The organism is Blastococcus sp. SYSU DS0533, assembly GCF_054050775.1.
Window position 1 is genome coordinate 1 of record NZ_JBJGZZ010000017.1, and the last position, 88,175, is coordinate 88,175.

Consider the following 88,175-nt stretch of genomic DNA (forward strand, 5'->3'; position numbering starts at 1 on the left):
CCCCGGGTGGGGCCTGAGGGGGCGCGCGGCCGGCCGGGCGGGCAACCTGGTGTTGTTGCTGCCCCGAACGGGCCGCGGCGAGCCGGGCTGAGCCGGCCGGCTCAGCGGCGGGCCCGCACGTACGGGGCCAACGGCGGTTCCTCGTCGACCTCGGGTGCGTTCCCCTCGCCGTCGACCGCGTACCCGACGAAGGCGGCGTGGTCGGCGGCGAAGGTCGCCGGGTCCACCCCCGGCTGGAGCACGTGGGCGCACGTGGTCAGCGGGATCCGGCCGCGCACGGCCGGCCCGTCGTGGGTGAGGGCGTCGACCACGATCGCGTAGCCGACCGGGTCGTAGCTGCCGATGGCGAAGTGGTCGGCCGCATTGGCCGGGCACACCTCCTGGGTGGCGATGTTGGCGATCCGGCCGGCGCCGGTACGCAGCGCCGAACTGGCCACCGGCGGGGTGTTCGGGACGACGATCTCGTCGGCGGCGGTGTAGGCGACCGTGTAGTCGACGCCGGCGAAGGTCTCCGCCCCGCTGTTGAGCGCCCGGAGGAACTCCGACTGCGACGCCTGCTGGTGGTTGGCCGGCGTGCACGGGCCGGTGCCGCAGGAGGCGTCGGCGAGCACGGTGCCGTGGTTGGACGGGGAGAGCCCCACCAGGTCGTCGACGAGCTCCCGGGTGTCGGGCCAGAAGCGCAGGGCCCAGCGCGGCACCATCCCGCCCTGGCTCCAGCCGACGACGTCGACGTCGCGGCCGGCCTGCTGGCTCATCGTGCGGATGGCGTGCACCAGGTGCTCGCCGGCCACCTGGACGTCGCCGGTGGCGTCGAAGGGCAGGGTCACCGCGCACCAGCGCCACCCGCGCTGGTCGAAGGCCCGCATGTAGTTCCAGTGGAAGCCGACGTACGGGTCCATCGTCGTGCCGGGCACGAGCAGGATCGGGTCCTGCCCCAGCCCGCGCAGCGGCCCGTTGCAGGTGAGGCTCTCCCGCAGGTCGGCCTTCGGCACCGAGAGTGCCGGCCCGCGCTGGTCGAGCGGGGCGAACTCCCCCGTCGTCGGCGCCGGGGCGGCCGTGGCGGTGCCGGCGGCCAGCACCACGGTGGCCAGCGCAGCGGTCAGTGCGGTCAGCAGCCGGAACCTCTGCACCGGGCATCTCCTCGGGCCGGGGCGCGCCCGCGCGCGCTCGCTCGACGGGCACAACGAGCGAACGCCCCGAGGGTTGTGCTCGCCGCCACGGAAAGCTGCCTCAGCCGGCGGAGAGGTCCAGCCGCCCACCGCGGGCGCGCACCCACCGGAGGAACTCGTCGGCCGGCATCGGCCGGGCGAGGTGGAAGCCCTGGGCGTACCAGCAACCCAGGTCGACGACGCGCCGCAGCTGGGCGGCCGACTCCACCCCCTCGGCCAGGCTGCGCATGCCGCACCCCCTCGCCAGCCCGACCACCGCGGCGATCGCGGCGGTGGCGTGGCGACCGGACCCGGTGACCAGGCTGCGGTCGATCTTGAGCACGCCGGCCGGGATGGCGACGAGCTGGCCCAGCGAGGAGTACCCGCTGCCGAAGTCGTCGATCGAGGACTCGACCCCCAGCTCGCGCAGGCGACGGAACTGCTGCGCCGCCCGCGCCGGGTCCTCCGCGGCGCTGGTCTCGGTCAGCTCCACCACGAGCTGGCCGGGGTCCAGGGCGGCGCCCTGCAGCGCGGTGAGGATGTCGTCGACGAGCGTGCCCGACGCCAGGTGCACGGCGCTGACGTTGACAGCGGTGACGACGGGGACGCCGTCGTCGCGCCACGCCGCCGTCTGCCGGCAGGCCTCGCCGAGCACCCAGCGGGTCAGCGGGACGACGAGGTCGTGCTGCTCGGCCACCGGCACGAACTCGCAGGGGCCGATCAGGCCCCGTTCGGGGTGCTGCCAGCGGACCAGCGCCTCGACGCCCGTGACGCGGCCCGTCGCCACCTCGACGACCGGCTGGTAGTGCAGCGAGAGCCCCCCGTCCGCGATCGCGTCCCGCAGCTCCGAGGCGAGCTCGACCTTGCGCTGCACGCTGTCGCGCAGCTCGGGGCTGAACACCCGCACCCGGTTGCGCCCGGCGGCCTTGGCCGCGTACATCGCCAGGTCGGCGTCCCGGACCAGGTCGGTCGAGCGCACCTCGGCCGGCGAGCCGGCCGGGACCGCGGTGATGCCGATGCTCGCGCTCAACCGGTGCGTGCGGCCGCCGAGCTCGAAGGGCTGCTCGAAGGTGGCCTGGCAGCGCTGTGCCAGGAGCTCGGCGCCGTCGGCCTCGCAGTCGCGCGAGAGGACGACGAACTCGTCGCCGCCGAGCCGGCCCACGGTGTCCTGCGCGCGGGTGACGGCGAGCAGCCGCCCCGCCAGCTGGCGCAGCAGCTCGTCGCCCACCTCGTGGCCGAGGGAGTCGTTGACGTCCTTGAAGCCGTCGACGTCGAGGAACAGCACGGCGACGGCGGGGCGTCCGGGGCGGCGCAGCTCGGTGTCGATGAGCTCGTGCAGGTGCGCGCGGTTGGGCAGCTCGGTGAGCGAGTCGTGGCGGGCCTGCCAGGCGGACGCCTTCTCGGCCAGCACGCGGGCGGTGATGTCGACGTGCGTGACGACGACGTGGCCCACCTGGTCGATGCGGGAGGCCTGCACGTGGAACCAGCTCGTACCCGTGCCCGGGGGGCCGGGCAGGGATCGGTCGACCGACACCTCCGAGCGTGCGCCGTCCGCCAGCTCCCGCAGCTCCCGCACCAGCCGGCGGGCGTCGTCGTCGTCCCGCAGCGTCAGGGCGAGCGCGTGGTAGTCCGCGCCCGGGAGGATCGGCGCCTGCCGCTCCACGCCCGCCGTGGTCCACGCGGAGTTGGCCAGCACGACGCGGCCGTCGGGGTCCAGCAGCACGGTCGGCGACGCCAGGGCGTCGAGCACCGCCTCCAGGAGGGCGGCGTCCCGGCCAGGGGTCCCCGTGCTGCGGCGCACGTCGACGGGAAGTTCGCGCTCGCCAGGTGTCGTCGTCACATCCCCTCCGCCGGGTTCCGTGGCACCGTTCGTCGTCCCACCCTGCATCGGCAGGACGGGCGCGCGGCAGGAGCCGGTCGCGCCCGGGTACCCGGGAAAGGGCAGCCGGGAACCGGCCGGTCAGGGGCGCCGCGTCTCCTCGTCTATCCACCGCAGGTAGTCGGGGTTGCCGCCGACGAGCGGGAGGGCGATGACGCACGGCACCTCGTACGGGTGCAGCTCCCGGGTGCGCGCCACGATCCGGGGCACCAGGTCCCGGCGGGTGTGCAGGGCCACCCGCGCCTCGGGCTCGTCGTGCACCTCCCCCCGCCAGCGGTACACCGACCGGATCGGCGCGACGTGCTGCCCGCAGGCGGCCAGGCGCTCCTCGACCAGCGTGCGGGTGCAGCCGGCGAGCCAGTCGGCGTCCGCGGCGGTGACGACGACCTCGCAGAACTCCTCGTCCATGCCCGGATCCTGCCTCCGGGACGAGGCCCTGCGTGGATCGGGGGGCCACGGGGGTAGGGGCACCGGCATGAGCGACGAGATGACGATCCAGCTGGACGGCGACGACTACGTGGTGAGCCCGGAGGGCGGCGGCCTGCGGGTCGGGCGCCGCGTCGGGAGCGACGTGAGCTGGCTCGAGACGGTGGACGGGAGCCTGCTGGACGACCAGGCCCGCGCCGCCCTCTCGAACGGCGACACGTCCGACGAGTCGCTGCTGCGTGCGGTGCGGGGCGTGGTGCAGGCCGAGGTCGAGCGCGGCGGCTGACCCGGGCGGGCGTCCCCGCCCCCGCTCGGTCCCCCGGCGCCCGCCCCGACCCAGGCCGTCACCGTTCTCCCGGTGCCCCCCGAAGCTCTCCCGGTGCCCCCCGAAGCGCTCCGCGAGGTCCCTGAGCCACTGCTCGACCTCCGCGCGCAGATCGCGCGCCGGCGGCGGGACCGCGACGACGGGACCTCCGGGAGGACGACGGGCGGCGGGGACGGGCGCAGGCGCCGGGACGGGTGCGGGCGCCGGAGCGGTGCGCAGGCGCCGGAACGGCCCCGGGGGCGCCGCGGCTTCCTGGGGAGCGGGCGGCTGCTCGGGCGGTAGGAGGGGCGCCTCGTGCCGCGGCGGCATGCGCACGCGCCCGCCACCACGCGGCGCCTCACGACGGATACCTGCACGCCGGTTGCAGCCGCGTCCCCAGCTGGTCCACCTCGACGACGGGGCCCGCCCGCGCGTCGTCGTCCCGGGGCGCGTCGACCACCGCCCGCAGCGCGGCGACCAGGTCGTCCACGGCCGCCCTCAGCTCCTGATCCTCGCCGGCGGACAGGCCGGCCGTCAGGGCCCGCAGCTCGCCACGCCCCTCGGTCAGCGCGCTCCGGGCCTGCGGCCCGCCGGTGCCCACGGCGGATGGTGACGACGCAGGACAGCACGCGTCGCCCGTCCGGGCGAACCGGTCCGTGGCCGTGCGCCTGACCTGCGACGCCTGCCCGCCCTCGGACCGACGGCCGACGCGCCGCGGGCGGGCACCTTCCAGCGGCGGCGGACCGACGCAACCGGCTCGTCCGTTCCTGCGAGCGGAACAATGGTCGTGACAGCCGCGTAAAATCATCGCGGCCCGCCCGATACTCCGGCGTAGCCATTGCCTTTCGGCGGCCGACCTCCTTGACTGCCCGCACCACACACGACAATTGTTCCGATCAGCGGAACAATTGTCGTCGGCATTCCGGGAGGCTCGCATGACGATGATTCCCCGCACCGGCGACCGAGGACGGCTGGGTGCCGTGCTGCTCACCCTCGTCGCACTGCTGGCGCTCGCCGTACCGGCGTCGGCCGCACCACCGGGGGCACCGGCTCCCGAGGCGTCCGGGGCCGAGCGGTGCGCCGCCCTGATCGGCAGCACCGTCCGCGTGGAGGGCGACCGCGCCGTCATCGACACGGCCGGCGTCGTCCCCGCCACCGCCGGCGAGCCGGAGCACTGCGACGTCACCGGCCGGATCGGCGACATCGGCTTCCAGATGCAGTTCCCCACCACCGGGTGGAACCAGAAGTACTTCCAGACCGGCTGCGGCGGCTTCTGCGGCTACATCCCCATCGACTCCTGCGGCCAGGCGCTGTCCCGCGGGTACGCCGTCGCTGCGGAGGACAGCGGCCACCAGGGCCAGGACGACGGGTCGTGGGCGTACGACGACCGCAGGGCCGAGATCGACTGGGGCTACCGCTCGCCGCACGTGGTCTCGGTGGCGGCCAAGCAGTACATCCAGCAGTTCTACGGCCAGGCGCCCACGTACTCGTACTTCCAGGGCTGCTCCACCGGCGGGCGGCAGGCGTTGTCGGAGGCGCAGCGCTACCCCGAGGACTTCGACGGCATCGTGGCCGGTGCCCCGGCGCTCTACCAGAACTACCTGGCGCCGCTGTCCCAGGGACACCTGGAGACGGTCAACCGCAACCCCGACGGCACGGTCATCCTGCCCGGCACCAAGGCCCCGGTGGTCGCCGCCGCGGCGCTGGACCGGTGCGACGCCCTGGACGGCGCCGTCGACGGTGTGATCGCCGATCCCGAGGGCTGCGACTTCGACCCGGGGTCGCTCCAGTGCCCGGGTGACGTCGACCAGCCGACCTGCCTGACGTCGGCGCAGGTCGACGTCGTCCGCGCCTTCTACGCCCCGCCGGTCGACGACCGGGGCCGCCAGCTCTACCCGGGCGGGCTCGTGGTCGGCTCCGAGGCGGGTTGGCCGGGCTGGTCGATCGGCACCGACACCGCCCTCTCCGGTGGCGGCAACTACGCCCAGCAGGTGCTGCAGTACCTGGCCTTCCCGCGCGACCCGGGCCCGGACTACTCGCTGTTCGACTTCGACCCCACGCGGGACGCCGCCAAGCTGCGGTCGATGGCGAAGATCTACAACGCCGACGAGGTGCGGATGCACCGCTTCGAGCGCGCCGGCGGCAAGCTGCTCGTGTGGCACGGCTGGGCGGACCCGCTGATCACCCCCGAGGGCACGATCGACTACGTGCGGAAGGCGGTCGCGGCCAACGGCGGGCGGGCGGCCACCGAGGACTGGATGCGGCTGTTCCTGCTGCCCGGCGTGTACCACTGCTCCGGCGGCCCGGGTGAGGACACCGTGGACTGGCTCACCGCCATCGAGCGGTGGGTCGAGCACGGCGAGGCTCCCGACCAGGTGACCGCGAGCAAGCTGGCCGGCGGCGAGGTGGTGAGCACCCGCGTGGTGCCGGAGTACGTCATCGGCTGACGGAGGACGACGACCGCCGCACGGCATGCTCCCGGGGCCGTGCGGCGGTTCTCCCCCGTCCCCTGGCCCGGACCTCCGGTCAGCGGGGCCGGCTCACCTCGTGTAGCCGTCGCCCCCCGCGAGCAGGGTCAGCACCACCATGGCGGTGAACACCAGCACCACCGCGGCGATCACGCCGAGGCCGAGCAGCCAGGCGTGGTCCTCCGCCGCCTGCCGTTCCGGGGGCCGTTCGTCGGCCGGCCGCTGCTGGGCGGCGGGCGGCGGGACGAGGCCGGGGTGGTGTGCGTGGACGCTCATGACCGCTCCCTGTGCAGGACGGACGGGCGCCGGCCGGCGCGCCGCCGGGCCCTCTCCGGACCCGGTCCCACGCTGCTCCCGGGAGGCGTCCGGCACGAGGGTCGAGAGTCCCCGTCCGCCGGGTCGGAGGGCCCGAGCGCCCCGGGCGGCCGCCCCTCGGGCCGTCAGCCCGCCGGAGGGCAGTCCCGCAGCCCCTCGGCCGCGAACTCGGGCACCGGCCGCTCCGGGGCCTCCTCGAGGGTCTCCACCTCGCCGTTCTCCCGGATGTCCTCGATCAGCCACTCCATCTCGGCGATCTCCTTTTTCTGGGCGACGATGATGTCGACGGCGAGCTGGCAGACGCGGACGTCGTGGATGTCCGCGCGCTCGGAGCGCGCGATGGCCAGCGAGTGGTGCGGGGTCATCGCGCCCATCCAAGTGCGGTCGTCCACGGTGACCTGGCTGCGACGCAGCGGCTGGGCCCCGCAGGCTCTCGCGCGGGCAGCCCGACGACGCTTGCCCGGACGAGCTGTGTCGGTCACAGTTCCGGCCATGGCCTCGCCCGCGTCGGGACGGCGTGGCGCCCACAGCGGACGCCGCGACGGCGGTGCGCGACGACGGCGTCGCAACGCGCTCGTGACCGTGGCAGGCGTCTGCGGCACCGCTGTGGCCGGCGCCGTCGCGACCGCGATCATCACTCCCGATTTCGTCCGGGACCTGCTGGGCACATCCACGGGCCAGACCGTCGACTACCACCGCGTGGAGGACGGCAGCGGTGCGCTGGCCTTCGAGGTGCCCACGTCCTGGTCCGCCCTGAACAGCACGCTGGACGGCGTGGACGGCGCACCGCTCGGCCCGGGGCTGACGGCGGGCCCGGACCCTTCCCTCCCCGCGAACACCTCGCGGCCGCGCGCCTTCCTCGGTGCCCACCGGGTCGTGCCCGACGACCAGGGCTCGGAGGTACCAGCGCGCGACGACCTCGAGGCCGACCTGGTGCAGCAGCTGCGGTCGAGGGACTGGGGCCTGGAGCAGTGCGTCTTCGACCGCGAGGAGGAGCTGCAGCGGGACGACGGTGTCGACGTCGTCTACCGGGTGTGGACCGACTGCGGGCAGGGAGGTCAGACCGTCTACGACGGCTTCGCGACACCGCCCCAGGCCACGTACGTCGCGTTCGTGCAGGTCCAGTTGTCCGAGGGCGTCGAGGACGAGGTGGCCGCGCACGTCCTCGAGACATTCCGGGTGCTGCCCGAGAGGCTCGACGCCCCCGGGTGACTCGAGCGGCGGCACCAGCCGCTCGTCGCCAGGACCGGGGACCCGGCAGAGGGCGGCAGGCCTCCTGGGAGGCACCGGGTTCCTCGCTCCGGTCACCCCGTACGGAGGCGTCGTGCGCAAGGGGTACCGCCGCGCGGCGGGGGTGGGCCACGTGGCAGCCGGTCGGTCCCGAGCGCCATGCGCGTGGGTCCCAGGCCCCGTACTTTCTGCGCCTCGGCCCGGACGGTCCCGGCACGCGGCCGCCGCCCCTCCTGCGGCGTCCCTTCCCGATACCTCACCCGGGCGGCCGGGAGGGGTGGCCATGTCGTCGTCGGGGAGCCGGTCGCGGGTCGAGCGGGACGCGGCCACCGATCGCCCGCCCGCCCGACGGGTCGGCCGGTACCGCTGGGCCTGGCAGCTGAGCTGGCTGCTGCCGCTGATCGGCATCGCACTGGTCGCGCTCTGGGCGTACGGGGCGGCGACCTCGTGGGCGGCGCGGTCCAGCGTCCTCGCCGGGCTGCTGCTCCTGGCCGCCGCGGCGATGGCGGTCGGCGGGATGCTCGGCTTCCTGTTCGGCGTGCCCAAGGTGCTGACCGAGAGCGGTGCCGCAGAGGCGCCAGGGGCCCCGGGGCGGGTCACGAACACCGTGCGCGGCGGGGTCTCGGCCAACACCAACCTGGAGCAGATCAGTGACTGGCTGACGAAGATCCTCGTGGGCATCGGACTGGTGCAGATCGCCGAGGCCCCGGGAGCCTTCGGCCGGCTCGTCGATGCCATCGCAGGCGCGTTCGGGCTGAGCGACGCCGAGCACGTGATCGGCAGCATCCTGCTGTTCTTCGCCGTCGTCGGCTTCCTCGACGCCTACCTCCTCACCCGTCTCTCCCTCACCGGCGCGTTCTCCGAGGCCCAGCACGGCCACGCACCCGTCGTCGACCAGCAGGAGGAACCGTCATGAGCACCGACACAGCCCCGCCCGGCAGCGACGCCGCTATCGGGCTACTGGTCTACGTTCCCGGGCTCGCCACGGCGAGCCGGTCGGCGGAACTCCTCCGGCAGGTGGGCGCGGACCTCGGACCCGGGTGGCAGGTGCGTGTCTGGCCGCACGGGCTGACGCCGCTGGGCTCCCAGCGGATGGAGGACGCCGCGCACCGGCTCGCCGTGCAGGTGCGCACCTGGGCCGGCGACAACGGTGCCGGTCGCCCGGTGGACCGGATCCTGCTGGTCGGCCACAGCCTCGGCGGTCTGCTGGTCCGGCACGCGTTCCTGCTGGACGCCGGGCTCGCCGGCGCTGGATCGGCCGCCCACCCCTGGACGTCGAAGGTGGCGCGCATGGTGCTCCTGGCCGCGCCGAACGCCGGCTTCCGGACCAGTCGGCTGCCGCTGGTGATGCGGGGGCCGTACGCGCTGGCCGCCGCGGTCGGCCGGCTGACCGCCGAGGACCTGCAGTGGGGATCGCCCTACCTCACGGAGCTGCGGCTGCGCTGGGTGAACGCCTTCCGCACCCCGGCACCGCCGGCGGTGCTCGTCGTGCAGGTGCTCGGCGACCGGGACGACCTCGTCACCCGGGAGGACAGCCTCGACATCGAGTACATGGCCGGTGCGATGCGGATCGACGTCCCGGGTGCCGACCACAGCAGCCTGGTGGACGTCACGGACGACCCCGAGCGGTACGGCATCCTGCGCCACGCGCTGCTCGGCGAGCTCGACACCGAGCTACTGCGCGCCGAGGACACGTCGGACGCTCCCGTGTACGTCGTGCTCCACGGGATCCGGACCAGCAGGTACGCGACCTGGGTCGGCGAGCTGACCAGCCGGCTCTCCCGGCCGGTGGCAGAGCCGGGCAGCCGCCCTCCGGTCGTGTGGGCACCCAGCTACGGCTACTTCAGCGCGATCGACTTCGCGCTGCCCTTCACCCGGTCGCGCAACCTGCGCCGCTTCCTCGAGTGGTACGGCCAGGTGCACGTCGTCCACCACGGCAGCCCCCGGCACTTCACCGGGCACAGCAACGGCACCTACCTGCTCGGTCGCGCCCTCGTAGCGGTCCCCGCGCTGTACTTCGACCGCATCTACCTCGCAGGTTCGGTGCTGCCGCGGGAGTACCCGTGGACGGAGGTCGTCGGGCGCGGCCAGGTGACAGACCTCGTCCTCAACGATCGCGCGACCCACGACATGCCGGTCGGCTGGCTGTGCGCCGCCCTGCGCGGATTGGGCATGCGCGACGTCGGGACGGCGGGGGTCGACGGGTTCGACGACCGCCCGGCGCGCGTGGTCGAGCAGCCGGGCGCCTACCGGGGCAACCACGGTGCCGCGCTCCAGCCCGACGTCCTCCCGCACGTGTCCGACTTCCTGGTCGACGGTCGCCGCGGACCGGACCCCGGTGGCGTGTCGCCGTACTGGTTCGGCCTGGTCGGCCGGCTGGCCGGGCTGCTGTCCGCTCCCATGGCGGTGGGCGGCGCCGTCCTGCTGGCCCGCTGGGCGCGTCCGTGGGGCGGGCGGTCGCGGGTCGCGGCCGCGTCCGTCGGCGTCGCGGTCGCCTGGGCGATCGGCCGTGCCGTCTGATCCCGACTCTCCCCGAGAGGCCGCTCTCCGCCCGCGCTCGGGAGGACCTGCGGATAGCGTCCGCTCTGTGACCGACCAGAACGCCGCAGCCGGCCCCGCGATCTCCGACGACCCGGCCGGCCGGATCGCGTCCGGCTTCACCACCACCGGGCCGGCGGTGGAGCTCGGCTCGGTCGTGCACGGAGGTGCACCGCACCCGGGAGCGGCCGTGCGGGTACCGCTGGCGATGCTCAACCGGCACGGCCTCATCGCGGGTGCGACCGGTACGGGGAAGACCAAGACGCTGCAGGTGATCGCCGAGCAGCTCTCCGCGGCCGGGGTGCCGGTGGTGCTCGCCGACGTCAAGGGCGACCTCAGCGGTCTGGCGCAGGCGGGCGCCGCCGGCGACCGGATCACCCAACGCGCGGCGCACACCGGCGACGACTGGCAGCCCACGGCGTACCCGGTGGAGTTCCTCGCCCTCGGCGGGCTCGGCACGGGCGTGCCGGTGCGCTGCACCCTCACCGACTTCGGTCCCCTGCTGCTGTCGAAGGTCCTCGACCTGAACCCGACCCAGGAGAGCTCGCTCGGGCTGATCTACCACTACGCCGACACCGCCGGGCTCCCGCTGCTCGACCTCCAGGACCTGCGCGCGGTCGTCCAGTGGCTGCTGTCGGACGAGGGCAAGTCGGAGCTGAAGGATCTCGGCGGGCTCTCCCCGGCCACGGCCGGGGTCATCCTGCGCAAGCTGATCGCCCTGGCCGAGCTCGGCGGTGACGTCTTCTTCGGCGAGCCCGAGTTCGAGCCCACCGATCTCATGCGCACCACCGACGACGGCCGCGGCGTCATCACCGCGGTCGAGCTGGCCGCCGTCCAGGACCGGCCGGCGCTGTTCTCCACCTTCCTCATGTGGCTGCTCGCCGAGCTCTTCGAGGAGCTGCCCGAGGTCGGCGACCTCGACAAGCCGAAGCTCGTCTTCTTCTTCGACGAGGCGCACCTGCTGTTCAGCAACGCGAGCAAGGCGTTCCTGGAGTCGGTGACCCAGACCGTGCGGCTGATCCGTTCCAAGGGCGTCGGCATCTTCTTCGTCACGCAGAACCCGACCGACGTGCCCAGCGCCGTCCTCGGGCAGCTCGGGAACCGGTTGCAGCACGCGCTGCGGACCTTCACCCCCGAGGACGCGACCGCGCTGCGGAAGACGGTCTCCACCTTCCCCAGGACCAAGGACTACGACCTCGAGGAACTGCTCACCGGCCTGGGCATCGGGGAGGCGGCGGTGACCGTGCTGTCCGACCGGGGCACGCCCACGCCGGTCGCCTGGACGATGCTCCGGGCGCCGCGCTCGCTCATGGCACCCATCGAGCCGGCCGCGATGGCCCGGTCGGTGGCGGCATCGCCGTTGCAGCGCAAGTACGGGCAGCCGGTGGACCGCGACTCCGCTTACGAACGGCTGGCAGCCCGGGTGTCTCCCCCTCAGCCCAGCGGGCTCCCGAAGAGCTCCGAGCCACCGACGCCTCGTCGGCGCCCCGATCCGCAGCCCCAGCCGGAGGAGGGCGGTCTGAGCCGGGTGCTCGAGTCCCCGGTCTTCCGCTCCTTCGCCCGGTCGGCGGCCTCCGCGCTCGGCCGGGAGCTCACCCGCGGGCTCTTCGGGACACGGCGGCGCCGCCGCTGACGTTCCCCGCGGCGACCGGTCGGTCAGCGGTCGACGTAGCGGTCGCGCTCGACGACGAACTGGCCGGTGGCGGTGTTGGCGTCCACGAACTCCGGCAGCAAGGGGACGCGCACGGTGACGGTCACGCAGACGGAGAACTCCTCCCCCGGCGCCAGCGCCGGCGAGTAGCCCCCCGCGGCGTCGCAGCCCGCCCCCGCCGGTGCGTAGGGAGGAGACACCCGGCGAGCTGCCTACTCGCCGACGAGGGCGTCTAGGTCTCCGGAACCTCGGCCCGACGCCACCCGCTCGCGGGCCTCGGCAGGGAGCTGCTCGTGGAGACGCCGCCCGGCGACCTCGCCGGCTTCGACAGGATGCCGGGCCAAGCGATGAGCATCGAGGCCGATGACGTCGACGGCGCTGCTGTCGTAGCCCATGGCCGGACGGTAGGAGCCGCCGGTCACCGCATGCACCGGGGGACGGTCGCGGTGGGGGCAGCCCTGCGGCATCAGTCCGCGGGGAGGCCCAGCTCGGGCAGCCCCCAGGTGATGAAGAAGGCGAGGAAGGGATCCACGACGCTCAGTCGCTCGGGGTCCGTCGAGAAGTCCAGGGCGACGTCCCCGTCACCCCGCTTCTCGAAGGCGATCTTGGCCATCTGACCGCAGGTCCGGCGGATGCGCTGCATCTGCGGCCGCGTCTCCATGAACTCGTTGAGGGCCTCGCTCAGCTCCGCCGTGGTCAGGCTGCGCTTGGGAGACCGTCGGCGAAGCGCGATCAGTACGGCCGAGTAGAGGTCCAGGCTGTCGCCCTTCGCGGTCGGCAGCTGCTGACGCTTGCGCCGCTCCACCGGCCCCAACTTGAGGTGCTCGATGACCGCCGGTTGCTGACGCTTGGCGATCTTGCCGAAGAAGGTGTCCCAGTGGGGTGGCTCCAAGTCGAGGCCGTTCCCCTCCCGGGTCTCGGTGACCCCGTTCTCCCGGCAGACCTCGGCGCACAGCTCCTGCATGATCGACGGGCTGCCGTAGCTCTCCGTCACCAGCTTCCCTGCGAGCGCTCCCTGGTTGCCTCGGTCGTGGACGTTGAGCGCCTCGAACCCCTTGGTGGCGATGCGGAGTAGCTCTATCGCTTCCCAGTCCTTGACGGCGAGGGGCATCACGCGCCCGGCCAGCTCACCCTCGGCTTGCAGCAGATCCATCACGCGGGCCGGGATGGCGACCAGGATGACCCTGGCCCCGCCGTACACGAGGTCCTTGATCTCACGAGCGAGGCTGCGTCGGACGTCGTCCGGCGCGTAGTGGAAGTCATCGATGACCAGGGTCACGCCGAGGTCGACCAATACGTCTCGGACCGACTCACTGAGAACGGTGATCGACACTGTCGTTGTCGCTCCCCGGTGCTGGAACCGCGAGTTGACCTGGGCCGCCAGCTCGGCGGGGATGAGGCCGCCGCCCGTCTTCGCGGACGCCTGAGCCCCGAACTCCACCGTGGACTCGCCGACCGTCTCGACGCTGGTGGGCACCGACAATCGGTGGGCGACGATCTCCCAGAAGGCCCTCATGCTCTCCAGCGATGCGCCGGTGATCCGGACGTACGGTGTCCCCGTCTCGCGCAGCACACGGTTGACCAGCGTGGACTTCCCCGACTTGCTCGGGCCGGAGACGGCCAGGACCTTGCGGCCCACCTTGAGGTACCGCTCGACCTCGCCCTCCAGTCCCCGCTCCGACCGGGCCACGTAGGTGACCTCCGGTTCGCCGCCGGTCACGAAGACGTCGTCTAGGTCGTAGCGCTGCACGGCTGGAGGGTACGGGGGCACGACGACGCATCCTGTCCACTACCGTCGTTGCTGCACCCCGGGAAGGCCGGAGTTGAGCGCGATCAGCAGGTCGTAGTTTGAGTAGTACGATTACGGAGTGGCTACGTCTTGTAATCCACTCCGCGCTGCGATCTACTGCCGCATCAGCGACGACCGCGAGGGCGAGCGACTTGGCGTTGAGCGCCAGCGCGAGGACTGCATGACCCGCGCTGACCGCGAGGGCTGGCACGTCATCGGCACCTTCACCGACAACGACATCAGCGCGAGCACCCGCAGCAAGAAGGTGCGACCGGACTACCGCCGGATGCTGAAGCTGGTCGGCGAGGGCCAGGTCGACATCGTCCTCAGCTACTCCAACTCACGGTTGACTCGGCGACCGCAGGAGCTTGAGGACCTCATCCAGCTGCACGAGCAGACCGGCGTGCAGTTCTGCACCATCACCTCCGGCGACGACGACCTCTCTACCCCGAGCGGCCGGATGACTGCTCGCATCAAAGCGTCCGTGGCGGCCAACGAATCGGAGGAAAACGGCGTCCGCGTCGCCCGTGCGGCCAAGCAACGCCGGGATCGAGGCCTCTTCCACGGTGGCCGCCCGCCGTACGGCTACGACCGGGACCTGGCCCACCTCGGCAAGCTGGTTGTCAACCCGGAGAGGGCCGAGGTCACCCGGGAGGCCGCTCGCCGCATCCTCAACGGCGAGTCCCTCTACGGCGTCTGGACCGACTTCAACCGCCGGGGCATCAAGACGGGACCGAGCCCCCGAGCACCGGAGGGCACCCGCTGGCAGGCGCAGACCCTCAAGCGCATCCTCACCACGCCGGCCACAATCGGCTGCTTCGAGATGAAGGACGGCACCTTGCGCCAGGTGGCCGACCCGATAATCGATCGACCGACCTGGGACCGCCTCCGCGAGATCCTCTACGACGACCACCGGTTCGCCGCGGCGCGCAAGCCGGACTGGTCCAGCAGACGCAAGTACGCGCTCTCCGGCCTGTTGATCTGCGGGTCATGCGGTCACTGGCTGTCCGGGTCGAACCGGGCACTTAAGCGAGGAGTCAAGGGAGAGACGGTCGCGTCGTTCATCTGCCAGGTGTCGCAGGGTGGCTGCGGCAAGATCCGCGTCGACTACCCGCCGGTCGAGGAGTGGGTGCTCGGCCAGGTGTTTGCGCGACTGGACGTTCCAGGCGTCCAGCTTGCCCTCTCGTCGCACGAAGAACGGGCCGACGACAACGACCTGCGCCAGCGGATCGCGGACGACGAGCGTCTTCTCGAGCGCCTGGATGACGACCACGCGGACGGCACCCTGGACCGGCGTCGCTACCTCCGCCAGGTCGACCGCATCCAACAGCGTCTCGACGGCTTGCGCCGGGAGCTTTCCGAGATCCAGCGCAGCAGCTTCCTCGTGGAGACCGGCGGCCGGTCCCTACAAGAGGTCTGGTCCGAGCACGACGCCACGTGGCAGCGCACCCTCCTCTCCCACGTCATCGAGAAGGTCGTGGTCGAGCCTCATCCGCCAAGGATGGCCACGACACTGACGCGCAAGCGTGGAGAATGCAACGAGGATTTGGAAAAGCGCCGCAAGCAGCACCAGGAGCTCGTTTTGCTTCGGAGGGTGCACGTTCGCTGGAGGTCCTGAGACGCCCACTCAAGGGTTAGCGAGTATACAATTGGAACCGCCCCGCGACGCGGCGTCCCACGGGAGTCCAGGACGTCCGACCGGTCAAGTAGGACCCGTGCTCAGCACGCGAGCCTCACGCGTCTCCGACGCGGAGTAGGACGCTCGGAGCGCCCGCGGCAGGGACTCGCAGATATCTCTCTGCGAGGTGCAGATTCTTGCCTTACAAGTTGCGTGAGAGCGCGCAGCCGGCCTACTACGCCATCAAGGCCCAGCAGCGGTCCATTGGCGGCGTCGCGCAGGCGATCGGCGTTCCTTACATCCACCTGAGAAACACCCTCTACGGCCGAGTGACCCCGTCACCGGTCGTCCGCGAGCGACTCCCCCGTCTTCTCGGTCTGCGCCTAGAGGACCTCTTCGACGCCGGGACCTTGGCGCGCAAGTACCAGCCGAAGTACGGGCCTAAGCGATGAGCGCGATCGACGACCTCTCCCCCGTGGCGAGGCACGCGCTCTGGGTCTCCTGCATGGCGAGCAACGTCCCGGTGTTGATCGAGGACCCGAGCGCCGTCGCCAAGGTCGCGGCACTGCTGCGGTCCGCGCCCACCGCCGGAGACAGCACCGGGCCGACCTCCGCGGCCGACCCGCTACTGCGTCCTACACCCCCACAGGTGTGTCGCCCCCTCCCCCAGGTGGTTGGCGGGGAGGGAACGACATGAACAACAATACGCCCGAATCGCCTCCCCCTCCTCCGCCGACGGCATTTCCCACTGGCTACACACCTCAATTGCGCCCCAGTGAAAAGTTCGGGGATAGAGACATCATTGACATCGAGAAGCACCGCATGCGACTCGATCGAATCGCACGGCGCGAACTAGATGAGGAGGAAGCCGCCGACGGGGTCGAGCCTCGCGTCCGGCGGACCGCCGCCGAGTACGCAGCCCTCCGCCAACCGTCGCCGGTCATGGAGGAAGTCTTGCCGACCGGCCCCGCGCTTCTCGGAGGCCCCGAGGCAGCCGGAAAGTCGCTCCTGGCGCGGGACTGGGGCCTGCACGTCGCCACGGGCACCCCGTGGCGGGGGCACGCGGTCTTGGAGACCCGGCCGGTGCTCTACGTCATGGACGAGGGCATGCACGACTTTGGGGATCGGTGGTCGGCCTCGCCGCTCTGGGAGTCGGCCAAGGACAACACCTATGTGATCACCGAGCCGGTCAACCTTGTGAGTACCGAGGACGTCCGGCGACTCATCGACGAGTACATCGACCTCCGTCCCGGCTTGGTCATCTTCGACACCATCTACGGGATGGGGATGCCCGACGACATGGGCGTCAAGGAGGTCGCCCCGGTCATCAACGCCATGAAGCGGATCTCCGCCGAGTGGAGTGCCTGCACCCTGGCGATCGGGCACTCCGGACACAACAGCAGTGAACGTCGATTCCGCGGCTCGTCCATGTGGCGGCAGCGCACCGACGTCGACTGGCACATGGCGGACTTGCTCCTCACGTGTGAACGGTCGAAGATCGCCGATCGACGGAGGCTCGGTGGTCGGTACGAGTTGGAGTACCCCCGGCTGCGCTTCCTCGACGCACTCGAGGCACTCACCGAGGAAGCCAAGCGCATCGTCGCCATCCAGGAGTACCGGCGCCTGCACCCGGAGCACTCCAAGCATGCGGTCGCCACGGCGTTGGCGCCGCAGCTCGGCGTCCACGCGAAGACCATCACCAGGCTCATCGACAAGCTCGCCGAGGATGTCCACCGGGACGGGGACCAGCGATGAGTCAAATCGGTCGAGTCGAGCAAGTTGGACATCTCGGACTACCCCTAGTAGTTGGACGTGTCCAACTAGACCTGTCCAATCGCTGTCCAACACGAAGCGCCACTTCGCCGCTGGTTGACGCGACCCGATGTCCACCCGTGTCCAGGACGTGTCGAACTGCCATGTCCAACTGGTGTCCACCCACCATCCCCGACTCGGTAGGTCCCATCAGCACGGTGGTGACCGCGACATGAGCACCGAGCCCCTGGCCGAGCTCTCCGCCCTTCTGGGAGTCGAGGTCGCCGACGTCCGGGACCAGCGGACAGCCGTGGCGGACGCCGCGCGTGGTCACCGCTGGACCACTCGACCCGGCTGGTGGCTGCTCGTCCGGCCAGATGGCCGGGTCCACGGCCTCTTACACAGCAGCTGGTTCCGCAACACCGGTGAGCTCAACCGGCGGGCTCTCGGCTACGGCCGAGACCCGGCACTTCCCCCACTGACGTCCGGCGACGGCCGGCGAGCCTTACGGCTAATGCACGATCACATCGAAAGTAAGACACAAATAAGAAAGGTCAACCAATGAATAACAACCGGCAGGCTCAGCGCATCGAGGATGACAAGAATGCGCGGATCGAGATGGTCGCCGCGATGCGCGGCGTCATCAATCTAGGTGCGATGGTCGCGGAGGTCATCGAGGACGCACTCAGGTCCGGACTTCAAGGCCACAAGTACTCGTGCCTCCACCTCGTCGACGTGGCCAACTCCGGTGGGCCTGGCTACCGGGGGATGCTCCCGATCGGGCACCGGCGGCTCTTCGACGATGACCGGATGGCCTTCTTGTGCACCCGGCATCCCGACCGACTGCTCTGCGACAAGCCCGCCGGCCGAGTTGCGGCTAGCTGCGCGCAGCACCACCTCATCACGGAACACCAGGACGAATACCCGGCCGTCTGCTTCACGTGCAAGAAGCCGATCCCGGAGGACGAGGTCACACCTGTGTTCGCGGCCATCAGCTTGAACGCGCCACTCCCCGTGTACCACTGGAACGACCGCAGGTTCGCGTACCGGGGGACGCTGCACACGCTGCCCATCACCTACCTGTGCCGACGGCACGACCGTCAGGTGGACCTCCCGATCCAGTACTCGTGGCCTCGGCGACTCGCGGGCTGACACGGACCTGCGGCACGAAGATGCGCCTGAAGCAACCTCTGGAGTCGTCGTACGCGTGTGCGAATGAAGCCTCGCCGAACCGGGTACCCATCGAAGCGAACCGCCTACAGCGGGTAGGCGGCCACTCCGAAGGGAGCAGCACCATGGCAAGGAGAGGTGGCCGAAGCGTCGGCCGGGACGCCAAGACGGGGAAGTTCATCCCGGTCAGGGAGGCTCGGCGCAGGCCGGGCACCACCGTGGTGGAGAGAATCTTCCGCCGCCGCAAGGGTAAGTAGCGCCCGCTGATCGGGACGGGGCATGGCTTAGATGCCCCGTCCCGATCTCAAGGACCCTAGCCAGTTCGCGCCCGACCGCCACTCCTTGTGAGTCGCCGCCGCCGGTTGCCCCACCCGAAGGCGTGGCGGTCATAGCACCGGATGCCACGCGCCTCCTATGGTTCGGCTTCGGCCGCAAGACCAACGGGGGCACCGCAAGCGTGAAGAACTATCCGAACCAGGCGTCGTCCTTCCCCCGTATCCGGGACACGCTCTATGTGATCGACCAACTGAACCAAGCATCCGAGGACGCGACGTCTGACGAGGTGCTCGGGTATGCCTGTGCGCAGGAGGGCGTCTACACCTTCCGCGGGCTCGACGGCACTCAAGCCACTCAACGAGAGCTCGACGAGCGCATCGCGCAGGAGCGCAAGAAGCCGGCTGCAAGTCAGGGAGTGCGGACCTTCGCCCGAGAGTTGCGGCGCACCCTGCGGGATATGGGCTGGGTCGACCACGACGCACACGTCACAGCTGAGGGCCAAGCGCTCCTGGCCAGCGCGGCTGGCAGCATCGAGGAGCAGGCTCTGCTGGTTGAGGGCCTACTGTCGATCGAGGTCACGGAGAAGGGCGGAGTCAGCCCGCATCACCCGATTCCTGTGCTGCTGAAGCTCCTGGCGCATCGACCCACTCAGCACAGGGACGGTCTGGAGCTCGCGCTCGAGCCGACCGACGACTCAGATGCGGAGTTCAACCGCGTTCGCCACCTGTATGACCTGCCGCGCGCGCAGCGCATGAGCCAGCTCGGAATCACCGATTACCAGCGCGCGAACGCCGTGAAGATTTTTCCGACGCTCGCGGTCGCCGCTGGCCTGGTGGTGGAGGACGAGGACGGCTTCTTCTCACTGTCGCAGGAGGGCTGGCAGATCATTGGCCAGCCGACCACGCCCGCTACGGCCCGCACGCGGATCGCCAAGCGTGCGAAGCGGACCACTGTCGGCAAACTCGTTACCTCAAAGACAATCGCCGCGCGACGCAGCAGCGAGCCGCCCCGGACGCTGACCAAGGAAGAGCAGCAACGGGCGGCTGAGCGCCTGCGCGAGCGGACATTCGGTCACCAGGCTCTGGTACGCGCCATGGCCCAGTTGATCGGCGACGGTGACGGTGAACTCTTCGAGGATGAGTTTGCCTACGACATGCTGTGGGTTCCATTCGATGCCACGAAGCCCGCGATCCTCTTCGAAATGAAGACGATTACGAGCGACGTCGATGCGCACGCGCGTATTCGCGCTGCAGTTGGCCAACTCAGCTACTACGAGTACTTCCATGCGAAGCCGCGGCTCGGGGATCGTGAGGTTGTGCGCTGCGCGGTGTTCGATCACATGGTGCCCATCGAACTCCGTGACTACCTGACTCACGAGAATGTCGGCGCCATCCACCTGCCCACGACCGGGCTGGCGCTAGCGCTCAACCCACGGGGTCAGGAAGTCCTGGATCTGCTTCCGTAGACGCAAGCCGTTCCTTCGCCAATGCGACGTACTCAGGCTTGATGTCGCAGCCCCAGTATCGGCGCCCGTTCTTTGCTGCGCTGACCAACTCCGTGCCGCTGCCGGCGAAGGGCACGACCACCAGATCGTCCGGATTGCTGAAATGCTGAACGATGCGATCCGTCAACGCCATGGGCTTCTGCGTCGGATGATCGACCCGTTCGTCTCGGAAGCGCCGACCGGCCAAGGTCGGGAACTTCCAGACGTCCCCGGCCATCCGCCCCTCGGGATTGGGCGTCCACACCTTGCCATTTTTGACGATCTTGTGCTTGAGGCGGTCCGTGCTCTTGTAGGGCTCACGCACCGGGTGATAGGTGTAGCGCTCGCTCTTCGAGAACCACAACAGAGGCTCGTAGTGCGTGGCTAGCGTCTTGCGGCTTCGACTCCACCCGTTTTCGTAGTGCCAGATGATCTGCCGCCGGTAGTGCATGCCCATCTCATAGAGCATCACCTGGATGTAGCACTGGTAATGGTGAATGCCGTATACGAAGATTTGGCCGTCATCTGCCAGCACACGCATGGCTTCCTTGAGCCACGCCTCGCACCAGGGCAGCCACTTGGTCGAGCGGTTCCATTCCTGTGAAATGCCAAATGACGGACCGATGTTGTAGGGAGGGTCGGCGATGACCAGCTGCGCAGCGCCGTCCGGCAGCTCGCGCATCAACTCCAAGCAGTCACCCTGGACGACAACGTTCACTTACTAAGCTTTCGCAGGATGACGATGTTCTGGTGGTGCACGTTGGGGACGTACGCGTAGGGGTAGCCGTACGGGAACACGCGCTTGTGACGCTGGTAAAGAACGTTCATAGCCTGCAGGACGAAGCCTCGCTCCTCCATGGCACGGGCGATGTCGGCGTGGAATGGGTAGTAGCGACTGCCATGGCGAAAGTCGCCCACAATGAGCGCCATGTACCCCTTGTGCACGAGCGCTTCGCCACACGCACCGAGTGTCGTCGCTAGGTCCTCGATGAACTCGTCGTAGTCGAGAACGTTGCCAAGATCCCGGCTGTCGTCGCCGTAGTTGGTGACGAGGCCCTCGGCAATGCGGACCTGTTGAACCTTATGGTCCGCCTTCTTATTGAGGATTCCCCAGTATGGCGGGCTAGTGACGATGAAGTTTAGCGAGCTTGGCTCCAACTTCGACGCCAGGATCCGTGCGTCACCCTCCCATACCGCTTGCGGCAGTCCGTCGGCGTCCTCAGGGACCTCCGTCTCAAGACGTCTGCGGGCCAACTCCGCGAAGTATGGGTATAGCTCAAAACCGATGCCTTCTCTGCCTTCAAGGGCGCACGCCTTGAGCGTTGAACCGATGCCAACGAAGGGGTCAAGGACGCGCATGCCGGGCTTGGTGAACATGCGCACCAGGCGACTGACGTCCGTGTAGGAGAACGGAGCAGGATGCAGCCTCTCAATAGCTGCTTCAGCGTGGCCGGCACCCAGCCCGCGCTGGTTCCAAACGCTAACGCTCTCGCTGAGCCATTCCTTTGAGGTGAGGGCGTTCAGCGTGTTCTTGGGCGAAACACTCGGAGCGACCACCGCTTGCTCACTTTTGATCTTGCTGTCCTCGTCCAAAGCTTCTCCGTCCGCAGGACCAACGCGCGTCGTCGACGAGTGTCACCCGAGCGGGTGACAGTTCGAGAGCTACGGCGCGCAGTGCGACGAGATCGTCACAGGCCGTCAGGTCGTGGCCGCGAGCTAAGGGTGCCACATGAAGCCCTCACACCCGGGGGCGCCAGGCCGTCCGCCAGTTCGCGCGGCTCAAGACCGATTCACCCACTGTAACCGAATCGAACGTCTTGTTTACACAGCGTCACCGGCCTGGTTCGATCGAATCGCAGGTAGTTGAGCGATCAAGTACCCGCGACCCCACCGAACAGGAACCAGGAAGGCGTCACCATGATCGACTACGCGAAGATCGCGGCCGGCACCACTGTGGCGAGCGACAACGACTTCCCCTCCGCGGCGACCCTGCGTCGCCAGCAGGCGGACCCCGCGCTGGTCCAGCTCATCACCGAAGCTGCCAAGGACGGCAAGCGCCGGGAACTCCCCGACCGGTTCAGCCTCAAGCCGTTCGACGGCCGCAAGCACGCGAACGAGAGCGGCGTCGTTGCAGGCCAGCTGCACAAGGCTGCCCGCGAGATCGGCGTCAAGCTGCAGATCCGCCGCTTCGACCGCGACGCCGACAGCTGCAAGATCACCTTCAAGGTCGTCGCGTGAAGGTCGTCGCCTACACCCGAGTGTCGACGCGCGAGCAGGCGGAGGACGGCCACGGGATCGACGCGCAGCGCGCCGAGATCCTGCGTACGGCCGACGCCAAGGGCTGGCAGGTGGTCGCTTGGTGCACCGACGCAGGTGCGTCAGGGGCGCATCTGAGCGGCCGGAACGGCTGGTCGGAGGCCGTCGCCCTGGCCGAGTCCAGCCAGGCCGACGGCATCGTGGCGACCAAGATCGACCGGGTCTCCCGGTCGGTGGCCGACTTCGCCGCGCTGGTCGCCAGGGCCAAGGACCAGGGCTGGAACCTCGTGGTCCTCGACATCGGCTTGGACCTGTCCAGCCCTACGGGCGAGTTCGTGGCGACGATCATGTGCGCCGCTGCCCAGCTGGAGCGCCGCATGATCGGGCAGCGCACGAAGGACGGCCTTGCTGCCGCCAGGGACAAGGGTGTTCGACTCGGCCGGCCTCGCTCCCTGTCGGCCGAAGTCGCTGAGCGCGTCGCCAGCCTCCGGGACCAGGGCGCCACCCTGGCGGCGATCGCCGAGAGGTTCAACGAGGAAGGTGTGCCCACCGCCAGGGGCGGAGCCCGTTGGTACCCGGCCACCGTCCGAGCCGTCCTCAACCGAGCCGCATGACCCGCACGCCAGGCGCCTGAGCGCCCCTCTCGGCGCACGACAACGCCCGCCGCGACAAATCGCGCAGCGGGCGAAGTCGCGGATCATGGAAGACCCGCCAGGCGGAGCCACCCAGCCCGTCCCAATGACGGAAAAGCGCGCAGCGGCCCGCCCTGCTGAGACATGGACTCGACTTCTCCGATCTACTCGTCCCCGGCATGGGAGTCCACGATCTGGCGCAGCTCTGTAAGCGACGGGAGATCCTCGGGCACGGCATACGGCTCGGCGGCCCGGAGAGACGCCGTTTCCGTCACATCGACGTTCAGAACCGTAATGCCGGTACTTTTCAACTCTCTAACGAGTCTCTTCTTTGCATCATCTGCGTTGGCTCCCTTGGCCACATAGTCACAGACGAAGCGAAGCTGATCGAACTCGGCTTCGTCCTCCCCCGCTTCTTGCCACATAACCTTTCCTGCGTCGGCTCGCGTCACATGGAACCGGCCACCAGCGTTGCCGTACCTGGTCCAGACGTGGTCCCTCGCGTTTGCCACGGTGGCGTTCGGGTTCACGTCGGCGTCCTCCAGGACGATGACCTGGACGAGCCACTGCTTGAGCATCGGCTCCTTGGGCTTCTTGCTCTTCGGGGACTCCGCGGCGGCCGCGGCGAGCTGATCACTGCTCTCTACTGGCCCGCGGTAACGGAACGCGTCAGAGGCCACGGCTTGCCGTCGCATGGCCTCCATCGGAGATTCGGCGTCCTCATCATCGTCGAGGTCGTCCACTGGGGGATCCCACTCGGTCATGCCGCTGCTTTACCCGTGCCGCTCGTTACGATCAACACTGAACGACGGCCTGGCGCCTTGTGCGAGGGCAGCAGCGGTGATCCGGCGGCGCGCATACCGCGCCGTGGCGGCCCTCCCGATGTGCGAGTCGATCACCACGTGATCACGCACAGAGGAGCGCCTGATGGACAGGCTCAAGCAGATGCTCGGGAAGATCACCGAGCTCTCCGACACCGAGATAGACGAGTTGCGCGGACTCATCCTCGCCACATCGGACGAGATGAACGCCGACCCGTCGCGGGTGCACGGCGCTGACAGCTTCGAAGAACTGGAGATCCTGGCTTCCGCAGCGACAGACGTGCGCAACGAGGTCAAGCGCCGCGAAGACAACGTGATCCGCGCGCACGAGGCCGAGCAGGTGCTCGCGTCGTTCCGGACGGAGCCACAGATCCGGCCGAGCGCGGCGGTCCCTAGCGACCGACTCCCCCGCTTCAGTTCCGGCGGAAGCGCTCGGGCGCTCACGGCCAGCGGGATGGAGCTGCACGACCACTCCGGGGTCGTGCACGAGTTCGCCAGTGCCTTCAACAGTTTCCGGGGGTCCAGGGGTGCAGACGGCGACAAGATCCGTGTGGCGACGCTGCATGTCGACCGGGGTGCGAGTCGGACCCTGGCGAGCAACGACTCCGAGGCCGTGACCGCCGCGCTCGCCATGGCTGCCGAGCAGCACGTCTCCGCGCTGGCGCAAACGCTGGGCGAGCCGAAGGCCATCACGGCTGCTGGTGGACTCGGCGCCTTCCCGGACACCGACTACACGCTGCCCGGCTTCGAGTCGACCGCGCGGCCTGTGAAGGGCTCGCTGCCGAACTTCACGTCCGATCGCGGCGGCGTCCGGTACATGCGACCGCCCACGCTTGCAACCCTCAACGGCTCGGTCGGCATCTGGACCGTGGAGAACGACGTCGACGCCCGCACCAACGTCAATGTCCGCAAGCCAAGCCTGCGTGTGCTCCCCGGCACCGAGGTTGTCGTCAATATCCAGGCGGTCACGACTCTGCTGACCTTCGGCAACTTGATGTCGCGGGCCTACCCGGAGTTCGTACAGCGGGTGCTCGACATGGCGATGGCCGCGCACGCCGTCATCGCCGAGCAGCAACTCCTCACCCAGATCGGCTCGCTGTCCACGACGGTGTCCGGAGCGGACAGCGATCTAGGCGCGACCAGGATCCTGCTACCGCTACTCGACCGTGCCGCCACGGGGATGCGCAACCGGCTGCGGATGCCGGCCGATGCTCCCCTGCAGCTCATCCTCCCCGACTGGGCGCGAGGCATGCTGCGGTCGGACCTGGCGATGCAGGAGCCGGGTGACGCCACGGTGGGGGTCACCGACGCCGAGCTGGCCACCTACCTCGCCGCACGCCACCTCTCCCCCACCTGGTCTATGGACGGTGAGGCCGGGCAGCAGTTCTCTGCTCAGAGCCCGGGCGCAGTCAACGACTGGCCGAGCAGCGTCGTTTCCTACATGTTCCCGGCCGGTGCCTTCCAGTTCCTCGACGGCGGCTCGCTGGACCTGGGGATCGTGCGGGACTCCACGCTCAACGCGGCCAACGACTTCATGACGTTCACGGAGACGTTCGAGGCCGTCCTGTTCCGCGGCGGGGAGGCCTTCCGCATTTCACAGGCGGTCACCCCGTCCGGGATCGCCCGCGCGGCCGAAACGGCGGCCTGACCGATGGGCCGGCTCGACCCTCGGTGCGCAACGCCCGGCTGCACGTACCTCGCCATCGTTGACCAGCGAGTGTGCGTGCAGCATGGGGGCACCGACCCCCGCACACGTCTACCCACGGGGCAGGCACCGATCGACAAGATGCGGCTCTGCGGCGCCACCCGCCGAGACGGCGGCTCATGTAGACAGCCGATCGTGAGGGGCGCGACCCGGTGTCGCATCCACGGCGGGTCCGCACCGCAGGTCCGGCGCAAGGCCCTCGAGGTCCGGGCGCAGGCGATCATCACCAAGGACGCCCGCCACTACGGCCAGCCGCGCAACATCTCCGCGCTGGACGCACTGACCGAGGAACTCCACCGCACGCAGGGACACGTCGACTGGCTGGCGCAGCAGATCGCCGCGCACCCGCAGGACCCGAGCCTGCTGGCGGTCTACACGGCCGAGCGCGCTCATCTGGCGAAGCTGGCCGACGCGATGGTCCGAAACAAGCTGGACGAGCGCCAGGCCGTGGCCGGCGAGCGAATGGTGGACAGCCTCGAACTCGCGCTGACCTGCATCCTGCGGGACCTCGGCCATGATCCCGGCTCGGCCTACGTGCGGAAGATCGTCGCACGTCACCTACGGAGGATCACAGGAAGTGACGAGCCTGAGGCCAAGGCTATAGACGGAGAGGTCTTGAGCGACTCGGCGTTGCCGGAGCCAGTTGCCTTCTGAAGGGTTGCCAACGGCGACGAGCGCTACGTCTTCCACAACTTCCACAACTGCGTCGATGAGCGACAGGCAAGCACTAGACCTTGCCGTCTCGCCACGTGAAACAACGCCGTGGCTATATCACAGCACGCATAAAGCTAGGTCAGCGCATTAGTGGCGGCCGTTTCGCACCCGTTCGCCACGCTGTCGTCCTCAGGCGGGGCCGGACAGCATGGGTATCGGGGTTTCCCCATGGGGCATGTCCCGCCATACGCTTCCAGCAGCGGTGAAGGACATCGCTGTAAGGAAAGACGAAGGCGGGCTGCGAGGCCGGGCTGCGACAGCAGAACGGGCTCCCAGCTGCAACTGGAAGCCCGTCCTCGTCTCTACCTGGTGGGGCAAGGAGACGTCATTCATGAAACACCGCCATCGCAAGGCGATCAACGCCAGGGGCCTCAGCATTGGCCCGTCCGGGGAGCCTTCTCCCTGGTGGGTTACGCCTTGGCAGTTCAGTGTGTCTGCGGTCGTCATGGTTTACGTGACCTACTCGACCGGCTCGGTGACTGACGGCATCCTGGCCGTCTCGGCCGTCGCCGCGGCGGCCCATGGGATGCCGAGGCGGGGTAGTTCGCAGCCGCCGATGATCGCGTGACCCGACGCCGCCCTGGCCAGGAGAAACACCGCGACGGTGTGCGTAGGGCGGTATTCGTTCGAGACGACTGCGACAGGTCCAGGCACTCCTCCTGCCGCACCTCGCCGACGACGATCCGGGAGGGCCGCATGCGCAGCGCCTCCTTGACGAGCCGGCGCAGCGGGATCTCCCCGGCGCCCTCGAGGTTGGGCTGGCGGGTCTGCATCGAGACGACGTCGGGCAGCGGCACCCGCAGCCAGAACACAAGCTCAGAGCACAGGTTAGACATCGTGGGCAGCACATCTGGCCGCCATCTCTAGCCTGATGATGTGTCGGAGTGGAGCGAGACCACCTGGGCGGCGATCACGTCCGTCTCGACCGCGGCGGCGGTCCTGGTGGCTGTACTCGCCGTCCGCGTCCAAGCCAAGGCGGTGCGTCGCTCGATCGCTAGTCAGACCTACCAACTTCTCGTCGCCCAATTCGACGGGCTGCTGGACCAGGTTCGGACCACGCCGGGACTGTACCGAGCGGCCTTCCTCGATTCCGATCTGAACTTGAGCGCTACCGAAGTCGAGCGTGAATCGATCGACTGGGCCCTGGCGCGCCTGTTCAACTGGTACGAGAGCGTTGCCGTCCAACACCAGGATTACGGCGTCCTGCCCAGGAACATAGTTGATCACTGGCGTGAACTACTCCGGCAAGACCTGCAGCGGTCAGCCGTCGCCCACTTCTGGGCACTGAACGGGCACTATTACCACCCGACCCTGCGAGCCTGGGTCGACGAGGAGCGGCGGCCCCAGGGATGAGCAGCACGCGCCTACGAGCGGCACAGTCACCGTTAGTTCGAAGACCTCCTCGCAGGTGATCACCCGCTCCCGGGCCGGGACGGCGGCGCAGAGGCAGTTGAGCAGCCCGCTAGCGCTGTGCGCGGACCAATCAGCCCGTCCCGGCTAAGACATCAAGTCCTCGACATCGACAACCTTCAATAGCTGTTCAATTTCCGGCTGCGTGCTGAGGTCTAGCGGCTGCAGTTCCTTGCCGGCCCGCAGCTTGACCACGAACTCAGCCGCGGTGTCCTCGGCAACCCTGACGGCCTCGGCTGTCGCCCAGGCGACTCCCTGGAAGGCCCGACGCGTCCATCGCCCGGCAAGCAGGCAGTCGAGCCTTGGCCGCCCATAGGCGTCATCTCCCGCGTGACGAAGCGCGATAAGCCGGACCGCCTGAATGCCGGGAGCGACGGCGAGGGCTTCCTTCATGGTGACCAGGGCATGCCCCATCACCGCTTCCATGTAGAGGGCTGCCCGTTCCCCCTTGTTGAGCTTCCGAAGGCTGAGATTGCCGCTAGCGGTCTTACCGGGCAGGCGCTCCGGGACTATGGACTCGTCAGGCACCAGGACGACGATCGACAGCTCATCCCCCTCGACGCCCAGAGGCGCTGCGGCCGCCTCGTTGTCCTCGAACGCCTCCGCCAGCGTGCCAATGACGGTCTCTGGCTCGTTGTGCAGCAGCGCCGCCCACCAGGCATCGAGCTCGGCCTGGTACTCCGTCTGCATCCGCTGAGCCTCCGCCCAACGGGCCTGCAATTCTGCCTCCGCGGCTCGGTCGGCCTGTTCCTGAGCGGCGGCGCGCTCCCGTCGCTTGAACAGCCCAATCCCGGCCAGTGCGGCGTTGCGATGGTGGGCACGGATGGCTTCTACGTCCGGGGCCGGCGGTGGCGGCGCAACAGGCGGCCGGGCTGCTTCGAATGCCTCCCGGTGCACGCTCAGAAGGGCCTGAAAAAGCTTGGCGAGCCGCTGGGCCTCCTCTGCCTTCGCAGCGGCCGCAGGACTGACGGACAACTGACGCTGATACGACCCAGCCGAGGGCCGGCGTGCGGCCGGACGTCGACCTCCACCGCCCAGAGACGTGTAGTAACCGACAGGTCCAGCGCCCGTGGAGAACCCGGTGCGACCACCACCCACATGCAACCGTGCCGCTCGGGGACCGATGCTCGTCCGAACCCCCCGACTTGAGGCGCGCACACGAACGCCAGGCGCGATCTTCACCGAGAATCCCATGTCACTCCTGCCGTTAGCCCCGCTCAGTGCCGAGACAATGCACTAGGCGACGCAGGGAGTGCCACCACGGGGGAGGCAGATGTAGCGGCCGGGACGGATGGGGAACCAGCCTTCGATCGGGGGCTTCCGCGCCGGGCCGGGCTGAGGCAGACTTCGCTGCCAGGTTTGTGAACTGTTCTGACCCGCGACGGTGTGGGCCGCGAGCCGTGGCGGACGGGGGTCCACGGTGTTCGACCCGGCTGTTGCCGCGATCTTGACGTACCACGAGGCCAAGCACGGACACACTCGGATGCGCCGAGCGGCCGAGCAAGCGCTGCGCCTGGGCTACAAGTTGGTGCCACCCGCGGGGAGCGGCCAGGCCAAGTATCTGCGCTTGATCGCCGATGGCGCATCGCCGACCGGCTCAGTCACGCTCTATCTCGACGCCAACCGCCTGACCGCGGCAGGCAAGAATCTGCGGGCGTTCGCCGAGTCGCTGCCAGGCGCTGTGATCACCAAGCGCGACGTTCAGTTCCCGCTGGGGACGGTGGAGCACGACGTGCTGGCGGCGTTCGTTGCCTCGCCCGCCTCCGACACCTCCCGATCGATGCAATCGCCAAGCGCAGTCCCGCACGGCGGTGCTACGGCGTCCTCAAGTAGCCCCCCGAGGACCAAGCCCCGGGCGCCCTGGGAAAGGCAAGCCGTGGCCGGCTACGTCCCGTCATCGCCACCGCGCGCCATCGCGCCGGCGAGGGCCGCAGTGAGTACGGCGTCACCGATTCCGCGCAAGCTGATCATCGGTGTGGCGTGTGCTCTGGTTGTTCTGCTGGCTCTAGCGCTGTCTGGAGAGATCGGCGCTGCCCTAGGACTGACAGGCCTGGCCACCCTGGTAGTCGGCGGAATCGCGCTTGTTCGCGGTCGGGTCTCTTGGGCCCACATCGCTGGACGCGGCGTTGGTAGTGCTGTTGCCGCCGCGGGACTCACCCTTTGCATCATCGGTGGCGCGCTTACACCGACACCCACACCGACCAAACCAGTCGGTCAGGGTGCGGCTGCAACCTCGACGTCCTCTGCACCGGCCAGGCCCTCGTCGCCTTCGGAAGAGGACATCCTCGCCGCCGAGGCGTCGCTGGCCGAGGTCGAAAGCAGGGAAGTCTCCGCACTGCAAGGTCGGGTGGACTTCGGTACCGGCCTGTTGCCGGACGACGCGTCGAACGCGGCCATCGAGGGAGCGGCCTCTACCTCCGCCCTTGCGGCTCTGGCCGCGATCGAGGTCAAGGGTCGGGCGCCGAAGACTGGATACGACCGGGACCTGTTCGGCTCCGGCTGGGGCGACACCGACCGCAATGGCTGCGACACCCGGAATGACATCCTCGCCCGCGACCTCACCGCCGATGTGTTCAAGCCGGGTACCCGCAACTGCGTCGTGCTCACCGGCACTCTTGCCGATCCGTATTCGGGTCGGGCCATCGCGTTCCAGCGCGGACAGACCACAAGTAGCGACGTGCAGATCGATCACGTCGTCGCGGTCTCCGACGCCTGGCAGAAGGGCGCCCAGGCGTGGGACGCCAACCGCCGTGTCGCGTTCTACAACGACCCGCTGAACCTGCTGGCCGTCGATGGTCCGCTGAACATGCAGAAGGGCGACGGGGACGCCGCAACCTGGCTGCCACCCAACCGCGGGTATCGGTGCGCCTACGTGGCGCGCCAGGTGGCGGTTAAGGTCAGCTATGGATTGTGGATGACGCAGGCGGAGAAGAACGCAATCGCCACGATCCTGAGCACCTGCCCTGACGAGCCCCTTCCCGGCGGCGTCGTCGCTCAGCTTCCGGAGAAGGCGCCGGCACCGGCACCGGCCCCTGAACCAGAATCGGCTCCCGTCGTCGTTGCGCCAGCACCCGCACCTCGCCCAGCGCCTCAACCCGCGCCCGCACCGGCACCCGCCCCCGCGCCCGCGCCTGCGCCGGCCCCTGCTCCGGCGCCCCCGGTCAGTACCTCGTACGCAAACTGCGACGCGGTCAGGGCGGCAGGCGCCGCGCCCATTTACGCCGGCCAACCGGGATACTCGAGCAAGCTCGACCGTGACGGAGACGGGGTCGGCTGCGAGAACTAGGAGGCTTGTCTCGCGGCTGAATGACCCCGGCACGCCACGGACACCGTCGTCCGAATTGGCATGAGCCACGTGGACGTCTGTTGCGCCGGCGCCAGAGGGTGCGAGGTACGTCGAGCGCTATCGCATTTGCGGCGGGCTCCGAAAGGGTAAGGGTCGGGACGAACTCGTCCAGACTGACGCCGGCCACCTCGCCGGCCGCCACTCTCCAGCGCGTGAGACCGGGCACATCGAGGCGCTCTACCGGTCGTGGCACCGTTGGGCGTTGGAGCGCCGGGTGCCGGGTTCTCCATGGGCACGGAACGCCGCCTCCGTGGAGTTGAGGCTGTTGCGCACCTGGTGTCGCGGTCTGCGGGACGGATGAGACCTATGTGAGCACGACTAGCGAAGGTTGCTGAATGATCGGCTAAGTATGGGCGCAAGCGCCACCGCCACGAGCGGTATCGGAACGACTCCGCTGTGCAAGGGTGATAGCCGCCTCAGCCCACAGATCATGGAGCTTGAATCATGCGCCGTCGTACCACCGCCGCTGCTGGTGTCCTCTTCACCGCGGCCCTGTCCATCGGCTTCACCGGCACGGCGAACGCCGCCGATCTCTACAACTGCCCGGACTTCGTCTCGCAGGCGGACGCCCAGGCTGTTTACAACGCCAACCCGAGCGACCCGAACCAGCTGGACCGCGACGACGACGGTCAGGCCTGCGAGGACCACGACTACGTCGCCAGCTCGGGGACCGTCACCAGCGCCGTGGCACTCGGCACCACGGGCCAGGTGACCAGCCGTCCGGCGGGGGCCGTGGCCGCCGGCGACGGCAGCTCGTCTAGCGACGCCAGCGCGCTTCCCTACGTCCTGGGCGGCGTCGCGCTGACCGCCGCCGGTGGAGCCGCCTTCGCGGCACGGCGCAGCTCCCGCGCGACCGTCTGACCGTCCAGACGTGCACCATCGCGCACGCACCGCCCGCCCCGGTTCGATAGGGACCGGGGCGGGCGGCGCGGTGCGCATCGTCGGGTCATACCCCCCGCCACCGCCGCCTGCGGTGGCGACGTCGGTGACCGACGCCGACTTAGAGATTCTGCTCGCCCGGCCACCACGAGTCACCCGCTACGGAGAACCAACTCGCCACGCGGTCCGGTCAGCCCCGCCTCGCGCCGCACGGGTCTGGGCGTGCACTTCCGCTCTGCTCACCGTCGCAGGCATAGCGTCGATCGCTCTTCTGCCTCAGGACGCGGCCGACTCCGCCCGACTAGACGCCCCACTCACCATCGTCGCGCCGCCGGTCTCTGCGACGACGAGTGCGCCTGCACCCTCCTCGGCGACGGCCATCGAAGCCTCCGAGATGCTGCAACTACCGGCCAGTACTCCCGTCCGGATCCAGATCCCGGCTCTTGGAGTGACCTCTCGGATCATCGAGCTTGGCTTGGAGCGGGACGGCTCCATGGAGGTCCCGTCCGGCGCCTATCCGGTGGGCTGGTACGACGGCAGCCCCACACCCGGACACCTCGGACCCGCCGTCCTCGCCGGCCACGTCGACTGGGAGGGCGAGCCGGGAGCTTTCCACGGGCTGCGTGAGTTACTCCCGGGCGACACCGTCGTCATTGACCGCGCCGACGGTACCGCCGCGACCTTCCGCGTCGACCGGGTCGAGGAGCACGCCAAGGACGACTTCCCGACCGAGCACGTCTACGGCGACATCGACCACGCTGGCCTGCGGCTCATCACCTGCGGTGGAGCGTTCGACGAAGACACGGGGGACTACCTCAACAACGTCATCGTCTACGCCAGTCTCACTGGTGCCAGCTAAGGCATCCCACCTCCACTCGTTCGCAAACGGATCACAGCTCTATTCCGGGCTCCTCTTGCTCGATCTCCTGCTCCTTCATCTCGATCTCCATAGCGAGTTCCAACTCGGTGGGAGCGCGTGCAATCCGTTCGACTCCAGGGTTCGACTCCCGGTCCAGCAGGCGATCCAATGCAAGTATCAGGTTCGCTGCCGCCACCTGTTGCTCATCGACGATCAGCGGATCTTCACTCATCGGACCACCGCCTTGCCGATTGCATCTTGAGGGACTCCCATCGCGGGCCTCCACTGCGGCGAACATCCTCTTGCCGTCGTTTAGCGGCCTGCTCGATTAGGTGCTCAGGAAGCAGTGAACGGGCCACCGTTTCTATGAAGGCGGCATCTTCCTTCTGGACCATATGCCCCGTGACGAGAGCATAGAGTTGCGCAAGGCCTACAGGCACTTCAGAGGAGTTCGTTGAACATGAGCGATTGATTGCTTTGTCCATTAGTTCGAGTGACCGCTCGCGGTGCCAGATCTTTTCGGTCGAAGTCTTGTCGGCAAGCCAGCGGGACCAGTCGTCCGTGCGGGTGGCCTCCGCACGCGCTCGCTCGTCACTGTGCTCCTGCCTGATGCGCTTTTGCTCGGCTTCCCACCGCGCTTGCGCTTGCTTCAGTCCCTTCAAGGACAGCCAGTGACCGAACCACGTGGCGAGCCCGGCTACGACAGCTATCACCGTGGCCCACCAGCCGCCCGACATGTGCGGCAGGTTACTGGAGGCGCTTGGTCGGCCCGCGGAACCAGAGCGCCCGACGGTTTCGGCGCGTCGGCATGAGAGTCCCGGGCACCCACCCGTCCACTGTTCAGGGTTGACGCGAGGCAGCTCGTCGCGAGTGCGCCCCCAGGGACAGCCACTTTCCTCGTGTCGCAGTGGCTAGGTGTGCAGCGCGTCTGCTTCCTCGTCGCGAGTGGGCACGTCGGGACTCCGGTTCACGAAGGATCCGGCTGTCCTGGACGCGGTCTCGGCCCGACTATCTATCCTTGGCGCCGCACCGTCAGGCTTTCGCCGCCGTCCACTGCGGAAACCAAAGTGGGGTTGCTTGGATCGACAACTTCATAAACCTCCGTAGTGATCAGCAGGGTGTCCGCCGTTAGGTCAGTACCGGTAGGGGTGGTGAACTCGACTTGCTGATAAGTCCCAAATATGGTGCACGGGCCACAACCGTTTCCCTTGAGCTCTGCACTTGAGTCATCTTCGCGTATAAACCCAATACCCCACTGATCCCCGAAAAACATCGCCGGCCAGCGGAGTGGAACCTGACCATCTGCTTGGCTGATTCGCATCACGAGGAACGTTTGCCGCGCAACGGGATCTCCAGACAGAATGAAGCGAGCTGTCAATTCCCGTTCAGTGTAGGTATAACAGACCTCTGCAACGTAAACACCTTGACCTTCTCCGCGAGCACACGCCTCTTCCGGCGCCACAGAAGTGGCGCTCGCCACACTCTCCGCCGGCGCACTTTCGGCACCTCCGACACCTCCAAGCGCCTCGGTGAATGCCAGAGTCAGTTCCTCCAGTTCGGCGGAACGCGAGGCAGGGTAGTCGAATGCTGCATCAAGGATGGACTTATTGGCTTCTATGCAATCCCAGTCTCCTATTTCGATTCCTACGTTCAGGTGCTCCATGCCCTCACCGGGACGGGCCAGTAGGGCAGCGGTGCCTGCGGATAGGACCTTCGCCTCGTCATAACGAAGCGCTACCTCGACTACGTACACCCAGGGCACCTTGGAGGAGACCGACTGCTCCTCGGGTCCTACCGTTAGGGTCATGCGATCGACATCGCGAGCAGCTACCTCGTAACTGACGTCTTTCGTCATCGGGTATGGGAACTCAGGAATATTGGTAGGGAATTTGACCGAGTAGTTAGCTGATGCGCGGACCTCCCCGCCGATGCCTTGACAGTCCTCCATCTGCTTGGCGTAAAGAATATTGAACTCGATCTGAGAGACGAAGGCAGCCTCATCGCCTTCGTTCCGGAGAGTAATGTCGATCGTGTTCGAGTCGACCTGCCCCTCACTAGGAGGCGTCGCTCCTGTGATGTCGACCAGTTGAGCATCCACCGACGTGGGGTCCTGTACAGCGAAACGCTCCACCTCTAAGCGCGTGGTCTTCGGCCAGAGTTGAACGGCGCCGAAAATGAGCCCTACGATCGCAGCCAAGCCCGCTACAACAGTCCAAAAGCGGACTGACCCTTCCCCGAAAAGACCGCCCTTGTCTTTTGCTTCGGCGGCGGTAGCCCGCTCACTGTGCCGGCCTTGGCGCCGCCGCCCAGCGACCGAGGAACGGCGCGGTTGTCCCGCGTTAGGGTTGGCGCCGCTCGAGGGAGGTCTAGGCATCACAGTCTCCGGAGACGGGAAGAGTGCCGTGGCGAATCAACCTAGCGATGCAAGGGTCAGTTGTCTCTCCCAAGAGCGACTAACTTGCGCTCGCATTGCGTGACCCCCGCGGTAGGGCGAGGACGGAATCCGGGTCCCCTGGGGTGCTCCCGATCCCACGCCCCGTCTCGGCTTGTGTCTGGCAGGACACATGTCTATGAGTCTAGATATGGAGCGTCGTCTTGCCGGCCTGGGTGCCGCCGGACACCAGGATGTTGAGCCCGGCGGCGACCGCAGCCTCGAGGAAGCGGGCGGCCTGCGCGGTCAGCGTGCCGAGCGCGACCAGCTCGTCCAGCGAGTAGGCCTGGAGCACGAACTTGCGGATGTTGACGGCCATGTGCCGACGGGTGATGTCGGGGATGACGACGTGCAGCCGGGAGCCGTCGGGCATCATCGCGTCCACGAACGGGGTCGACATGTCGATCCGTCGACCCGACGTGCGCAGCATCCGCTCGACCAGGTCGGCCAGCTCACCGGGCGCGAGGATCGTCGTCGTCAGCTCGCTGCGGCCCCGCCGGGCGACGAACACCCGGCCGGGCTCGTTGACCCAGATCTCCTCGACCTCCGGGTCGTCCAGGTAGCGCTGCAGCGGCCCGAAGCCGGCCACCCGGTCCAGCACGTCGCGCACCACGGACTCGACGTCACCGATCGGCGGCAGCGCCGAGGTCAGCGAGCGCTCGGAGTAGTCGGCGACGACGTCGCGCACCAGCAGCCGCACCGGGCCCGGGTCGGTGAACGGGTCCAGCCCACGCCGGCGGATCAGCTCGCGGACCTCACCGTCCACGACGTCCAGAGCAGTCGGCACGCCCATCCCCCGTCGAACCGCGAGCAGTCGAATCGCGGGGACTGCAAGGAAACGGGCCCGTCCGATGGGGTGACGTCAGGCGATCTGTGGACAGACCACGGCCCGATCGGGGCCATGAACACCCGGCTGGGTGAACCTGGACGCGTCAGCCGGCGGCGCGGCGCACCGCGAGCTGAGGCGGTGCGGCCAGCGACTGCGCCACCACGCAGTACCGCTCGGTGAGCTGGGCGCGCTTCGCCAGCGCCGCGTCGTCGGCGGCGGCGTCGGTGTCCACCTGCGCCGGCCCCGACCAGGTCCGCACCGTGCCGGTGATGCCCGGGTCGGCGAACTCCGCGTGCGCCTCCATCGCGCGCACGCCGACGGCGGGTCGTCGCGGTAGCGCTGCTGGAGCGGCGCCTGCAGTTCGCGCAGTCGTGCGGCGTCCCTCCGACCTTCCGGGATGTGGCCGACCTCGGCGGGCGCTGCTCCAGTGGTCAGGGCTGCCGGGGTGCTCCGCCACGCTTTCGAGCAGGCAGGCCCCGACCGCCGCGCGCCCGAAGCTGTGGGACGGCGGAGGCGCACCGATGCCCAGTCGTGACCAGATGGGAACGAGGAGGTCATGGACGGCGGGCACCGTCCCTGCCATGGTTCGGCACCACGCCGACCGGAACGGGGTGAGCAGGGCATGACGGTCCCATTGGACGAGCAGACCGCCCGGCAGTGGCTGGCGGTCGCGATCGAGGAGGCCCGGGCCGGGCTGGCCGAGGGTGGCATCCCGATCGGCGGCGCCCTCATCGGGCCGGACGGCACCGTCCTCGGCCGCGGGCACAACCGGCGGGTGCAGGACGACGACCCGTCGGTGCACGGTGAGACCGACGCCTTCCGTAACGCCGGGCGCCAGGCGACCTACCGCGGCACGACGATGGTCACCACCCTCTCGCCCTGCTGGTACTGCAGCGGGCTGGTGCGCCAGTTCGGCATCTCACGCCTCGTCGTGGGTGAGTCGCGCACCTTCACCGGCGGCCACGAGTGGCTGCGTGAGAACGGCGTCGAGGTCCTGGTCCTCGACGACCCCGAGTGCGTGCAGATGATGACCGACTTCATCGCCGCGAACCCGCGCCTGTGGAACGAGGACATCGGCGAAGACGAGCAGGAGGCCGGCAGATGAGCAGCAGCACCAGCAGTCGGGACGACGTCGCGCAGGTGGCCGGTGAGGTCGACCCCGACTACCCCATCGACCCGGTCCCCCAGCACGCGCGCAAGTCGCTGTTCTCGCTGGCGATCGTGCTGCTGGGCTTCACCTTCTTCACCCCGACGATGCTCGCCGGTGCCCAGATCGGGGCCGCCTTCGAGGTCGGCACGCTGATCTGGGTGCTCCTGCTCGGCAGCGCCGTCCTCGGCGTGTACGTCGCCGCCATCGGTGGCATCGGCGCCCGCACCGGGCTGACCACGGTGATGATGTGCCGCTACTCGCTCGGCACCACGGGCGCCAAGTTCGCCTCGCTGCTGCTCGGCGGCACGCAGGTCGGCTGGTACGGCGTCACGGTCGCGACGCTGGCCGGGCTCACCGCGAGCGCGCTGGACTGGTCGGGCCGGGGCATCGAGATCGCGCTCATGCTGGCCGGCGGCGCGATCATGGGCGTCACCGCCTACTTCGGTTACAAGGGCATGTACGCCCTGTCCGTGGTCTCCGTCCCGCTGCTGCTCATCCTGGCCGGCTGGGTGACCTGGCGGTCGCTGGAGGAGGTCGGCGGGTGGAGCGGCCTGACCGCCATCGAGCCCGCGTCGACCATGACGATCGCCGCCGCGGTCACCATCGTCGTCGGCACCTTCGCCTCCGGCGGCACCCAGGCCCCGAACTGGACCCGCTTCGCGAGGACGCCGTCGGCCGGCTTCTGGGCCTGCGTCGTCGCCTTCCTGATCGGCGAGCTCCTCATGCTCGGGTTCGGCGCGATCGGGGCCATCTCCTTCGGCGAGGGCGACTTCGTCCTCGTCCTCTACCAGCTGGGGCTGGTCGGCTGGGGGCTGGTGTTCCTGGTCGCCAACCTGTGGACCACCAACGACAACACCGCCTACAACTTCGGCGTCGCGGGCGCGGAGATCGCCAATTCGCGGTCGAAGAAGCCGTTCGTCATCGGCGGCGTCGTCCTGGGCACGCTGCTGGCGATCACCGGCATCTACGACAACCTCATCGAGTACCTGGTCTGGCTGGGCATCCTGATCCCGCCGCTCGGCGGCGTCGTCATCGGTGACTTCCTCGCCCGCTGGCGGGGCGGCATGCCCGGTGCGTCGACGCTGCCCGCGTTCGAGTGGCGCAACCTCGGCGCCTACGTCGTCGCCGCGGTGGCCGCCTGGTGGAGCAACGAGGCCGGCTGGTTCATCCCGCCGGTCGTCGGCGTCCTCGTCGCGGTGGCAGCCGTCGTCGCCGTCCAGTGGGGACGGCGCCCGGCGCAGGAACCGGCGGCGCCCATGAACGGGGTCAGCACCCGGCGGTGACGGCCCGGGTCCGGTCGGCACCGCCGCCGACCGCCCACCGCAGCCCCACGAACCGGGTGAGCCCCACGGCCGCGGTCACCGTCCACACCACGGCCACCGCCCCCAGCGGACCGGCCGAGGCGGTCCACGGTTCGAGCGCGGCCAGCGCCAGGCTGGTGGCCACCAGCCCCGCGAGCGCCAGCCCCCCACCTGCCCACTGCGTCGTCGCCCAGCCTGCGCGGTGAGCGGCGCGGAAGGTCAGCCGGCGGTGCAGCTCGTTGGCGACGGCGGTCGAGACCACGACGCCCCCGAGGTTGGCCGCCTGGTCGCCCAGTACGGCGAGGAGCAGGAACAGCCCCAGGTAGACGAGGTTGGCCGAGCCACCGACGAGCGCGAACCGGGTGAACTGGGCCGGCGTCCGGTCGCTCCGCAGCCACGCTGCGACCGGCAGGGGTCGGCCCTCGGTGCCGATGTCGGCCCGGATGACCGGGGAGCGCTCGAGGACCGCTGCTGCCATGCCTCGAGCATCCGCGGTCGGGCCCTGCCGGCACATCGGGGAGGACCCTGGCCGGACCCTGGTTCCGGTGCCCTGATGACCATGTCCTGCCGGATCATCCGGCGCCGTCTCCCCGTGACAGGTCGACCGGCTGAGCGGTGCCCGCTCCTTCGGTCGGTCCGGTCCCCGCGTCGCGGAAGGTCGTCGTCGCGGCAGTGAAGCGCACCAGCAGCGCGGGTGAGAGGCGCATCAGCCGCCACGCGATCCGGGCCTGCCGGGGCGCGACGATGATCGCCCGGTTGCGATCCACGCCGCGCAGCACATCGGTGGCCAGGGCGTCGGCGCTGTAGAGGTGCCCGCCGCTGAGCTCGGTGATGACTGCACGGACGTCGGCGGCCTCCACCGTCGGCACGCGCGGCAGGTCGGAGGCCATGCCCTTGTCCAGCATCGGGGTGTCCACCCCGCCGGGGCACACCACGCTGACGCGCACGCCGTGGGCAGCGGCCTCACCACGCAGCGACAGCGACAGCCCGACCACCGCCCACTTCGTCGACGCGTAGGGGGTGAACCCGGGGTTGGGCAGCAGGCCGGCCACGGAGGCGACGTTGACGATGTGCCCGCACCCCTGCCGGAGCATCACCGGGTAGGCGGCCTGCACCCCGTGGACCACGCCCCGCAGGTTGACGTCGATGGCACGGTCCCAGTGCGCCAAGTCGAGCTCCTCGACCGGGCCGCCGATCCCGACGCCGGCGTTGTTGACCAGGAGGTCCAGCCGGCCCTGCTGCTCGACGATGCCGGTCACCAGCGCGGCGACCGCCGCCCCGTCCCGCACGTCCACCGCCGCCGCGGAGGCCCGTCCCGGACCCACGCCGGTGAGCTCCTCGGCGACCCGTGCCGCTCTCGCGCCGTCCGTGCCGGTGAGGACGACGCGGTCCCCGCGGCGCACCAGCGCCGCGCCCAGGGCGCGGCCGATCCCCGAGGTCCCGCCGGTCACGATCGCGACCCGCTGCATGGCCCACCCCTGACCGCACGCTGCCCTGGACCCACGTGCACGGAACAGCCTCCCGGTCGCGCCGGGTAGCGACCAGCCCCCGCTCAGCGGACGCGGGCGGTGGGAGCGATCGGCGACGGCGTGGAGCACCGCAGCGTCGGAGCACGTGACAGGGCGTAGCGACAGTCGATGACCAAGGCCAGCGGCAAGTCGATCGGGCGCCCCGACGCCACCGCCGGAGATCGTCGCCCGCGGCAAGAGGCACTGACCCCCGGCTTCCAGCGCTCCCCTCGGAGGCTCGCTCCGCACGGCACGGCTGCACGACTCCTTGCGGGCGAGCGGCGGGTGCTGCACAGTGCTGCGACCGCAGACGCAGGCGCCGAGCGCTCACGAGGGAGCAGGCATGACCCCAGGCACCGCCACCGTGCAGGGCCACCCCACCGGCGTCCTCCGCCGGCTGGCACCGCTGGCCGGGGCGGCCTCCGTGATCGCCGCCTACGCGGGGGCCTCGCTGGGTGACCTGGGCGGCGCGGGGATCGACCCCACGATGGCGCCGGACGTCCTCGTGGCGCGCATGCAGGACCACGTCGGTGCCCTGCGGGCGGGCGCCGCCCTGCTGTCGGTGGGCGCGGTGCTCGCCGCCGTCTTCGCCGGCCCCCTCTGGCAGCGGCTGCGGATGGCGTCGGGGCCGGTGGCCGTCGTGGGGGCCGCCGGCGCGGTCCTCGCCGCCGTCCACTGGCTGTCCTTCGCCTCCGACGGGATCGGCCTGGCCACCGCGGCCCACCTCGGCAACGGCGCCGCGGCGCAGGTGCTGCTCACCACGGGCTGGGAGAGCGCGCGCACCGCGGCCGTGCCCTCGCTGGTCATGGTGCTCGCGGTGGTGGTCGCCGGGTTCGGCTCCGGCACCTTCCCCCGCTGGTTCGGCTGGTTCAGCGCGGCGACCCTCGTGCCGCTGCTCGTCGCCCTGACGCCCGTCGGACCGTCCGGGCTGCTCGGCCTCGTGTTCGGCGGCCTGTGGCTGGTCGTGACCTCACTCGTCCTGGCCCGGGACGCTCGCGCCCGCTGACCGCCGCCGCTCAGCTCCCGGGCACGGGGCGGCGCAGCACCGAGGGGCGGCACACCACGGCCGCGCCGAGCACCATCACCGCCGTCACCACCAGGGCCGCGCCGACGGACAGCAGGTCGGCCAGCGCCCCGTTGAGCGCGGCGGCCAGCGGCCGCGACCCGACGAAGCCCATGAGCCAGAGGGCCATGATCCGGCCGATGTACTCCCGCGGCACGCGGTCGTAGAGCAGCGTCGTGATGCCGTTCATCGCGAGCGTCAGGCCGACGCCCCCGACGACGAAGGCGGCGACGGCGGAGGGCACGTCCCAGCTCGCCGCGAGGCCCACCGCCGAGCCGGCGAGCAGCACCAGCCCGGTCGTGGCCAGCTGGGCGTGGTCGAGCCAGCGGATCAGCGCCACCTGCGCGAAGAAGCCCAGGAAGGCACCCGCCCCGAAGGCCGAGGCCAGCACGCCGACCAGCTCCGGGCCGCCGCCGAGGACGTCCGCCAGCGAGGGGCCCAGGGTCACGGCCGGGTCGGCGCCGATGCCCACCGCGGTGACGCCGAGCAGCAGGACCCCCACCACCGGGTCGGTGCGCAGGTAGCGCACCCCGGCGATCACCGACAGCCGCGGACCGGGCGCGGTGGCGGCGCCCGGCGTCCGCAGCCGGAACACCGCGAGGAGGAAGACCAGGTGGCCGACGGCGGCGAGCCCGAAGGCGACGCCGTAGCCCGCGGTGGCGGCGACCACGCCGCCCACCGCCGGGCCGACCGCCCGGCCCACCGAGAAGGTGAGGTTGTCCAGCGCGACGGCCCGGGCCACCTCTCCGGGCCGCACCAGCGACGGCAGCAGCGCCTGCATCGCCGGCCCGCCGACGGAGAACCCGAGCCCGACCACCAGCGCGGTGACCATGACGACCCACGCCGGTACGTCGGAGACGTCGGGGGTCAGCAGCACCCAGCCGCAGAGGATCGAGGCACCGAGCGTGCACAGCGCCCGGCCGAGCAGGATCTGCCGGCGGGGGCTGCCCCGGTCGGCCATCGCACCGCTCAGCGGGGTCAGCACCAGCTGCGGCACGAACTGCGCGAAGCTCACGAGCCCGACGAGGAACGCCGACGCGGTGAGCTGCCAGACCAGCGCGGCGCTGGCGATGTTCTGGATCCAGATGCCGACGTTGGCCAGCAGCTTGCCGGCCCAGTAGGGACCGAAGACCGGATCGGTGACCAGCCGACGGGAGGGGCGGGGTGCGGCGGGCCCGGGCTCCGGTTCTCCTCCGCCGTCCACTTCCGTGCAATCTAGGCAGCGCCGCCCGATGCCGGCCACCCGGGTCCGGCGTGGACGTCCGAGGGCCCTCCTCCCCGGGTGGGGAGGAGGGCCCTCAGGTCGTGCGGTGGTGCGTCAGGAGAGGCCTACGGGGTCGGGCACTCCTCGTAGAAGACGCGCGTACCGGTGCGCACCGGGGTGGTGAACTCGCACCCGTAGTCCGGGTCGGCGACGACCTCGGGGTCGAGCACCGAGGCGCCGGCCGGCTTCACGCCGTCCTCCACCCAGTCGACGAGGTCGAGGAACTGGGACGCCGCCTCCTCGGGGGTGTACTCGCAGTGCCCCGCGGCCCGGATCGGCCGCTGCACGAGCAGCTCCGCGTTGCCCTGCGCGGCGACGTCGCGGGCGTAGTACTGCTCCATCGAGAACGGGACGTAGTAGTCGCCGAGCGTGTGCGAGGAGAGCACCGGGACGTCGATGTCACCGGTGATCGGGGGCACGGGCACCGACAGGTACGTCGACCGGGTCTTCGGCGCCGGCGCCACCCGCTCGATGCGCTGGTCGAGCGTGCTGCCGTCCTCGAACGTGTGGTCCACCGGGTAGTCCTGGTCGGCGTTCATCCACACCGCGCCCGGCAGCACACCGCCGAGCCCGCTGGGCTCGTTGGTCACGACGCCGTAGACGAAGTTCTGGCCCTCCCAGTAGCCGAATGCCTCGTCGTCGCCGGGGCGCTCGCCACCGGTGATCGCCGTGATGTTGTCGCGGAACACCTCGCCCTCCTCGGTGAGACCCGAGTACACCGGGGTCGGCGTGGTCGGGGTACCGAGCGCGGCCTTGAACTGCGGCACGGCCTGCGAGAAGTACTCCGCCTGCGACGGGAACGGGTAGGCGTCGACCCCGGAGAGGGTCTGCGCCAGCAGGTTGTAGTCGAGGAAGAAGTCGTAGAGCTCGTAGTCCCCCATGACGCCGCACATCGGCGCCGCGCCGTCCCACTCGACGCCGCGGTCGCGCTCGAGCAGCGTGCCGATGACGTGCCCGCCCATCGAGACGCCCTGCAGGTAGCGCCGGTCCGCCTTCCCGACGCGCGCGTCGAAGACCTGCGCGAGCCGCTCGGTGGCGAGCGCGCCGGCCTCGATGTCGTACCGGTTCTCGCCGTAGGACGACGCCGCCCAGGCGAAACCGTTCTCGATGTAGGTGCGCCGCAGGTCGTAGCTCGGGTCGCTGACGTAGACGGTGGTGCCGGTGCCGCGGTAGCCGTGCTCCCAGAAGACGACGTCGCCGTTCCAGTCCAGCGGCACCTCGATGCGGTAGGCGGAGCCGCGGTCGATGCCGTAGAGCACCTTGCTGATCGGGTTGCCGGCCTCGTCGGTGAGCGGCACGAACTCCGCGCCCTGCCCCCCGTTCACGTAGTCGTACCGGGGGTCGGCGACCGTCCAACGGAGGTTGTAGACCGGCTCCTTCGGGGACTGCTGGACCGGCTGCCATTCAGGGTTCGACGACTGGGGGGCGGCGAGGGCCGAGCCCCCGAGGGTGAACGTCCCGAGGCCGACGCCTGCGGCGACGGCGAGGGGGACCAACCGGTTGCGGTGCAGGGACAAGATGCGACTCCTTCGTCGACACTGTGCTGCGCGTCACTGGGGCGCCCTTGTCTACCCCACGGACGGGGGAACCGGATAGCCGGGTCTCGGAACGGGGGCGCTCAGCGCAGCGTGGCGACGACCAGGTGCGGGCCGGGCTCGGCGAGCGCCTGGCGCAGCTGCTCGGCCAGCTCCTCCGCCGTCGCCGCCCGGCTGGCCGGCACGCCCATCCCCTCGGCGATCCCGACGAAGTCCAGCCTGGGGCCGCCGAGGTCGAGCAGCTTGCGGGCGCGCTCGCCGTCGTTGGCCGCGCCCACCCGGGAGAGCTCGTGCTCGAGGATCTTGTACGAGCCGTTGTCGCAGACGATCGTCGTGATGTCGGCCTGCTCGCGGGCGTAGCTCCACAGCGCCGAGATCGTGTACAAGGCGCTGCCGTCGGCCTGGATGCCGATCACCGGCCGGTCCGGGCAGGCCACCGCGGCGCCCAGCGCCATCGGCAGCCCGTCGCCGATCGCGCCGCCGGTCAGCGCGAGCCAGTCGTGCCGCGGGCCGGCCGAGGTCATCTCGGTGAGCCCGGCCCCGGAGCTGATCGCCTCGTCGACGACGATCGCGTTCTCCGGCAGCAGCGCGCCGACGACGGCGGCCATCGTGCGCGGGGTCAACCGGCCGGTGGGCAGCTCGGGGCGTTCGAACTCGGCGACCTCGGGCTTCGCGTCCGGCGCGACCAGGTCGGCGAGCGCCCGCAGCGCCGCGGTGCCGTCCTCCCCCGGCGCGCTGAGCACGTGCACGGTGCAGTCCTCGGGCACCGGGTGGCCGGGCACCCCGGGGTACCCGAAGAAGTGCACCGGCGCCGTCGCCCCGGCCAGCACGAGGTGGCGGGTGCCGGCGAGGGCGGCCATCGCCATCTCCGGCGGGTAGGGCAGCCGGTGCAGGTCGGGCAGCCCCGCACCGCGCGCCGACCGGGCCGGGAAGGTCTCCACCATCAGTCGCACGCCGGTGCCCGCGGCGACCTGCGCGGCGGCGAGCTGACCCTCCTCCCCCATGACGTCGCCGCCGAGGAGGAGCACCACCGGCTCGTCGGCGCGCACGACCGCGGCGACGTCCTCCACCACGGACGGCGCGACCCGCGGCAGCGGCCGGGCCGGGCGGGGCCCGGCGACGGCGGCGCCCTCCTCCCACGACACGTCGGCGGGAAGGATCAGCGTCGCGATGCCGCCGGTGGCGACCGCGGCCACCGCGTCGGCGGCGTCGGCGGCGACGTCGGCCGGTGACAGCGAGCGGCGCACCCACGCGGAGAAGGTGCCGGCGACGGCGTCGATGTCGGACTCCAGCGGCGCGTCGAGCCGCTTGTGCGAGCGCGCGTGGTCGCCGACGACGTTGAGCATCGGCGCCCGGCCGCGGCGGGCGTTGTGCAGGTTGGCCAGCCCGTTGCCCATGCCCGGGCCCAGGTGCAGCAGCGTCGCGGCGGGCCGTCCGGTCATGCGCGCCCAGCCGTCGGCCGCGCCGGTCGCGACGCCCTCGAAGAGCGTCAGCACCCCGCGCATCTCCGGGACGTCGTCCAGGGCGGCGACGAAGTGCATCTCCGACGTCCCGGGGTTGGCGAAGCAGACGTCGACGCCCGCGTCGACCAGGGTCCGGATCAGTGCCTGTGCGCCGTTCACACCTGCCGACCCTGGCACGCCCCCCGCGCGGCGTCGACCGGAGCCCCCGCCAGGCCTCGCAGCTGGGCCTGCGCGGGCCTGTGGACAACCCCGGGAGGGGCGCGATCCCGCTGTTACGTTCCGCCGCGTACCCGCCCCGCCGGTGCGGGGAGCACCCGGACCTCCCGATTGGAACCCACCATGGCGAACGTCAACGTCACCTACCAGCAGATGGAGGACGCCGCCGGCCGGCTCACCAGCGGGCGGGCCGAGATCGACGGCATGCTCGCGCAGCTGAAGAGCCTGGTCGACCAGCTGGTCGCCGACGGCTACGTCACCGACGCCTCCAGCCGCAGCTTCGCCGCCTGCTACGACGAGTTCACCACCGGCGCCCGGAACACCGTCGCGGGCCTCGACGGCATGGCCCAGTACCTCACCCAGGCCGCCGCCACCTTCCGCGACGCCGACGCCCAGCTGGCCGGAGCCCTCGGCCGCTGACCGCACCACCGCCCTCCCGACGGCCGCCCCGCCCCGCGCGAGGCGGCCGTCGCCGTTCCCCGGGGCCGGCAGCGGTCACAGCACGGGGACGGCGACGGTGCACAGGGCGCCGTCGCCGAGGTGCAGCAGCCCGCGCCCGGGGCGCACCGCCCCGCCGAGTGCGCTGCGCGGGACCCGCACGCCGATCAGGTCGCCGTCGATGCTGCCCTGCGGCGAGAGCAGCACGCCCTGCCGGGCCTTGCGCGCCTCCACCTGCCAGCCCGACAGGCCGGTGCAGAGCGCGTCGGCGTTCCCGCCCAGCACGAGGGCGCGGCCGGGCACGGTCCCCCGCACGACCTCGCGGAACACCTCGGCCGCGGGGCAGTCCCGCAGCACCTCGCCGTCGTCGAGGAGCAGCACCAGCGGCCGGCCGGGTTCCGCGGTGAGCAGCTCCCGCCACCGGTCGGCGGGCGTCGCAGGGTCCACGACGACGTCGATCACCCCGGGACGGCCTGCCAGCGCCCGCAGCGGCGAGGGCCTCGGGGCGCCCAGGACGACCGGCGTGCCCCGCCGCAGCAGCGACTCGGCCATGACGGCCAGCAGCGTGCTCCGGCCCGAGCGTGCCGGCCCCGCGACGACGAAGGCCGGCCCCCGCTCGACCAGGTCCGGCCCGGTGGCGGCCAGCTCGTCGCCGCCGACGCCGACCAGCGCGAACCCGGCGCCGGCGCCGGCCGGGCGCAGGTCCCACGCGGCCTCGAAGGGGAGCCGCGACGGCAGCACGTCGACGCGGAAGGGGCGGGCCGGCCGCGGCACCAGCGCGTCCCGCACGTGCGCCTCCTTCGCGATCGCGGCCAGCGCCGCCGCCTGCCCCTGCCCCGACGCGTCCTCGCCGAGCAGCGCCACCTGCGTCTCGACCACCCCCTCGACCGTGACCGCCCGGCCCGGCGGCAGCCACTCGGGCACCTGCCGGCCGGGGACGCCGACCAGCGGGTAGTCGCCCCGGTCGGCCAGCCGCATCACCAGCCGGCCGTCGGTGAGCGACGACAGCCGGCCGGTGCCCAGCGACCGGTCGCCGGTGATGACGACGGAGATCCCCGCCGAGGCGCCCTCGCGCAGCAGAGCCGTGACCACGTCGGTGAGCCGACCGCCGTCCACCTCGCCGAGAACCGGTGTGAACCCCTCCCACCGGTCCAGCAGCAGGAGGACGTGCGGCAGCCGCTCGTCCGCCGGCACCGAGCGGCGCTGCTCGGTGACATCGGCGAAGCCGCCCTCGGCCAGCACCTGCTGGCGGTGCTCCAGCTCCCGGGCGAGCCGGTCGAGCAGCCGGGTGGCGCGCTCGGTCTGCGTGCGGGTCACCACCGCGCCGCAGTGCGGCAGGTCGGCCAGCGGCAGGAGCGCGCCGTTGCCGCAGTCGAGGGCGTAGAGGTGCACGTCCGCGGTCGAGCAGCGCGCGCCGACCGCACCCGCCAGCGTGCGCAGCAGCTGGGAGCGCCCGCTCTTCGGCGAGCCGACGACCAGCAGGTGCCCGTCGGCCGCGGGGTCGAAGGCGGCCACCCGCCGGACCTGGCGCGCCGGGAGGTCCTGCAGGCCGTACGGCAACCAGGTGGGTGGGACCCCGTCCGCCGGTGCCGTGAGGTCGGCGGCCGCCACGCGCGCGGGCAGGGCCGGCAGCCACGGGCTGCGCTGCCCGGGCACCCCGTCGGCGGCGGCCGCGGCCCGCACGGCGTCGACCAGCACCGAGAGGTCGGTCTCCTCCACGTCGGAGGGACGGGCCGCCGTCGCCGGCTTCCGCGGCGGCGCGTACCCGAGCTGGTGCCAGCCCACCGGGACGACGAAGGGTGCGGCCGCGGCGACGGCGCGCCGGCCCGGCCGGCGCCCACCGACCCGACCGGCCTGGAACGGCACCAGCGCGCCGTGCCCGAGCCGGGCGAACCCGCGGCCCGGCGCGCCCTTCGGGATCCGCGCCGCGTCGGGCGCGTCGAGCACGTCGCTGCTGTCCGCCCCGTCGGTCACCCGGAGCGAGATGCGCAGGTTGGTGTTGGCGCGGATCTCCGGCGACACCACCCCGCTGGGCCGCTGGGTGGCCAGGAGCAGGTGGATGCCCAGCGACCGCCCCCGCTGGGCGACGTCGACGAGGCCGGTCACGAAGTCGGGCAGCTCCCGGGCCAGCGACGCGAACTCGTCGATCACGATGAGCAGCCGCGGCAGGGGCGGCCGGCCGGGCTCGCGGGCCTGCAGCTCGACGTAGTCCTCGAGGTCCTTCACCCCGGCGGCGGCCAGCCGGTGCTCCCGGTGGGTGAGCTCGGCGCGCAGCGAGGTGAGCGCCCGCTGCACGAGGTGGGCGTCCAGGTCGGTGACCATGCCGACGGTGTGCGGCAGGTGCACGCAGTCCCCGAACGCGCTGCCGCCCTTGTAGTCGACCAGCACGAGGTTCAGCGCGTCCGGCCGGTTGGCCACCGCCAGCGACGCGATCACCGTCTGCAGCAGCTCGGACTTGCCGGCGCCGGTCGTGCCGGCGACCAGCCCGTGCGGCCCGTCGGCGCGCAGGTCGAGGGTGAACGGCCCGTGCAGGCCGGCGCCGGCGACCAGCCGGGTGGTGCGCCTCTCCCGCTGCCAGCGCGCCCGCACGCCGTCGGCGGTGGGCGGCTCCAGGCCCAGCAGGTCGAGCAGCCGGACGCTGCCCGGTAGGACGGCGTCGTCCTCCTCCGGGCTCGCGTCGCGCAGCGGGGCCAGCGCCCGGGCCGCCCGCTCGGCGAGCTCCGCGGGCACCGGCTCGGCCAGCACGGCCGGCACCGGGTCGAACCCGCTGCGCCGGAGGACCAGCCGGGCCTCCTCCGCCGGGTCGAGGACCGCGGTGGCCGTCGCCGCCTCGGGCAGGAAGCGCTCCTCCTCGTCGGCGCAGACGGCGTACACCCCGACCGCCGGGCCGTCCTGGAGCACCTGGGCCAGCCCGGGGGTCGCCCGCAGCGCGCGGAAGCCGTCGACCACGAGCACGTGCGCCGGGAAGGACTCGGGCAGGACCCGGCCACCCCCGGCGCCCCCGGCGCGGCGGGCCCGGACCAGCGCCGTCAGCTCCGCGACGCGGGCGGTCACCGAGTCGGCGTCGTTCCCGACGAGCGCGGCCGGCCCCTCGCCGTCGGCCGGGCGGGCGTGCGGCAGCCAGCGCACCCAGTTCCACTCGGCCCTGCCCCGCGGCGCCAGCAGCGTGACCCCGACGTCGCGCGGCGGGTGGGTGACCGCGAGCTGGAGCACGACCCACCGGAGCAGCCCGGCGAGTGGCCCGGCCGGGCCGGCCAGCCCGAGGACGCCGGCCTCGCGCAGCGGCACCACCGCGGGGACGGCGTGCACCGTGCGCTGCGCCGGCGGCTCGTCGCCGCCGGCGCGGTCGGTGACCACCACGCGGGCGGGGAGGTCGGCGGTGCCCAGGCGCAGGTCGAGGGCGTCGGGGTCGGTGCGGCGCCGCTCCCACAGCCGGCGGCCGGGCAGGACGGCGGTGAGCAGCGCGGTCGCCGGGTCGGGGTGGGCGTCGCGGCGGCGGGCGGTCTCCTCGGCGACGGCGTGCTCGATCCGCTGCCGGGCGCGGGCCAGCTCCTGCTCGTGCTCCGCCCGCTCCCGGCGCTGCTCCCGGGCGCTCTGCCGGCGGTCCGCCACGGTGCTGCCGATCACCACGACCGGGCTGGCCACGGCGAACACCAGGTACAGCGGCGAGCGCATGACGACGGCGAGCACCACGCCCACCAGCAGCGGCGCCAGCACCACGAGCCAGGGCAGCCGGCGCGGTTCGCGGGGCCTCGGCGCCTGCGGCAGCTGCACGCGCACCTCGCGCGCCGACGGCAGCAGCCGCGGTGCCCGGACGAAGGCGCGCGCCCCCGGGCCGGCCGGCTCGACCGCGGCGTCGGCGACCGGGGCGGGCCCGACCACCAGCCGGGTGTCACCGAGCTGCACGACCTGCCCGGGCGCCACCGGCACGTCGTCGTCCTCAGGCACGGGCTCGCCCTCCAGCGCGGTGCCGTTGGCCGAGCCGAGATCGCGCAGCGTGGCACCGTCCGCACCCAGCCTCAGCAGGGCGTGCCGGCGGGACATGGCGCGGTCGGTGAAGCCGAACCCGCTGCGGCGGCCGAGCTCGTGCCCTCCGGCCGGCAGCTCCGCGACCAGGCCGCTGTCCGGCCCGCCGAGCACCCGCAGCTGCCAGCCGTGGGTGCGCCCCGCGGCCAGGGAGGGAGCCAGGTGGACGACAGCGCCGTCGACGAGGTCGCTCTCCCCCACCGGCTGCTCGTCGTCGAGCCGGGCGCCGGCGAGCCACACCCCGCGGGCGGGCACGCCGGCCACCCGGGCCAGCTCCGCGCCGACCCGGCCGACCGGCAGGTCGTCGTCCACGTCGACGACGACGTCGAGCGACGTGCCGTCGTCCTGCGCGATGCTCAGCTGGACCCGCACGCCCGGACGGTAGGCGGAGGCGCCGGTCCCGGGCGTCCGGCCTTGTGGATAACCGGGCGGGACACCAGACGGGCCGGGTCAGGTCGCCGTCTGCACCTCGTAGTGCACGACGCTCGCCCCGCCGGTGGCGAAGTTGGCGAGGTCACCCCCGGCCGCCCGCCCCTCGGGTGAGGCCAGCGCCCGGGCCATCGCGTCCGCGGAGTCGAAGTCCAGCTCGGCGACGAGGTAGGGCGTGGTCTGGGCCGGGTCCATGGCGACCGGGTGCCCGAAGGTGAACCGGACCAGCCCGGGCTGCGCGAGCGCCAGCGGGACGTGCGTCTCCCGGTAGTAGGAGTCGAACGCCGCCGTGTCCTCCGGCGTCCCGTAGCTGACCACCAGCCTGTGCACCATCGGGCCCGACCTCCCGTTCCGGCCGGGCTCCGCTGCCCGGTCCACCCGCGCAGCCAACCAGCCCGACGGCGCCCGGCGCGACCTCAGAACGTCAGGACGAGCCGGCCGCGCACGCCGCCCGCCTCCAGCACGCGGTGCGCCTCGGCCGCCTGCTCGGCCGGGAAGGCGCGCGCCACACGGAGGGTCAGCACCCCGTCCTCCACCTGCTGCCGGAGCCGGTCGAGGGCGGCGCGGTCGGTGGCGACCTTGCGCACCATCGTCGGGAAGAACCGCAGCCCGCGCTCACCGTTGCCGCGGTAGCCGCGCACGGTCGCGACCGCGCCGCCGTCGCGCACCGCCGGGAGCACCGCCTCGTCCTGCACCGAGCCGTCGGCCAGGCCGTGCACGCCCTCCGGCACGTGCTCCCGGATGCGGGCGGCGACGTCGTCCCCGCGGCGGACGACGACGTCGGCGCCGAGCCCGCGCACCAGCTCCTCGTCGGCCTCCGAGGCGTCGGCGACCACGGTGAGCCCGTCGGCCTTGGCCAGCTGGACGACGTACCCGCCGTAGGCCCCTGCCGCGCCCGTCACCGCGAGCACCTCGCCCGGCCGCAGCCCCATGAGGTCGAGCGAGAGCCGGGCGGTGAGGCCGTTCATCGGCAGGGTCGACGCCTCCACCGCGGTGGCCCCCGCCGGCGCGCGGACGACGGAGTTCCCGGGCAGCACCTTGTCCTCCCGGTAGGCGCCGAACGGGCCGGAGGGGACGACGATGCCCATCGCCAGATCACCCACGGCCAGGTGGTCGACGCCGTCACCGAGCTCGGTGACGACACCGGCGACGTCCATGCCGGGCACCCACGGCGGGGTCTTGACCGGGTCGCGCTGGGCGTAGGCGCCGCTGCGGGCGTGGGTGTCGGTGGGGCTGACCGCAGCGGCCTGGACGCGGAGCCGCACCTGCCCCGGCCCGAGGGGCTCGGGCTCCACGTCGACGACGTGCAGGGCCTCCGGCCCGCCGAACCCGGTCACTCCCACTGCGCGCATGCCCCCTGCCTACACCCGTGCCCCGCACGGCGCGCCGGACGGGGGTCCACCCGAGTCCGGACAGGACCCCGAGGGGAGTAGCGCTCTGCCCACCCCCGCGGGGCACAGCGCTACCGCCCCGGACATGGCTCGACCCCCAGCGCTACCGCCCCCCGGACATGGCTCGGCCCCGCTCCCCGTCGAGGAGCGGGGCCGGTCCGGGGCTCAGCCCTTGAGCTTGTAGGTCTTCAGCAGACCCCGGCTGATGATCGTCTTCTGGATCTCGCTGGTGCCCTCGCCGATGAGCAGGAACGGCGCCTCGCGCATGAGGCGCTCGATCTCGTACTCCTTGGAGTAGCCGTAGCCACCGTGGATGCGGAAGGACTGCGTGGTCACCTCGGCGCAGTACTCGCTGGCGATGAGCTTGGCCATGCCGGCCTCGACGTCGTTGCGCTTGCCGGCGTCCTTGAGGCGCGCTGCGTTGACCATCATCAGGTGGGCGGCCTCGACCTTGGTCGCCATCTCGGCGAGCTGGAAGGCGATCGCCTGGTGCTGGGCGATCGGCTTGCCGAAGGTCTCGCGCTGCTGGGCGTAGGCGACGGCGAGCTCGAACGCGCGGATGGAGATGCCGCAGGCGCGCGCGGCGACGTTGACCCGGCCGACCTCGACGCCGTCCATCATCTGGGCGAAGCCCTTGCCCGGCTCGCCGCCGAGGATGTCGGAGGCCTCCGCGCGGTAGCCGTCGAACACCAGCTCGGTGGTGTCGACGCCCTTGTAGCCCATCTTGTCGATCTTGCCGGGGATGGTGATCCCCGGCTTGACCTCGCCAAAGCCGGCCGGCTTCTCCACCAGGAACGTGGTCAGGTTCTGGTGCGCCTTCTCCGCGCCCTCGTCGGTGCGCACGAGCGCCGCGACGAGAGTGGAGCTGCCCCCGTTGGTCAGCCACATCTTCTGGCCGTCGATGACGTAGCCGCCGTCGGCCTGCTTGACCGCCTTGGTGCGGATCCCGGCGACGTCGGAGCCCAGCCCCGGCTCGGACATGGAGAACGCGCCGCGGACCTCACCGGTGGCCATGCGGGGCAGGTAGTGCTCCTTCTGCTCCTGCGTGCCGTGCTGCTTGATCATGTACGCGACGATGAAGTGGGTGTTGATGACGCCGGAGACGCTCATCCAGCCGCGGGCGATCTCCTCGACCACCAGGGCGTAGGTGAGCAGCGACTCGCCGAGGCCGCCGTACTCCTCGGGGATCATCAGCCCGAAGATGCCGAGCTCCTTGAGCCCGTCGACGATCTCCTGCGGGTAGACGTCGCCGTGCTCGAGCTCCTGCGCGTGCGGGATGATCTCCTTGTCGACGAAGCTCCTGACCGTCGACAGGATCTCCTGCTGGATGTCGGTCAGGTCGGCGGTCTGGGCCAGTCGCGTCACAGGTTTCGCTCCTCGGGGGACCTCGGTGTCCGGGCTACCGGTGAGTATGGGCTACCGGCAGGGCCCCCTCTGCGTGCGCTGCGTCACTCCCGTGCGCGGCCGACGCCGTGGCCGCGGTCGCCGGCGACCACGTCGTCATCGCGCTGCCCGCGGCCGGCCGGTTCGTCGCGCTGGCGCACCTGCGGGCGGGGTCGCCGCGCGTCGCGGCGGGCCAGGAGGTACCGGGGCGCAGGGCCTGCCCATCGCCTTCACCGGCTTCCGCGAGTGGCCGCGCCGGCGGGCGGCCCCGGACGACAGGGCGCGGGATGCCGGGGGAAGGTGCGGTGGTCGAACCGCTGGCGACCGACGCGGGCTAGCGTGCCGCGGTGACCTCCCGCGATGAGTCGCCGTACGGCGGTGCCACCCCCGGCTACGGCCCCCCACCCGGCTACGGGCAGCCCTACGGCCCGCCGGGGTACGGGCCGCCGCAGGCGTACAGCCCGCCGCCGTGGGCCCGGCCGACCAACACCCTTGCGGTCCTGTCCCTGGTCATGGCATTCGTCTTCGCGCCGGCCGGGCTCGTCCTCGGCGTCGTCGCCCGCCGGCAGATCAGCCGCACCGGTGAGGACGGCGCCGGGCTCGCACTGGCCGGGATCATCGTCGGCGGCCTGGTCACCGGGTTCTTCGTGCTGATCATCGCGCTCTGGATCGCCGCCTTCGCGGCCCTCACCAGCACCGGCTTCGCCCCCTGAGGAAGGACCCCGTCCCTCTCAGCCCTCGCATGCTCGGGCCGAGCCTCCGGACGGGGCCGACGTGCGCCCCGTCCGGAGGGAGTGCTCAGTTCTCCGGCGGGGTGAAGGACGACGTCCGCTGCAGCCCGGCGGCGCGGCCCTTGCCGGCGATGACCAGGGCCATCTTGCGGCTGGCCTCGTCGATCATCTCGTCGCCCAGCATCGCCGAGCCCTTCTTGCCGCCCGCCTCCGAGGTCGCCCAGTCGTAGGCGTCGAGGATCAGCTCGGCGTGGTCGTAGTCCTCCTGCGACGGCGCGTAGATCTCGTTGGCGGCGTCGATCTGGCCCGGGTGCAGGACCCACTTGCCGTCGAAGCCGAGCATCGCCGAGCGCTTGGCCACCTCCTCGAAGGCGGGCACGTCGCGGACCTGCAGGAAGGGGCCGTCGATGGCCTGCACGCCGCGCGCGCGGGCGGCCATGAGGATCTGCATGAGGATGTAGTGGAACGGGTCGCCCGGGTAGTCGGGGTGCAAGGCGCCGACCACCAGGGACTTCATGTTGATGCTGGCCATGAAGTCGGCCGGGCCGAAGATGATCGTCTCGATGCGGTCGCTGGCGTTCGCGATGTCGTTGACGTTGATCAGACCCTGCGCCGTCTCGATCTGCGCCTCGATGCCGATCCGCCCGACCTCGAAGCCGTTGGCCTTCTCGATCTGGGTCAGCAGCATGTCCAGCGCCTTGACCTGAGCGGCGTCCTGGACCTTCGGCAGCATGATGCAGTCGAGGTTCGCGCCGGCCCCGCCGACGACCTCCAGCACGTCCTGGAAGGTCCACTCCGTCGTCCAGTCGTTGACCCGGACGGTGCGGATCTTCTCGCCCCAGCCGCCCTCGTTGAGGGCCGCGACGATGTTCTTGCGGGCGCCGGGCTTGGCCAGCGGCGCGCACGCGTCCTCCAGGTCGAGGAAGACCTGGTCGGCCGGCAGCCCCTTGGCCTTCTCCAGGAACCGGGGGTTGCTGCCCGGGACGGCGAGGTTGGAACGACGGGATCGGAGCTCGGCCACGGTGCCTCCGCTGGTCGACGACGTTGGTCACCGGAGGGTAGCGACGCCGATTCCCAGCCACGGACCCGCATTGATCATCGGCCGTCGGTCCCGTCGCAGGGGCCCACCGCGAGCGTGCGGGTGGTGAGGGGCGACGGGCTCCTCCCTCAGGTCGCCGGCTCGACCAGCGTCGCCGGGCGACCGGCGCGCACCACCAGCGCGACCCCGGCCACCACGAGCAGCACGCCGGGCAGCGCCAGCAGCGGCGGCACCTGCTGCAGCAGGAGGAGCGCGAACAGCAAGGCCCCGGGCACCTCGAGCAGGACGGCGAGGCTGACGACCGTGGGGCCCACGGCGGAGAGCACCAGGTTCAACAGGGTGTGGCCGAACAGCTGCGCGGAGACGGTGATGCCCGCGATCAGCCACCAGTCGCGCGCCTCGAACCCGGTGAGCGGCGCGTCGACGGCCAGCGCCGCGACGGCGATGACGACCGCGCACACCGAGTAGCAGACGACGGCGTACGCCGAGGTCGCCAGCCGCTGCCGAGCCCGGGCACCGGCCAGCACGTAGCCCCCCGCGCAGACCGCCCCCAGCAGGGCCAGCGCGTCGCCGGCGAGCGCCTCCGCGCTCACCGTCACGTCCACCCCGACGATGAGCACGACACCGGCGAACGCCAGCAGCAGGCCCCACCACACCGCGGCCGGCAGCCGCACGCCGGAGACGCGCGCGGCGAGCGCCGTCCAGATCGGTGTGGTGGTGACCAGGGCGACGGAGGCGGCCACCGTCGTCATCGACAGGCTGGGCAGCCAGGCGGCGAAGTGGGCGGCGAGGAACAGCCCCGCGACGACGGAGCTGCCCAGGTCGCGCCACCGCAGCCCGGCCAGGGTGGCGCGCTCGCCGGTGAGCAGGACGGGGAGGAGCGCGGCGGCGCCCGCGGCGTTGCGCCAGAAGGCCAGCGCCAGCATGGGGGCGGTGACCATCGCGGTCAGCGGGGCGGAGAGCGAGACACCGATGACCGCGAGGGAGAGCAGTCCGAACTCCCGGCCCCCCGGCCGGTGCAGCGCCCAGGCGCCGGCTGCCGTCGCGGGTGCGGTGCTCAGCTGGGCACCCGGATCCGGCCGGACGCCACCGGCACGACGGCGCCGCGCACCGTGGCGGCGACCGCCCGGCCACCGGCTGCGGTGACGGTGCACGCGAGCACCGAGGGCCGCCCCATCCGCTCGCCCTGCCGCACGGTGTAGCGCGACGTGCCCTCACCGGCCAGCAGCCCGCTCTCGACCAGCCACACCCCCGCACCCAGCGCCGCCGAGCCGGTGGCCGGGTCCTCGCCCCAGACCAGGTCGCGGGCGAACACCCGCGCGCGGGCGGTGGCGGTGGCGGCGTCCCAGGACACCACGGACACGCCCTCCCCCACGTCGAGCCCGGCGAGCGCCCCCGGGTCGGGGACGGCGCGGTCCACGGCGTCGGGGCAGACGGAGAGGTAGCCGAACGGCAGGCCGCAGCCCGCGACGTCCGAGGGGACACCGGTGAGGTCCGCCTCGTCCAGCCCCATCGCCGCGGCGAGCCGGCCGGGCGCCGGGCCGTCCTGGAGCGTGGGGCGGCCACCGGAGAGCGTCGCGCCGTCGGCGTCCACCACCACGTCGAGGACCCCGGCGCCGCACTCCTGGCGCAGGGTGCCCGCCGGCAGTCGCCCGGTGCGCACCAGCGTGTGCGCGGCGCCGACGCTGGGGTGGCCGGCGAAGGGCAGCTCGGCGTAGGGCGTGAAGATCCGCACCCGGTAGTCGGCGCCGGCCTCGGTGGGGGCGCACAGGAAGGAGGTCTCCGAGAGGGCGAACTCGTTCGCCAGCGCCTGGCACTGCCCGGTCGTCAGCTCGTCGGCGCCGAACACCACGGCCAGCGGGTTGCCGGCGAACGCCCGCGGCGCGAACACGTCGACGACCTCGTACTCCAGCTCGACCGGGGCAGCCACGGCCCCGACGGTAGCCTTTCCAACCGTGACCACGGCGACCAGGGCGTACGTCTCCCGGCTCGCCGGGCTGACCGTCTTCGACCCCAACGGTGACCGGGTCGGGAAGGTGCGCGACGTCGTCGTCGGCCTGCGGGTCGGGACGGCCTGCCCCCGCGTGCTGGGCCTCGTGGTGGAGGTGGTCGCGCGGCGGCGGATCTTCGTGCCGATGGGCCGCGTGACGGCGCTGGACCCGGGTGCGGTGATGCTGGCCTCGGGCACCCTCAACCTCAAGCGCTTCGAGCAGCGGGCCGGCGAGACCCTCGTGCTCGGCGAGCTGCTCGACCGGCAGGTGACGATCAACGAGTCCGGTCGCCCGGCGACGGTCGTCGACGCCGGCGTGGAGCAGACCCGCACCGGCGACTGGCTGCTCTCACGGGTCGCCGTCCAGGAGCCCGGGCGGCTCGGCCGGCGCGGCCAGCTGCACCAGCTGGAGTGGGACGAGGTCACCGGACTGGCGCTGCCGCAGGCCGGGCAGGGCGCCGAGACGCTCATCGCCACCTACCGGGAGCTCAACGCCGCCGACATGGCGCACGCCCTGCAGGAGCTGCCGATCAAACGCCGGCACGAGGTGGCCGAGGCTATGGACGACGAGCGCCTGGCCGACGTGCTGGGCGAGCTGCCCGAGGCCGAGCAGATCACCATCCTGGGCACCCTGGAGGAGAGCCGGGCCGCCGACGTCCTCGAGGAGATGGACCCCGACGACGCCGCGGACCTGCTCTCCGAGCTGCACGCCGTCGACCGCAACCGGCTGCTGGAGCTGATGGAGCCCGACGAGGCGGAGTCGGTGCGCCAGCTGCTCAAGTACTCCGAGGACACCGCCGGCGGGATGATGACCAGCGAGCCGGTGATCCTGGCGCCCGACGCGACCATCGCGGAGGCGCTGGCGCGGGTGCGCGAGGAGGAGATCACGCCGGCCCTGGCCAGCCAGGTCTACGTCTGCCGGCCCCCGTCGGCGACGCCGACCGGCCGCTACCTGGGCCTGGCCCACATCCAGCGGCTGCTGCGCGAACCCCCCTCCACCCTGGTCAGCGGCGTGCTCGACGACCTGGAACCGCTCAGGCCCGAGGCCCCGCTGGCCGAGGTCACCCACTACTTCGCGACCTACAACCTCGTCGCCGCGCCGGTCGTCGACGCGCAGGGCCGGCTGGTGGGTGCGGTGAGCGTGGACGACGTCCTGGACCACCTGCTGCCCGAGGACTGGCGGGAGCGTGCCCGCCGTGGCTGACGGCCCCCGGCTGGACGTCCCCCGCAGCGGCGCCCGCCGGTTCGGCAGCTTCCTGCGGCTGAACCCCGACGCCGTCGGCCAGTTCGCCGAGAGCATCGCGCGCTTCCTGGGCACCGGGCGGTTCCTCGCCGTGCAGACGATCATCGTGGTGGTCTGGATCGCGCTCAACGTCTTCGCCGTCCAGCTGCGCTGGGACCCCTACCCCTTCATCCTGCTGAACCTGGCGTTCTCGACCCAGGCCGCGTACGCCGCGCCGCTGATCCTGCTGGCGCAGAACCGGCAGGCCGACCGCGACCGCGTGCAGGCGGAGGAGGACCGGGCCCGGGCGGCGTCGACCCGTGCCGACACCGAGTACCTCGCCCGCGAGCTGGCTGCGGTGCGGGTGGCCGTCGGCGAGCTCGCCACCCGCGACTTCATCCGCGGCGAGCTCAACCGCCTGGCCAGCGACGACGGCGAGGACGGCGAGAAGCGCGAGAAGAAGCGCAAGAAGCGCGACCGCGAGGAGGCCGAGGCGCGCGGCGGAGCGACCCCGGTCTAGCCACCCCGCGGCCCACCGCCGCCCCGGCTCGTCGGCCGCCTCGGCCGCGACCCCGGCCGGCACCCCACCGAGCTCGGCGAGGACCAGGCGGACGGGCTCCCTGCAGGGTGCGCGGCGACGCGAGGGTGGCGGTCATCGGCTCGGATGCTGCCCGACCCGCCCGCGGGCGCGCCGCGACGCGCGTCAGCCCGTCAGGAGGTGCACGCCCGCACCCGCCGCCCCGGCCAGCAGGAGCACGACGATGAAGGGGGCCCGCAGCGCCAGGGCGAGACCGGCGACGGCGAGCCCGGCCAGGCGGCCGTCGACGACGATCTCCGCGCCGCTGGTCAGCCCCTGCACGACGACGAGGGCCGCGAGCAGCGCTGCCGGCACGAAGTCGACGACGCGCGCCACCCAGGGCTGCTCCACCCACGAAGCCGGCACCGAGAGCCCGGCCAGCTTCAGCAGGTAGCAGCCCACGGAGGCGACGAGCACCGCCGTCCAGGTGCCGCTCACGACGCCACGGCCCGGCGCGGCCGGCCGGCCAGGGCGACCGCCACCACCGCGGCGACGACCTGCACCCCGGGCGGCACGAACGGGGTCAGCGCCAGCGCGACCACCGCGCCGCCGAGCGCCACCCGGCGCTGCACCGCGGGCTCGGGGAACGCCCGCCCCAGCCGCGGCCACAGCAGGGCGAGGAAGGCGGCCGGCACGACCGCGTCCAGCGCCGCCCGCGCCGTGCCGCCCAGGGCGGCCGCACCCAGCGCGCCGACGACGGTGGTCGCGTTCCAGGTCAGGTAGAGGGTGGCCCCGCCCACCAGGAACGCCAGCCCGGCCAGCGCCCGGGTAGGGGCAGCCAGTGCCAGCGCCGTCGTCTCGTCGATGACCCAGTGGGCCGTCCCGGCGCGGCGCAGCGGACCCCGCGGCCGCAGCAGCGGCACCAGCCGCACGCCGTAGACGGTGTTGCGGGTGCCCAGGAGCAGCGCGCTGCCGACGGCGGCCAGCGGGCTGCCGCCCGCGCCGAGCACGCCGATGAGGGCGAACTGCGAGGCGCCGGTGAACATCACCGCCGAGAGGACCAGCGCCTGCCAGACATCGAGCCCGGCGGCGTCGGCCGCGGCGCCGAACGCCACCCCGTACAGGCCGACGGCGAGCCCGAGGCCCACGGCGTCCCGCAGGGTCTCGGCACGGTCGGGCTGCACGACGACGACCCTAGTTCTGCCCCGGTGCGCGCCAGATCACCCTCCGCCGGGCCGTCCGGTCCACGTGCCGCCGTAGAGTGGCAGGCGACCGATCGCGCGGGTCGCCGCTCCGGCCGCGACCACCGGACGCCGGTCCCCCGCTCGTGAGGAGACAGACGAACACGATGTCCGACCAGCTGACCGGCACGCCGGCGCTCGACGCCGTCAACGCCGCTCTGGCCACCGTCCAGGACCCCGAGATCAACCGACCGCTCACCGAGCTGGGCATGGTCAAGGACGTGCGGATCGGGCCCGACGGCTCGGTCGCCGTCGAGGTCTACCTGACCGTCGCCGGCTGCCCGATGCGGGAGACGATCACCAACCGGGTCACCGCAGCCGTCGGCGCCGTCCCGGGGGTGACCTCGGTGCAGGTCGCCCTCGACGTGATGAACGACGAGCAGCGGGCCGAACTGCGCAAGACCGTGCGCGGCACCGACGCCGCGGACCCGGTGATCCCCTTCGCACAGCCCGGCTCGCTCACCCGCGTCTACGCCGTCGCCTCCGGCAAGGGCGGCGTCGGCAAGTCCAGCGTCACCGTGAACCTCGCCGCGGCCCTGGCCAAGCGCGGGCTCTCGGTCGGCGTCGTGGACGCCGACATCTACGGCCACTCGGTGCCGCGCATGCTGGGCGTCGACGACAAGCCGACCCAGGTCGACAACATGATCATGCCGCCGCAGTCGATGGGCGTGAAGGTCATCTCGATCGGCATGTTCACCCCGGGCAACACCCCGGTCGTGTGGCGCGGGCCGATGCTGCACCGCGCGCTCCAGCAGTTCCTCGCCGACGTCTGGTGGGGCGACCTGGACGTGCTGCTGCTCGACCTCCCCCCGGGCACCGGCGACGTCGCGATCTCCATCGCGCAGCTGCTGCCCAACGCCGAGATCCTCGTGGTCACCACGCCGCAGCTGGCCGCGGCCGAGGTGGCCGAGCGCGCCGGTGCGATCGCCACCCAGACCCACCAGCAGGTCGTCGGCGTCATCGAGAACATGAGCTGGATGGAGCTCCCCGACGGCTCGCGCGTCGAGGTCTTCGGCTCCGGCGGCGGGCAGACCGTCTCCGACGCGCTCACCCGCACGCTGGGTGCGCGCGTGCCGCTGCTCGGTCAGATCCCGCTGGACACCCGGCTCCGGGAGGCCGGCGACGCCGGTGCGCCGATCGTCCTCGCCGACCCCGAGACCCCGGCCGCCAAGGCGCTGGAGAAGATCGCCGACGGGCTCGCCGTCCGCCAGCGCGGGCTGCAGGGGATGTCCCTGGGGCTCACGCCCGTCCGCCACTGACAGCAGAAGACGCCCCGCGGGGCCGGTCTCCCGATCCGGGGGCCGGCCCCGCGCCGCGTCCAGGTCCGGACGTGGTCCTGCGACCGGGCCCCACCACGCCGCTGCGGCGCACCGGCCACCGCCGTCCGCGCGCGACGTCGTCCTGCCTCACCGTGGAATGTCCACCCCCGCCGTCCGCGCTGAGGGAGGACGCTCCACGATCAGGTCAGGTGGTCTCAGGAGCGGTCCGCAGCCGACGAGGTCGCGGGGCGGGCGCTGTGGGAGGGGCCGCCGTCCTGGCGGCGCGGGTCAGGTGGCGTCGACGTCGAAGGGCGGCGGCACGTTGCGGTCGCGCACCTGCGCGGCGACCACCGTCGCCGCCGTCGCCCCCCCGGCCCGCGACGGGGAGACGGGCGGCTCGTCGTCGCCGAGGAGCTGCTCGCGGATGAAGGTCCGCGGGTGGTACTTCCGCAGGTCGAGGTCCTTCAACCCGTCGAAGTCGTCACCGAGGGACTCGTTCACCTGGGCGCGGACGCCGGTGACGGCCTCCCGCATCCGCTTGAGGCCGGCGGCCGCCTCCTTCGCCAGGTCGGGCAGCCGCTCCGGGCCGAAGATGAAGAGTGCGGCGAGCGCCAGGACGGCGATCTCGCCCCAGCCGATCGAGTCGAACACCGGGCTCCTCGTCCTTCCGACCGCCAGCGCTGCCGGGGTCAGCGTAGCCGTCTTCCGGGGCTACGCGGCCCCGAGCGTCGCCTCCACCGTGCGCGAACTGCCCCCGCGGACCAGTTCCACCACGACGACGTCGCCGGGCTGACGGGCGTCGACCGCCACGGAGAGCTCCTCGGAGCTGCCGACCGGCGTCTCGTCGACGGCGATGATGACGTCCTCCTCGCGGATGCCCGCCCGGGCCGCGGGGCTGCCCGGCTCGACGTTGAGGACCAGCGCGCCGTCCCGGGTGCCGTCGGTGACCGAGCGGGCGTTGACCCCCAGCGTGGCGTGCACGGCCGAGCCGGTCGCGATGAGCTGCTCGACGATCCGCTTCATCGTGTCGACCGGGATGGCGAACCCCAGACCGATCGAGCCGCCGGCCCCGGTCGAGGCGATCGCGGTGTTGATGCCGACGAGGGCGCCGGTCGCGTCGACCAGCGCCCCGCCGGAGTTGCCGGGGTTGATCGGGGCGTCGGTCTGGACGGCGCTGATCACCGCGTTGGTGTCGGTGCCCTCGCCGGAGAGGCGCACCGGGCGGTCCAGCGCGCTGACGATCCCGCTGGTGACCGTGCCCGCCAGCCCCAGCGGCGAGCCGATCGCCACGACGGGGTCGCCCACCACGACGTCACCGGAACGGCCGAGCGCCGCCGTCACCAGACCCGGCTTCTCCACCTTGATGACGGCGAGGTCGCTGGCCGGGTCGCGGCCGACGATGCGCGCGGCCGACCCGCTGCCGTCGGAGAAGACCGCCCGGATCTCGGCGCCCTCGACGCCGTCGGCGCCGGAGATGACGTGGTTGTTCGTGACGATGTAGCCGTTGTCGCCGTCGATGACGACACCTGAGCCGGTCGCACCCGCCTGGCCGACGCGCACCTCGATGGAGACGACGGCCGGGATGACGGCCTCGGCGATGTCGGAGACGGGGCTCCGCTCACCGGTGCCGCGCGGTTCGACCTGGGCCAGGGTCGTGCCCGGGGTGAACAGCGGCGCCTCGTCCGCGGTGCGGGTCAGGTACCAGCCCACGCCCCCGCCGAGGATGCCGACGACCAGGAGACCGAGCACGACCAGCGTGGTGAGGCGCACCGACAGGTCGCGCAGCCGCACCTTGCGGCGTCCCTGCGGATCGATGACGAGCGGGCCGGGCTGGCCGTCCTCGTCGTCGTAGACCGCGGGCGGGCCGAGCCCCGCCGGGGACGCCGGATCGCGCCAGGGGTCGACGCGGGCGTCGGCCTTCCACCACGGGCCGGTGGCGGTGCGCCGCCGGCCGGGACGTCCTCCGGGGGGCTCCTCCAGCCCGCTCCGACCGGGGGCCGGGGGGCCGAAGGCGCGCAGCAGCGCCTCGGGCGGCGGAGGCGGGACCGGGCGCGGCGCAGGCGGCGGGCGGTCGTCGGCGAAGCTGCCCGCGACCCGTTCGGGACGGCCGAAGGCGCCCGCCTGGGCGGCGGTGGGCCGGGGGGCGTGCACCGGGCGGGCCTCGAGCCGGGGCGCCGTCGCCTCGTCGAAGGCCCCGGACTGCCCGTCGGGACGCGCGTACGCGGCGGCGTCGGTGGGCCCCGGTTCCGCTGGCGGGTCGTGCCGGGTGCTGCTCAGGGGGTGCCGCCCGGGGCGCCGAGCCCGCCGGGGCTGCCGACGGTGACCGTGCGCAGCACCGGAGGCGCCACCTCGGTCTGCTGCTGGGGCTGGACGGGGTCGGCCACGGGGGCGCGGCCGGTGTCGCCGGGCAGGGTGAGCGCGAGCGCCGTCACACCCGCGCCCAGGCCGACGATCGTCCCGGCGACCCCCCGGCGGAACCAGCGCGCACCCGCTGAGCCGCGGCGCCGGGCCCCCTCGGTGAGGTCGAGGGAGAAGGCACCCGAGCTCCCCGTGACGGTCAGCTCGCCGGCCGAGGCGCTCATGGCCCCGGGGCCGGCGGAACCCGGCACCTCGGCGGTGAAGGGGATGGCGCACAGCCGCGACATCAGGTCGCCGGGCATCGCCACGTCGGAGGAGTCGTGCAGGGCGTCCTTGGCCTCCCGCTGCGCGGCCACGGCCATCCGGCAGGAGGCGCAGCCGGCCAGGTGGCGCGCGGCCCGGCCGGCCGGGCCGGCGGAGAGCTCGCCGTCGACCAGCGCGGCGATCGCCTCCTGGGCCAGGTGGCTCTCCGGGATGCTCATGCCCCGACCTCCCCGGCGATACCCGGCCGGCGCGGGGCCAGGTGGGCCAGCGCCTCGCGCAGCTGCACCCGGCCGCGGTGGATGCGGCTGCGCACGGTACCGAGCTTGATCCCCAGCGTGGCGGCGATCTCCTCGTAGGTGAGCCCCTCGATGTCGCACAGGACGACGGCCACCCGGAACTCCGGCGAGAGGGCGTCGAGGGCGGCCTGCACCTGCGGGTCGAGGTGCGTGTCGGCGTAGACCTGCTCGGGGCTCGGGGCCCGGCCCGGCAGCCGCTCGGTGTCCTCGGGCAGGGCGTCGAACCGGATCCGCTGCCGGCGGCGGACCATGTCCAGGAAGAGGTTGGTGGTGATGCGGTGCAGCCAGCCCTCGAAGGTGCCGGGCGAGTAGTCGGCGAGCGAGCGGAACACCCGGACGAAGGTCTCCTGCGTCAGGTCCTCGGCGTCCTGCGGGTTGCCCGACAGGCGGTAGGCGAGCCGGTACACCCGGGCGGAGTGGTCCCGGACGACCTGCTCCCAGCTGGGTGCGACCCAGGCCTCCTGCTCCGCCGCGGCAGCGGCGGGCGTCGGGGTGGTGGCCTCGGGCACGCCACCAGGATCGCAGACGGGACCGCCCACGACCTCCCCGGAGTCGGCGGGTCGGGGCACGGCTCGCATCAGGCGCACGTCCTGATCAACGGGCGGTGGGCACACCCGTGTTCCCGCGCACCGTGACTCCCAGGAGACGCACAGGTGCGGCCGCGCGCACGGGCACGGGCCCCCGGGCCACTACCCTCGGCCGGTGATGAGCGCCGATCAGCCGCCGCCCGCGGGCGGCACCGACCCGGGCGCCGCCTACGCCGACCGCTTCGCCGCCGAGTCGCCAGAGATGGTGGCCGCCCGGCGCCGCGCGCACTTCCTCCCGGGCCCCACCCCGGTGGAGCCACCGGTGGGGGCCACGCTGGCCGTGCTGGCCGCCACGAGCGGCGCCCGCTCGGTGGTCTCGATCGGCAGCGGCGGCGGGCTGGCCGCGCTGTGGCTGCTGCGCGGGATGCGGCCCGACGGGGTGCTCACCGCGCTCGACGGCGACCCGGAGCAGTTGCGCGCCGCGCGCGCCGCGCTCGCCGAGGCCAAGGTGCCCGCCGGCCGGGCGCGGATGATCTTCGGCACGCCCGGCGAGGTCCTCCCCCGGCTCTCGCCCGGCGGCTACGACATGGTCTGCTGCGCCGGCCCGCCCCGCGAGTACTCCGAGCACCTCGCCGGGCTGCTCGCCCTGGTGCGGATCGGCGGCACGCTCACGTTCCACGGGCTGCTGGAGGGCGGCCGGGTCGCCGACCGCACCGCACGGGACCCGCAGTCGGTGGCCTGGCGCGAGATCGCCCGGACCATCCGCGACGACGAGACGCTGCTGCCCGCGGTCCTGCCGATCGGCACGGGCCTCCTGGTCGCGACCCGGCGCGGCTAACCAGCGCCCCGGAACGGCGCCGCCAGCACGGGGGACCAGGGCCCGCCGAGGTAGCGCCACAGGCCCAGCCCGCGGGCGCGCACCGTCCAGGGTGCGAAGCCGGCGAGCAGCCGTTCGTGCAGACCCCGGGCCACAGCGGGGTCCACCTTGTTCTGCACCGTGACGTGCGGCTGGAACCGCTGGCGGTCCTGGCGGGTCAGCCACGGGGCCCACCGGGCGGCCAGGTCGGCGTGCACCGCGGCCAGCTCGGCGGACCGGAGCTCGTAGGCCACCCCGCGGCCGAGCAACCGCAGCCCGACCACCGCCACGTCGAAGGCCCGCCGGTCGGCGGCCTCGAGGACGTCGCGCCGCACGGCCGCCAGGTCCTCCCCCGGCAGCGCGTGGAACAGCGTCACGTGCGCCTGGAGCCAGTTGCGCTCCGGCGGGAAGTGCTCGGCCCTCAACCGGTCGAACGCCGCCTGGTCCCCCTCGTCGAGCAGGAGGGTCACCACCAGGGGCGCCGGCCCCGCCGCCGCGGGCACCCCGTCCGCCGGCGCGGTCCGGTGCGGGCGCGGGCCGGGGTGGTGCTCGCTCACAGGTAGGCGCGGATGCCCTTGCCGAGAACCGTGATGCCGCCGGCGCTGACGTGGTAGCGCTCCCGGTCCAGCTCGTGGTCGACGCCGATCCGCCCCCCGGCCGGCACCACCACGTTCTTGTCGAGGATGGCCCGGCGGACGTGCGCTCCCTCGCCGATGTACGCGCCATCCATGATCACGCTGTCCTCGACCCGCGCGCCGCGCTCCACGCGCACTCCCGGGGAGACCACCGAGTTGTGCACCGAGCCGCCGCCGATGATGGCCCCGGCGCTCACCATCGACTCCTCGGCGCGCCCGCCGAGCACGAACTTCGCCGGCGGGCGTTGCGGCGGCAGCGTGTAGATCGGCCACCGGTCGTTGTAGAGGTTGAACACCGGCGACACCGACACGAGGTCCATGTGTGCGTCGTAGTACGAGTCGATCGTCCCGACATCGCGCCAGTAGCCCTGGTCGCGCTCGGTCGCCCCCGGCACCACGTTGGTGGAGAAGTCGTAGACCCACGCCTCCCCCGCCTCGGCGAGCATCGGCATGATCGAGCCACCCATGTCGTGCACCGAGTCGGCGTCCTCCGCGTCGGCGCGCAGCGCCTCCAGCAGGGCGTCGGTGGTGAAGACGTAGTTGCCCATGGAGGCGAAGCTCTCCTCGGGCGAGTCCGGCAGCCCCGGCGGGTCGGCGGGCTTCTCCAGGAAGCCCCGCACCTTCCCCTCGGCGTCGGAGTCGATGACGCCGAACTCCGTCGCGTCCCGCCGCGGCACCCGCAGCCCGGCGATGGTGACGCCCGCACCCGTCTGCAGGTGCTGGTCCACCATCTGGGCCGGGTCCATCCGGTACACGTGGTCGGCCCCGAAGACGACCACGACGTCCGGGCGATCGTCGTAGATCAGGTTCAGGCTCTGGAAGATCGCGTCCGCGCTGCCGGTGTACCAGCGCGGGCCGAGCCGCTGCTGGGCCGGGACCGGGGTGACGTAGTTGCCCAGCAGGCTGGACATCCGCCAGGTCTGGGTGATGTGCCGGTCGAGGCTGTGGCTCTTGTACTGGGTGAGGACGGCGATGTGCCGGATGTCGCCGTTGACGAGGTTGGAGAGCACGAAGTCGACGAGCCGGTAGTTGCCCCCGAAGGGGACGGCCGGCTTCGCGCGGTCCTGGGTCAGCGGAGCCAGCCGCTTCCCCTCACCGCCCGCCAGGACGATGCCGAGAACCCGAGGACCGCCGCGCATGTCCGCAACGTAGCCGCTGGGCCGCTGTCCCGCCGCACGCGCCCCCACACCCCGGTCCGAACGGGTGACCCGCCGGCAGGCACCCCTCTCGAGCCGGTGACCGGATGGAACGGCCTCGTCCAGGGGCCCGCCCTGGGCCTGCGAAGGGTGGGGAGGACGAGGTCCTTCTAGGGTGTCGCCGTGCGCATCGGGATCGTCACGCGAGAGTGGCCGCCGGACGTCTACGGCGGCGCGGGGGTTCACGTCGAGCACCTGGTGGCGGCCCTGCGCGCGCTGCCGGGCGGGAAGGGCGTCGACGTCGACGTCCACTGCTTCGGCGGAGAGCGCCCGGACGCGACCGCCCACGCCGTCCCCGCCACGCTCGCCGGCGCCAACGGAGCGCTGCAGGCGGTGGGGGTCGACGTCGGCATCGCCGCCGCGCTCACCGACGTCGACCTGGTGCACAGCCACACCTGGTACGCCAACACCGCCGGCCTGCTCGCCTCGCTGGTGCACGGCGTCCCCCACGTGGTGACGGCGCACTCGCTGGAGCCGCGGCGGCCGTGGAAGGCCGAACAGCTCGGTGGTGGCTACCGGCTGTCCTCGTGGGCCGAGCGCACCGCCTACCTTGCTGCGGACGCGGTCGTCGCCGTGAGCTCGGGCATGCGCGAGGACGTGCTGGCCGTCTACCCCGAGCTGGACCCGGCCCGGGTGCACGTGGTCCGCAACGGCGTCGACGCGCAGGCCTACCGGCCGGTGCACGCGCCCGACGTCGTCCGCCGGCTCGGCGTGGACCCCGACCGGCCGTACGCGCTCTTCGTCGGGCGGATCACCCGGCAGAAGGGGCTGGCGCACCTGCTGGCCGCGGCCGACCAGCTGCCGGCGGACGCGGGTCTGGTGCTCTGCGCGGGTGCCGCCGACACCCCGGCCGAGCGCCAGCAGGTCGCCGACGCGGTCGCCGACCTCCAGACCCGCCGCGACGGCGTGGTGTGGATCGAGGAGATGCTGCCGCGCGAGCAGCTCGTCCCGCTGATCACGGGCGCGACGGTGTTCGTCTGCCCGTCGGTCTACGAGCCGCTGGGCATCGTGAACCTCGAGGCCGCCGCCTGCGGCACCGCCGTCGTGGCCAGCGCGGTCGGCGGCATCCCGGAGGTCGTCGACGACGGCCGCACCGGCCTGCTGGTGCCCTACGACGAGACGGACCCGGCCGGGTTCGCCGCCGGTCTGGCCGCCCGGACGGGTGAGCTGCTGGCCGATCCGGCCCGCGCCGCCGCCATGGGCGCCGCGGGCCGCGAGCGGGTCGTCGCGGACTTCGGCTGGGGGGCGATCGCCCAGCAGACCGTGGACGTCTACGCGCAGGTCATCGCCGCGCGCAGCTGACCTGGACGGAGGCGGGGATGAGAGGCCCCTCACATTGGGGGCACGCACTCCCCACCCCTCGGCTGTCCGCCACCCCCCGGCGCGTCGAGACTCTCCGCATGGTCCCGCCCCCGCCGGAGGGGCGCCGGGACCTCCTACCCAGGAGACCGCATGCAACTCCGCACCGACTCCCCGCCGGGCCCCTCGCCGCCCTGACCCGGTCCGAGGCCGCCCCGGCGCGGCCGTCCCCCTGCCGCCCGCCCACACCCCCGGGTGCGCCGCCCCGGCAGGGACTTCGTCGCCCCTGCCGCGTCCCCGCAGCGGACCGCCGCCCGGTCGGGTCCGACCACTCCGCGACCGCCCGCAGCACGGGGGCACGCCGGAGCCCGGTTGGCGCCCATGCGATGGGGAAAGCACACTGCCACCCGGCCACCACCCACTGCCGCGCCGCGCCGGAACAACCGGTGCCCCCGGCCGCCGCCTCAGAACAGGGGTGCACGTGATCCGCCTGCTCATCGCCGACGACCACACGGGAGTCCGGCTCGCACTGATGGACCTCTTCGAGTCCACCACCGACATCGCGGTGGTGGCCGCCTGCTCCGACGGGGACGAGGTCCTGCCGGCCGCGCGGTCGACCCGCCCGCACGTCGCCCTCCTGGACCACGTGATGCCCCGGATGACCGGGTTGGAGGCCGCCGCGCAGCTGCGCGAGGAGTGCCCCGACGTCAAGATCGTCCTGCTGACCGGCACGGTCGGTACCGGCCTGATGGCGGAGGCCAGGGCGCTCGGTGCGGCCGGCTTCCTCGCCAAGGGGGAGGACTCCGACGCCCTCACCGACCACATCCGCACCGTCGCCGAGGGGGGCAGCGCCTGGCCCGAGAGGGCGGCCTGCGGAGGGCCTCGCTCCTGAGGACGGGCGCGAGTTCGCGCCTCTCAGGCTGAAACGCAGCGCAGTGCGGCGGCGACTCAGCGCGAGGGCGCGACGGTGATCAAGCCCACAGGGTGAGGACCAAGGTCCCGGTACGGGCCTTTGCCGTATCACAAGGGCCTGGCCATCCGCATACTCCCGTCAACGGAGAGTCTCCCTCCCGGGAGGCCACGGCAACTGGGGAGTCGACCGTGCCGCTCACGGCCTTGTCCGACCGTCCTGCCCGCGTCGACGCGGCACGCATCCTGGTCGTCGACGACCACCGCACCTTCGCCGAACTGCTCGCCGGGGCCCTGCGATCGGCGGGCATGGAGCCGATCGGCACCGCCACCTCCGCCGCCCAGGCCGTCGCCATGGCGCGGGACCTGCGCCCCGACATCGTGATCATGGACATCGAGATGCCGCGGCAGGACGGGCTGACCGCCACCCGCCAGATCCGGGAGGTGGCGCCCGCGACCATCGTCGCGGTCGTCACCGGCCACTGCGACCCCACCTGGGTGGTCCGCGCCGCCCAGGCCGGCGCCTCGGCCTACATCCCGAAGAACGGTTCGCTGGACGAGATGATCGACGTCCTCTCCCGCGTCCGGCTGGGGCAGATGCTGGTCGCGCCGTCCGCCTTCACCGGTGGCGGCCAGTCGGCGCCCGCCGTCCGCGCCGCCGCTCCTCCGGTGCTCACCCGGCGGGAGAAGGAGGTGCTGGACTGCCTGGGCCGCGGCATGCAGGTCAAGGGGATCGCCCGGCTGCTGGGCATCACCGTCGAGACGTGCCGGGGCTACGTCAAGTCCCTGCACACCAAGCTCGGCGTCCGGTCGCAGCTGGAGGCCGTGATCAAGGCCCAGGAGGTCGGGCTCCTGCCGGCCTCCCGCGAGCGCTGAACGCGGAGGATGACCGCTGAGGACCCGTACCACCGAGCGTGGTACCGCCGCCGACCCGCATCGCGGATCGGACGGGAACTGACCTTCTTCTCCGTCGCCGCCATCCTGGCGCTCGTCGCCGTGTCGACCGCCACCGTGCTCATCAGCGAGCGCATCGCCCGGTCGAACGCCCTGGACGAGGTGGAGCGGACCACGAGACGGATCTCGACCGTGGCGCTCGGGCCCCTGGTCCCGGGCTACCTGAACGGCACGGTGGCCGACCGGATCGAGTTCGAACGCGCCGTCGCCAACCGCCTCCGGGACCCCTCGATCGACTCGGTCGTCGTCTGGGACGACCAGGGCCGGGTCATCTACTCCAGCGAGCGCGAGCTGATCGGCGTGCAGGAACCGCTGAGCGACGAACTGCGTGCCGCGCTCGCCGGCAGCGTGGTCGCCGAGATCGACGACACACCCGACGCGAGCTACGAGGGGACGCCGGCCGGCCCGGCCCTGGAGGTCTACGCCCCGCTGTCGGACAGCGGCGCCAACCTGGTGCTCGAGATCTACTACGACTACGCCGTGATCGACCGGCAGGCCTCCCGCCTGCGCGGGGAGATCCTGCCGATGGCGCTGGGCGGTCTCGTGCTGCTGCAGGCGGTCCAGTTCCCCATCGCCGCGTCCCTGGCCAGGCGGGTCCGGCGGAACGATGCCGAGCGCGCCGCCCTCGCCGACGCCGCCCTCGAATCGTCCGAGCGCGAGCGCCGGGCCATCGCCGCCGACCTGCACGACGGACCCGTCCAGGACCTGGCCGGCGTCAGCTACGCCCTCAGCGCGCTGCGCAAGAGCGTCCCCGAGGAGCGGCAGGCCATGGTGGACCGGCTGGCGGGCGTGGTGCGGACCGCCGTCGCCTCGCTGCGCCGCGTCATGCTCGACGTCTACCCCCCGGACCTCTCGGCCGACGGGCTCCCGCGGGCCCTGGACGACCTGGCCCTCCCGCTGCAGGAGCAGGGCCTGACCGTCGACGTGCGGACCGGTCCGCTGCCGCCGCTGGGCCCCCAGCAGGCCGCGACCCTCTACCGCTCCGCCAAGGAGACGCTGGCCAACGTGGTGCACCACGCCCAGGCCTCCTGCGTCTGGGTGACGCTGGAGGCGGAGGGCTCCGGGCGGCAGACGACGGTCCGGCTCGAGGTGGCCGACGACGGCGTGGGCTTCGGCCCGGACCACCGCGGCAGCCCCGAGGGGCACCTGGGGCTGAAGCTGATGGCCGACCGCGTCGCCGCGTTGGGCGGCCGGCTGGAGATCGGCGAACGACCGGGCGGCGGGGCCTGCATCGCCGTCCACCTGCCCGTCGACCACGTGGGGTGACGCACCCGTCCGCCCGGATCCCGGGACCCCCCGGATCGGGGGTCTCCCGATGCCCCAGGGCGCGGCTGCCGACCGCAGGGGGCCGCGGGGCACCGTGGCCCCACCGCGCGGACAGCGGCGGTGGACGGGAGCAGCCGGCATGGACGTCACCGGGCACGGGCGCCGTGGCTGAGCGCTCCCCACGCCCGGTAGGCCGGCACGCGGCGCCGCGCGCCCCGGTCCGGGGACGCTCCTCCCTGGGGGTCCGCCTCGGCGCCGGCTTCCTGGTCTGCCTCGTGCTCTCCGTGCTGGGGCTGTTCCCGGTCCAGCTGGTGCGGGTCTCGTCCGGGAGCATGGCGCCGACGATGGACGTGGGCGACCTGGCGCTGGTCCTCCGGTGGCCGGTGTCGGTGGACCGCTGGGACGTCGTGGTCGCGGACCCGCAGCACCCGGGCAGTGCCCCGCTGGTCAAGCGGGTCGTGGCGTTCGGCGGGGAGTCCGTCGCCGTGGAGGACGGCGTCCTGGTGGTGGACGGCGCGGCCGTCTGCGAGCCCTGGAGCGATCCGGAGCGCCAGGACGGCGTGTGGTTCGGGCCGGTCCGCGTGCCCGAGGGGTCGGTGTTCCTGCTCGGCGACGAGCGCGAGGGGTCCATCGACTCCCGCGCCTTCGGACCGGTCGACGAGTCGCGGCTCCGCGGGGTGGTCCTCGCCACGGCCTGGCCGCACCCGCGGACGGTGCCGACCGCGCCCTGCTGACCCGTCCGGCCCCGCGTTCGGACGGCCGGGGCCGCCGGCGCTGGTACCTTTCTGCCCGCCGGCTCGTGCGCCGGCGGTGCAGCGGCAGTGAAGTCCGGTGGGAACCCGGCGCTGTCCCGCAACTGTGAAGGCCTCTCCCCGCGGCCGAGCCAGATCGCCTGTCCTGCGCCGTGCATCCGACCCTCGCGGCAGGGGTCGCGCATCGAGCGTCGGGCCAGCTCGGGCGACGACGCTCGCCGCCTCCCGTGGAGGCCCTCTTGCCCGGCACTTCCCCCCGCGCTCCGCGGTCGACCACGCCCGCCCCCGGGCGGCGCTCCACCGCCCTCGTCGGCCTGCTGGCCGCTCCCCTCCTCGTCCTGACCGCCTGCGGCGGGTCGTCCGGCACGGCCGCCGGGGAGCCGGCCGCGTCGTCGGCCGCGGGCGGCTTCCCGGTGACGGTCACCGCCGACAACGGCGAGGTGACCCTCGAGCAGCGCCCCGAGGACATCGTGTCCATGTCCGCCACGGCGACGGAGATGCTCTTCGCCATCGGCGCCGGTGACCAGGTCGAGGCCGCCGACGACAACTCCAACTACCCGGCGGGAGCCCCGACGACGGAGCTGTCGGCGTTCACCCCGAACGCCGAGGCCATCGCCGGGTACGACCCCGACCTGGTGGTGCTCAGCAACGACACCAACGGGATCGTCGACGCCCTGGAGACCCTCGACGTGCCGGTGCTGCTGCTCGAGGCCGCCGAGGACCTCGACGACACGTACGCGCAGATCGAGCTGCTCGGCGAGGCCACCGGCCACCCGGAGGAGGCCGACGAGGTCGTGGCCGACGTGCGCGACCGCATCCAGGCCGCCGTGGACTCCGTCCCCGCCGACGCCGCCGGCCGGCGGGTGTTCCACGAGCTCGGCCCGGAGCTCTACTCCGCGGACAGCAGCACGTTCATCGGCAGCATCTACAGCATGTTCGGGCTGGAGAACATCGCCGACGGCGCGGCGGACGCCAGCGGTGGGTACCCGCAGCTGTCGGCCGAGTACGTCGTCGACCAGGCACCGGAGATCATCGTGCTGGCCGACACCAGGTGCTGCGGCCAGAGCGCGGAGACGGTGGCCCAGCGGCCGGGGTTCGGCAGCGTCCCGGCGGTCGTCGACGGCCGGGTCGTGGAGGCCGACGACGACGTCGCGTCCCGCTGGGGCCCGCGCGTCGCGGACTTCGCCGAGACCGTCGCCGAGGCCCTGCAGGGCTGAGGGCCTCCCCCGGCATGAGCACCGCAGCCCCCGGCACCCGGCCCGGCCGCACCCCGGCCGGCCCGGGTGCCGTGCGGTCGCGGCGCTCGGCGTTCCTCGCCGGCACCGGCACGGCCGTCGCCCTGGTGGCGGCGGTCCTGGCCGGGGTGTGGGTCGGCGCGGTGCCGCTGCCACCGGGCGCGGTCGTCGCCACCCTGCTCGACCGCGCACTGACGCCGCTCGGCCTCGACGTCCCGGGTGCCCTGGAGGGGACCCGCGCGGCGGTCCTGCTGGAGCTGCGCCTGCCGCGCGTGGCGCTCGCGGTGCTGGTGGGCGCCGGGCTGGCGGTCTCCGGTGCCGCCTACCAGGGTGTGTTCCGGAACCCGCTCGCCGACCCCTACCTGCTCGGTGCCGCGGCCGGAGCCGGCCTCGGCGCGACGCTGGTGATCGCCTACGCGCCCGGCCAGCAGGTCGGCCCGGTCGGGGTCGTGCCGCTGGCCGCCTTCGTCGGCGCGCTCGTCGGGGTGGGCTGCGCCCTCGCCCTCGGGCACGTGGCCGGCGGCTCGCAGAGCGCATCGCTGCTCCTCGCCGGCATCGCCGTCGCCGCGTTCCTGGCGGCGGCGCAGACGCTGGTGCAGCAGCAGAACACCGACGACCTGCGCGAGATCTACGGCTGGCTGCTGGGGCACCTGGGCGGCGCCCAGTGGTCCGACGTGGGCCTGGTGCTGCCCTACCTCGGGGTGGCGGTGGGCACGCTGCTGGTGTGCGCCCGTCCGCTGGACGTGCTTGCCGTGGGTGACGATGAGGCACGTTCGCTCGGTGTGCACCCCGGCCGGCTGCGGCTCCTGGTGGTGGTGGCCGCCTCGCTCGCGACCGCCTCCGCCGTCGCGGTCAGCGGGCTGATCGGCTTCGTCGGCCTGGTCGTGCCGCACATCGTGCGGCGGCTGGTCGGGGCCGCGAACGCCCGGGTCCTCCCGGTGTCCCTGCTGGCGGGCGGAGCGTTCCTCGTGCTCGCCGACCTGCTGGCCCGCACCGTCCTCTCCCCCGCGGAGCTGCCCCTCGGGGTCGTGACCGCGTTCGTCGGCGCCCCGTTCTTCGCCGGCCTGCTGTGGGCGGGGGCGCGGCGACGATGAGCGGACGAGCTCCCGCACAGCAGCCGGGCGGCGGCGCGCGGGTGGAGGTGGTCGGCCTGGATGCCGGCTACGGACGGCGTCCGGTGCTCTCCGCCGTCCGCTTCACCGTGGCCGCCGGCGGCTGGCTGGGCGTCATCGGCCCCAACGGGTCGGGCAAGTCCACGCTGCTGCGCTCGGTGCTGGGCCTGCACCCGCACGGGGGGCAGGTGCGCATCGACGGCCTGCCGCTGGCCGGCATGCCGCGGCGCGACCGCGCCCGGCTGCTCGCCTACGCCCCGCAGCTGCCGGTGCTGCCCGAGGGCGTCAGCACGCGGGACTACGTCCTGCTGGGGCGCACCCCGCACCGCCCCCTGCTGGCCGCACCGCGCCGGGTCGACCGCGAGGTGGTCGACGACGTGATGGGCCGGCTGGAGCTCGAGGGGCTGGCCGACCGAGCCGTCGTCACCCTCTCCGGCGGGGAGCAGCAGCGCGCCGTCCTCGCCCGGGCGCTGGCCCAGCAGCCGCGGGTGCTCCTGCTCGACGAGCCGACCGCCGCGCTCGACCTCGGCCACGCCCAGCAGGTGCTCGACCTGCTCGACCGCCTGCGGCGGCAGGACGGGCTCACCGTGGTGAGCACGCTGCACGACCTCACCCTCGCCGGGCAGTACGCCGACCGGCTGACGCTCCTCGCCGAGGGCCGGGTGGTCGCCGAGGGCAGCCCGGAGGAGGTGCTCACCGCCGCGGTGCTGTCGGAGCACTACGGCGCCCGTGCGCGCATCGTCCCGGGGCCGCACGGCCCGGCCGTCCTCCCGGTGCGCGGAGCCTGAACCGGTCGGGTCCCCGCCGCTCCGGCGACGGGGAGGTGCGAGTTCGCCTGCCGGCAGTAGCGCTCTGCCCCGCTGGTGCGGGCAGATCGCTACTCGCCCAGGAGCACCGATCGGGTCGCGGCAGCACTCGCCCGCGGGTCAGCGCGCCGCCCGGAAGCGCACCACGTCCCCGGGCCGCAGCTGCGCGGCCAGCGGCTGGTCCGCGGTGACGACGACGGCGAGCACCGGGTAGCCGCCGGTGACCGGGTGGTCGGCCAGGAACAGCACCGGGGCACCGTCGGGCGGCACCTGGAGGGCACCGGGCACCAAGCCCTCGCTGGCCAGCTCGTCGTCGCGGGTTCGCGCGAGCCCGGGCCCGGCCAGCCGCAGGCCCACCCGGTCGCTGTCGCGTCCGACCGCCCAGGGCTCCACGAGCAGGGCCGGCCACGCGGCGTCGTGGAACCAGTCGCGTCGAGGGCCGGGCAGGACCCGCAGCACCGGCCGCTGCGGCGGCGCGGCCACCGGGGCGACGTCGACGACCGGCTCCTCCCCTGCCAGCCCGCCGACCGGCAGCCGTACCCCCGCGGCCAGCGCGGCCGGGCCGAGGCCGGACAGCGTGTCGGTGCTGCGCGACCCCAGCACCGGCGGGACGTCGATGCCGCCGCGCACCGCGAGGTAGCTGCGCAGCCCCGCCCGCGGTGTGCCCAGCCCCAGCAGCGCGCCGGGTCGCAACGTCGTGGGCGCGGCGAACGGGGCCGGCCGCCCGTCGACCACCACGGGCACCGGCGCACCGGTCACCGCCACCAGGAGGGTGCGCTCGGCGCGCACCCGCAGCCCCCCGGCCGTCGCCTCGAGCACCGCGGCGGCCGGGTCGTTGCCCACGAGCCGGTTGGCCAGCGCCGCCGCCGGGCGGTCGGCGGCGCCCGAGCGCGGCACCCCGATCGAGGCCCAGCCGGCCCGGCCGGCGTCCTGCACCGTGGCGAACGGGCCGGGCGTGAGCACCGTCAGCACTCAGCCCACCGCCCGGAAGCGGACCGCCCGGCCGGGCGCGAGGAGCGCCGGTGGGTCGCGGTCGACGTCGAAGAGCACCGCGTCGGTGCGCCCGACCAGCTGCCACCCGCCGGGAGACGCCCGGGGGTAGACGCCGGCGTAGGGGCCGGCCAGGGCCACCGATCCGGCCGGCACCCGGGTGCGCGGGGTGGCCCGGCGCGGCACGTGCAGGCCCTCCGGCAGCCCGGTCAGGTAGCCGAAGCCGGGGGCGAATCCGCCGAACGCCACGGTGAGCGCAGCGCCGGTCAGCGCGATGACGACGTCCTCCTCCGACCGGCGGGTGCGGTGGGCGACCTCGGCCAGGTCGGGCCCGTCGAACACCACCGGCAGCACCACGGGCTCGGGCGCCGCTCCCCCGTCCGGAGCGGTGGGCGCCAGCCCGCGCAGCGCGGCCAGGTCCCGGTCGGTCACCGGCCGGTCGAGCAGGACCAGGACGGTGCGCGCGGCGGGCACCAGGTCGACCTGCCCGGTCAGCGGGGCGGCAGCCAGCGCGGCGCGCAGGCCCGGCACGTCGGCCGGGTCGGCGGCCTCCACGAGCACCGCGCGGTCGCCGTAGGCGGTCACGCGGTGGCCGCCCTCGCTGCCCGTCACCGCACCATGATCGGGCACCGGCGCCCGCCCCGGCCCGCCGGATCACGGGCCAGGTGGAATGCTGGCCGGTCGTGACCTCACCGTCGGCGGCCCCGGACCCCCTGCGGTCCCTCCTGCGGTCGTCGCACCACCTCCCCGCCGACCAGCTCGGCACCGCTGTCTCGCGGCACGCGGTGGGTCTGGGCGCCCGCGCCGCCGTCGTCTACCTCGCCGACTACGAGCAGCTCTCCCTGGTCCCGCTGGCTGGTACCGGCGTCCCGCCGCGCAACCGGCTCACCGTCGACGGGTCGGTCGGCGGGCTGGCCTTCCGCCGGGTGGAGGTGACCCGCTCCCCGGGCCACGACGACGTCTCGGTGCGCCTGTGGCTCCCGCTCCTCGACGGGGCCGAGCGCGTCGGCGTCCTGGAGCTGGTGTTCGACGCCGATCCCCCGGCGGAGCAGGACGACGAGCGCCGGGCCTTCGCCGCGCTCGTCGCCGAGCTCTGCGTCACCCGGGACGCCTACAGCGACGTCTTCGCCCGGCTGCGCCGCACCCGCCCGATGAGCGTGGCCGCCGAGATCCAGTGGGAGCTCGTCCCGCCGCTGACGTTCGGCACCGAGCGGATCGTCATCTCCGCTGCCCTGGAGCCGTGCTACGACATCGGCGGGGACACCTTCGACTACGCCGTGAGCGGCCCGGTCGCCGATCTGATGGTCCTCGACGCCGTGGGCCACGGCCTGCCCGCGGCGCTGCTGGCCACGGTCGCCGTCGGCGCCTACCGGTCGGCCCGCCGGCAGGGAGGGTCCCTCCCCGGGACGTCGGCGGCGATGAACGCGGCGATCGCCGGGCAGTTCTCCGGCAGCCAGTTCGCCACCGCGCTGCTGACCCGCCTCGACCTGGAGTCCGGCCGGCTGTCCTGGGTCAACGCCGGGCACGGCGTCCCGCTGGTCGTGCGCGACGGGGTCCTCCTGCCCGCGCACCCGTGCCGTCCGGCCCTCCCGCTCGGGCTCCAGCAGGGCCCCGCGCACACCTGCGAACTCCAGCTCCGCCCGGGCGACCGGGTGCTCCTGCACACCGACGGCATCACCGAGGCGCGCTCGCCGGCAGGGGAGTTCTTCGGAGAGGAACGCCTCGCGGACTTCGTCGTCCGGGCGGAGACGGCCGGCGAACCCCCGCCGGAGACGCTCCGCCGGCTGATGCGCAGCGTGATGGAGCACCAGGCCGGCCGGCTGCAGGACGACGCCACGATCGTGCTGGTGGAGTGGCGGACCGGACGCGAGGAGCAGCTGGCGCTGTGACACCGGAGCACTCGTCGCCGGCAGCGGACGCCGGGGGCGCCACGGCAGCCGGCGCATCCCCGCCCGTCGTCGACGCCCGCTCCAGACTCTCCCGGCGGCCGGTCGTCGGGCACGCCAGCCCGCTGCACGGCGTCGGGGTGCTGTCGCTACCCGCGCTCGGGGCCGTGGGTCGACGGCGCCGGGCGGTGGAGACGGCCGTCGGCCTCGTCCAGGTCAACCGCCCCTGGCGGCTGGCGGTCCGGCTGTCCCGCACGCTGACCGCGGCGATCGCCGCCGGGGCGTTCACGCCGGCGACCCCGGACATCTGGCGGCTGGTCGATGCCTTCGGGGCGTGGCGGCTGGCGCTGGTCGCGGTCGGGTCGGTCGTCGCGATCGCCGGCACGCTCGTCGTGGGAGCGCAGCTGTGGGAACGCCCCGGAACCGGCGGGTGCGCGAGCAGGTCGCGCTGTTCGACGCCGCCACCGTGGTGACGGTGGTCATCGGGCGTGCTGTCGCTGTACCCCGCGCTGCTCGTGCTGGCCCTCTCGGCGGGCTGCTGCTGGTCGTCGAGCCGCTCGTCGCCGAGGGGCTGGGGCACCCCGCGGAGCTGTCGGACCACCTGGAGCGGCCTGGCTGACCTGCTCGCCGGCGACCGTCGGAGGCGGCCCACACCTACCGGCCCGGGACGGCGCCGGACGACGCATCGCGGGATGTGGATCGCGGTCCGCGGGCGGACAATCGGGCGTGACCATCGGAGGGCGGTTCGAGGCGGCGCTCGCCCGGCAGTCCGACCCCGCCCTGGCCGGACCCGAGGCGCTCCCGCAGCGGCTGAGCCGGGCCTCCGCCGACCTGCTCGGGGTCGACGGCGTCGGCCTGACCCTGGTCGACGGCAGCGGCCGGCGGATACCGCTGGGCGCGAGCGGCCCGGATGCCGCGAGCGCCGAGCGCATGCAGTTCACCGCCGGCGACGGACCCTGCGCGGCCGCCGAGGTCACCGGCCAGCCGGTGTTCGCCGTCGAGGAGGACCTCCGGCGGCGGTGGCCGCTCTTCGCCGACCTGCTGCTGGCCGGCACGGACTTCCGCGCCGTCGTCGCCCTCCCTTTCCGCCCGGGGCCCGCCGGGCCGGGCGCGCTCGACCTGTTCTTCACCCGGCCGGCCGACGTCGCCGCGCTCGACGTGTTCGAGGCGGTCGCGGTGGGTGAGCTGGTGACGTCGTCGCTCAGCGACGCGGCGGTGTGGTCGACGTGGACGCCCGCGGAGGGACCGGAGTGGCTGCAGGGACCGTCACCGCGGCTGCGGGCGGCGGTCTGGGAGGCGGTGGGCAAGCTGAGCGTCGCCCTCGACGTCGAGCCGGCGCAGGGGCTGGCCCTGCTCCGCGCCGACGCGTGGTCGTCGGGTCGCTCGGTGGACGCCGTCGCCGCGGACCTGCTCGACGGCCGCCGGTCGATGGAGGACCTGCGGCCCGGCGGCTGACCGGTCACCCGGTGAACGGCCCGACCCGCAGCCCGGCCGCCTCCAGCGCCGTCCGCACCGATCGCGCGAGGTGCACCGCGCCCGGGGTGTCCCCGTGCACGCACACCGAGGCCACCTCGACCCGCACCACGCTGCCGTCGACGGCGACCACGGTGCCCTCGGCGGCCATGCGCACCGCCCGCTCGGCCACCGCCTTTGGGTCGTGCACCAGCGCCCCGGCCGACCCCCGCGGCACGAGCGTCCCGTCCGGGGCGTAGCCGCGGTCGGCGAAACCCTCCGCCACGACCGGCAACCCCGCGTCCGCCGCCGCGCGCAGCAGGAGCGAGCCGGGCAGGCCGAGGACGGGCAGCCCCGCATCGTAGGCGGCGACCGCCTCGACCACGGCGCGTGCCTGCGCCGCGTGGTGCACCACGGCGTTGTAGAGGGCGCCGTGCGGCTTGACGTAGGTGACCCGGCCCCCGCTCGCCCGGGCCACTCCGTCGAGCGCGGCGAGCTGGTACAGGACGTCGGCGGCGAGCTCGTCCGGCGCCGCGTCGACGAACCGCCGGCCGAACCCGGCGAGGTCCCGGTAGGACACCTGGGCGCCGATCGCCACCCCGGCGGCGACGGCCGCGGCGCAGACGCGGCGCATCGTCACCGGGTCGCCCGCGTGGAAGCCGCAGGCCACGTTGGCGCTGGTCACGACCTCCAGCAGCGCGTCGTCGTCGCCCAGGCACCACACACCGAAGCCCTCGCCGAGGTCGGCGTTGAGGTCGATGCGCGGGGCGCCGGGTGCGGTCACGCGGGCAGTCTCGCACCGGAATGGCGACCGCCCCGCCGGCGCTGTACCGGGCATGGGAGCCGCCGAGCCGCTCACGCTCTTCGACGTCGAGCCGCCGCCGGCGCCGATGCCGCCCAACCACCTGCTGCAGGTTCGCCGCGTCTACGCCGAGCCGGCGGCCCTGGGCTCCCCGCGCGGGCGGCAGGTGCTGGCCCGCTTCCCCGGCGCCGAGGTGGTCGAGGTGCCGTCGCACTGGCGGATCCCCGAGCTGCACGGAAACGCCGGCAACGTCGAGCGCTGGGTCCGGGTGAAGACCGAGACGCTGGTCCTGGGTGTCCGCAAGGGGCTGGTCACCCGGCCCAACGGCCGCTCGGCCGACTTCATCGCCCCCGGCCTCGCCAACGGTTGCGCGATGTCCTGCGCCTACTGCTACGTGCCCCGGCGCAAGGGCTTCGCGAACCCCATCACGGTCTTCACCAACATCGACCAGATCACCGGGCACCTGCGCCGGCACGTGGCCCGCCAGGGGCCCAAGACCGTGCCCGACCAGTGCGACCCGGCCAGCTGGGTCTACGACATCGGCGAGAACAGCGACTGCTCGGTCGACGCGCTGGTCAGCGACAACGTCGCCGACCTGGTGGCCACCTTCCGCGACCTGCCGACGGCGAAGGCCTCCTTCGCCACCAAGTTCGTCAACCGGCAGCTCCTCGACCTCGACCCGCGCGGGCGGACCCGGGTCCGCTTCTCCGTCATGCCCGACGACGACGCGCGGGTGCTCGACGTGCGCACCAGCCGGGTGGCCGAGCGCATCGCCGCCGTCGACGACTTCGTCGCGGCCGGGTACGAGGTGCACCTCAACCTCTCCCCGGTCGTCCTCCGCGAGGGCTGGGAGCAGGCGTGGGGGCAGCTGCTGCGCCGGCTGGACGACGAGCTCGGCACCGCGGCCAAGACGCAGGCCGCCGCCGAGGTGATCATGCTGACCCACAACGAGGCCCTGCACGAGGTGAACCTCGGCTGGCACCCCACCGCGGAGCAGCTGCTGTGGCGCCCCGACCTGCAGGAGCCCAAGCGCAGCCAGAACGGGCAGGACAACGTGCGCTACCGCGCCGGGGTCAAGCGGGAGGCCGTCGCGCGGCTGCGCGAGCTCGTCGCCCAGGAGGCGCCGTGGCTGCGCATCCGGTATGCCTTCTGATGACAACATGTCGCGGTGTCGACATGCCCACATGTCGACGATCCGTGGCGAGGCGCTCACCGCGCGTGTGAGAGGCTGCTGGCCGGTGGCGGGAAGCAGCGGCCCGTCGGGGATCTCGTGCTCGAAGGGGAACCATGCCCGGGACAGGTCCGACGCTGCCTGCGGACGCCCTCCTGGCCGCGATGGCGGACACCGTGATCGTCGCCGACGACGAGGGGCGCATCGCCTACGCGAGCCCGTCGATCAGGAGCTTGCTGGGGCACGAGCCGGCCGCAGTCACCGGCCGCCCGCTGCAGCTCCTGATGCCCGAACGACTGCGCCACGGCCACACCGAGGGCTTCTCGCGGTACCGCGAGACGGGCGAAGGGAAGCTCGTCGGTGCGACCACGCGGGTGCCTGCGTTGCACGCGGCCGGGCACGAGGTGCCGGTGGACCTGACGCTGTCCCGCCTGACGCCGACCGCGGGCGACGGGACGGACGCCCTCGTGGTCGCCGTCCTCCGGGACGCCAGCACCACCATCCTGCTGGAGCGACAGTTCGCGGTGAGCCGCTACCTGGCCGCGACGCTGCGGGTGACGGCGGCGCTGACGGAGGCCCCCGACGCCGACGTCGCGTTCCAGCAGCTGCTCCCGACGCTGTGCACCGAGCTGGACTGGGACGCCGCCCAGCTCTGGCAGCCCGACGCCGACGGCACCCGGCTGGTGCACGCGGGCACCTGGACCGCGCCGGGCGCGGCCGTGCCCGCGCTCGAGGCCGACGCCGCCCGGCGCTCCTTCCGGCGGGGCGAGGGGATGCCCGGTGACGCCTGGGCGCGGCGCGCGCCGATCACCGTCGAGGACTTCCTCGACGAGGCTGGAGTCATCCGGGTCCAGGCAGCCAAGGACGACGGGCTGCGCACCGGCGTGGCCTTCCCCGTGCTCAGCGGGGACTCGTTGCTCGCCGTCTGCGAGCTCTTCTCCACCATGCAGCGGCCGGTGCCGCCCGAGCTCATCGACGTGCTCGCCAACGCCGGCCGGCAGATCGGCCAGTTCCTCGCGCGGCTCCGCGCGGAGTCGGTGGTCCGCGAGCTGGCCGACACGCTGCAGCGCAGCCTCCTCCCCTCCCACCTGCCATCCATCCCGGGCATCCGGCTGGCCGCGCGCTACCGGGCAGGAGGCGAGTCCGCGCTCGTCGGCGGCGACACCTACGACGTGATGCCGCTGCCCGACGGGCGGTGGATGGTGCTGATCGCCGACGTGTGCGGCACCGGCGCCGAGGCCGCCGCTGTCACCGCGGTCACCCGGCACACCGCCCGCGCCGCCGCCACCGGCAGCCCGGCGGAGATCCTGCGCGCCGTCAACGCCGCGCTGCTCCACGAGCAGGGCACAGCGCCGCTGCGCTTCGTCACCGCCTGCTGCCTGGTCCTGCGGCCGACCGCGCAGGGTGCCCGTCTCCGCCTGAGCGTGGCCGGTCACCCGTTGCCGCTGGTGACCGGACCGCACGGCGACGCACGCGCGATCGGGACCGCCGGCCACCCGCTCGGCATCGACGCCGACCTGGAGTTGGCCGAGACCGCCCTCGAGCTGCCGCCCGGGACCACCCTCGTCCTCTACACCGACGGCGTCACCGAGGCCCGCGACCACGCCGGCCGCCAGTTCGGCGAGGACGCGCTGCTGCGGGTGGTCGCCGGAGCGCCCGTCGCCGACGCCGAGGCCGTCGTGGCGGCGGTGTCGGCCGCGGTGGAGGAGCAGTTGGCCGGCTCCGGTCACGAGCCGGACGACCTGGCCGTGCTGGCGCTCTCCGTCCCACGCTGAAACCGGTCCGCGCGGCGGGCGCTGGCTACGGTGGGCCGGTGGCGCGCGTGGTGGTCGTGGGAGCCGGGCTCGGCGGCCTCGCCACCGCGGCGCGGCTGGCGGCCCTGGGCCACGCCGTCACCCTCGTGGAGCAGGCCGCCGGCGTCGGCGGGAAGCTCGGCCGGTTCACCCGCGACGGGCACGTCTTCGACACCGGGCCGAGCCTGGTCACCCTGCCGCAGGTGTACCGGGACCTGTTCGCCGCGACCGGCGGCCGGCTCGAGGACGCCGTCGACCTGGTCCGGCTGGACCCCGCCGTCGGCTACCGGTTCGCCGACGGCACCCGGCTCACCGTGCCCGGCCACGCCGACGCGGTCCCGGCCGCGCTCGACGACGCCCTGGGCGCCGGCGCCGGCGCGCAGTGGGCCGGGCTCATGGAGCGGGCGGCGGCGATGTGGCGGATCAGCGACGGGCCGTTCCTGCGCACCCCGCTGGCCGGTGCGACGACGCTGGCCCGGCTGGCCCGCCGCCCGGCCGACGTCGCCGCGATCGCGCCCTGGCAGTCGCTGCGCGCTTTCGGCCGCCAGCACCTGCGGCACCCGCACCTGCGCACCCTGCTGGACCGCTACGCGACCTACTCCGGCTCCGATCCGCGGCGCGCGCCGGCGGTGCTGGCGAGCGTCCCGTACGCCGAGCAGGCCTTCGGTTCCTGGTACGTGGCCGGCGGGCTGCACCGGCTCGGGCTGGCGGTGCTGGACCGGGCGCTCGCGCACGGTGCGGCGCTGCGCACCGGGTGCGCCGTCCGTCGGGTCCTCGTGACCGGTGGCCGGGTGGCCGGCGTGGAGCTGGCCGACGGCGAGCGGCTGGCGGCTGACGTCGTCGTCTCGGGCGTCGACGCGGCGGCGCTACACACCCGGCTGCTCGAGCCGGACCGGCGGACGCGACGGGTCCGGCGCGACCTGGCCCGGGCCACGCCGTCGCTCTCGGGGTTCGTGCTGCTCCTGGCGCTCCGCGGCCGCACCCCCGGGCTGGACCACCACACCGTGCTCTTCCCCCGGGACTACGACGCGGAGTTCGACGCCGTGTTCGGCACCGGCCGCCACCCGGGCCGGCCCTGCCCCGTCGCCGACCCCACCGTCTACGTCAGCGCGCCCGACGACCCCGCCCTCGTGCCCGACGCGGACAGCGAGTCGTGGTTCGTGCTCGTGAACGCGCCCCGCCACGACCCGGCGCACGGGGTGGACTGGGACACCCCGGGGCTGGCCGAGGGCTACGCCGACCGGGTGCTGGACGTCATGGCCAGGCGCGGGCTCGACGTCCGGGACCGGCTGCGCTGGCGCGTGGTGCGCACGCCGGCCGACCTCGCGCGCGACACCGGCAGCGTCGGCGGGTCGATCTACGGCAGCTCCAGCAACGGCTCGCGTGCGGCGTTCCTGCGCCCCGGCAACGCCTCCCGCGTCCCCGGGCTGTTCCTGGTCGGCGGATCGGCGCACCCCGGCGGCGGGCTGCCCCTGGTCGGGCTGTCCGCCGAGATCGTCGCCGGGCTCGTCGGACCCGCCTGAGGACCTGCGGTCAGGCAGGGCGGACCGCCGCCACGGCGACGAGCGGTGCCCCCGGCGCGATCCGACGCGGCTCCCGCGGCCGGAGGCCGGCATCGAGCAACCCGGTCGTGAGGTCGTCGACCGACGGCAGCGCCATGCCCCCCTCCTGCGCCCGGAGCAGCAGGTCGAAGTGCCGGCTGAACAGCTGCGGCGTCGCCACCGTGGTGACCACCAGCAGGGTGCCGCCCGGTGCGAGCCGGGCGGCCACGCCGGCGAGCAGCGCCGCCCGCTCCTCGCGTGGGACGTAGTAGACGACGTTCGCCAGCAGGGCGAGGTCGAACGGACGGTCCCCCGCGAGCCGCCGGACGTCGTCCTGCACGATCGTCGCCCGCCCCGCCAGGCCGCGCTGCTCGAGCGTCCGCCGGGCGAGCGCCGCGGCGTCGGCGTCCACGTCCACCCCGACCCCCTCCGCCCGGGGTGCCGCGTCCAGCACCGTGGCCAGCTGCAACCCCGCGCCGCAGCCGACGTCGAGCACCCGCCGCGGGGAGACCGCGGCCACCACCTCCCGCAGGACGTCGTCGACGAACGGCTCGAAGGCCGCCGAGATGCGGGCGATGACCGCGCCCTGCTCGACGACGTCCCGCCGCCGTGGCCCGCCCGCCAGGAGCTCCCCCAGGTCGCGGTAGAGCCCGGTGTGGAAGCCGGCGAACGCCTCGTAGGAGGCCCGGACCAGGTCGTCGCCGACCACGGCCCGGCCGGCGTCCGGCAGCTCCCAGCGGGCGGCGTCCCCCCGGACCAGCCCGGCCGCGGCCAGCACCGCCAGGAAGGCGCCGAGCAACTCCTGGTCTGCCGTCCCGAGGCGGCGGGCGAGTTCCGGCGTGCCCGCCGGCGCGGTCGCGACCGCGTCGAGCACCCCGGTGGCCAGCCCGGCCGCCGCCAGGTGCAGCCGGACGGCCGCCTGCCCGTCACGCGTGGCGCGCAGGCGGGCACGGGCGTTGCCGGTCCGCAGGACGGTCAGCAGGGTCCGTGCGCTGAACAGCTGGGGCATGGGACCTCCCACCGGTGCGCCGGGCACCACTGTGGCGCGCCGGCGCGGCGGGCACCAGCACTCCCGGCGCCGGTCAGCCGCGAGCGGCGCCGTAGCCGAGCAGCGCGGCCAGCCCGAGGGCGCTGCGCGGCTGGTAGGCCGCGCGCCACAGCCCGCCGTGCGCCGCCTCGTACGCCTCGTCCTGCCACGGGTGCTCCTGGGCCGGGCCGCCGCCGGTGTGCAGGTCGTGCACCAGCAGCGCGGCCATGAGCACGTTCGAGGTGGCCGGCTCGAAGATCTCCACACCGAACCGGTGCGCGCCGGCGTAGGCCGCGGCCAGCGCCCGGTTCTTCACCACCGACCGGGTGCGCGTGGGCGGGGCGACGTTCATGGAGACCGTGCTGCCCGCCGCGCGCGCGGCCGTGGCCCGCCACCGCTGAAGCCGCTTGGCCAGCGCGTAGTTGGGCCCCTGCTGGGCCACCAGGCTGTCGGCGACACCCGGGTCGGTGCCGGGCACGTAGGCGCGCTGCAGCAGCCGGCCGCCCGAGACCGTCCGCAGCGGGCGACCCAGCAGCTTCGCCGTGCGGGTGCGCCGCGCGTACGCCTCGACCGACTGCGCCACCGCGTCGGCGGGGACGGCGAAGACGTCGGTCGGGGTCGCGAGGAACGCCAGGGCGAGGTCCGGCCGCTCCCCTGTCAGGCGAACGGTGAGCACGTCCACCGCCGTCGAGACCCGTACGTTGGTGGCCCCGTCGGCGTAGACGTAGTTGCCGAGGACGAGGTCCCCCGGCAGCCCCGCCGCCCAGTCGGCGACCGCCGGCACCTCGGCGATCAGGTCCGCCCCGGCGCGCGCCGGGTCGAGCTGCGCGTCCGGCTCCGCCGTCGGGACCAGCAGGGTGCCCGCGCCCCCCCGCGCGATGTCGAGGACCCGCTCCCAGAGCGGTGCACGGGGCAGGTCCACGCCGGCGACGCGGGCCCCCCAGCGCAGCAGCGCGGTCAGCGGCCCCATCTCCGCACCGGCGCCCAGCACGACGACGGTCCGGCCCGGCAGCGACAGCCACTCCGGGTGCGCGGCCACCGCGCGCACCGCCTCCGCGCAGGAGGGCTCCACGACCCCGCCGGCCACCCAGTCGTCCAGCCGGCGCAGCAGCGCGTCCCCCCGCAGCCGCCCGCCCCGGAACGGCAGCGACAACTCCCGCTCGGGTTCGGCGATGCCGGTCACCTCGACCGCGCGCAGCGCGCGGCCGGCGGGCGCAGTGGTCAGCGCCGAGACGCCGGTTCCCCCCCCGGGCCCGGCGACCCGCATGCGCGCGTGCAGGGAGGTCAGCCCGGCGTCCGCGATGGACCGCGCCGCGTCGGGCGAGGGCAGGCCGGCCTCGACCAGCCGGCGGAAGTGCGTCAGGTAGCCCGCCCGCCAGTTGGTCTCCCGCTCGGCGGCCAGCGCACCCGCGGGGTCGACGGGGCGCAGCGAGTCCGCGACGACGGCCCGGCCCAGGGCCGCCGTGCTCCGCCGGCCGTCGGCCCCCGCGGGGAACACGATCCCCTGGTCCTCGCTCATGCCCGCTCCTCCACCCGCCCAGCTTCCCGCGCCCCTCCGGGAGGGGCCAGCGCAGGTCCGGGCCACCCTCCCGAGCGGATCGCCCCGAGCACCACCGGGTCGAGGACGTCCCCCCTTGGCCATGGGGCGAGGCGGACGACGTGGACCGGCGCTTCCCCGCCCGCGTCCGGGGCACCGTCCTCGACGTCGGTTGCGGGCGGGGGCGGCTGGCCGCGGACATCGCCCGCCGCGGGGTGCACGCCCTGGGCTGGACATCTCGCCGACGGCGCTGGAGCTGGCCCACCGCTCGGGCGCGACGGCGATCCGCCGGTCGGTCCTCTCACTCGTCGTCGCCGGGGGCCTGTGGGGCACCACGCTGCTGGCCGACGGGAACATCGGCATAGGCGGGGACCCCACAGAACGACCCGGCCCCGGCCGACGGCGAGTTCGCCGTC

88 protein-coding genes and 1 pseudogene are annotated in these 88,175 nt (G+C 72.9%); 44 read left to right on the top strand and 45 right to left on the bottom strand.

Annotated elements, in window-relative coordinates; all coding sequences use genetic code 11:
* Window positions 1-101: 101 nt before the first annotated feature.
* The 3 genes from ACI79W_RS16925 to cutA all read right to left on the bottom strand — a co-directional run bounded on the left by ACI79W_RS16925 (window position 102) and on the right by cutA (window position 3,435).
* On the bottom strand, window positions 102-1,130 hold the full coding sequence (locus ACI79W_RS16925) for a lipase family alpha/beta hydrolase (RefSeq protein ID WP_456563253.1): 1,029 nt from the start codon (window positions 1,128-1,130) through the stop codon (window positions 102-104).
* Between the two features lie 100 nt (window positions 1,131-1,230).
* Window positions 1,231-2,988: a putative bifunctional diguanylate cyclase/phosphodiesterase gene (locus ACI79W_RS16930; protein ID WP_456563254.1), complete on the bottom strand. Its 1,758-nt coding sequence runs from the start codon at window positions 2,986-2,988 to the stop codon at window positions 1,231-1,233.
* Window positions 2,989-3,108: 120 nt separating this feature from the next.
* The gene (gene cutA, locus ACI79W_RS16935) at window positions 3,109-3,435 is read right to left on the bottom strand and encodes a divalent-cation tolerance protein CutA (RefSeq protein WP_456563255.1); all 327 of its coding nucleotides are present in this window, start codon (window positions 3,433-3,435) and stop codon (window positions 3,109-3,111) included.
* Window positions 3,436-3,502: 67 nt separating this feature from the next.
* Between cutA and ACI79W_RS16940 the strand changes: the two genes are divergently transcribed.
* Complete coding sequence (locus ACI79W_RS16940; RefSeq protein WP_456563256.1) at window positions 3,503-3,739, top strand: hypothetical protein; 237 nt, start codon at window positions 3,503-3,505, stop codon at window positions 3,737-3,739.
* A gap of 376 nt (window positions 3,740-4,115) precedes the next feature.
* On the opposite strand, the gene ACI79W_RS16945 is transcribed toward ACI79W_RS16940, so the two are convergent.
* On the bottom strand, window positions 4,116-4,358 hold the full coding sequence (locus ACI79W_RS16945) for a hypothetical protein (RefSeq protein WP_456563257.1): 243 nt from the start codon (window positions 4,356-4,358) through the stop codon (window positions 4,116-4,118).
* A gap of 334 nt (window positions 4,359-4,692) precedes the next feature.
* On the opposite strand from ACI79W_RS16945, the gene ACI79W_RS16950 reads away from it, so the two are divergent.
* Complete coding sequence (locus tag ACI79W_RS16950) at window positions 4,693-6,204, top strand: tannase/feruloyl esterase family alpha/beta hydrolase (protein WP_456563258.1); 1,512 nt, start codon at window positions 4,693-4,695, stop codon at window positions 6,202-6,204.
* 93 nt (window positions 6,205-6,297) lie between these two features.
* Here the strand turns inward: ACI79W_RS16950 and ACI79W_RS16955 are convergent, their stop codons facing one another.
* Together ACI79W_RS16955 and ACI79W_RS16960 are read right to left on the bottom strand one after the other, a co-directional pair.
* Window positions 6,298-6,501 carry a hypothetical protein gene (locus ACI79W_RS16955; RefSeq protein ID WP_456563259.1) on the bottom strand — a complete coding sequence of 68 codons (204 nt, stop codon included), beginning with the start codon at window positions 6,499-6,501 and terminating at the stop codon, window positions 6,298-6,300.
* 164 nt (window positions 6,502-6,665) lie between these two features.
* Window positions 6,666-7,175, bottom strand: a complete 510-nt coding sequence (locus ACI79W_RS16960) for a DUF305 domain-containing protein (protein ID WP_456563260.1) — start codon at window positions 7,173-7,175, stop codon at window positions 6,666-6,668.
* Between ACI79W_RS16960 and ACI79W_RS16965 the strand changes: the two genes are divergently transcribed.
* From ACI79W_RS16965 to ACI79W_RS16980, 4 genes are all read left to right on the top strand, one after another.
* Window positions 7,117-7,752 carry a hypothetical protein gene (locus ACI79W_RS16965; RefSeq protein ID WP_456563339.1) on the top strand — a complete coding sequence of 212 codons (636 nt, stop codon included), beginning with the start codon at window positions 7,117-7,119 and terminating at the stop codon, window positions 7,750-7,752. The genes ACI79W_RS16960 and ACI79W_RS16965 overlap by 59 nt on opposite strands.
* A gap of 301 nt (window positions 7,753-8,053) precedes the next feature.
* Complete coding sequence (locus tag ACI79W_RS16970; protein WP_456563261.1) at window positions 8,054-8,686, top strand: hypothetical protein; 633 nt, start codon at window positions 8,054-8,056, stop codon at window positions 8,684-8,686.
* Entirely contained in the window at window positions 8,683-10,290 is a 1,608-nt protein-coding gene (locus ACI79W_RS16975) for an esterase/lipase family protein (RefSeq protein ID WP_456563262.1), read from the top strand. Before ACI79W_RS16970 ends, ACI79W_RS16975 begins: the two co-directional genes overlap by 4 nt.
* Window positions 10,291-10,357: 67 nt before the next feature.
* Window positions 10,358-11,941 carry a helicase HerA-like domain-containing protein gene (locus tag ACI79W_RS16980; RefSeq protein ID WP_456563263.1) on the top strand — a complete coding sequence of 528 codons (1,584 nt, stop codon included), beginning with the start codon at window positions 10,358-10,360 and terminating at the stop codon, window positions 11,939-11,941.
* 23 nt (window positions 11,942-11,964) lie between these two features.
* On the opposite strand, the gene ACI79W_RS16985 is transcribed toward ACI79W_RS16980, so the two are convergent.
* From ACI79W_RS16985 to ACI79W_RS16995, 3 genes are all read right to left on the bottom strand, one after another.
* Window positions 11,965-12,159, bottom strand: a complete 195-nt coding sequence (locus tag ACI79W_RS16985) for a hypothetical protein (protein ID WP_456563264.1) — start codon at window positions 12,157-12,159, stop codon at window positions 11,965-11,967.
* Between the two features lie 12 nt (window positions 12,160-12,171).
* Window positions 12,172-12,354 (bottom strand): hypothetical protein, encoded by a 183-nt coding sequence (locus ACI79W_RS16990; protein ID WP_456563265.1) that lies wholly within the window; start codon window positions 12,352-12,354, stop codon window positions 12,172-12,174.
* Between the two features lie 71 nt (window positions 12,355-12,425).
* Complete coding sequence (locus ACI79W_RS16995; protein WP_456563266.1) at window positions 12,426-13,709, bottom strand: AAA family ATPase; 1,284 nt, start codon at window positions 13,707-13,709, stop codon at window positions 12,426-12,428.
* Between the two features lie 118 nt (window positions 13,710-13,827).
* Here ACI79W_RS16995 and ACI79W_RS17000 point away from each other — a divergent pair, with 118 nt between their 5' ends.
* Together ACI79W_RS17000 and ACI79W_RS17005 are read left to right on the top strand one after the other, a co-directional pair.
* Window positions 13,828-15,366 carry a recombinase family protein gene (locus tag ACI79W_RS17000; protein WP_456563267.1) on the top strand — a complete coding sequence of 513 codons (1,539 nt, stop codon included), beginning with the start codon at window positions 13,828-13,830 and terminating at the stop codon, window positions 15,364-15,366.
* A gap of 197 nt (window positions 15,367-15,563) precedes the next feature.
* A complete protein-coding gene (locus ACI79W_RS17005; RefSeq protein WP_456563268.1) occupies window positions 15,564-15,818 on the top strand; it encodes a hypothetical protein in 255 nt (84 codons plus the stop codon).
* Here the strand turns inward: ACI79W_RS17005 and ACI79W_RS17010 are convergent.
* Window positions 15,808-15,966 (bottom strand): hypothetical protein, encoded by a 159-nt coding sequence (locus ACI79W_RS17010; RefSeq protein ID WP_456563269.1) that lies wholly within the window; start codon window positions 15,964-15,966, stop codon window positions 15,808-15,810. The two genes, ACI79W_RS17005 and ACI79W_RS17010, sit on opposite strands and share 11 nt — an antisense overlap.
* Window positions 15,967-16,059: 93 nt before the next feature.
* Between ACI79W_RS17010 and ACI79W_RS17015 the strand changes: the two genes are divergently transcribed.
* From ACI79W_RS17015 to ACI79W_RS17025, 3 genes are all read left to right on the top strand, one after another.
* Entirely contained in the window at window positions 16,060-17,121 is a 1,062-nt protein-coding gene (locus ACI79W_RS17015; RefSeq protein WP_456563270.1) for an AAA family ATPase, read from the top strand.
* A 558-nt stretch (window positions 17,122-17,679) separates the two neighbouring features.
* Window positions 17,680-18,270 carry a hypothetical protein gene (locus tag ACI79W_RS17020; protein WP_456563271.1) on the top strand — a complete coding sequence of 197 codons (591 nt, stop codon included), beginning with the start codon at window positions 17,680-17,682 and terminating at the stop codon, window positions 18,268-18,270.
* 475 nt (window positions 18,271-18,745) lie between these two features.
* Entirely contained in the window at window positions 18,746-20,029 is a 1,284-nt protein-coding gene (locus ACI79W_RS17025; protein ID WP_456563272.1) for a hypothetical protein, read from the top strand.
* Here ACI79W_RS17025 and ACI79W_RS17030 read toward each other — a convergent pair.
* Both ACI79W_RS17030 and ACI79W_RS17035 read right to left on the bottom strand, forming a co-directional pair.
* Entirely contained in the window at window positions 19,989-20,729 is a 741-nt protein-coding gene (locus ACI79W_RS17030) for a DNA-methyltransferase (protein WP_456563336.1), read from the bottom strand. The genes ACI79W_RS17025 and ACI79W_RS17030 overlap by 41 nt on opposite strands.
* Before the next feature lie 32 nt (window positions 20,730-20,761).
* A complete protein-coding gene (locus ACI79W_RS17035) occupies window positions 20,762-21,640 on the bottom strand; it encodes a DNA methyltransferase (protein ID WP_456563273.1) in 879 nt (292 codons plus the stop codon).
* 324 nt (window positions 21,641-21,964) lie between these two features.
* Between ACI79W_RS17035 and ACI79W_RS17040 the strand changes: the two genes are divergently transcribed.
* Together ACI79W_RS17040 and ACI79W_RS17045 are read left to right on the top strand one after the other, a co-directional pair.
* The gene (locus tag ACI79W_RS17040; RefSeq protein ID WP_456563274.1) at window positions 21,965-22,285 is read left to right on the top strand and encodes a hypothetical protein; all 321 of its coding nucleotides are present in this window, start codon (window positions 21,965-21,967) and stop codon (window positions 22,283-22,285) included.
* On the top strand, window positions 22,282-22,917 hold the full coding sequence (locus ACI79W_RS17045; RefSeq protein WP_456563275.1) for a recombinase family protein: 636 nt from the start codon (window positions 22,282-22,284) through the stop codon (window positions 22,915-22,917). The genes ACI79W_RS17040 and ACI79W_RS17045 overlap by 4 nt, the downstream gene beginning before the upstream one ends.
* A 182-nt stretch (window positions 22,918-23,099) precedes the next feature.
* Here the strand turns inward: ACI79W_RS17045 and ACI79W_RS17050 are convergent, their stop codons facing one another.
* A complete protein-coding gene (locus ACI79W_RS17050) occupies window positions 23,100-23,699 on the bottom strand; it encodes a hypothetical protein (RefSeq protein ID WP_456563276.1) in 600 nt (199 codons plus the stop codon).
* Between the two features lie 163 nt (window positions 23,700-23,862).
* On the opposite strand from ACI79W_RS17050, the gene ACI79W_RS17055 reads away from it, so the two are divergent.
* From ACI79W_RS17055 to ACI79W_RS17065, 3 genes are all read left to right on the top strand, one after another.
* The gene (locus ACI79W_RS17055) at window positions 23,863-25,404 is read left to right on the top strand and encodes a major capsid protein (RefSeq protein ID WP_456563277.1); all 1,542 of its coding nucleotides are present in this window, start codon (window positions 23,863-23,865) and stop codon (window positions 25,402-25,404) included.
* A 138-nt stretch (window positions 25,405-25,542) separates the two neighbouring features.
* Window positions 25,543-26,115, top strand: coding sequence for an HGGxSTG domain-containing protein (locus tag ACI79W_RS17060; protein ID WP_456563278.1), 573 nt, complete (start codon window positions 25,543-25,545; stop codon window positions 26,113-26,115).
* 262 nt (window positions 26,116-26,377) lie between these two features.
* Window positions 26,378-26,743: a hypothetical protein gene (locus ACI79W_RS17065; protein ID WP_456563340.1), complete on the top strand. Its 366-nt coding sequence runs from the start codon at window positions 26,378-26,380 to the stop codon at window positions 26,741-26,743.
* A 67-nt stretch (window positions 26,744-26,810) separates the two neighbouring features.
* On the opposite strand, the pseudogene ACI79W_RS17070 reads toward ACI79W_RS17065, so the two are convergent.
* Window positions 26,811-27,011, bottom strand: a pseudogene (locus tag ACI79W_RS17070) (ATPase, T2SS/T4P/T4SS family); the annotation flags it as partial.
* 40 nt (window positions 27,012-27,051) lie between these two features.
* Between ACI79W_RS17070 and ACI79W_RS17075 the strand changes: the two are divergent.
* Window positions 27,052-27,528 carry a hypothetical protein gene (locus ACI79W_RS17075; protein WP_456563279.1) on the top strand — a complete coding sequence of 159 codons (477 nt, stop codon included), beginning with the start codon at window positions 27,052-27,054 and terminating at the stop codon, window positions 27,526-27,528.
* 144 nt (window positions 27,529-27,672) lie between these two features.
* Here ACI79W_RS17075 and ACI79W_RS17080 read toward each other — a convergent pair whose 3' ends face one another.
* Window positions 27,673-28,560, bottom strand: a complete 888-nt coding sequence (locus ACI79W_RS17080; RefSeq protein WP_456563280.1) for a hypothetical protein — start codon at window positions 28,558-28,560, stop codon at window positions 27,673-27,675.
* Window positions 28,561-29,005: 445 nt separating this feature from the next.
* On the opposite strand from ACI79W_RS17080, the gene ACI79W_RS17085 reads away from it, so the two are divergent.
* The 3 genes from ACI79W_RS17085 (at window position 29,006) to ACI79W_RS17095 (ending at window position 32,669) form a co-directional block, all read left to right on the top strand.
* Window positions 29,006-30,871, top strand: a complete 1,866-nt coding sequence (locus ACI79W_RS17085; protein WP_456563281.1) for a GmrSD restriction endonuclease domain-containing protein — start codon at window positions 29,006-29,008, stop codon at window positions 30,869-30,871.
* A 504-nt stretch (window positions 30,872-31,375) separates the two neighbouring features.
* Window positions 31,376-31,792: a hypothetical protein gene (locus tag ACI79W_RS17090; RefSeq protein WP_456563282.1), complete on the top strand. Its 417-nt coding sequence runs from the start codon at window positions 31,376-31,378 to the stop codon at window positions 31,790-31,792.
* Between the two features lie 412 nt (window positions 31,793-32,204).
* Window positions 32,205-32,669, top strand: a complete 465-nt coding sequence (locus ACI79W_RS17095) for a class F sortase (protein ID WP_456563337.1) — start codon at window positions 32,205-32,207, stop codon at window positions 32,667-32,669.
* 31 nt (window positions 32,670-32,700) lie between these two features.
* Here the strand turns inward: ACI79W_RS17095 and ACI79W_RS17100 are convergent, their stop codons facing one another.
* The 5 genes from ACI79W_RS17100 to ACI79W_RS17120 form a co-directional block, all read right to left on the bottom strand.
* The gene (locus ACI79W_RS17100; RefSeq protein ID WP_456563283.1) at window positions 32,701-32,901 is read right to left on the bottom strand and encodes a hypothetical protein; all 201 of its coding nucleotides are present in this window, start codon (window positions 32,899-32,901) and stop codon (window positions 32,701-32,703) included.
* Complete coding sequence (locus ACI79W_RS17105; protein ID WP_456563284.1) at window positions 32,894-33,406, bottom strand: hypothetical protein; 513 nt, start codon at window positions 33,404-33,406, stop codon at window positions 32,894-32,896. The genes ACI79W_RS17100 and ACI79W_RS17105 overlap by 8 nt, the downstream gene beginning before the upstream one ends.
* 275 nt (window positions 33,407-33,681) lie before the next feature.
* Entirely contained in the window at window positions 33,682-34,866 is a 1,185-nt protein-coding gene (locus tag ACI79W_RS17110; protein ID WP_456563285.1) for a hypothetical protein, read from the bottom strand.
* A 379-nt stretch (window positions 34,867-35,245) separates the two neighbouring features.
* The gene (locus ACI79W_RS17115; protein ID WP_456563286.1) at window positions 35,246-35,887 is read right to left on the bottom strand and encodes an ATPase, T2SS/T4P/T4SS family; all 642 of its coding nucleotides are present in this window, start codon (window positions 35,885-35,887) and stop codon (window positions 35,246-35,248) included.
* Window positions 35,888-36,032: 145 nt separating this feature from the next.
* Window positions 36,033-36,242 carry a hypothetical protein gene (locus ACI79W_RS17120; RefSeq protein WP_456563287.1) on the bottom strand — a complete coding sequence of 70 codons (210 nt, stop codon included), beginning with the start codon at window positions 36,240-36,242 and terminating at the stop codon, window positions 36,033-36,035.
* 309 nt (window positions 36,243-36,551) lie between these two features.
* Between ACI79W_RS17120 and ACI79W_RS17125 the strand changes: the two genes are divergently transcribed.
* Complete coding sequence (locus tag ACI79W_RS17125) at window positions 36,552-37,034, top strand: nucleoside deaminase (RefSeq protein ID WP_456563288.1); 483 nt, start codon at window positions 36,552-36,554, stop codon at window positions 37,032-37,034.
* Complete coding sequence (gene codB, locus ACI79W_RS17130; protein ID WP_456563289.1) at window positions 37,031-38,362, top strand: cytosine permease; 1,332 nt, start codon at window positions 37,031-37,033, stop codon at window positions 38,360-38,362. The genes ACI79W_RS17125 and codB overlap by 4 nt, the downstream gene beginning before the upstream one ends.
* On the opposite strand, the gene ACI79W_RS17135 is transcribed toward codB, so the two are convergent.
* Both ACI79W_RS17135 and ACI79W_RS17140 read right to left on the bottom strand, forming a co-directional pair.
* Window positions 38,346-38,858: a GtrA family protein gene (locus tag ACI79W_RS17135; protein WP_456563290.1), complete on the bottom strand. Its 513-nt coding sequence runs from the start codon at window positions 38,856-38,858 to the stop codon at window positions 38,346-38,348. The genes codB and ACI79W_RS17135 overlap by 17 nt on opposite strands.
* Before the next feature lie 94 nt (window positions 38,859-38,952).
* On the bottom strand, window positions 38,953-39,849 hold the full coding sequence (locus ACI79W_RS17140; RefSeq protein ID WP_456563291.1) for an SDR family NAD(P)-dependent oxidoreductase: 897 nt from the start codon (window positions 39,847-39,849) through the stop codon (window positions 38,953-38,955).
* Between the two features lie 382 nt (window positions 39,850-40,231).
* Between ACI79W_RS17140 and ACI79W_RS17145 the strand changes: the two genes are divergently transcribed.
* Window positions 40,232-40,894 carry a hypothetical protein gene (locus ACI79W_RS17145; RefSeq protein WP_456563292.1) on the top strand — a complete coding sequence of 221 codons (663 nt, stop codon included), beginning with the start codon at window positions 40,232-40,234 and terminating at the stop codon, window positions 40,892-40,894.
* A gap of 10 nt (window positions 40,895-40,904) precedes the next feature.
* Here the strand turns inward: ACI79W_RS17145 and ACI79W_RS17150 are convergent, their stop codons facing one another.
* From ACI79W_RS17150 to ACI79W_RS17160, 3 genes are all read right to left on the bottom strand, one after another.
* Window positions 40,905-42,155, bottom strand: a complete 1,251-nt coding sequence (locus tag ACI79W_RS17150) for an MFS transporter (RefSeq protein WP_456563293.1) — start codon at window positions 42,153-42,155, stop codon at window positions 40,905-40,907.
* A 125-nt stretch (window positions 42,156-42,280) separates the two neighbouring features.
* Window positions 42,281-43,732: an esterase gene (locus tag ACI79W_RS17155; RefSeq protein ID WP_456563294.1), complete on the bottom strand. Its 1,452-nt coding sequence runs from the start codon at window positions 43,730-43,732 to the stop codon at window positions 42,281-42,283.
* A gap of 101 nt (window positions 43,733-43,833) precedes the next feature.
* Window positions 43,834-45,372 (bottom strand): acetolactate synthase large subunit, encoded by a 1,539-nt coding sequence (locus tag ACI79W_RS17160; protein WP_456563295.1) that lies wholly within the window; start codon window positions 45,370-45,372, stop codon window positions 43,834-43,836.
* Between the two features lie 180 nt (window positions 45,373-45,552).
* On the opposite strand from ACI79W_RS17160, the gene ACI79W_RS17165 reads away from it, so the two are divergent.
* Window positions 45,553-45,849, top strand: a complete 297-nt coding sequence (locus ACI79W_RS17165) for a WXG100 family type VII secretion target (RefSeq protein ID WP_456563296.1) — start codon at window positions 45,553-45,555, stop codon at window positions 45,847-45,849.
* Window positions 45,850-45,924: 75 nt separating this feature from the next.
* Here ACI79W_RS17165 and ACI79W_RS17170 read toward each other — a convergent pair whose 3' ends face one another.
* The 4 genes from ACI79W_RS17170 to ACI79W_RS17185 all read right to left on the bottom strand — a co-directional run bounded on the left by ACI79W_RS17170 (window position 45,925) and on the right by ACI79W_RS17185 (window position 53,078).
* A complete protein-coding gene (locus ACI79W_RS17170) occupies window positions 45,925-50,265 on the bottom strand; it encodes an FtsK/SpoIIIE domain-containing protein (RefSeq protein WP_456563297.1) in 4,341 nt (1,446 codons plus the stop codon).
* A gap of 78 nt (window positions 50,266-50,343) precedes the next feature.
* On the bottom strand, window positions 50,344-50,655 hold the full coding sequence (locus ACI79W_RS17175; RefSeq protein WP_456563298.1) for an EthD family reductase: 312 nt from the start codon (window positions 50,653-50,655) through the stop codon (window positions 50,344-50,346).
* Window positions 50,656-50,738: 83 nt separating this feature from the next.
* On the bottom strand, window positions 50,739-51,674 hold the full coding sequence (locus ACI79W_RS17180) for a quinone oxidoreductase family protein (protein WP_456563299.1): 936 nt from the start codon (window positions 51,672-51,674) through the stop codon (window positions 50,739-50,741).
* Between the two features lie 204 nt (window positions 51,675-51,878).
* Window positions 51,879-53,078 (bottom strand): acyl-CoA dehydrogenase family protein, encoded by a 1,200-nt coding sequence (locus ACI79W_RS17185; RefSeq protein ID WP_456563300.1) that lies wholly within the window; start codon window positions 53,076-53,078, stop codon window positions 51,879-51,881.
* Window positions 53,079-53,443: 365 nt separating this feature from the next.
* On the opposite strand from ACI79W_RS17185, the gene ACI79W_RS17190 reads away from it, so the two are divergent.
* A complete protein-coding gene (locus ACI79W_RS17190) occupies window positions 53,444-53,809 on the top strand; it encodes a DUF4190 domain-containing protein (protein ID WP_456563301.1) in 366 nt (121 codons plus the stop codon).
* Between the two features lie 85 nt (window positions 53,810-53,894).
* Here ACI79W_RS17190 and ACI79W_RS17195 read toward each other — a convergent pair whose 3' ends face one another.
* The 3 genes from ACI79W_RS17195 to ACI79W_RS17205 all read right to left on the bottom strand — a co-directional run bounded on the left by ACI79W_RS17195 (window position 53,895) and on the right by ACI79W_RS17205 (window position 56,796).
* Complete coding sequence (locus ACI79W_RS17195; protein WP_456563302.1) at window positions 53,895-54,848, bottom strand: HpcH/HpaI aldolase/citrate lyase family protein; 954 nt, start codon at window positions 54,846-54,848, stop codon at window positions 53,895-53,897.
* Between the two features lie 146 nt (window positions 54,849-54,994).
* The gene (locus ACI79W_RS17200; RefSeq protein ID WP_456563303.1) at window positions 54,995-56,020 is read right to left on the bottom strand and encodes a DMT family transporter; all 1,026 of its coding nucleotides are present in this window, start codon (window positions 56,018-56,020) and stop codon (window positions 54,995-54,997) included.
* A complete protein-coding gene (locus tag ACI79W_RS17205; RefSeq protein WP_456563304.1) occupies window positions 55,924-56,796 on the bottom strand; it encodes a PhzF family phenazine biosynthesis protein in 873 nt (290 codons plus the stop codon). Before ACI79W_RS17205 ends, ACI79W_RS17200 begins: the two co-directional genes overlap by 97 nt.
* 25 nt (window positions 56,797-56,821) lie before the next feature.
* On the opposite strand from ACI79W_RS17205, the gene ACI79W_RS17210 reads away from it, so the two are divergent.
* On the top strand, window positions 56,822-58,060 hold the full coding sequence (locus ACI79W_RS17210) for a magnesium transporter MgtE N-terminal domain-containing protein (RefSeq protein ID WP_456563305.1): 1,239 nt from the start codon (window positions 56,822-56,824) through the stop codon (window positions 58,058-58,060).
* Window positions 58,053-58,598 (top strand): DUF1003 domain-containing protein, encoded by a 546-nt coding sequence (locus tag ACI79W_RS17215; RefSeq protein ID WP_456563306.1) that lies wholly within the window; start codon window positions 58,053-58,055, stop codon window positions 58,596-58,598. Before ACI79W_RS17210 ends, ACI79W_RS17215 begins: the two co-directional genes overlap by 8 nt.
* A 183-nt stretch (window positions 58,599-58,781) precedes the next feature.
* On the opposite strand, the gene ACI79W_RS17220 is transcribed toward ACI79W_RS17215, so the two are convergent.
* Both ACI79W_RS17220 and ACI79W_RS17225 read right to left on the bottom strand, forming a co-directional pair.
* Window positions 58,782-59,093 (bottom strand): AzlD domain-containing protein, encoded by a 312-nt coding sequence (locus ACI79W_RS17220; protein WP_456563307.1) that lies wholly within the window; start codon window positions 59,091-59,093, stop codon window positions 58,782-58,784.
* Entirely contained in the window at window positions 59,090-59,779 is a 690-nt protein-coding gene (locus tag ACI79W_RS17225) for an AzlC family ABC transporter permease (protein WP_456563308.1), read from the bottom strand. The genes ACI79W_RS17220 and ACI79W_RS17225 overlap by 4 nt, the downstream gene beginning before the upstream one ends.
* A gap of 164 nt (window positions 59,780-59,943) precedes the next feature.
* On the opposite strand from ACI79W_RS17225, the gene ACI79W_RS17230 reads away from it, so the two are divergent.
* Entirely contained in the window at window positions 59,944-61,095 is a 1,152-nt protein-coding gene (locus tag ACI79W_RS17230; protein WP_456563309.1) for an Mrp/NBP35 family ATP-binding protein, read from the top strand.
* Between the two features lie 288 nt (window positions 61,096-61,383).
* On the opposite strand, the gene ACI79W_RS17235 is transcribed toward ACI79W_RS17230, so the two are convergent.
* The 4 genes from ACI79W_RS17235 to sigE all read right to left on the bottom strand — a co-directional run bounded on the left by ACI79W_RS17235 (window position 61,384) and on the right by sigE (window position 64,522).
* Entirely contained in the window at window positions 61,384-61,746 is a 363-nt protein-coding gene (locus ACI79W_RS17235; protein WP_456563310.1) for a twin-arginine translocase TatA/TatE family subunit, read from the bottom strand.
* A gap of 60 nt (window positions 61,747-61,806) precedes the next feature.
* Window positions 61,807-63,246: a S1C family serine protease gene (locus ACI79W_RS17240; protein WP_456563311.1), complete on the bottom strand. Its 1,440-nt coding sequence runs from the start codon at window positions 63,244-63,246 to the stop codon at window positions 61,807-61,809.
* Between the two features lie 122 nt (window positions 63,247-63,368).
* Window positions 63,369-63,935 carry an anti-sigma factor family protein gene (locus ACI79W_RS17245; RefSeq protein ID WP_456563312.1) on the bottom strand — a complete coding sequence of 189 codons (567 nt, stop codon included), beginning with the start codon at window positions 63,933-63,935 and terminating at the stop codon, window positions 63,369-63,371.
* Entirely contained in the window at window positions 63,932-64,522 is a 591-nt protein-coding gene (gene sigE / locus ACI79W_RS17250; RefSeq protein ID WP_456563313.1) for an RNA polymerase sigma factor SigE, read from the bottom strand. The genes ACI79W_RS17245 and sigE overlap by 4 nt, the downstream gene beginning before the upstream one ends.
* Before the next feature lie 196 nt (window positions 64,523-64,718).
* Here sigE and ACI79W_RS17255 point away from each other — a divergent pair, with 196 nt between their 5' ends.
* Entirely contained in the window at window positions 64,719-65,378 is a 660-nt protein-coding gene (locus ACI79W_RS17255) for an O-methyltransferase (protein ID WP_456563314.1), read from the top strand.
* Here the strand turns inward: ACI79W_RS17255 and ACI79W_RS17260 are convergent.
* Together ACI79W_RS17260 and glgC are read right to left on the bottom strand one after the other, a co-directional pair.
* On the bottom strand, window positions 65,375-65,953 hold the full coding sequence (locus ACI79W_RS17260; protein WP_456563315.1) for a 2'-5' RNA ligase family protein: 579 nt from the start codon (window positions 65,951-65,953) through the stop codon (window positions 65,375-65,377). The genes ACI79W_RS17255 and ACI79W_RS17260 overlap by 4 nt on opposite strands.
* A complete protein-coding gene (gene glgC, locus ACI79W_RS17265) occupies window positions 65,950-67,170 on the bottom strand; it encodes a glucose-1-phosphate adenylyltransferase (protein WP_456563316.1) in 1,221 nt (406 codons plus the stop codon). Before glgC ends, ACI79W_RS17260 begins: the two co-directional genes overlap by 4 nt.
* A 180-nt stretch (window positions 67,171-67,350) precedes the next feature.
* Here glgC and glgA point away from each other — a divergent pair, with 180 nt between their 5' ends.
* From glgA to ACI79W_RS17305, 8 genes are all read left to right on the top strand, one after another.
* Window positions 67,351-68,529, top strand: coding sequence for a glycogen synthase (gene glgA, locus ACI79W_RS17270; protein WP_456563317.1), 1,179 nt, complete (start codon window positions 67,351-67,353; stop codon window positions 68,527-68,529).
* 478 nt (window positions 68,530-69,007) lie between these two features.
* Entirely contained in the window at window positions 69,008-69,418 is a 411-nt protein-coding gene (locus ACI79W_RS17275; protein ID WP_456563318.1) for a response regulator, read from the top strand.
* A 209-nt stretch (window positions 69,419-69,627) separates the two neighbouring features.
* Window positions 69,628-70,311 carry a response regulator transcription factor gene (locus ACI79W_RS17280; RefSeq protein ID WP_456563319.1) on the top strand — a complete coding sequence of 228 codons (684 nt, stop codon included), beginning with the start codon at window positions 69,628-69,630 and terminating at the stop codon, window positions 70,309-70,311.
* A 9-nt stretch (window positions 70,312-70,320) separates the two neighbouring features.
* Complete coding sequence (locus ACI79W_RS17285; protein WP_456563320.1) at window positions 70,321-71,655, top strand: sensor histidine kinase; 1,335 nt, start codon at window positions 70,321-70,323, stop codon at window positions 71,653-71,655.
* 164 nt (window positions 71,656-71,819) lie between these two features.
* Complete coding sequence (lepB, locus tag ACI79W_RS17290) at window positions 71,820-72,389, top strand: signal peptidase I (RefSeq protein ID WP_456563321.1); 570 nt, start codon at window positions 71,820-71,822, stop codon at window positions 72,387-72,389.
* Window positions 72,390-72,646: 257 nt separating this feature from the next.
* The gene (locus tag ACI79W_RS17295; RefSeq protein ID WP_456563322.1) at window positions 72,647-73,624 is read left to right on the top strand and encodes an ABC transporter substrate-binding protein; all 978 of its coding nucleotides are present in this window, start codon (window positions 72,647-72,649) and stop codon (window positions 73,622-73,624) included.
* Between the two features lie 14 nt (window positions 73,625-73,638).
* Window positions 73,639-74,736, top strand: a complete 1,098-nt coding sequence (locus tag ACI79W_RS17300; RefSeq protein ID WP_456563323.1) for a FecCD family ABC transporter permease — start codon at window positions 73,639-73,641, stop codon at window positions 74,734-74,736.
* Entirely contained in the window at window positions 74,733-75,542 is an 810-nt protein-coding gene (locus ACI79W_RS17305; protein ID WP_456563324.1) for an ABC transporter ATP-binding protein, read from the top strand. The genes ACI79W_RS17300 and ACI79W_RS17305 overlap by 4 nt, the downstream gene beginning before the upstream one ends.
* Before the next feature lie 138 nt (window positions 75,543-75,680).
* On the opposite strand, the gene ACI79W_RS17310 is transcribed toward ACI79W_RS17305, so the two are convergent.
* Window positions 75,681-76,532 carry a 5-oxoprolinase subunit C family protein gene (locus ACI79W_RS17310; protein WP_456563325.1) on the bottom strand — a complete coding sequence of 284 codons (852 nt, stop codon included), beginning with the start codon at window positions 76,530-76,532 and terminating at the stop codon, window positions 75,681-75,683.
* Window positions 76,533-77,162, bottom strand: a complete 630-nt coding sequence (locus ACI79W_RS17315; protein WP_456563326.1) for a 5-oxoprolinase subunit B family protein — start codon at window positions 77,160-77,162, stop codon at window positions 76,533-76,535. It abuts the gene before it with no gap.
* Window positions 77,163-77,233: 71 nt separating this feature from the next.
* Between ACI79W_RS17315 and ACI79W_RS17320 the strand changes: the two genes are divergently transcribed.
* The 4 genes from ACI79W_RS17320 (at window position 77,234) to ACI79W_RS17335 (ending at window position 79,891) form a co-directional block, all read left to right on the top strand.
* Window positions 77,234-78,439, top strand: a complete 1,206-nt coding sequence (locus ACI79W_RS17320; RefSeq protein ID WP_456563327.1) for a PP2C family protein-serine/threonine phosphatase — start codon at window positions 77,234-77,236, stop codon at window positions 78,437-78,439.
* Window positions 78,436-78,909 carry a hypothetical protein gene (locus ACI79W_RS17325; protein ID WP_456563328.1) on the top strand — a complete coding sequence of 158 codons (474 nt, stop codon included), beginning with the start codon at window positions 78,436-78,438 and terminating at the stop codon, window positions 78,907-78,909. The genes ACI79W_RS17320 and ACI79W_RS17325 overlap by 4 nt, the downstream gene beginning before the upstream one ends.
* Window positions 78,867-79,055 (top strand): hypothetical protein, encoded by a 189-nt coding sequence (locus ACI79W_RS17330; RefSeq protein WP_456563329.1) that lies wholly within the window; start codon window positions 78,867-78,869, stop codon window positions 79,053-79,055. Before ACI79W_RS17325 ends, ACI79W_RS17330 begins: the two co-directional genes overlap by 43 nt.
* Window positions 79,056-79,162: 107 nt before the next feature.
* Window positions 79,163-79,891, top strand: coding sequence for a GAF domain-containing protein (locus tag ACI79W_RS17335; RefSeq protein ID WP_456563330.1), 729 nt, complete (start codon window positions 79,163-79,165; stop codon window positions 79,889-79,891).
* A gap of 4 nt (window positions 79,892-79,895) precedes the next feature.
* Here ACI79W_RS17335 and ACI79W_RS17340 read toward each other — a convergent pair whose 3' ends face one another.
* Window positions 79,896-80,672 carry a LamB/YcsF family protein gene (locus ACI79W_RS17340; protein WP_456563331.1) on the bottom strand — a complete coding sequence of 259 codons (777 nt, stop codon included), beginning with the start codon at window positions 80,670-80,672 and terminating at the stop codon, window positions 79,896-79,898.
* Between the two features lie 52 nt (window positions 80,673-80,724).
* Here ACI79W_RS17340 and ACI79W_RS17345 point away from each other — a divergent pair, with 52 nt between their 5' ends.
* The 3 genes from ACI79W_RS17345 to ACI79W_RS17355 all read left to right on the top strand — a co-directional run bounded on the left by ACI79W_RS17345 (window position 80,725) and on the right by ACI79W_RS17355 (window position 85,177).
* Window positions 80,725-81,843, top strand: a complete 1,119-nt coding sequence (locus ACI79W_RS17345) for a spore photoproduct lyase family protein (protein ID WP_456563332.1) — start codon at window positions 80,725-80,727, stop codon at window positions 81,841-81,843.
* Between the two features lie 134 nt (window positions 81,844-81,977).
* Entirely contained in the window at window positions 81,978-83,636 is a 1,659-nt protein-coding gene (locus tag ACI79W_RS17350; RefSeq protein ID WP_456563333.1) for a SpoIIE family protein phosphatase, read from the top strand.
* Window positions 83,637-83,674: 38 nt separating this feature from the next.
* Window positions 83,675-85,177, top strand: coding sequence for a phytoene desaturase family protein (locus ACI79W_RS17355; RefSeq protein ID WP_456563334.1), 1,503 nt, complete (start codon window positions 83,675-83,677; stop codon window positions 85,175-85,177).
* Window positions 85,178-85,187: 10 nt separating this feature from the next.
* Here the strand turns inward: ACI79W_RS17355 and ACI79W_RS17360 are convergent, their stop codons facing one another.
* Both ACI79W_RS17360 and ACI79W_RS17365 read right to left on the bottom strand, forming a co-directional pair.
* Window positions 85,188-86,138 (bottom strand): SAM-dependent methyltransferase, encoded by a 951-nt coding sequence (locus ACI79W_RS17360; protein ID WP_456563338.1) that lies wholly within the window; start codon window positions 86,136-86,138, stop codon window positions 85,188-85,190.
* A gap of 139 nt (window positions 86,139-86,277) precedes the next feature.
* The gene (locus ACI79W_RS17365) at window positions 86,278-87,741 is read right to left on the bottom strand and encodes a hypothetical protein (RefSeq protein ID WP_456563335.1); all 1,464 of its coding nucleotides are present in this window, start codon (window positions 87,739-87,741) and stop codon (window positions 86,278-86,280) included.
* Window positions 87,742-88,175 lie beyond the last annotated feature (434 nt).

Coding starts and splice junctions, on each gene's coding strand:
- cutA (WP_456563255.1), bottom strand. CDS start 3,435: ATGGACGAGGAGTTCTGCGAGGTCGTCGTCACCGCCGCGGACGCCGAC.
- ACI79W_RS16940 (WP_456563256.1), top strand. CDS start 3,503: ATGAGCGACGAGATGACGATCCAGCTGGACGGCGACGACTACGTGGTG.
- ACI79W_RS16950 (WP_456563258.1), top strand. CDS start 4,693: ATGACGATGATTCCCCGCACCGGCGACCGAGGACGGCTGGGTGCCGTG.
- ACI79W_RS16955 (WP_456563259.1), bottom strand. CDS start 6,501: ATGAGCGTCCACGCACACCACCCCGGCCTCGTCCCGCCGCCCGCCGCC.
- ACI79W_RS16960 (WP_456563260.1), bottom strand. CDS start 7,175: ATGATCGCGGTCGCGACGGCGCCGGCCACAGCGGTGCCGCAGACGCCT.
- ACI79W_RS16970 (WP_456563261.1), top strand. CDS start 8,054: ATGTCGTCGTCGGGGAGCCGGTCGCGGGTCGAGCGGGACGCGGCCACC.
- ACI79W_RS16975 (WP_456563262.1), top strand. CDS start 8,683: ATGAGCACCGACACAGCCCCGCCCGGCAGCGACGCCGCTATCGGGCTA.
- ACI79W_RS16990 (WP_456563265.1), bottom strand. CDS start 12,354: ATGGGCTACGACAGCAGCGCCGTCGACGTCATCGGCCTCGATGCTCAT.
- ACI79W_RS17015 (WP_456563270.1), top strand. CDS start 16,060: ATGAACAACAATACGCCCGAATCGCCTCCCCCTCCTCCGCCGACGGCA.
- ACI79W_RS17020 (WP_456563271.1), top strand. CDS start 17,680: ATGAATAACAACCGGCAGGCTCAGCGCATCGAGGATGACAAGAATGCG.
- ACI79W_RS17030 (WP_456563336.1), bottom strand. CDS start 20,729: ATGCGCGAGCTGCCGGACGGCGCTGCGCAGCTGGTCATCGCCGACCCT.
- ACI79W_RS17040 (WP_456563274.1), top strand. CDS start 21,965: ATGATCGACTACGCGAAGATCGCGGCCGGCACCACTGTGGCGAGCGAC.
- ACI79W_RS17050 (WP_456563276.1), bottom strand. CDS start 23,699: ATGACCGAGTGGGATCCCCCAGTGGACGACCTCGACGATGATGAGGAC.
- ACI79W_RS17055 (WP_456563277.1), top strand. CDS start 23,863: ATGGACAGGCTCAAGCAGATGCTCGGGAAGATCACCGAGCTCTCCGAC.
- ACI79W_RS17060 (WP_456563278.1), top strand. CDS start 25,543: ATGCGGCTCTGCGGCGCCACCCGCCGAGACGGCGGCTCATGTAGACAG.
- ACI79W_RS17090 (WP_456563282.1), top strand. CDS start 31,376: ATGCGCCGTCGTACCACCGCCGCTGCTGGTGTCCTCTTCACCGCGGCC.
- ACI79W_RS17095 (WP_456563337.1), top strand. CDS start 32,205: ATGCTGCAACTACCGGCCAGTACTCCCGTCCGGATCCAGATCCCGGCT.
- ACI79W_RS17100 (WP_456563283.1), bottom strand. CDS start 32,901: ATGAGTGAAGATCCGCTGATCGTCGATGAGCAACAGGTGGCGGCAGCG.
- ACI79W_RS17105 (WP_456563284.1), bottom strand. CDS start 33,406: ATGTCGGGCGGCTGGTGGGCCACGGTGATAGCTGTCGTAGCCGGGCTC.
- ACI79W_RS17125 (WP_456563288.1), top strand. CDS start 36,552: ATGACGGTCCCATTGGACGAGCAGACCGCCCGGCAGTGGCTGGCGGTC.
- codB (WP_456563289.1), top strand. CDS start 37,031: ATGAGCAGCAGCACCAGCAGTCGGGACGACGTCGCGCAGGTGGCCGGT.
- ACI79W_RS17135 (WP_456563290.1), bottom strand. CDS start 38,858: ATGGCAGCAGCGGTCCTCGAGCGCTCCCCGGTCATCCGGGCCGACATC.
- ACI79W_RS17140 (WP_456563291.1), bottom strand. CDS start 39,849: ATGCAGCGGGTCGCGATCGTGACCGGCGGGACCTCGGGGATCGGCCGC.
- ACI79W_RS17145 (WP_456563292.1), top strand. CDS start 40,232: ATGACCCCAGGCACCGCCACCGTGCAGGGCCACCCCACCGGCGTCCTC.
- ACI79W_RS17165 (WP_456563296.1), top strand. CDS start 45,553: ATGGCGAACGTCAACGTCACCTACCAGCAGATGGAGGACGCCGCCGGC.
- ACI79W_RS17175 (WP_456563298.1), bottom strand. CDS start 50,655: ATGGTGCACAGGCTGGTGGTCAGCTACGGGACGCCGGAGGACACGGCG.
- ACI79W_RS17180 (WP_456563299.1), bottom strand. CDS start 51,674: ATGCGCGCAGTGGGAGTGACCGGGTTCGGCGGGCCGGAGGCCCTGCAC.
- ACI79W_RS17230 (WP_456563309.1), top strand. CDS start 59,944: ATGTCCGACCAGCTGACCGGCACGCCGGCGCTCGACGCCGTCAACGCC.
- ACI79W_RS17245 (WP_456563312.1), bottom strand. CDS start 63,935: ATGAGCATCCCGGAGAGCCACCTGGCCCAGGAGGCGATCGCCGCGCTG.
- ACI79W_RS17255 (WP_456563314.1), top strand. CDS start 64,719: ATGAGCGCCGATCAGCCGCCGCCCGCGGGCGGCACCGACCCGGGCGCC.
- glgC (WP_456563316.1), bottom strand. CDS start 67,170: ATGCGCGGCGGTCCTCGGGTTCTCGGCATCGTCCTGGCGGGCGGTGAG.
- ACI79W_RS17285 (WP_456563320.1), top strand. CDS start 70,321: ATGACCGCTGAGGACCCGTACCACCGAGCGTGGTACCGCCGCCGACCC.
- ACI79W_RS17300 (WP_456563323.1), top strand. CDS start 73,639: ATGAGCACCGCAGCCCCCGGCACCCGGCCCGGCCGCACCCCGGCCGGC.
- ACI79W_RS17305 (WP_456563324.1), top strand. CDS start 74,733: ATGAGCGGACGAGCTCCCGCACAGCAGCCGGGCGGCGGCGCGCGGGTG.
- ACI79W_RS17345 (WP_456563332.1), top strand. CDS start 80,725: ATGGGAGCCGCCGAGCCGCTCACGCTCTTCGACGTCGAGCCGCCGCCG.
- ACI79W_RS17350 (WP_456563333.1), top strand. CDS start 81,978: ATGCCCGGGACAGGTCCGACGCTGCCTGCGGACGCCCTCCTGGCCGCG.
- ACI79W_RS17365 (WP_456563335.1), bottom strand. CDS start 87,741: ATGAGCGAGGACCAGGGGATCGTGTTCCCCGCGGGGGCCGACGGCCGG.